Origin of the sequence: Amycolatopsis alba DSM 44262 (assembly GCF_000384215.1) — a bacterium.
GTDB classification, from domain to species: domain Bacteria; phylum Actinomycetota; class Actinomycetes; order Mycobacteriales; family Pseudonocardiaceae; genus Amycolatopsis; species Amycolatopsis alba.
The window spans coordinates 2,044,932-2,156,945 of sequence record NZ_KB913032.1 but is presented as its reverse complement, the minus strand read 5'-3'; the positions used below and the strand labels follow the sequence as shown (position 1 = coordinate 2,156,945).

Annotated in this window: 120 protein-coding genes and 1 tRNA gene (2 of these 121 running past the window's edge); 86 read left to right on the top strand and 35 right to left on the bottom strand. The window is 68.3% G+C overall.

All coding sequences use genetic code 11. The annotated features are described in order from the left end of the window. The 15 genes from AMYAL_RS0110060 to AMYAL_RS50310 form a co-directional block, all read left to right on the top strand. On the top strand, positions 1-824 hold the final stretch of the coding sequence (locus AMYAL_RS0110060; RefSeq protein ID WP_026466922.1) for a M6 family metalloprotease domain-containing protein. 1,162 nt of this gene lie to the left of the window's left edge; the window shows 824 of its 1,986 coding nt (coding positions 1,163-1,986); its start codon lies beyond the left edge, outside the window; its stop codon occupies positions 822-824. Positions 825-1,298: 474 nt separating this feature from the next. After that, positions 1,299-1,949, top strand: a complete 651-nt coding sequence (locus tag AMYAL_RS0110055) for an L-threonylcarbamoyladenylate synthase (protein ID WP_020631179.1) — start codon at positions 1,299-1,301, stop codon at positions 1,947-1,949. Positions 1,950-2,034: 85 nt separating this feature from the next. After that, complete coding sequence (locus tag AMYAL_RS0110050) at positions 2,035-3,186, top strand: glycosyltransferase family 4 protein (protein WP_020631178.1); 1,152 nt, start codon at positions 2,035-2,037, stop codon at positions 3,184-3,186. 79 nt (positions 3,187-3,265) lie between these two features. Next, positions 3,266-3,721: a Cg1360 family ATP-synthase-associated protein gene (locus AMYAL_RS0110045; RefSeq protein WP_020631177.1), complete on the top strand. Its 456-nt coding sequence runs from the start codon at positions 3,266-3,268 to the stop codon at positions 3,719-3,721. Positions 3,722-4,100: 379 nt separating this feature from the next. Beyond that, positions 4,101-4,898: a F0F1 ATP synthase subunit A gene (gene atpB / locus AMYAL_RS0110040; protein ID WP_020631176.1), complete on the top strand. Its 798-nt coding sequence runs from the start codon at positions 4,101-4,103 to the stop codon at positions 4,896-4,898. 61 nt (positions 4,899-4,959) lie between these two features. Continuing rightward, entirely contained in the window at positions 4,960-5,214 is a 255-nt protein-coding gene (locus AMYAL_RS0110035; RefSeq protein WP_005150354.1) for an ATP synthase subunit c family protein, read from the top strand. 33 nt (positions 5,215-5,247) lie between these two features. After that, positions 5,248-5,805 (top strand): F0F1 ATP synthase subunit B, encoded by a 558-nt coding sequence (locus AMYAL_RS0110030; RefSeq protein ID WP_020631175.1) that lies wholly within the window; start codon positions 5,248-5,250, stop codon positions 5,803-5,805. A gap of 6 nt (positions 5,806-5,811) precedes the next feature. Next, entirely contained in the window at positions 5,812-6,633 is an 822-nt protein-coding gene (locus AMYAL_RS0110025) for a F0F1 ATP synthase subunit delta (RefSeq protein ID WP_020631174.1), read from the top strand. Between the two features lie 55 nt (positions 6,634-6,688). Then, a complete protein-coding gene (gene atpA, locus AMYAL_RS0110020) occupies positions 6,689-8,326 on the top strand; it encodes a F0F1 ATP synthase subunit alpha (protein ID WP_020631173.1) in 1,638 nt (545 codons plus the stop codon). 11 nt (positions 8,327-8,337) lie between these two features. Continuing rightward, complete coding sequence (locus tag AMYAL_RS0110015) at positions 8,338-9,276, top strand: F0F1 ATP synthase subunit gamma (protein WP_020631172.1); 939 nt, start codon at positions 8,338-8,340, stop codon at positions 9,274-9,276. Then, the gene (atpD, locus tag AMYAL_RS0110010) at positions 9,276-10,700 is read left to right on the top strand and encodes a F0F1 ATP synthase subunit beta (protein WP_020631171.1); all 1,425 of its coding nucleotides are present in this window, start codon (positions 9,276-9,278) and stop codon (positions 10,698-10,700) included. Before AMYAL_RS0110015 ends, atpD begins: the two co-directional genes overlap by 1 nt. A gap of 114 nt (positions 10,701-10,814) precedes the next feature. Continuing rightward, positions 10,815-11,180 (top strand): F0F1 ATP synthase subunit epsilon, encoded by a 366-nt coding sequence (locus AMYAL_RS0110005; protein ID WP_020631170.1) that lies wholly within the window; start codon positions 10,815-10,817, stop codon positions 11,178-11,180. Positions 11,181-11,205: 25 nt separating this feature from the next. After that, positions 11,206-11,640: a DUF2550 domain-containing protein gene (locus AMYAL_RS0110000; protein ID WP_026466921.1), complete on the top strand. Its 435-nt coding sequence runs from the start codon at positions 11,206-11,208 to the stop codon at positions 11,638-11,640. A 75-nt stretch (positions 11,641-11,715) separates the two neighbouring features. Continuing rightward, positions 11,716-12,951: a 3-phosphoshikimate 1-carboxyvinyltransferase gene (gene aroA / locus AMYAL_RS0109995; protein WP_020631168.1), complete on the top strand. Its 1,236-nt coding sequence runs from the start codon at positions 11,716-11,718 to the stop codon at positions 12,949-12,951. An 80-nt stretch (positions 12,952-13,031) separates the two neighbouring features. Next, positions 13,032-13,184 carry a hypothetical protein gene (locus AMYAL_RS50310; RefSeq protein WP_005150324.1) on the top strand — a complete coding sequence of 51 codons (153 nt, stop codon included), beginning with the start codon at positions 13,032-13,034 and terminating at the stop codon, positions 13,182-13,184. A gap of 57 nt (positions 13,185-13,241) precedes the next feature. Here AMYAL_RS50310 and AMYAL_RS0109985 read toward each other — a convergent pair whose 3' ends face one another. Then, the gene (locus AMYAL_RS0109985) at positions 13,242-13,814 is read right to left on the bottom strand and encodes a cob(I)yrinic acid a,c-diamide adenosyltransferase (protein WP_020631166.1); all 573 of its coding nucleotides are present in this window, start codon (positions 13,812-13,814) and stop codon (positions 13,242-13,244) included. Positions 13,815-13,875: 61 nt separating this feature from the next. Here AMYAL_RS0109985 and murA point away from each other — a divergent pair, with 61 nt between their 5' ends. Then, a complete protein-coding gene (murA, locus tag AMYAL_RS0109980; protein WP_020631165.1) occupies positions 13,876-15,150 on the top strand; it encodes a UDP-N-acetylglucosamine 1-carboxyvinyltransferase in 1,275 nt (424 codons plus the stop codon). 31 nt (positions 15,151-15,181) lie between these two features. Here murA and AMYAL_RS0109975 read toward each other — a convergent pair whose 3' ends face one another. Then, complete coding sequence (locus tag AMYAL_RS0109975) at positions 15,182-15,814, bottom strand: LysE family translocator (RefSeq protein ID WP_020631164.1); 633 nt, start codon at positions 15,812-15,814, stop codon at positions 15,182-15,184. A 111-nt stretch (positions 15,815-15,925) separates the two neighbouring features. Between AMYAL_RS0109975 and AMYAL_RS0109970 the strand changes: the two genes are divergently transcribed. The 8 genes from AMYAL_RS0109970 (at position 15,926) to ehuA (ending at position 22,857) form a co-directional block, all read left to right on the top strand. Beyond that, positions 15,926-16,438, top strand: coding sequence for a hypothetical protein (locus AMYAL_RS0109970; RefSeq protein WP_020631163.1), 513 nt, complete (start codon positions 15,926-15,928; stop codon positions 16,436-16,438). A gap of 4 nt (positions 16,439-16,442) precedes the next feature. After that, positions 16,443-16,967, top strand: coding sequence for a hypothetical protein (locus AMYAL_RS45805; protein ID WP_020631162.1), 525 nt, complete (start codon positions 16,443-16,445; stop codon positions 16,965-16,967). Between the two features lie 73 nt (positions 16,968-17,040). Beyond that, complete coding sequence (locus AMYAL_RS0109960; RefSeq protein WP_020631161.1) at positions 17,041-17,607, top strand: hypothetical protein; 567 nt, start codon at positions 17,041-17,043, stop codon at positions 17,605-17,607. A gap of 81 nt (positions 17,608-17,688) precedes the next feature. Next, on the top strand, positions 17,689-19,710 hold the full coding sequence (locus AMYAL_RS0109955) for a protein meaA (RefSeq protein ID WP_020631160.1): 2,022 nt from the start codon (positions 17,689-17,691) through the stop codon (positions 19,708-19,710). 116 nt (positions 19,711-19,826) lie between these two features. Beyond that, positions 19,827-20,720 (top strand): ectoine/hydroxyectoine ABC transporter substrate-binding protein EhuB, encoded by an 894-nt coding sequence (ehuB, locus tag AMYAL_RS0109950; protein WP_020631159.1) that lies wholly within the window; start codon positions 19,827-19,829, stop codon positions 20,718-20,720. A 13-nt stretch (positions 20,721-20,733) separates the two neighbouring features. Beyond that, a complete protein-coding gene (gene ehuC / locus AMYAL_RS0109945) occupies positions 20,734-21,429 on the top strand; it encodes an ectoine/hydroxyectoine ABC transporter permease subunit EhuC (RefSeq protein WP_020631158.1) in 696 nt (231 codons plus the stop codon). Then, entirely contained in the window at positions 21,429-22,085 is a 657-nt protein-coding gene (gene ehuD / locus AMYAL_RS0109940; protein ID WP_020631157.1) for an ectoine/hydroxyectoine ABC transporter permease subunit EhuD, read from the top strand. Before ehuC ends, ehuD begins: the two co-directional genes overlap by 1 nt. Positions 22,086-22,092: 7 nt before the next feature. Then, positions 22,093-22,857, top strand: a complete 765-nt coding sequence (gene ehuA / locus AMYAL_RS0109935) for an ectoine/hydroxyectoine ABC transporter ATP-binding protein EhuA (protein ID WP_020631156.1) — start codon at positions 22,093-22,095, stop codon at positions 22,855-22,857. 252 nt (positions 22,858-23,109) lie between these two features. Here ehuA and AMYAL_RS0109930 read toward each other — a convergent pair whose 3' ends face one another. Then, the gene (locus AMYAL_RS0109930; RefSeq protein ID WP_020631155.1) at positions 23,110-23,670 is read right to left on the bottom strand and encodes a cysteine hydrolase family protein; all 561 of its coding nucleotides are present in this window, start codon (positions 23,668-23,670) and stop codon (positions 23,110-23,112) included. Between the two features lie 71 nt (positions 23,671-23,741). Here AMYAL_RS0109930 and AMYAL_RS0109925 point away from each other — a divergent pair, with 71 nt between their 5' ends. Then, entirely contained in the window at positions 23,742-24,728 is a 987-nt protein-coding gene (locus AMYAL_RS0109925; protein ID WP_020631154.1) for a GlxA family transcriptional regulator, read from the top strand. Beyond that, positions 24,701-25,474 carry an enoyl-CoA hydratase-related protein gene (locus tag AMYAL_RS0109920; RefSeq protein ID WP_020631153.1) on the top strand — a complete coding sequence of 258 codons (774 nt, stop codon included), beginning with the start codon at positions 24,701-24,703 and terminating at the stop codon, positions 25,472-25,474. The genes AMYAL_RS0109925 and AMYAL_RS0109920 overlap by 28 nt, the downstream gene beginning before the upstream one ends. 16 nt (positions 25,475-25,490) lie before the next feature. Here AMYAL_RS0109920 and AMYAL_RS0109915 read toward each other — a convergent pair whose 3' ends face one another. Further along, positions 25,491-26,033: an NUDIX domain-containing protein gene (locus AMYAL_RS0109915; protein WP_020631152.1), complete on the bottom strand. Its 543-nt coding sequence runs from the start codon at positions 26,031-26,033 to the stop codon at positions 25,491-25,493. Between the two features lie 37 nt (positions 26,034-26,070). Between AMYAL_RS0109915 and nucS the strand changes: the two genes are divergently transcribed. From nucS to AMYAL_RS0109900, 3 genes are all read left to right on the top strand, one after another. Next, positions 26,071-26,730, top strand: a complete 660-nt coding sequence (gene nucS / locus AMYAL_RS0109910; RefSeq protein ID WP_026466918.1) for an endonuclease NucS — start codon at positions 26,071-26,073, stop codon at positions 26,728-26,730. Positions 26,731-27,234: 504 nt separating this feature from the next. Next, positions 27,235-28,197, top strand: coding sequence for a patatin-like phospholipase family protein (locus AMYAL_RS0109905; RefSeq protein ID WP_020631150.1), 963 nt, complete (start codon positions 27,235-27,237; stop codon positions 28,195-28,197). Between the two features lie 44 nt (positions 28,198-28,241). Further along, positions 28,242-29,018, top strand: coding sequence for a hypothetical protein (locus AMYAL_RS0109900; RefSeq protein ID WP_020631149.1), 777 nt, complete (start codon positions 28,242-28,244; stop codon positions 29,016-29,018). A gap of 60 nt (positions 29,019-29,078) precedes the next feature. Here the strand turns inward: AMYAL_RS0109900 and AMYAL_RS0109895 are convergent, their stop codons facing one another. Next, positions 29,079-29,771 (bottom strand): hypothetical protein, encoded by a 693-nt coding sequence (locus AMYAL_RS0109895; RefSeq protein ID WP_020631148.1) that lies wholly within the window; start codon positions 29,769-29,771, stop codon positions 29,079-29,081. A 206-nt stretch (positions 29,772-29,977) separates the two neighbouring features. Between AMYAL_RS0109895 and AMYAL_RS0109890 the strand changes: the two genes are divergently transcribed. The 9 genes from AMYAL_RS0109890 to AMYAL_RS0109850 all read left to right on the top strand — a co-directional run bounded on the left by AMYAL_RS0109890 (position 29,978) and on the right by AMYAL_RS0109850 (position 38,639). Continuing rightward, positions 29,978-31,675: a sodium:solute symporter family protein gene (locus AMYAL_RS0109890; RefSeq protein WP_026466917.1), complete on the top strand. Its 1,698-nt coding sequence runs from the start codon at positions 29,978-29,980 to the stop codon at positions 31,673-31,675. 10 nt (positions 31,676-31,685) lie between these two features. After that, positions 31,686-31,952, top strand: coding sequence for a hypothetical protein (locus AMYAL_RS0109885; protein ID WP_020631146.1), 267 nt, complete (start codon positions 31,686-31,688; stop codon positions 31,950-31,952). A gap of 47 nt (positions 31,953-31,999) precedes the next feature. Then, positions 32,000-33,004, top strand: a complete 1,005-nt coding sequence (locus AMYAL_RS0109880) for a DUF3558 domain-containing protein (protein WP_245192857.1) — start codon at positions 32,000-32,002, stop codon at positions 33,002-33,004. 67 nt (positions 33,005-33,071) lie between these two features. After that, entirely contained in the window at positions 33,072-34,073 is a 1,002-nt protein-coding gene (gene dhaK, locus AMYAL_RS0109875) for a dihydroxyacetone kinase subunit DhaK (RefSeq protein ID WP_020631144.1), read from the top strand. Continuing rightward, complete coding sequence (gene dhaL / locus AMYAL_RS0109870; protein ID WP_020631143.1) at positions 34,073-34,696, top strand: dihydroxyacetone kinase subunit DhaL; 624 nt, start codon at positions 34,073-34,075, stop codon at positions 34,694-34,696. The genes dhaK and dhaL overlap by 1 nt, the downstream gene beginning before the upstream one ends. Beyond that, the gene (dhaM, locus tag AMYAL_RS0109865; protein ID WP_020631142.1) at positions 34,693-35,367 is read left to right on the top strand and encodes a dihydroxyacetone kinase phosphoryl donor subunit DhaM; all 675 of its coding nucleotides are present in this window, start codon (positions 34,693-34,695) and stop codon (positions 35,365-35,367) included. The genes dhaL and dhaM overlap by 4 nt, the downstream gene beginning before the upstream one ends. A 269-nt stretch (positions 35,368-35,636) precedes the next feature. After that, on the top strand, positions 35,637-37,412 hold the full coding sequence (locus AMYAL_RS0109860; protein WP_026466916.1) for a 3-hydroxyacyl-CoA dehydrogenase family protein: 1,776 nt from the start codon (positions 35,637-35,639) through the stop codon (positions 37,410-37,412). A gap of 17 nt (positions 37,413-37,429) precedes the next feature. After that, the gene (locus AMYAL_RS0109855) at positions 37,430-37,795 is read left to right on the top strand and encodes a hypothetical protein (protein ID WP_020631140.1); all 366 of its coding nucleotides are present in this window, start codon (positions 37,430-37,432) and stop codon (positions 37,793-37,795) included. Positions 37,796-37,805: 10 nt separating this feature from the next. Next, positions 37,806-38,639 carry a YwqG family protein gene (locus AMYAL_RS0109850; RefSeq protein WP_020631139.1) on the top strand — a complete coding sequence of 278 codons (834 nt, stop codon included), beginning with the start codon at positions 37,806-37,808 and terminating at the stop codon, positions 38,637-38,639. Positions 38,640-38,642: 3 nt separating this feature from the next. On the opposite strand, the gene AMYAL_RS0109845 is transcribed toward AMYAL_RS0109850, so the two are convergent. After that, complete coding sequence (locus AMYAL_RS0109845; RefSeq protein WP_020631138.1) at positions 38,643-39,116, bottom strand: Lrp/AsnC family transcriptional regulator; 474 nt, start codon at positions 39,114-39,116, stop codon at positions 38,643-38,645. Between the two features lie 59 nt (positions 39,117-39,175). Here AMYAL_RS0109845 and AMYAL_RS0109840 point away from each other — a divergent pair, with 59 nt between their 5' ends. Together AMYAL_RS0109840 and AMYAL_RS0109835 are read left to right on the top strand one after the other, a co-directional pair. Further along, complete coding sequence (locus AMYAL_RS0109840; RefSeq protein WP_020631137.1) at positions 39,176-40,294, top strand: trans-sulfuration enzyme family protein; 1,119 nt, start codon at positions 39,176-39,178, stop codon at positions 40,292-40,294. A 62-nt stretch (positions 40,295-40,356) separates the two neighbouring features. Further along, positions 40,357-40,737 carry a DUF6401 family natural product biosynthesis protein gene (locus tag AMYAL_RS0109835; RefSeq protein WP_020631136.1) on the top strand — a complete coding sequence of 127 codons (381 nt, stop codon included), beginning with the start codon at positions 40,357-40,359 and terminating at the stop codon, positions 40,735-40,737. 34 nt (positions 40,738-40,771) lie between these two features. On the opposite strand, the gene AMYAL_RS0109830 is transcribed toward AMYAL_RS0109835, so the two are convergent. Together AMYAL_RS0109830 and AMYAL_RS0109825 are read right to left on the bottom strand one after the other, a co-directional pair. Next, a complete protein-coding gene (locus tag AMYAL_RS0109830) occupies positions 40,772-41,680 on the bottom strand; it encodes a mechanosensitive ion channel family protein (RefSeq protein ID WP_020631135.1) in 909 nt (302 codons plus the stop codon). 97 nt (positions 41,681-41,777) lie between these two features. Continuing rightward, on the bottom strand, positions 41,778-41,990 hold the full coding sequence (locus AMYAL_RS0109825; protein WP_026466915.1) for an FmdB family zinc ribbon protein: 213 nt from the start codon (positions 41,988-41,990) through the stop codon (positions 41,778-41,780). Between the two features lie 52 nt (positions 41,991-42,042). On the opposite strand from AMYAL_RS0109825, the gene AMYAL_RS0109820 reads away from it, so the two are divergent. Then, positions 42,043-43,167, top strand: coding sequence for an alkaline phosphatase family protein (locus AMYAL_RS0109820; RefSeq protein ID WP_020631133.1), 1,125 nt, complete (start codon positions 42,043-42,045; stop codon positions 43,165-43,167). 532 nt (positions 43,168-43,699) lie between these two features. Here the strand turns inward: AMYAL_RS0109820 and AMYAL_RS0109815 are convergent. Continuing rightward, entirely contained in the window at positions 43,700-44,263 is a 564-nt protein-coding gene (locus AMYAL_RS0109815) for a class I SAM-dependent methyltransferase (RefSeq protein WP_084702315.1), read from the bottom strand. A 51-nt stretch (positions 44,264-44,314) separates the two neighbouring features. Here AMYAL_RS0109815 and AMYAL_RS0109810 point away from each other — a divergent pair, with 51 nt between their 5' ends. Beyond that, complete coding sequence (locus AMYAL_RS0109810) at positions 44,315-45,067, top strand: AraC family transcriptional regulator (RefSeq protein WP_245192855.1); 753 nt, start codon at positions 44,315-44,317, stop codon at positions 45,065-45,067. Between the two features lie 26 nt (positions 45,068-45,093). After that, positions 45,094-45,381: a hypothetical protein gene (locus AMYAL_RS0109805; protein WP_020631130.1), complete on the top strand. Its 288-nt coding sequence runs from the start codon at positions 45,094-45,096 to the stop codon at positions 45,379-45,381. 32 nt (positions 45,382-45,413) lie between these two features. On the opposite strand, the gene AMYAL_RS0109800 is transcribed toward AMYAL_RS0109805, so the two are convergent. Continuing rightward, positions 45,414-45,914: a GNAT family N-acetyltransferase gene (locus AMYAL_RS0109800; protein ID WP_020631129.1), complete on the bottom strand. Its 501-nt coding sequence runs from the start codon at positions 45,912-45,914 to the stop codon at positions 45,414-45,416. Between the two features lie 40 nt (positions 45,915-45,954). Here AMYAL_RS0109800 and AMYAL_RS0109795 point away from each other — a divergent pair, with 40 nt between their 5' ends. Together AMYAL_RS0109795 and AMYAL_RS0109790 are read left to right on the top strand one after the other, a co-directional pair. Then, positions 45,955-46,692 (top strand): alpha/beta fold hydrolase, encoded by a 738-nt coding sequence (locus AMYAL_RS0109795; RefSeq protein WP_020631128.1) that lies wholly within the window; start codon positions 45,955-45,957, stop codon positions 46,690-46,692. A 110-nt stretch (positions 46,693-46,802) separates the two neighbouring features. Further along, a complete protein-coding gene (locus tag AMYAL_RS0109790) occupies positions 46,803-48,011 on the top strand; it encodes a glycosyltransferase (protein ID WP_039793909.1) in 1,209 nt (402 codons plus the stop codon). 47 nt (positions 48,012-48,058) lie between these two features. Here the strand turns inward: AMYAL_RS0109790 and AMYAL_RS0109785 are convergent, their stop codons facing one another. Further along, on the bottom strand, positions 48,059-48,916 hold the full coding sequence (locus AMYAL_RS0109785) for a phosphotransferase (protein ID WP_026466911.1): 858 nt from the start codon (positions 48,914-48,916) through the stop codon (positions 48,059-48,061). A 135-nt stretch (positions 48,917-49,051) separates the two neighbouring features. Here AMYAL_RS0109785 and ctaD point away from each other — a divergent pair, with 135 nt between their 5' ends. The 5 genes from ctaD to AMYAL_RS0109760 all read left to right on the top strand — a co-directional run bounded on the left by ctaD (position 49,052) and on the right by AMYAL_RS0109760 (position 55,087). Continuing rightward, positions 49,052-50,830, top strand: coding sequence for an aa3-type cytochrome oxidase subunit I (gene ctaD, locus AMYAL_RS0109780; RefSeq protein ID WP_020631125.1), 1,779 nt, complete (start codon positions 49,052-49,054; stop codon positions 50,828-50,830). A gap of 87 nt (positions 50,831-50,917) precedes the next feature. Continuing rightward, positions 50,918-52,147, top strand: coding sequence for a phosphoserine phosphatase SerB (gene serB / locus AMYAL_RS0109775; RefSeq protein WP_020631124.1), 1,230 nt, complete (start codon positions 50,918-50,920; stop codon positions 52,145-52,147). Beyond that, positions 52,144-52,902 carry a peptidyl-tRNA hydrolase gene (locus AMYAL_RS0109770; protein ID WP_020631123.1) on the top strand — a complete coding sequence of 253 codons (759 nt, stop codon included), beginning with the start codon at positions 52,144-52,146 and terminating at the stop codon, positions 52,900-52,902. The genes serB and AMYAL_RS0109770 overlap by 4 nt, the downstream gene beginning before the upstream one ends. A gap of 17 nt (positions 52,903-52,919) precedes the next feature. Beyond that, positions 52,920-54,671 carry a serine/threonine-protein kinase gene (locus AMYAL_RS0109765; protein WP_026466910.1) on the top strand — a complete coding sequence of 584 codons (1,752 nt, stop codon included), beginning with the start codon at positions 52,920-52,922 and terminating at the stop codon, positions 54,669-54,671. Positions 54,672-54,682: 11 nt separating this feature from the next. Next, the gene (locus tag AMYAL_RS0109760; protein WP_026466909.1) at positions 54,683-55,087 is read left to right on the top strand and encodes an OsmC family protein; all 405 of its coding nucleotides are present in this window, start codon (positions 54,683-54,685) and stop codon (positions 55,085-55,087) included. A gap of 60 nt (positions 55,088-55,147) precedes the next feature. On the opposite strand, the gene AMYAL_RS0109755 is transcribed toward AMYAL_RS0109760, so the two are convergent. From AMYAL_RS0109755 to AMYAL_RS0109745, 3 genes are all read right to left on the bottom strand, one after another. Next, a complete protein-coding gene (locus tag AMYAL_RS0109755) occupies positions 55,148-55,501 on the bottom strand; it encodes a hypothetical protein (protein ID WP_026466908.1) in 354 nt (117 codons plus the stop codon). Positions 55,502-55,558: 57 nt separating this feature from the next. Next, positions 55,559-57,625, bottom strand: a complete 2,067-nt coding sequence (locus AMYAL_RS0109750) for an ATP-dependent DNA helicase (protein WP_020631120.1) — start codon at positions 57,623-57,625, stop codon at positions 55,559-55,561. A gap of 125 nt (positions 57,626-57,750) precedes the next feature. Further along, a complete protein-coding gene (locus AMYAL_RS0109745) occupies positions 57,751-58,341 on the bottom strand; it encodes a biotin transporter BioY (RefSeq protein ID WP_020631119.1) in 591 nt (196 codons plus the stop codon). 153 nt (positions 58,342-58,494) lie between these two features. Here AMYAL_RS0109745 and AMYAL_RS0109740 point away from each other — a divergent pair, with 153 nt between their 5' ends. After that, entirely contained in the window at positions 58,495-59,160 is a 666-nt protein-coding gene (locus tag AMYAL_RS0109740) for a choice-of-anchor P family protein (protein ID WP_020631118.1), read from the top strand. A 172-nt stretch (positions 59,161-59,332) separates the two neighbouring features. On the opposite strand, the gene AMYAL_RS0109735 is transcribed toward AMYAL_RS0109740, so the two are convergent. The 3 genes from AMYAL_RS0109735 to AMYAL_RS0109725 are packed head-to-tail and all read right to left on the bottom strand — an operon-like array spanning position 59,333 to position 61,879. Then, complete coding sequence (locus AMYAL_RS0109735) at positions 59,333-59,983, bottom strand: bifunctional 4-hydroxy-2-oxoglutarate aldolase/2-dehydro-3-deoxy-phosphogluconate aldolase (protein ID WP_020631117.1); 651 nt, start codon at positions 59,981-59,983, stop codon at positions 59,333-59,335. After that, positions 59,980-60,555, bottom strand: coding sequence for an isochorismatase family protein (locus tag AMYAL_RS0109730; RefSeq protein ID WP_020631116.1), 576 nt, complete (start codon positions 60,553-60,555; stop codon positions 59,980-59,982). The genes AMYAL_RS0109735 and AMYAL_RS0109730 overlap by 4 nt, the downstream gene beginning before the upstream one ends. Before the next feature lie 19 nt (positions 60,556-60,574). Continuing rightward, entirely contained in the window at positions 60,575-61,879 is a 1,305-nt protein-coding gene (locus tag AMYAL_RS0109725) for a nicotinate phosphoribosyltransferase (RefSeq protein WP_020631115.1), read from the bottom strand. A gap of 74 nt (positions 61,880-61,953) precedes the next feature. Between AMYAL_RS0109725 and clpS the strand changes: the two genes are divergently transcribed. The 9 genes from clpS (at position 61,954) to AMYAL_RS0109680 (ending at position 67,323) form a co-directional block, all read left to right on the top strand. Further along, positions 61,954-62,253, top strand: a complete 300-nt coding sequence (gene clpS, locus AMYAL_RS0109720) for an ATP-dependent Clp protease adapter ClpS (RefSeq protein WP_026466907.1) — start codon at positions 61,954-61,956, stop codon at positions 62,251-62,253. Continuing rightward, a complete protein-coding gene (locus AMYAL_RS0109715; protein ID WP_020631113.1) occupies positions 62,250-62,807 on the top strand; it encodes a DUF2017 domain-containing protein in 558 nt (185 codons plus the stop codon). Before clpS ends, AMYAL_RS0109715 begins: the two co-directional genes overlap by 4 nt. Beyond that, positions 62,804-63,796 (top strand): P1 family peptidase, encoded by a 993-nt coding sequence (locus AMYAL_RS0109710; protein ID WP_020631112.1) that lies wholly within the window; start codon positions 62,804-62,806, stop codon positions 63,794-63,796. Before AMYAL_RS0109715 ends, AMYAL_RS0109710 begins: the two co-directional genes overlap by 4 nt. 30 nt (positions 63,797-63,826) lie before the next feature. Then, a complete protein-coding gene (locus AMYAL_RS0109705) occupies positions 63,827-64,075 on the top strand; it encodes an ATP-dependent Clp protease adaptor ClpS (RefSeq protein WP_020631111.1) in 249 nt (82 codons plus the stop codon). Then, positions 64,068-64,568, top strand: a complete 501-nt coding sequence (locus AMYAL_RS47775) for a DUF2017 family protein (RefSeq protein ID WP_020631110.1) — start codon at positions 64,068-64,070, stop codon at positions 64,566-64,568. Before AMYAL_RS0109705 ends, AMYAL_RS47775 begins: the two co-directional genes overlap by 8 nt. A gap of 55 nt (positions 64,569-64,623) precedes the next feature. Continuing rightward, positions 64,624-65,031 (top strand): M67 family metallopeptidase, encoded by a 408-nt coding sequence (locus AMYAL_RS0109695; protein WP_005165658.1) that lies wholly within the window; start codon positions 64,624-64,626, stop codon positions 65,029-65,031. A gap of 70 nt (positions 65,032-65,101) precedes the next feature. Continuing rightward, positions 65,102-65,374, top strand: a complete 273-nt coding sequence (locus AMYAL_RS0109690; RefSeq protein ID WP_020631108.1) for a MoaD/ThiS family protein — start codon at positions 65,102-65,104, stop codon at positions 65,372-65,374. Positions 65,375-65,377: 3 nt separating this feature from the next. Continuing rightward, positions 65,378-66,328, top strand: a complete 951-nt coding sequence (locus AMYAL_RS0109685; RefSeq protein WP_020631107.1) for a PLP-dependent cysteine synthase family protein — start codon at positions 65,378-65,380, stop codon at positions 66,326-66,328. 281 nt (positions 66,329-66,609) lie between these two features. After that, positions 66,610-67,323 carry an aspartate/glutamate racemase family protein gene (locus AMYAL_RS0109680; protein WP_026466906.1) on the top strand — a complete coding sequence of 238 codons (714 nt, stop codon included), beginning with the start codon at positions 66,610-66,612 and terminating at the stop codon, positions 67,321-67,323. Here the strand turns inward: AMYAL_RS0109680 and AMYAL_RS0109675 are convergent. Next, complete coding sequence (locus AMYAL_RS0109675; RefSeq protein WP_020631105.1) at positions 67,284-68,156, bottom strand: arylamine N-acetyltransferase family protein; 873 nt, start codon at positions 68,154-68,156, stop codon at positions 67,284-67,286. The genes AMYAL_RS0109680 and AMYAL_RS0109675 overlap by 40 nt on opposite strands. A gap of 90 nt (positions 68,157-68,246) precedes the next feature. On the opposite strand from AMYAL_RS0109675, the gene AMYAL_RS0109670 reads away from it, so the two are divergent. The 5 genes from AMYAL_RS0109670 to rdgB are packed head-to-tail and all read left to right on the top strand — an operon-like array spanning position 68,247 to position 71,912. Beyond that, positions 68,247-68,909: a rhomboid family intramembrane serine protease gene (locus tag AMYAL_RS0109670; protein ID WP_039795398.1), complete on the top strand. Its 663-nt coding sequence runs from the start codon at positions 68,247-68,249 to the stop codon at positions 68,907-68,909. Then, positions 68,906-69,712, top strand: coding sequence for a glutamate racemase (murI, locus tag AMYAL_RS0109665; protein ID WP_020631103.1), 807 nt, complete (start codon positions 68,906-68,908; stop codon positions 69,710-69,712). Before AMYAL_RS0109670 ends, murI begins: the two co-directional genes overlap by 4 nt. Before the next feature lie 30 nt (positions 69,713-69,742). Further along, entirely contained in the window at positions 69,743-70,510 is a 768-nt protein-coding gene (locus tag AMYAL_RS0109660) for an MBL fold metallo-hydrolase (protein ID WP_020631102.1), read from the top strand. Between the two features lie 23 nt (positions 70,511-70,533). Next, positions 70,534-71,310 carry a ribonuclease PH gene (gene rph, locus AMYAL_RS0109655; RefSeq protein WP_026466905.1) on the top strand — a complete coding sequence of 259 codons (777 nt, stop codon included), beginning with the start codon at positions 70,534-70,536 and terminating at the stop codon, positions 71,308-71,310. Beyond that, positions 71,307-71,912, top strand: coding sequence for an RdgB/HAM1 family non-canonical purine NTP pyrophosphatase (gene rdgB, locus AMYAL_RS0109650; RefSeq protein WP_020631100.1), 606 nt, complete (start codon positions 71,307-71,309; stop codon positions 71,910-71,912). Before rph ends, rdgB begins: the two co-directional genes overlap by 4 nt. 73 nt (positions 71,913-71,985) lie before the next feature. On the opposite strand, the gene bcp is transcribed toward rdgB, so the two are convergent. The 3 genes from bcp to AMYAL_RS0109635 form a co-directional block, all read right to left on the bottom strand. Then, positions 71,986-72,459 (bottom strand): thioredoxin-dependent thiol peroxidase, encoded by a 474-nt coding sequence (gene bcp, locus AMYAL_RS0109645; protein ID WP_020631099.1) that lies wholly within the window; start codon positions 72,457-72,459, stop codon positions 71,986-71,988. Positions 72,460-72,486: 27 nt separating this feature from the next. Continuing rightward, entirely contained in the window at positions 72,487-73,032 is a 546-nt protein-coding gene (locus AMYAL_RS0109640) for a hypothetical protein (protein ID WP_020631098.1), read from the bottom strand. A gap of 200 nt (positions 73,033-73,232) precedes the next feature. Next, positions 73,233-73,415: a hypothetical protein gene (locus tag AMYAL_RS0109635; RefSeq protein ID WP_026466904.1), complete on the bottom strand. Its 183-nt coding sequence runs from the start codon at positions 73,413-73,415 to the stop codon at positions 73,233-73,235. 130 nt (positions 73,416-73,545) lie between these two features. On the opposite strand from AMYAL_RS0109635, the gene AMYAL_RS0109630 reads away from it, so the two are divergent. Both AMYAL_RS0109630 and AMYAL_RS0109625 read left to right on the top strand, forming a co-directional pair. Next, entirely contained in the window at positions 73,546-74,502 is a 957-nt protein-coding gene (locus AMYAL_RS0109630; RefSeq protein WP_084702107.1) for a glycoside hydrolase family 25 protein, read from the top strand. Positions 74,503-74,612: 110 nt separating this feature from the next. Continuing rightward, entirely contained in the window at positions 74,613-74,966 is a 354-nt protein-coding gene (locus AMYAL_RS0109625) for a hypothetical protein (protein ID WP_020631096.1), read from the top strand. Between the two features lie 23 nt (positions 74,967-74,989). On the opposite strand, the gene AMYAL_RS45795 is transcribed toward AMYAL_RS0109625, so the two are convergent. Then, positions 74,990-75,919, bottom strand: coding sequence for a LysR family transcriptional regulator (locus AMYAL_RS45795; protein ID WP_020631095.1), 930 nt, complete (start codon positions 75,917-75,919; stop codon positions 74,990-74,992). 122 nt (positions 75,920-76,041) lie between these two features. Between AMYAL_RS45795 and dnaE the strand changes: the two genes are divergently transcribed. The 6 genes from dnaE to AMYAL_RS0109590 all read left to right on the top strand — a co-directional run bounded on the left by dnaE (position 76,042) and on the right by AMYAL_RS0109590 (position 83,824). Then, on the top strand, positions 76,042-79,554 hold the full coding sequence (gene dnaE, locus AMYAL_RS0109615) for a DNA polymerase III subunit alpha (RefSeq protein WP_020631094.1): 3,513 nt from the start codon (positions 76,042-76,044) through the stop codon (positions 79,552-79,554). A gap of 14 nt (positions 79,555-79,568) precedes the next feature. Further along, a complete protein-coding gene (locus AMYAL_RS0109610) occupies positions 79,569-80,156 on the top strand; it encodes an SDR family oxidoreductase (RefSeq protein WP_020631093.1) in 588 nt (195 codons plus the stop codon). Positions 80,157-80,226: 70 nt separating this feature from the next. Next, on the top strand, positions 80,227-81,354 hold the full coding sequence (locus tag AMYAL_RS0109605) for an aminotransferase class V-fold PLP-dependent enzyme (protein WP_020631092.1): 1,128 nt from the start codon (positions 80,227-80,229) through the stop codon (positions 81,352-81,354). Between the two features lie 23 nt (positions 81,355-81,377). Further along, on the top strand, positions 81,378-82,385 hold the full coding sequence (locus AMYAL_RS0109600) for a methyltransferase (RefSeq protein WP_020631091.1): 1,008 nt from the start codon (positions 81,378-81,380) through the stop codon (positions 82,383-82,385). Positions 82,386-82,418: 33 nt separating this feature from the next. After that, a complete protein-coding gene (locus AMYAL_RS0109595; RefSeq protein WP_020631090.1) occupies positions 82,419-83,219 on the top strand; it encodes a metalloregulator ArsR/SmtB family transcription factor in 801 nt (266 codons plus the stop codon). A 5-nt stretch (positions 83,220-83,224) separates the two neighbouring features. Continuing rightward, entirely contained in the window at positions 83,225-83,824 is a 600-nt protein-coding gene (locus AMYAL_RS0109590) for a dihydrofolate reductase family protein (RefSeq protein ID WP_020631089.1), read from the top strand. A gap of 415 nt (positions 83,825-84,239) precedes the next feature. Here the strand turns inward: AMYAL_RS0109590 and AMYAL_RS0109585 are convergent, their stop codons facing one another. Beyond that, the gene (locus tag AMYAL_RS0109585; RefSeq protein ID WP_143267882.1) at positions 84,240-84,455 is read right to left on the bottom strand and encodes an effector-associated constant component EACC1; all 216 of its coding nucleotides are present in this window, start codon (positions 84,453-84,455) and stop codon (positions 84,240-84,242) included. Positions 84,456-84,538: 83 nt separating this feature from the next. On the opposite strand from AMYAL_RS0109585, the gene AMYAL_RS0109580 reads away from it, so the two are divergent. From AMYAL_RS0109580 to AMYAL_RS0109565, 3 genes are all read left to right on the top strand, one after another. Continuing rightward, on the top strand, positions 84,539-85,162 hold the full coding sequence (locus AMYAL_RS0109580) for a nucleotidyltransferase domain-containing protein (RefSeq protein ID WP_026466903.1): 624 nt from the start codon (positions 84,539-84,541) through the stop codon (positions 85,160-85,162). 110 nt (positions 85,163-85,272) lie between these two features. Further along, on the top strand, positions 85,273-86,712 hold the full coding sequence (locus AMYAL_RS0109575; protein ID WP_020631086.1) for an ATP-binding protein: 1,440 nt from the start codon (positions 85,273-85,275) through the stop codon (positions 86,710-86,712). A gap of 564 nt (positions 86,713-87,276) precedes the next feature. Further along, positions 87,277-89,352, top strand: coding sequence for an N-6 DNA methylase (locus tag AMYAL_RS0109565; RefSeq protein WP_143267883.1), 2,076 nt, complete (start codon positions 87,277-87,279; stop codon positions 89,350-89,352). Between the two features lie 92 nt (positions 89,353-89,444). Here AMYAL_RS0109565 and AMYAL_RS0109560 read toward each other — a convergent pair. Next, positions 89,445-89,518, bottom strand: a tRNA-Leu gene (locus AMYAL_RS0109560). Between the two features lie 125 nt (positions 89,519-89,643). Here AMYAL_RS0109560 and AMYAL_RS0109555 point away from each other — a divergent pair. Next, positions 89,644-89,865 carry a DUF3618 domain-containing protein gene (locus AMYAL_RS0109555; RefSeq protein WP_020631083.1) on the top strand — a complete coding sequence of 74 codons (222 nt, stop codon included), beginning with the start codon at positions 89,644-89,646 and terminating at the stop codon, positions 89,863-89,865. Between the two features lie 3 nt (positions 89,866-89,868). Here AMYAL_RS0109555 and AMYAL_RS0109550 read toward each other — a convergent pair whose 3' ends face one another. From AMYAL_RS0109550 to AMYAL_RS0109520, 7 genes are all read right to left on the bottom strand, one after another. Then, a complete protein-coding gene (locus AMYAL_RS0109550; protein WP_020631082.1) occupies positions 89,869-90,279 on the bottom strand; it encodes a hypothetical protein in 411 nt (136 codons plus the stop codon). Between the two features lie 233 nt (positions 90,280-90,512). Beyond that, positions 90,513-91,070, bottom strand: a complete 558-nt coding sequence (locus AMYAL_RS0109545; RefSeq protein ID WP_020631081.1) for a TetR/AcrR family transcriptional regulator — start codon at positions 91,068-91,070, stop codon at positions 90,513-90,515. Positions 91,071-91,215: 145 nt separating this feature from the next. Then, positions 91,216-91,686, bottom strand: a complete 471-nt coding sequence (locus AMYAL_RS0109540) for a helix-turn-helix transcriptional regulator (RefSeq protein ID WP_020631080.1) — start codon at positions 91,684-91,686, stop codon at positions 91,216-91,218. Between the two features lie 314 nt (positions 91,687-92,000). Beyond that, positions 92,001-93,614 (bottom strand): LCP family protein, encoded by a 1,614-nt coding sequence (locus AMYAL_RS0109535; protein WP_039793902.1) that lies wholly within the window; start codon positions 93,612-93,614, stop codon positions 92,001-92,003. A 160-nt stretch (positions 93,615-93,774) separates the two neighbouring features. Beyond that, positions 93,775-95,952, bottom strand: a complete 2,178-nt coding sequence (locus AMYAL_RS0109530) for a phospholipase A2 (RefSeq protein WP_020631078.1) — start codon at positions 95,950-95,952, stop codon at positions 93,775-93,777. Between the two features lie 80 nt (positions 95,953-96,032). Continuing rightward, on the bottom strand, positions 96,033-97,463 hold the full coding sequence (locus AMYAL_RS0109525; protein ID WP_020631077.1) for a GGDEF domain-containing protein: 1,431 nt from the start codon (positions 97,461-97,463) through the stop codon (positions 96,033-96,035). Positions 97,464-97,906: 443 nt separating this feature from the next. Continuing rightward, positions 97,907-99,121 carry an MFS transporter gene (locus tag AMYAL_RS0109520; RefSeq protein ID WP_020631076.1) on the bottom strand — a complete coding sequence of 405 codons (1,215 nt, stop codon included), beginning with the start codon at positions 99,119-99,121 and terminating at the stop codon, positions 97,907-97,909. A 371-nt stretch (positions 99,122-99,492) separates the two neighbouring features. Here AMYAL_RS0109520 and AMYAL_RS0109515 point away from each other — a divergent pair, with 371 nt between their 5' ends. Continuing rightward, positions 99,493-100,386 (top strand): SDR family NAD(P)-dependent oxidoreductase, encoded by an 894-nt coding sequence (locus tag AMYAL_RS0109515; RefSeq protein ID WP_026466900.1) that lies wholly within the window; start codon positions 99,493-99,495, stop codon positions 100,384-100,386. Between the two features lie 98 nt (positions 100,387-100,484). Here the strand turns inward: AMYAL_RS0109515 and AMYAL_RS0109510 are convergent, their stop codons facing one another. Next, positions 100,485-101,141, bottom strand: a complete 657-nt coding sequence (locus AMYAL_RS0109510; RefSeq protein ID WP_020631074.1) for a maleylpyruvate isomerase N-terminal domain-containing protein — start codon at positions 101,139-101,141, stop codon at positions 100,485-100,487. A 114-nt stretch (positions 101,142-101,255) separates the two neighbouring features. Here AMYAL_RS0109510 and AMYAL_RS0109505 point away from each other — a divergent pair, with 114 nt between their 5' ends. Next, on the top strand, positions 101,256-102,155 hold the full coding sequence (locus AMYAL_RS0109505) for a methyltransferase domain-containing protein (RefSeq protein WP_020631073.1): 900 nt from the start codon (positions 101,256-101,258) through the stop codon (positions 102,153-102,155). Between the two features lie 357 nt (positions 102,156-102,512). Here AMYAL_RS0109505 and AMYAL_RS0109500 read toward each other — a convergent pair whose 3' ends face one another. After that, complete coding sequence (locus AMYAL_RS0109500) at positions 102,513-104,351, bottom strand: AMP-dependent synthetase/ligase (RefSeq protein WP_020631072.1); 1,839 nt, start codon at positions 104,349-104,351, stop codon at positions 102,513-102,515. A gap of 149 nt (positions 104,352-104,500) precedes the next feature. On the opposite strand from AMYAL_RS0109500, the gene AMYAL_RS0109495 reads away from it, so the two are divergent. The 7 genes from AMYAL_RS0109495 to AMYAL_RS0109465 all read left to right on the top strand — a co-directional run bounded on the left by AMYAL_RS0109495 (position 104,501) and on the right by AMYAL_RS0109465 (position 111,150). Beyond that, positions 104,501-105,148, top strand: a complete 648-nt coding sequence (locus tag AMYAL_RS0109495) for a TenA family protein (RefSeq protein WP_020631071.1) — start codon at positions 104,501-104,503, stop codon at positions 105,146-105,148. Then, positions 105,132-106,313 (top strand): kynureninase, encoded by a 1,182-nt coding sequence (locus tag AMYAL_RS0109490; protein ID WP_020631070.1) that lies wholly within the window; start codon positions 105,132-105,134, stop codon positions 106,311-106,313. The genes AMYAL_RS0109495 and AMYAL_RS0109490 overlap by 17 nt, the downstream gene beginning before the upstream one ends. A gap of 229 nt (positions 106,314-106,542) precedes the next feature. Next, a complete protein-coding gene (locus AMYAL_RS0109485) occupies positions 106,543-106,872 on the top strand; it encodes a hypothetical protein (protein ID WP_020631069.1) in 330 nt (109 codons plus the stop codon). A gap of 396 nt (positions 106,873-107,268) precedes the next feature. After that, positions 107,269-109,785 (top strand): sensor histidine kinase, encoded by a 2,517-nt coding sequence (locus AMYAL_RS0109480; protein ID WP_020631068.1) that lies wholly within the window; start codon positions 107,269-107,271, stop codon positions 109,783-109,785. After that, on the top strand, positions 109,786-110,196 hold the full coding sequence (locus tag AMYAL_RS0109475; RefSeq protein ID WP_020631067.1) for a roadblock/LC7 domain-containing protein: 411 nt from the start codon (positions 109,786-109,788) through the stop codon (positions 110,194-110,196). Beyond that, positions 110,193-110,564: a DUF742 domain-containing protein gene (locus AMYAL_RS0109470; protein WP_020631066.1), complete on the top strand. Its 372-nt coding sequence runs from the start codon at positions 110,193-110,195 to the stop codon at positions 110,562-110,564. Before AMYAL_RS0109475 ends, AMYAL_RS0109470 begins: the two co-directional genes overlap by 4 nt. Then, entirely contained in the window at positions 110,545-111,150 is a 606-nt protein-coding gene (locus AMYAL_RS0109465) for a GTP-binding protein (RefSeq protein WP_026466899.1), read from the top strand. Before AMYAL_RS0109470 ends, AMYAL_RS0109465 begins: the two co-directional genes overlap by 20 nt. Positions 111,151-111,216: 66 nt before the next feature. Here AMYAL_RS0109465 and AMYAL_RS0109460 read toward each other — a convergent pair whose 3' ends face one another. After that, positions 111,217-111,642 carry a DoxX family protein gene (locus tag AMYAL_RS0109460; RefSeq protein WP_020631065.1) on the bottom strand — a complete coding sequence of 142 codons (426 nt, stop codon included), beginning with the start codon at positions 111,640-111,642 and terminating at the stop codon, positions 111,217-111,219. 194 nt (positions 111,643-111,836) lie between these two features. Next, positions 111,837-112,014, bottom strand: the 3' end of a protein-coding gene (locus AMYAL_RS0109455; RefSeq protein WP_020631064.1) for a DoxX family protein. Its footprint extends 266 nt past the window's final position; only the last 178 of its 444 coding nucleotides appear in the window; the start codon falls outside the window, past its right edge — the gene reads right to left on this strand; its stop codon occupies positions 111,837-111,839.

Sequence of the window (112,014 nt, the reverse complement as noted above, 5' to 3'; positions counted from 1 at the left end):
GTTCGGTCCTTCCCGGACAGGGTGCCTACAGCGGTATCAACATCGCGCTGCCCGGCGGGGACCTTTCGCCGAAATGCGACCGGTCCAAGGATCCGTTCTGCGACGGCGGCGGGTACGACAATTACACCGTCGAGGTCGTCGACCGGATGGGCAGCGATTCCTTCGCCCCCGATTCCGGCGTCATCATCGCGAAGACGAAGAACCAGGACAACGCGCCGTTCGAATGGATCGTCGACGCGAACCCGGCCGACATCGGCATGACCGACTACAAGAAGCCGGACGGGACCGCGGTCCCGATCCCGATCGGCGACTACCGCCAGCTCAACGACGCCGCGTTCAAGGCGGGCACCGGTTCGGCGAGCAAGTACGAGTACACCGACCAGGCCAACCGGCTGAAGTTCCTGGTCTCGGACGTCGAACGCGACCGGAAGGGCGTGCTGTCCTACGTCGTCACGGTGGCCTCGCTCGACGGCGCGGGTTCGCAGGCCAGGGGCGTTTCGCTCTGGCCGTCGGCGCCCGCGTTCGGCAAGAACGGCCTCGCGACCTGTTCGTTCCCGGTGTTCAACACCGGCGACGCGAAGGGGTCGGTGGCGCCGTACAACACGGACACCTACCGCCTGAGCGCGTCCACCACCGCGAAGGGCTGGGAGGTCCGGCTGCCGAACGAGCTGTCCACCGTTCCGTTCGGCGGACGGTCTTCGGCGACGGCGCACGCCAAACGGGCCGCGGGCGGTGACCACGCCGCGCAGATCAAGCTGACCGCGACGTCGATCGCCGACCCGGCGAAGACGGCGACGTCGTTCTGCACCGCTTTCGCCTTCTGACGGTGGCTGAAGGGACGAGGAGGTCTCGTTGCCCCACCTGACGTAACCAGCCACGGACCGTGTCGCGAAAGCCACTTTCAGGACAACAGACGTCCCGAAAGTGGCTTTCGCGACACCCGTAGCCGGCGGCCGGGTTCCCGCCGCGAGTCGTCCAACCAGTCACATGAGATCGCCCGACCGCAGGTGCTCGGGTGACCGCTTTCGCCTGCTGGGGCGTGGCCTCACCGGAGACGTTGCGAAAGCCACTTTCGCAACCTTCAACGTTGTGAAAGTGGCTTTCGCAACGTCCGTTCCCACCGGTCCGCGCCCGACCCTGGCCGCTCTGGCGTCGCGAAAGCCACTTTCGGGACATCAGACGTCCCGAAAGTGGCTTTCGCGACACCCGAAACCGGCGGACGGCCCGAGCACCGCCCGGCGGCGCGACGACGGGCACCTTGGCGAGCCCCGAACGCGGCAGGGCTACGCTCACTGCCCATGAGCGCGGTGTACGACTGCAGCAAGCGTGAATCACGGGCCGACGGGCTCGCCGCGGCGGCGAGCGCGGTGCGTTCCAGCCGCCTCGTCGTCCTCCCGACCGACACGGTCTACGGAATCGGCGCGGACGCGTTCGACGGCGGCGCCGTCCAGTCGCTCCTGCGTGCCAAGAACCGCGGCCCGGACATGCCGGTCGGCGTCCTGGTCGGTTCCTGGTCCACTGTGGACGGACTCGTGCTCGGCACGCCGCCGCAGGCCCGCGCGCTCATCGAAGCCTTCTGGCCGGGCGACCTCTCCATCATTCTCCCGCACGCGCCGAGCCTGCAGTGGGATCTGGGCCAGTCACGCGGAACGGTGATGCTGCGCATGCCGCTGCACCCGGTCGCGCTGGAACTGCTGCGCGACGTCGGCCCGATGGCGGTTTCCAGCGCGAACGTGTCCGGGCGCCCGCCGGCCACCACCGCGCAGGAAGCGGTCGACCAGCTCGGCGACAGTGTCGCGGTCTATCTCGACGGTGGCTCGTCCGGCGAGCCCGTTCCGTCGACGATGGTCGACCTCACCGGCGACGACCCGGTCGTCCTGCGGGAGGGCGCGGTGAGCCGCGCCGCCGTCGCGGAAGTACTGGGAGTGCCCGCGGAGTCGCTGGCCTAGTCACTCGCCTAGGACCGTCGGCTGCCGTATCCCCCTGGCGCGGTAGCGTGTTCGAGTGACTTGGACCTCGGCGGCGTAACGCACCATGCCTCCTACGCAAGGCCTCCCGATCCGGGAGTACATCCTCGTCGCCCTCACCGCGGCGGCCGTTACCTTCCTGCTCACCGGCGTGGTGCGCCGGGTGGCCATCCGGATCGGCGCGATCGCCAACCCGCGGGCCCGCGACGTCCATGTCACCCCGATCCCGCGGATGGGTGGCATCGGCATCTTCCTCGGCGTCGCCGCCGCGATGGGGCTCGCGCACCAGCTGCCCGCGCTGAGCCGGGGCTTCGACTTCTCCTTCGACTCGCTGGGTGTCCTGCTCGCCGCCGGGGTCATCTCCCTGATCGGCGCGCTTGACGACCGGTTCGAGCTGGACGCCTGGACGAAACTGGCAGGCCAGGTCATGTGCGCGGGGATCCTGGTGATCTTCGGTGTGCAGTGGGTGTCGTTCTGGGTGCCGTGGGGCGGCGGCGACGGATCCTTCGGCCAGGTGCTCGTGCTGGACAAGAACCAGGGCGCGCTGCTGACCGTCGTGCTGGTGGTCGTCATGGTCAACGCGATGAACTTCGTCGACGGCCTCGACGGGCTCGCCGGCGGTCTCGGTTTCATCGCCGCCGCGGCGACCTGCTCGTTCTCGCTCGGCCTGCTCGACTCTTCGGGCGGTGACGTCGGCGCGTACCCGCCCGCCCTCATCGCCGCCACCCTGGCCGGGGCCTGTCTGGGCTTCCTGCCGTACAATTTCCAGCCCGCGAAGATCTTCATGGGCGACTCGGGCTCGATGATGATCGGCCTCATGCTGGCAGGCGCGACGACGTCCGCGTCGGGCCGTGTGCCGTACCCGCAGTTCAGCGGCAAGGACGCGCTCGCGTTGCTTTCGCCGCTCGTCGTGGTCGCCGCGGTGCTGTTCGTGCCCTTGCTCGACCTGATCATGGCGGTCATCCGCCGCACCCGTCGCGGTGAGAGCCCGTTCGCCGCGGACAAGATGCACCTGCACCACCGTCTGCTGGAGATCGGGCACTCGCAGCGCCGCGCGGTCCTGCTCATCTACTTGTGGGCGGGCCTGCTCGCGTTCGGCGCCGTGTCGGTGACGTTGTTCGACGACGCCGCGGTTTTCTGGATTGTCGGATTCGGCTTCCTGCTGGCGACCCTGGTGTCGGTGATCCCGCGGCTGCGGTCGCGGAACCGGACCGCCTGAACGGCAGAACTCAGACTGCGTGAAAGGCGCGATCCGCACGCGCCTACACTGGCGTGTTGAGACGACCAGGGAGCTTTCTGTGAGCGAGACCGAAAAGACCGTCGAGGCGGAGGAAAACCCCCACGCCAAGGTGGTTCTGCAAGCGGCCAACGCGATGATGAAGGCTTCCCTGAAGCTGGTCCCGCCCGCGGTGCTGATCTGCATCGTGGTCTTCACCATCCTCAAAGGACAGCCGGGTCTGTTCGGCTCGGGCATCGGTGGCGTGCTCGCCTTCGTGTCCGCCCTCGCGACGCTGGGCCTCATGCGCTTCAGCGCGGGGATGGACCCGATGTTCGTGATGGTGATCGCTCTCGGTGGTTACGTGCTCAAGATCGTCCTCCTTTTCGGGGCGCTGAGCCTGCTCCGCGGAGTGTCCTCGATCGACCCGATGGCGCTGGGCGTCACCATGATCGTCGCGATTCTCGTGGCCGCCGCGGTGGAGTTCGCGGCCTTCCGCAAGACCAAGATCCCGACGATCATCCCCGCTTCCCGCTGATTCCGGGACCGAGGTCCTGACCTGGGACGGGACCTAGGTCCTCGGCCGATCGGTGGCAATGTAGTACGCCTGTACGGGCCGTCGGAACCTGCTGATATGGTCCGCGTATGGGCGGCGGCCTCGGCTGCCGGCTCCTGATGACGAACCCCGAACAGCAGTGTGGCGACGGTGTTGAATCGTCCCTCATCACCCGCTGGCAGGCGTCTGTCTTCCGGGGGCACTGCATCGAGAATCCTCGTGTGCGGAACGTGAAACCGTGTTCAGCACATCGTGGGGTGGCCGCCTCCGACGACCCGATACGTGTCGGGTACGTTAAGTCCAGATCGTGACGATTCCCCCGGCGGAGTGAACGCCGGCCGGGAGAACCGGAAGGAGCCCAGTGGGCGCGCTGGTACTAGCCGAGGGTGCGGAGTTCAAGCCGCCTGGCGTCAAAGACTTCAACCTACCGCCGTTGTTCGGCTCCGGCTATTGGTTGAGCTTCACCAAGCCGATGTTGCTGGTGGTCATCTCCCTGATCATCCTCATCACCTACTTCATGTTGTCGTCGCGCCGGCTGAAGGTCGTCCCTGGTAAGGGACAGTTCATCGCCGAGTCGATTTACAACTTCGGCCGCAACAACATCGCGCGGGAACAGATCGGCTCTGCCGACTTCAAGCCGTACATCCCGCTCGTGCTCGGTCTCTTCAGCTTCGTGCTGGTGAACAACATCTTCGGGATCATCCCGTTCTTCCAGTTCCCGACCATGGCGCGAATCGGCTTCCCGGTCGCCCTCGCGTTCCTTGTCGTTTACCCGGTGTATCACTACGTCGGGTTCAAGCGCCACGGTTTCAAGGGTTACCTGAAGAAGGAACTGGCTCCGGCGGGTATTCCGGGGTTCGTGCTGCCGCTGTACTCCACCATCGAGTTCGCGCAGAAGTTCTTCATCGCACCCGCCACGCTGGCCATCCGAGTCTTTGCGGCGATGTTCGCCGGGCACCTGATCATCATGGTCTTCACGCTCGGTGGGAGCTTCCTGCTGACCGATGGCGAAGGCCTCGTGAAAGTCGCGTCTCCGGTGGCGTTCCTGTTCGCCATCGCGATGACCTTCCTGGAGGCATTCATCCAGGTCCTGCAGGCATACATTTTCGCACTGCTGTCCGCAGGCTACATCGGCGCCGCGCTGGCGTCGGAGCACTGAGAAACACCAAAAGCCCCCGATCCGCGTGAGTCGCGCGGACCGAGTTTGAAGGGAAACGCACGTGAGCAACATCGTTCTTGCGCAGCAGGCCGCCGAGGCCGTCAGCATCAACAAGGGTCTCGCCGCCATCGGTTACGGCCTCGGCGCGATCGGCCCCGGTATCGGTGTGGGTCTCATCTTCGCCGCCGTCATCAACGGCACCGCCCGTCAGCCGGAGGCCCAGGGCAAGCTGCAGAGCATCGCCTTCTCGACCTTCGTGCTGACCGAGGTTCTGGCGCTGATCGGTATCGTCATTTACTTCCTCGCCTCCGCCTAGGGCTGAGTTTCGCTCATCGCTTAAGGAGACGTTGTGCTGAAGACCGAATTGGTGTTGGCGTCCGAAGAGGTGCCCAACCCGATCGTGCCGCACGTTCCCGAGCTCATCCTCGGTTTCGTCGCCTTCCTTCTGCTGCTGTTCGTTCTGAAGAAGTACGTCGTCCCGCGTTTCGAGACGGCCTACGAAGAGCGGGCCTCGTTGATCGAAGGTGGCATCGAGCGAGCCGAGAAGGCGCAGGCCGAAGCCGAAGAAAACCTTGCGCAGTACAAGGCGCAGCTGGCGGAAGCCCGTTCCGAGGCCGCGAAGATCCGCGACGACGCCCGGCTCGAAGCCGAGCAGATCAAGGCGGAGCTGCGGGCCGAGGCGGAGTCCGAGTCCCAGCGCATCGTCGCCCAGGGCCAGGCTCAGCTGCAGGCCCAGAAGGCGCAGATCATCGCCGAACTGCGCGCCGAACTCGGCCGTAACTCCATCGAGCTGGCCAGCCGCATCGTCGGCGAGTCGCTCGCGGACGACGCGCGCCGCCACGGCACCGTGGACCGGTTCCTTGCCGAGCTGGAGACCGCTGGTGCCTCCAACGGAGCGGGGAAGTAGACCAGAATGACGCTGCATGCTGCGAGCCGTGAAGCGCTCGACCTCGCCGAGAATCGTCTCGGCGAGGTTCTGGCCGCCGCGGGTACTGACCCGGCGACGGTCGGCGACGAGTTGCTTTCGGTCGTCGCCCTGCTGGACCGGGAGATCGGCCTGCGCCGGGCCGTCGCCGACGGTTCGTCCACGTCCGAAGCCCGGATCGGCCTCGTCCGCGGGATCCTCGCGGGCAAGGTTTCCGAACCGGCCCTGCAGGTGCTCGACTCCGTGGCGGGCAGCCGCTGGTCGAGCCCGCGCGAATTGACCGACGGGCTCGAGGCCCTCGGCCGCTCGGCGCTGCTCACCAGTGCGGAGAAGTCCGGGAACATCGACACTGTCGAAGACCAGCTGTTCCGGGTCACCCGTATCGTTGCGGGCGCTCCGGAGCTCGAACGGGCGCTGTCCGACCTGGCCGCTCCCGCCGAGGCGAAGCGGACCCTGGTCCGCGGCTTGTTCGCCGACAAGGTGGACGTGGTCACCGAGACCCTCGTCGAGCAGGTCGTCCTGCGCGCCAAGGGCCGCGGGGTCGCCAACGCCCTCGAGCGGCTGGTCCAGCTGGCCGCGGAACGCCGTGAACGCTCGGTCGCCCAGGTGACCAGCGCGAGCGCGCTGTCCGACGAGCAGCAGGCTCGGCTGAGCGAGAAGCTCAACGCCCTTTACGGGCGGCAGCTCGCGCTGCACGTCGAGGTCGACCCGTCACTGGGCGGCGGACTTGTCGTCCGCGTCGGCGACGAGGTCATCGACGGCAGCACCGCGGGGCGCATCGACGCCCTGCGTCGCCGGCTGGCCAGCTGAACCCCATAACAACGACTTTGCACACTGGCACGAACGAAGCGAGAGCGGGATTGAAATGGCGGAGCTGACGATCTCCTCGGATGAGATCCGTAGCGCGATCGAGAACTACGTCTCGAGTTACGCCCCGGACGTGAGCCGGGAAGAGGTTGGCGTCGTCATCGACGCCGGTGACGGTATCGCTCACGTCGAGGGCCTTCCCTCGGCGATGGCCAACGAGCTGCTCGAGTTCCCCGGCGGGGTCCTCGGTGTCGCGCTGAACCTGGACGCGCGCTCCATCGGTGCCGCGATCCTCGGTGACTTCGAGACCGTCGTCGAAGGCCAGCAGGTCAAGCGGACCGGTCAGGTCCTCTCGGTTCCGGTCGGCGAGGGCTACCTCGGCCGCGTCGTGAACCCGCTGGGCGCCCCGATCGACGGCCTCGGCGAGATCGAGACCACCGAGCGTCGCCCGCTGGAGGTCAAGGCCGCTTCGGTGGTCGAGCGCCAGCCGGTGGCCGAGCCGCTGCAGACCGGTATCACCGCGATCGACGCGATGACCCCGATCGGCCGTGGCCAGCGTCAGCTGATCATCGGTGACCGCAAGACCGGCAAGACGGCCGTCGCGGTGGACACGATCATCAACCAGAAGGCCAACTGGGAGACCGGCGACCCGAAGAAGCAGGTTCGCTGCATCTACGTCGCGGTCGGCCAGAAGGGCTCCACGATCGCCGCCGTGAAGAAGTCCCTCGAGGACGCCGGCGCGATGGAGTACACCACCATCGTCGCGGCCCCCGCGTCGGACTCGGCGGGCTTCAAGTGGATCGCGCCGTACACCGGCTCGGCCATCGGCCAGCACTGGATGTACGAGGGCAAGCACGTCCTCATCGTGTTCGACGACCTGACCAAGCAGGCCGACGCGTACCGCGCGATCTCGCTGCTGCTGCGTCGCCCGCCGGGCCGTGAAGCCTTCCCCGGCGACGTCTTCTACTTGCACTCCCGTCTCCTCGAGCGGTGCGCCAAGCTCTCGGACGAGCTGGGCGCGGGCTCGCTGACCGGTCTCCCGATCATCGAGACCAAGGCGAACGACGTGTCGGCGTACATCCCGACCAACGTCATCTCGATCACCGACGGTCAGTGCTTCTTCCAGTCGGACCTGTTCAACGCCGGTCAGCGCCCGGCCATCGACGTGGGTATCTCGGTTTCCCGCGTGGGTGGTGCCGCGCAGGTCAAGGCGATGAAGGACGTTTCGGGTTCGCTCCGTATCGACCTGTCGCAGTACCGCGAGCTGGAGGCCTTCGCGGCCTTCGCCTCGGATCTCGACGACGCGTCGAAGGCGCAGCTCGAGCGTGGTGCCCGCCTGTACGAGGTGCTCAAGCAGCCGCAGTACTCCCCGATCCCGGTCGAGGAGCAGGTCGTCACGGTGTACCTCGGCACGAACGGTCACTTCGACACGGTCCCGACCGAGGACGTGCGCCGCTTCCGTGACGAGTTCGTCGACTCCGCCCGTCGCAAGCACGGCGAGCTCCTCAAGGACATCCGCGAGTCGGGCAAGTTCTCCAAGGAGACCGCTTCCGGGCTGGTCGACGCGGTGAACGAGTTCAAGAAGGAGTTCACCACCTCCGAGGGCAAGAGCCTGGTCGAGGTCTCCGACGCGATGGACGCCGAGAAGGTCGGGCAGGAGACCGTCAAGGTCAACAAGCCCGCGCCGAAGAAGTGAGCTGGTAGTCCATGGCCGCACAACTCCGTGAACTCCGGTCGCGTATCAAGGCGACCAAGTCCATCGGCAAGATCACCAAGGCGATGGAGCTCATCGCCACCGCGCGCATCACCAAGGCGCGGGCGAAGGTCGCGGCTTCACGGCCCTACTCGGACGAGATCACGAACGTGCTCTCGGCCCTGGCGGGTGCCTCGGCCAACCTCGACCACCCGTTGCTGGTCGAGCGTCCCAACCCGAAGCGCGCGGCGGTCCTCGTGATCACCAGCGACAAGGGTCAGTGCGGTGGGTACAACTCCAACGTGCTGAAGGCGACCGAGGAGCTCCTGATGCTGCTGCGTGAGCAGGGCAAGGAGCCGGTGCTGTACGTGACCGGCAACAAGGGCCTGAGCTACTACCGGTTCCGCGGCCGCGAGGTGACCGAAGGCTGGACGGGATTCTCCGACCAGCCCGGTTACGTCAACGCCTCGACAGCCGGTGAGCTCATCGTCGAGTCGTTCCTGAACGGCGCCGACGACGAGGCGGGCAACGCCGACGGCATCCTGGGTGTCGACGAGATCCACGTCGTCTACACCGAGTTCGTCTCGATGCTCACCCAGCGGCCGACCGCCAAGCGCGTCGCGCCGCTCGAGGTCGAGTACACCGAGGACGGCGAGGAGAAGCCCGAAAGCCTGCTCCCGAGCTACGAGTTCGAGCCCAGTGCCGAAAAGCTGCTCTCCGCGTTGCTGCCGAAGTACATCAACACGCGGATCTTCGCGGCGATGCTCGAGTCGGCCGCGTCCGAACTCGCCGCTCGCCGTACCGCGATGAAGGCGGCGTCGGACAACGCGAACGATCTGGTGAACACGCTGACGCGGGAGGCGAACCAGGCCCGCCAGGCGCAGATCACCCAGGAGATCTCCGAAATCGTCGGTGGGGCGAACGCTCTCACCGCAGCAGGAAGTGATGACTGATGACCAGTACTGAAGCCCGTGCCAAGGGGCGCATCGTCTCGGTGACCGGCCCGGTCGTCGACGTCGAATTCCCGCGCGGTTCCGTTCCCGACCAGTTCAACGCGCTCAAGGTCGAAATCGAGTTCGAGCAGCTGCGCAAGACGGTGACCCTCGAGGTCGCCAGCCACCTCGGTGACAACCTCGTCCGCACCATCTCGCTCCAGCCGCAGGACGGCCTGGTGCGTGGTGCCGAGGTCACCGACACCGGCGGCCCCATCACGGTGCCGGTCGGCGACAAGGTCAAGGGCCACGTCTACAACGCTCTCGGCGAGTGCCTCGACGAGCCCGGCTACGGCGAGGACCTCGAGCGCTGGGGCATCCACCGCAACCCGCCTTCCTTCGACCAGCTCGAAGGCAAGACGAAGATGCTGGAGACCGGCCTCAAGGTCGTCGACCTGCTGACCCCGTACGTCGAGGGTGGCAAGATCGGCCTGTTCGGCGGTGCCGGCGTCGGCAAGACGGTGCTCATCAAGGAGATGATCACCCGTGTCGCCCGGAACTTCGGTGGTACCTCGGTGTTCGCCGGTGTCGGCGAGCGCACCCGTGAGGGCAACGACCTCTTCCTGGAGATGTCCGAGGACGGCGTCATCAACGACACCGCCCTCGTCTTCGGTCAGATGGACGAGCCGCCGGGCACCCGTATGCGGGTCGCGCTGTCCGCGCTGACCATGGCGGAGTACTTCCGCGATGTGCAGAACCAGGACGTGCTGCTCTTCATCGACAACATCTTCCGGTTCACCCAGGCCGGTTCCGAGGTGTCGACCCTGCTGGGCCGGATGCCTTCGGCCGTGGGTTACCAGCCGACGCTGGCGGACGAGATGGGTCAGCTCCAGGAGCGGATCACCTCGACCCGTGGTCGTTCGATCACCTCGATGCAGGCGATCTACGTCCCCGCGGACGACTACACCGACCCGGCCCCGGCGACGACGTTCGCCCACCTGGACGCCACCACGGAGCTTTCGCGTGGCGTGTTCCAGAAGGGCATCTTCCCGGCGGTGGACCCGCTGGCGTCGACGTCGACCATTCTGGACCCGGCCATCGTCGGTGAGGACCACTACCGCGTGGCCTCCGAGGTCATCCGGATCCTGCAGAAGTACAAGGAACTGCAGGACATCATCGCGATCCTCGGTATGGACGAGCTGTCGGAAGAGGACAAGCTGACCGTTCAGCGCGCGCGCCGCATCGAGCGGTTCCTGTCGCAGAACATGCTGGTCGCCGAGGCGTTCACGCAGATCCCCGGCTCGACCGTGCCGCTGTCGGAGACCATCGAGTCCTTCGACCGCATCACCAAGGGCGACTTCGACCACTACCCGGAGCAGGCGTTCCTGGGTATCGGTGGCCTCGAAGACCTCGAGAAGAAGTACAAGGAAATCACCAAGAAGTGATGTTCCGATGAGCGGCGGGATCAGTGTCTACTGTGGACGCTGATCCCGCCGTTCGCATAGAGGGAACCTTGACTATTACACTCGGTGGCAGCACCTGAGGTGAAGGGAAGCTACGTGGCTGAGATTTCTGTCGAGCTGGTAGCCGTCGAGCGCCGTCTCTGGTCCGGTACCGCCACGTTCGTGGTGGCCCAGACCACCGAGGGCGAGATCGGCATCATGGCCGGTCACGAGCCGGTTCTGGGTCAGCTCGTCGAGGGCGGCATCGTGAAGGTGACGACCACCGACGGCGAGACCGTCTGCGCCGCGGTGCACGGCGGCTTCCTGTCGGTCACCGCGACCGGCGTGAGCATCCTCGCCGAGAGCGCCGAGCTTTCGGACGAGATCGACGTCGAGGCGGCCAAGAAGGCGCTGGGCGGCGAAGACGAGCAAGAGCGGGCTAGGGCGACCGCCCAGCTTCGCGCGGCCGGTCAGTCGGTCTGACCGGGCGACGGGCAGGGGCCGGGCCGTGGAAATCGCCGTGGGAGTTCTCGGGGCCCTGACCATCCTGGCCGTCGTCGTGGCCTGGTACGCGTTGCGATGGGTCCGGATGCGCCGCGGCGGTGGCGTGAGTGTCGCGCTGCGGTGGCGTCCGGACGAAGCGCGGTCCAGCTGGCATTTGGGGCTGGGCCGCTACGAGGGCGACGAGTTCGTCTGGTTCCGCGTGTGGAGCCTGCGGACCGGCCCGGACCGGGTCTTCCAGCGGGCGAGCATGGAGATCGCGGACCGGCGCGACCCCTCCGGCACGGAGGCGTACGCCGTCCCCGAAGGTTCGATCGTCCTGCGGTGTGAGTCCGCCACGCAGGAGGCGATCGAGATCGCGATGGGCCCCGGCGCCCTCACCGGCTTCCTTTCCTGGCTCGAATCGGCCCCACCCGGCCGCCGCCTCCCGCGCGCTTCCTGAGTTCCGCCTTCAAGCACGCGAGTCCCGCCTTCAAGCACGTGAGTTCGGAGTTCGAGCACGCCGTATGCTCGCTCCGTGACCATCGTCGACATCCCCGGCTCGAAGTCGATCACCGCCCGAGGCCTGTTCCTCGCGGCCGCCGCCCACGGCACGACTGTGCTGAGCAGGCCACTGCGTTCGGATGACTCCGAGGGCTTCGCCGAAGGCCTCCTGAAGCTCGGCTATGAGGTGTCCCGTTCCGATTCGGAGTGGACCATTTCCGGCAGGCCCGAGGGCCCCGCTGTCGACGATGCCGACGTCTTCTGCCGCGACGGCGCCACCACCGCGCGTTTCCTGCCCGCCCTGGCCGCCGCCGGCCACGGGACCTTCCGCTTCGACGCCTCCGAGCAGATGCGCGCCCGGCCGTTGGGGCCGCTGACCGACGCTTTGCTCGAACTGGGCGTCGACCTGACTTTCGAAGGTGCGCCCGGCCACCATCCGCTGGTGGTGCGGGCCGACGGGATCAAGGGCGGCGAACTGACGCTGGACGCGGGGCTGTCGTCGCAGTTCCTGACCGCGCTGCTGCTGGTCGGGCCGCTGACCGCGGAGGGACTGCGGATCACCGTCACCGATCTCGTGTCGGTGCCCTACGTCGAGATCACCATCGCGATGATGCGGCGCTTCGGCGTCGAGGTCGTCCGGGACGGCGACACGTTCGTCGTGCCGCCCACGCCGTACCGGGCCTGCCGCTACGAGATCGAGCCCGACGCTTCGACGTCGAGCTACTTCTTCGCGGCGGCGGCGTTGACCGGGCAGTCGGTGACCGTGCCGGGCCTCGGCGACGGCGCCCTGCAGGGAGACTTGGCCTTCGTCGAGGTCCTGCGCCAGATGGGTGCGGACGTCGAGGTGGGCCCGGACGCCGTGACCGTGACCGGGACGGGCGGGCTGCGCGGCGTCACCGTGAACATGCGGGACATCTCCGACACCGTGCCGACGCTCGCGGCCATCGCCCCGTTCGCGGACGGGCCGGTGCGGATCGAGGACGTCTACAACACGCGGATCAAGGAATGCGACCGGCTGGCGGCGTGCGAGGAGAACCTGCGCGCGATGGGTATCCCGGTCGAGACCGGGCGGGACTGGATCGAGATCCAGCCCGGTGTGCCGACGGGAGCTTTGGTGAAGTGCCGTCGGGATCACCGGATCGCGATGGCGTTCAGTGTCACGGGGCTGCGTACGCCGGGGATCACGCTGGACGACCCTGGTTGCGTGAAGAAGACCTTCCCAGGGTTCCATGACGCTCTCGCCGCGCTCCGGGCTTCGTGGGGTCTCTGACGGTCACACGGAAACATGGGATCATCACGAACCGGCATTTCTACCGGGCTCCGGACGTGATCCGCGTCTATTCTCGCTCCATGACTCAGAGCGAGGACACGAACCGCTGGAGCCACCTTCCCGAGTCCGTGTCCCTGGAGGACACGATCACGATGAAGGCGATCGATCCGGGCAAGGACGGCACGCCCGACGTCGACCTCGAGCGCTATTGGGCGGCACAGGAACAGGGCTGAACCAGACCCCGTCACGCGATTCGGCACCTGCCACGAGCAGGTGCCGAATCGCTTCGGTCAGCTCGCGCCGCCGGGCTGCCACAGGATGTCGCCGTCCGGGTTCGCCAGTCGCGACAGGATGAACAGCAGATCCGAAAGCCGGTTCAGGTACTTGATCGCCAGCTGGTTCGTGGTGGCCTGTTCGGCCTCGAACAGCGCCCAGCCGGAGCGCTCCGCCCGCCGCGCGACCGTGCGGGCCTGATGCAGGAACGCCGCCCCCGGAGTGCCACCCGGCAGGATGAACGACGTCAGCTTCGGCACGCGCTCGTTGAACTCGTCGCACCAGCCTTCCAGCCGCTCGATGTACCGCTCGGTGATCCGCAGCGGTTCGTACGGCGGGTTCTCCACGATCGGCGCGCACAGATCCGCGCCGACGTCGAAGAGATCGTTCTGTACTCCACACAGCACCTGCGTGATTTCCTCGGACAATCCGCCCATCGCGAGCGCGAGCCCGATGACGGAGTTGGCTTCGTCGACGTCGGCGTACGCGGCCAGCCGCGGCGAAGTCTTCGGCACGCGGGAGCCGTCGCCGAGCGCCGTGGTGCCGTTGTCGCCGACCTTCGTGTACACGCGGTTGATGCGAACGACCATGAAGCCGACTCTACCGGCCCGGCGTAAGGCAAATCCGGGCGAGAGGGCATGATTGGCGCCCATGAGCGAGCACTTCGACGTGCACGGCGGAGCACGGCTGGTCGGCGAGGTCGACGTGGTCGGGGCCAAGAACAGCGTCCTGAAACTGATGGCCGCGGCACTGCTGGCCGAGGGTACGACGACCATCACGAACTGCCCCCAGATCCTCGACGTCCCCCTGATGGCGGACGTCCTGCGCAGCGTCGGCTGCGACGTCGTCATCGACGGCGACACCGCCAAGATCACCACTCCGGCCGAGCTGTCGCACCGCGCCGATTCGGCGGCGATGGGCAAGCTGCGCGCGTCGGTCTGCGTGCTGGGTCCCCTGGTCGGGCGGCTCAAGCAGGCCGTCGTGGCGCTGCCGGGCGGCGACGCCATCGGCTCGCGGCCGCTGGACATGCACCAGAACGGCCTGCGCAAGCTGGGCGCCACCAGCACCATCGAGCACGGCTGCGTCGTGGCGAAGGCCGACGGCCTGCACGGCGCGCAGATCTGGCTGGACTTCCCGAGCGTCGGCGCCACCGAGAACATCCTGATGGCCGCCGTGCTCGCCGAGGGCACCACGGTCATCGACAACGCCGCGCGTGAGCCCGAGATCGTCGACATCTGCAAGATGCTGACCGAGATGGGCGCGAAGGTGGAGGGCGCGGGCACCTCGACCCTCACCGTCGAGGGCGTCGAGAAGCTGAACCCCACCGAGCATCGCGTGATCGGCGACCGGATCGTCGGCGCGACCTGGGCGTTCGCCGCCGCGATGACCAGGGGTGACCTGACCGTCCGCGGCGTCAACCCGCACTACCTCGACCTCGTCCTCGACAAGCTCCGCCTGGCCGGTGCCGAGGTCGAGACGTTCGACGACAAGGGCTTCCGCATCGTCCAGAACGAGCGCCCGAAGGCGGTCGACTGGGTGACGCTGCCGTACCCCGGCTTCGCGACCGACCTGCAGCCGTTCGCGGTGGCGCTCTCGGCGGTCTCCGAAGGCACCTCGATGATCACGGAGAACATCTACGAGGCCCGGTTCCGTTTCATCGAAGAGATGATGCGGCTTTCCGGCGACGCGCGGACCGACGGGCACCACGCCGTCGTCCGCGGTGTGGAGAAGCTTTCGAGCGCTCCGGTGTGGGCCGCCGACATCCGCGCCGGTGCCGGGCTGGTGCTGGCCGGGCTGTGCGCGGACGGCGTCACCGAGGTCTGGGACGTCTTCCACATCGACCGCGGCTACCCGCATTTCGTGGAGAACCTGAACCGCCTCGGTGCCCGGATCGAGCGCGTCGCGGGCGAACCCGACCGGGCCTGACGACCTCTGGTCGCAAGTCCGTGAAGGCGGCTTAGTTTTCGAGGACGAGGGCGGCGCCGAAACCGACCAGGGCGGTGCCGGTGACGCCGTCGAGCGCGCGGCGGACCTTGCGGCGTTCCAGCCAGGTCCGCACGCGGTGCACGAAGAACAGCAGCGTCAGCAGCCAGATCGCGCCCAGGACGGCGACCGTGTACGCGAGCAGCAGCGCGTCCCACGCCGAAGTCGTCACCGGGTCGAGGAACTGCGGCAGCACCGACAGGTACAGCACGAGGACCTTCGGGTTGGTGATGTTGGAGAGGAAGCCTTCGCGGAAGCGCCGGAACCCGCTCGTCCGTTGCTGCTTCGCCGCCGCGACGCCGGAGTAGTCGCCCCGCCACGCGCCGCGCAGCGCCTGGATGCCGAGGAAGACCAGGTAGGCGGCGCCGACCCACTTGAGCGTCACGAACACCGGCTGCGACTGCGCGATGACGACGCCGAGGCCGAGCGCGGCGGCGGTGCCCTGGACGGAGTTGGCGACGAAGATCCCCGCCGTGGCGAGAAATCCGCCGCGGGTGCCGCCGGACAGCGAGTTCTTGAGCATCACCATCGTGTCCGGTCCCGGCGCGAGGACGATCAGGACGACGATGATCAGATAGCTGCTGTACGAACTCCACGTCACGGTCACACACGCTAGCCGCCGGATGCGGGCGAGTCTCGCGGATTTCGGTCACAGCCGCCGGTCACGATTCCGGCAAAGCCCTGGTCGGCGGGAGGAAGCGGGCTTATCGTCCGGCTCATGCATCTGGGGGATGCCGGGCTGCTGCCCGGTGAGCGCCTGCTCTGGGAGGGCGCGTCGCGCACCGTTCCGATCGTCGAGAAGAGCGACCTGGTCCTCGTGCCGGGGCTGCTGTTCATCGGCTTCTTCTTCTACCCGGCGAATCGGGCGTCTGTGTCGATGATCGCCTACACGATCCCGACGGTGATCGTGCTGCTCTGGATCGGCCAGGGGGTCAACCGGTACCTCAAGGCGCGGGCGAGTTCGTTCGTCGTGACCGATCGGCGCGTCGTGGTCCGGCGCAAGGGAGCCGATGTCCTGTCGCGGTACCTGAGTGACCTGGGGCCGCCGCAACTGGCGGAGCGTCCGGACGGAACCGGCACCATCAGCTTCGGCGGAGACGGCTTCGCCGCCGGTTTCCTGGGGAGTACGAGAAACCGCGACGCCGGGTCGGCGCTTCCGCGGCTGGCAGGCATCGAGGACGCGCGCCGGGTGCGCGACCTGATCGCCACGGCGCAGCATTCGGGGAGGTAGCACCATGGACCGGCTCAACGCCGATCTGCTGCCCGGCGAGCGCCTGTTGTGGTCCGGGAGTCCGAAACGGATTCCGTTGCTGGCCAAGGCCGACGTGATCTTGGTGCCCGCGGTCCTGTTCTTCGGGCTCGCCGTCTTCTTCGGCGTGCGCAACGGGTTCTCGCTCTTCCTCTGGCTGGTCCTGGTGCTGGTCGCCGTCGCCTTCTTCGCGCGGCCGGCCTTGAGGTACGCCGCGTTGCGGACGGTTTCGTACGGGATCACCGACCGGCGGGTAGTGGTCTGGACCAGAGGGAAGCAGTCGGCGTCGCGCTACCTGAAGGATCTCGGCCCGCCGTACGTCCGCGAGAACCCGGACGGCACCGGGACGGTGGGCTTCAACCTCGGCCGCAAGGACATCGGCCCGGTGACCGGGCTGGAGGACTCCCTGGCCGCCGTCGGCCTGGAGCCGAAGCATCCGGAACTGCTCAACATCGAGCATCCGACGGTGGTCCGCGACCTGATCGCTTCCGCCCAGCGGGAGGCCCGCTAGGTCCGTTCGGCCCGAAAGTTCACCGACGAACGGACACTGCCGCCCGCCTCACGGACGGGTAGTGTGCGATTCCATGCACGAGGGGCAGATCGACCTCCTTCCGGGCGAACGGGTCATCTGGGCCGGGCAGCCGGTGCGCAGGCCTCTCTTCAATCCCGGCGACTATTTCAACGTCCCCATCGGCTTGCTCCTGCTCGGTGGCGTCACGCTGTTCTTCGCCGCCAACCACGAGACGGCGTTCCACAAGGCCGCGTGGGTCGTGCTCACCGTCGCGGGCGTGTTCCATCTCGTCGGCAGGCCGCTGATCCGCCATCTCCGGCTCGCCTCGACGACCTACGCCGTGACAGACGGCCGGGTGATCGCGACCAGTTCGCTGGTCCGCCGCAAGGAGGAGTCCGCGGCGCTGGCCGGGCTGGCGGATCCCGTCGTCACCCCCGGCCCCGGCAAGACCGGGACGATCACGTTCGGCAGGCTCGGCGTGCTGGCGTGGGCGTCGGCGAACTTCGGTGCCGGCTCCGGGAAGGACCGCAAGCCGCCGGTCGTCCTGGTGGGGGTCAGCGAGGTGGCGAAGGTGCGGGAAAAGCTCGCGAAAGCCGTTGACGAGGCACGACAGCGTCAGGGTTCGATGGCCGGAGAATGACCCGACTGTGTCTGATTCAACTCGGCGGCCGATGTTACCGGCCGGTACACTCAGGCGGTCGTCCAGTGCCGGAGGTGCACCGTGCCCTATCCCACGGACCGTGAACGGGACCGCCCCTGGGTGATGCGGACCTACGCGGGCCACTCGTCCGCGGCCGCGTCGAACGAGTTGTACCGGCGCAACCTCGCCAAGGGGCAGACCGGGCTCTCCGTCGCCTTCGATCTGCCGACGCAGACCGGCTACGACCCCGACCATCAGCTGTCCAAGGGCGAGGTCGGCAAGGTCGGCGTCCCGGTCTCCCATATCGGCGACATGCGACGGCTCTTCGACGGCATCCCGCTCGCCGAGGCCAACACGTCGATGACGATCAACGCGCCCGCCATGTGGCTGCTGGCGCTCTACGTCTCCGTGGCGCGCGAGCAGGCCGAAGCCGAGGGCCGCGACGTGGACGAGGTGCTCGCCAAGCTCACCGGCACCACGCAGAACGACATCATCAAGGAATACCTCTCCCGCGGCACCTACATCTTCCCGCCGGGCCCGAGTCTCCGCCTGATCACCGACATGATCGCGTGGACCGTGCACCACGTGCCGAAGTGGAACCCGATCAACATCTGCAGCTACCACCTGCAGGAGGCGGGCGCGACGCCGACGCAAGAGGTCGCGTACGCGTTGTGCACCGCCATCGCCGTCCTCGACGCGGTCCGGGATTCCGGGCAGGTCGAGCAGGCAGACATGGCCAAGGTGGTCGCGCGGATCTCGTTCTTCGTCAACGCCGGGGTGCGGTTCGTCGAGGAGATGTCGAAGATGCGCGCGTTCACCGCGCTCTGGGACGAGATCACCCGTGAGCGTTACGGCGTCACGGACCCCAAGGCGCGGCGGCTGCGTTACGGCGTCCAGGTCAACTCGCTCGGCCTGACCGAGGCCCAGCCGGAGAACAACGTCCAGCGCATCGTGCTGGAGATGCTCGCGGTCTCGCTTTCCCGCGGCGCCAGGGCCCGCGCGATCCAGCTGCCCGCCTGGAACGAGGCGCTCGGCTTGCCCCGGCCGTGGGATCAGCAGTGGGCGCTGCGGATGCAGCAGGTGCTGGCGTTCGAGACCGACCTGCTGGAGTACGAGGACATCTTCGACGGCTCGCACGTGATCCAGGCCAAGGTCGACGAGATCATGGCGGGTGCGCGCGAGGAGATCGCGCGGGTGCAGGATCTCGGTGGCGCTGTCACCGCCGTCGAGAGTGGCTACATGAAGTCGCAGCTGGTCGCCTCGCTCGCGGAGCTCCGGCGCGGGATGGAGAACGGCGAGCGGATCCTCGTCGGGGTCAACAAGTTCGAGACCACGGAGCCTTCCCCGCTGCAGGCCGAAGGCGCCAAGGCGATCGAAACGATCGACCCCGCCGTCGAGAAGCAGGCCGTCACCGCGATCGAGGAATGGCGGACGCGGCGCGACAACGCGGCCGCCGAGTCTTCGCTGGAGAAGCTGAAGGCCATCGCGAAGACGTCGGAAAACCTGTTCGAGGCCACGATCGACTGCGCCCGCGCCGGGGTCACCACCGGTGAATGGTCGGGTGCGCTGCGCGAGGTGTTCGGCGAATACCGGGCTCCCACCGGGGTTTCCGCTTCGGCGGCCGCGGGCGAGGGCAACGCGGAGATCCGCCGCGTCCGCGACAGGGTCAAGACGACGAACACCGAGATCGGCGAACGGCTGCGGATCCTGGTCGGCAAACCCGGCCTCGACGGGCATTCCAACGGCGCCGAGCAGGTCGCCGTGCGGGCCCGCGACGTCGGTTTCGAGGTGGTCTACCAAGGAATCCGGCTCACTCCGGAACAGATCGTCGCGGCCGCCGTCCAGGAGGGCGTGCACGTGGTCGGGCTTTCGGTGCTCTCGGGTTCGCATCTCGAGGTCGTGCCGCAGGTCGTGGACGGCTTGCGGGCCGCGGGCGCGGGCGACATCCCGGTCATCGTCGGGGGCATCATCCCGCCCGACGACGAGAAGCTCCTTCTGGAGCGGGGAATCGCGAGGGTGTTCACGCCGAAGGACTACGAGCTCACCGACATCATGGACGGAATTGTCGGATTGGTGCGGGAGCGCCACGGTCTGAGCACGTAAAGTCACTGTAAATCTCGGTACCGTAACGGCGGTTGGTTCGTGACCCGCTCACACTGCCCGCGCAAAGGTGCCCACCTACGTTTCGATTAACCGATTAATCGAAAAGAGGTGCGGCTATGGCGCACGGCGAGTGGTCGAGGCGGGAATTCTTCCGGCGGTCCGCGGTTCTGGGGACGGTGACGATCGGCGGCCCGGTTCTGTTGTCCGCGTGCACATCGACGTCCTCCGGCGACGCGCTGCAGGCGGCCAAGGACGCGAAGAAGATCAAACTCGGTATCGCGAACGAGGCGCCGTACGGATTCACGGACCAGAGCGGCAAAGTCACCGGCGAGGCGCCCGAAGTCGCCCGCGCCGTTTTCAAGGCCATGGGCATCGACAACGTGGAAGCCGAAGCGGTCTCCTTCGACCAGCTGATCCCCGCGCTCAACGCCAGGAAATACGACCTCGTCGCGGCCGGGATGAACATCAAGAAGGAGCGGTGCGACGCGGCGGCCTTCTCGATCCCCGACTACTCGGCGCTGACCGCTTTGCTGGTACCCAAGGGAAATCCGCAGCAGATAAGGAAGTTCGAGGACATCGCGGCGAAGAAGGTCAAGGTCGCCGTGCTCTCGGCGGCGGTGGAGAAGGGGTACGCCACCGACTCCGGGGTCGCCGAGGACCAGATCGTCACCCTTGATTCGCAGGACAACATGCTCCGCGCGGTCACCGACGGCCGGGTCTACTGCGCCGCGCTCACCGACATCTCCCTCAAGGACGTCCTCGCGAAGAGCCCCGGTGCCGCGGCGGAGGTGACTCCGGGCTTCGATCCGATCAAGAACGGGCAGCCGGTCGTCTCCGCCGGCGCGTTCGTCTTCCGCAAGGACGACAACCCGCTGCGCGAAGCGTTCAACGCCGAGCTCAAGAAGCTGCACGACAGCGGCGAATGGACCAAGATCGTGACGCCGTTCGGGTTCTCGGCGGACAACCTGCCGAAGGCCGGCGTCACCACCGAGAAACTTTGCGCGGTGTGACGGGGCCGGCGTCATGTCGTCTTCGGTATCGCACATCATCACGTCCGTCCTCAGTGGACTGACCGCGACCGTCACCGCCGCGCTCGGCGGGATCGCGCTCACTGTCGTGCTCGCACTGGCCGCCGGTCTCGCGCTGAGATCGCCGTCCCGCGTGGTGCGCGGGATTTCCCGTGTCTATGTGGAGATCTTCCGCGGCACCTCGGAAGTCGTCCAGTTGTTCTGGCTGTACTTCGTCCTTCCGGTGCTGGTCGGTTTCCAGCTGGTGCCGATGTTCGCCGGCATCCTGGTACTCGGGCTCAACCACGGGGCCTACGGCGCCGAGATCGTCCGTGGCGCGGTGAATTCCGTTCCACGGGCGCAGTTCGAGGGCGCCGTCGCGCTCAATCTGACGCCGGTCCAGCGGATGCGGCGGGTGATCCTGCCGCAGGCGTTCGCGGAAATGCTGCCACCGTTCAACAACCTGTTCATCCAGTTGCTGAAGAGCACCGCCCTGCTGTCGTTCATCGCCGTTCCGGAGATGGCGCGACAGGGTGAACTGCTGCGACCGGTGTTCGGTGCCGAACTCGGCTGGATCTACGGCACCGAACTCGTGCTCTATCTCGTGCTCGCGCTGCTGATCACCGGCGGGATGCGGCTGCTGGAACGGTTCGCGGCCCGGCGCCTCGGCCGCGCTCCGGCCAAGATGACCGCCATCGCGGGAGGTGTGTGATGGACTGGAGCTGGGAAGCGGCCGCGAAGTCGATTCCTCTTCTGCTGGAAGGGCTTCTCGTCACCGTCGATATCACCTTGCTCGCTTCGGTGGTCGGGTACGCGCTCGGCCTGGTGTTCGCGCTGCTCCGCCGGACGGGGATTCCTGTTCTGCCCCAGGCGGTCCTGCTGTTCATCGAGTTCGTCCGCAGTACGCCGTTGCTGATCCAGGTGTTCGCGATCTTCTACGTCGTGCCGCCGCTGACAGGGTTCACGATGTCGCCGTTCGTCACCGGTGTGGTGGCGCTCGGCGTGCATTACGCGACCTACGCGGCCGAGGTCTACCGGGCGGGGATCGAAGCTGTCCCTAAAGGACAGTGGGAGGCCGCGACCGCGCTGAACCTGCCGAGGTCTCGCGTGTGGACCGCGGTCGTCCTGCCGCAGGCTGTCCCGAGGGTGCTGCCCGCACTCGGCAACTACACGATCTCGATGTTCAAGGAAACCCCGCTGCTGCTGGCGATCGGCGTCGTCGACGTGCTGGCGAGGGCCAAGGAGGTCGGTGCCGAGACGTTCCGCGTCATCGAGCCGTACACCCTGGCCGGGGTGCTGTTCCTGCTGGTGAGCCTGCCGGCTTCGATTCTGGTGAGAAGGTTGGAGCGACGTGCCGCCCACGGTTGATTCCCCGATGATCCGGTTCTCGCAGGTGGTCAAGTCCTACGGCGACCACGTCGTGTTGCGGGACCTCGATTTCACCGTCGCGCCAGGAGAATTCGTTTCGCTGATCGGGCCGAGCGGGTCCGGGAAGACGACGATCCTGCGGCTGCTGATGACCTTGGAGAAAGTCGACGGCGGCACCATCGAGGTCTGCGGTGACTACCTGAGTCATCAGAAGCGCGGCGGGAAACTGGTGCCCGCCGACGAAAAGTACCTCCGGGAGGTGCGCAAGCGGATCGGCATGGTGTTCCAGCAGTTCAACCTGTTCCCCAACATGAACGTGCTGCGCAACATCACCGAGGCGCCGGTCCACTCGCTCGGCGTCCCGCGTGACGAGGCCGAGGCGCGGGCCGTCGAACTGCTGGAAATGGTGGGGCTCGCGGACAAGAAGGACGCGCATCCCACCCGGCTCTCCGGCGGCCAGCAGCAGCGCGTCGCGATCGCCCGCGCGCTCGCGATGCGGCCGGACGTGCTGCTGCTGGACGAGGTGACCTCGGCACTCGACCCGGAACTGGTCGCCGACGTGCTGCGCGTGCTGCACGAGATCGCGGCGTCGACCGACATCACGATCCTTTGTGTCACGCACGAAATGCAGTTCGCGCGGGACGTGTCGGATCGGGTGATGATGTTCGACGAAGGACAGGTGCTGGAGGACGCCGCGCCGGACAAACTGTTCAACGATCCGGACCACGACCGGACGCGGCGGTTCCTCAAGGCGGTGATCGACCGGGCGTGAGGTGTCGGGCCTCGTGAGTGTTGTGGGTCGCTAGAGCCAAGGGTGTCGTGTTCGGGTGAGGTGGGCGGTCATGCGTGATCGGAGACGGATCACGCGAGTCACGCCTTAGGCGCCCGCCCTGGGCGCTACCCGGTGATCGTGTCGCGAAAGCCACTTTCGGGACATCAGACGTCGCGAAAGTGGCTTTCGCGACACGCGGCCTGTGTCCGGGCCGCGCAGTCTCTCGGCGGTCGTGAGCGGTAAGGACGGGTCTCAAAGCGCGCTCAGGATCTCCTTCGTCGAGGTGACCGTGGCGAATCCGCCGCCGTGCAGGTTCGTCGCGGTCGCCTTGGCCAGCTCGTCGGCGGTGAGGACGCTCCCGTCCGGCCCGGCGAGGTCGAAGGTGAAAGTGGCGTCGAGCGCGAAAGTCACGTCGTAGCCGAGGTTTCCGCCGACACGCGCCGTCGTCTCGCAGCAGAAGTTCGTCTGGATCCCGGCGAGCACGAACGAGGTGATGCCGCGGGTCTTCAGCCAGCCGTCGAGGTCGATGTCGCCGTGGAAGGCCGAGTTGACCTTCTTGCCGAACACCAGATCCGCGCGCACGCCGTCGAGTTCGGGCTTGAAGTGGTTGCCCTCCTGGCCGGGGCACAGCGACGAGCCGGGCTTCACGGAGTCGTGGTGCACCAGCACGATCGGCAGCCCGCGCTCCTGGTAGGCGTCGACGAGCGCCTTGATGTTGGCCTCCGCGCCGGGGTTGTTGCGCGGGCCCCAGACGGGCTTGTCGAAGCCGCGCTGGACGTCGATCACGAGCAGGGCCTTGGTTTCAGTGGTCATGGCTTCGAGTTTCGGCTCTTTCCCCGGCGCAGGGGAGTGGCAGAAGGCGCGCGATGCGGTACTTTTCTGCCATGCGAACCGTGGGTGTGCTCCTCCTGCCGGGCAGCCGGTCGTTCGACCTGGGCGTGATCGGCGAGGTCTGGGGTGTGGACCGTACCGACAGCGGCATCGGTCCCTTCGAGGTCCGGCTGTGCGCGCCCGGCCGCGGACGGGTCTCCAGTCATCCGTTCGGCCAGGTCGAGGCGACGCACGGGCTGAGCGGGCTCGCGGGCTGTGATCTCGTCCTCGTGCCGGGCAGGGTCGATCCGCATGCCGAGGTGCCCGCGGCCGCCGTCGCCGCGTTGCGCAAGGCGCACCGGGCCGGGATCACCGTGGCGTCGCTGTGTTCCGGGGCCTTCACCCTCGCCGCCGCGGGGCTGCTCGACGGTCTGTCCGTCACCACGCACTGGCGGCTGCTGGACGCGCTGGAAACCGCCGCTCGCGACGCCGTCGTCCAGCGGGACGTCCTGTTCACCGACGAGGGTGCCGTCCTGACGTCCGCCGGGGTGGTCGGCGGGCTGGACCTCTGCCTGCACCTGGTGCGACGCGAGCACGGCGCCGAGGTCGCGGCCGCCCTCGCCCGGCGGCTCGTGATGCCGCCCGCGCGGGAGGGCGGCCAGCGACAGTATGTCGACAACCCGTTGCCGCCCAAGCCGTCGCGGCCGAGCGTCTCGTCCACAATGGACTGGGCGCTGGAGCGGATCGCCGAAGACATCGGGGTCGACGACCTGGTCGGTCACGCCGGGCTGAGCGAACGGACCTTCCACCGCGAGTTCGCGGCGGCCACCGGCGTGACGCCGGGACGCTGGCTGCGCGCGCAGCGGGTGCGGCTCGCACGGCGGCTGCTGGAGACGACCGAACTCCCCGTGGAGCGGGTCGCGCAGCGCTCCGGGCTCGGCACCGCCGCCAACCTGCGGCGACGGCTCCGGGCTGAAGTCGGCGTCGGACCCGATTCGTATCGCCGGACGTTCCGGTCGGTTACCGTCGAAGCATGGCCGAGTACGAGCACATCCTCGTGAAACGGGACGGCGACACCGTCACGATCACCATGAACCGCGCCGCGCGGCGGAACTCGCTGTCGGCGGACCACCTCGCCGAACTGCTCGCGGCCTTCCGCGAGGCAGGCGAGACCGACGCCACCGGAATCGTCCTGGCGGGCGCCGGGCCGGTGTTCTCCGCGGGACACGACTTCGGCGACGTCGCCGCGCGTGATCTGGTGTCCGTGCGTGAACTGCTGCGGCTGTGCACGGACCTGATGGGCACGATGCAGTCGGTGCCGCAGGTCGTCGTCGCGCGGGTGCACGGGCTCGCGACCGCGGCGGGCTGCCAGCTGGTGGCCTCCTGCGACCTCGCCGTCGCCGCGGAGTCCGCCGGGTTCGCCCTGCCCGGCGGCAAGGGCGGCTGGTTCTGTCACACCCCCGCGGTGCCGGTGGCCCGGTCGATCGGGCGGAAGCGGCTGATGGAACTGGCGCTCACCGGCGACGTCGTCGACGCCGCGACCGCGCTGGACTGGGGGCTGGTGAACCGCGTGGTCCCGGACGTGTCGCTCGACGAGGCCGTCGCCTCCTTGCTGGCGCGAGCGACCAGGGGAAGCCGGGCGAGCAAGGCGCTGGGGAAGCAGACCCTCTACGCGCAGCTGGACCGGCCCGAGGCCGACGCCTATGCCCTGGCGCTGGAGGTGATGGCCGCGGCGTCGCAGCTTCCGGGTGCTCGTGAGGGGATGGCGGCCTTCCTGGAGAAACGCTCCCCGGTGTGGCCCGACTGAGCGCGCACCCCCGCGCTCAGGACGCGCGTTCGCGCACGAGCAGCAGCGCGTAGGCGGCCAGCGTCTGCGCGTCGGTGATGTCACCCGAAGCGATCATCTTTTCGAACTCGTCACGTTCGAGCCACGCCGTCCGCATGTCCTGCTCCTCGACCTCGCGCTGGGTGTCACCCTGGGTGAGGTCGGTGGCCAGGAACACGCGCCCGCGCTGGCTCGAGAAGCCGGCGGCGACGTCGGTCACGCCGAGGTCGGTCATCGAACCCGCGAGCAGCCCGGTCTCCTCGCGCAGTTCGCGGGCGGCGAGTTCGGGCGCCGGGACGTCGGCCAGATCGGGGGCGGAGCCCATGGGGAACTCCCAGCGCCGCAGTCCGATCGGGTAGCGGAACTGCTCGACCAGGTGAAACCGGGTGCCGTCGTAGGGAATGATGATGGCGCACGTGGGTTTGTCGACGACCGCGTAGATCCCTTCGGAACCATCGAGCCGCCGGACGGCGTCTTCGCGGACGGTCATCCAGTTGTTCCGGTACACCTCACGCGAGCTGACACGCTGAACGGGGTCCATGCGCACAGTATCGCCATGCTTGTCCTACCCTCGCGTGGTGCGCCTAGTGATCGCTCGCTGCCAGGTCGACTACGCCGGCCGTCTGACCGCCCATCTGCCGATGGCCACCCGGCTGTTGCTCGTGAAGGCCGACGGCTCGGTGTCCGTGCACTCGGACGACCGCGCCTACAAGCCGCTGAACTGGATGAGCCCGCCGTGCTGGCTGATCGAGGACGGCAAGCTGTGGATCGTCGAGAACAAGCAGGGAGAGAAGCTCGTCATCACGATCGACGAGATCTTCCACGACCATTCCCAGGAACTCGGTGCGGAGCCGGGACTGCAGAAGGACGGCGTCGAGGCGCACCTGCAGGAACTGCTCGCCGAGCACATCAAGACCCTCGGCGACGGCTACACCCTGGTGCGGCGGGAGTTCCCGACCGCGATCGGGCCGGTCGACATCATGGCCCGTGACGCCGAAGGGGCCAGCGTCGCCGTCGAGATCAAGCGGCGCGGCGAGATCGACGGCGTCGAACAGCTGACGCGATACCTCGAACTGCTCAACCGCGACCCGCTGCTGGCGCCGGTGCAGGGCGTCTTCGCGGCACAGATCATCAAGCCGCAGGCGCGAGTGCTGGCCGAGGACCGGGGGATCCGGTGCCTCACGCTGGACTACGACGCGCTGCGCGGCATCGAGTCGGACGAGTTCCGGCTGTTCTGAGCCAGCGCGGCTAGGACCGTCCTGACCACTCACGACCAGCCCTGCCGACGGTCCAAGCACGCGCCCCGCTGGTCGCGTTGCGAAAGCCACTTTCGCAACCTTCAACGTTGCGAAAGTGGCTTTCACAACACGCCCTCCCCGCCAGACCGCACCGGACCCCAGGGGGTCGCGGGTCTCGTGAGTGGTTAGAACCGTCCTGACCACTCGCGAGCCCTTTCTCCAGGTAAGCGTTGCAGTCGTCGAGTGTTCCCAGAACCCGTCCGAGCGGTGAACAGCCGATATCCAATCGAGTCCTCGGTTTTGTATCTGCATTCTTTCTTGCACCACGGAATGCCCCAAAGGGCGGCGAGAAATTAACGAACTCGCTTCATCCTGCAAAAGAACCAGCTATTTCTGTGCCATTCGGGTGAACGCCGGATTGGCCGGTCTCACGTTGTGCCACACTCGATTTCCGCGAGGGGTATCGCCGACCTGCGGCGGTCGCGGGTCCAGGGGTGATGTGCCATGGCGGATTCTCCGAAGCGTGTCGATCTGGTGCTGGAAGGCGGCGGCGTCAAAGGTATCGGGCTGCTGGGAGCGGTGCTGGAGTTGCACGACGCCGGCTATTCGTTCCCCCGCATCGCCGGGACGAGCGCGGGGGCGATCGTCGCGACACTGGTCGCCGCTTATCAGAAGGCCGAAAGGGACCTCGACGGCCTGGAAGCGGTGATGAACGACATGGACTGCCACCGCTTCCAGGATCGGTCCTTCCTTGACCGGATCACCGGTCCGGTCGGCGATGGTGTCGACCTGCTCCTGCACGACGGAATGAATACCGGTGACTATCTCGCCGAATGGCTCACGCCGTTGCTGGACGAGCTCGGCGTGCGCACTTTCGCCGATCTCGCCATCGACGATCCCGAAGGCACTTTGCTTCCGTATCAACGGTATTCCCTCGTCGTTCACGTCAGCGACCTGACCCGCCGCGTGCTGGTCCGGCTGCCTTGGGATTATTCCCAGTACGGCCACGATCCCGGCGCTGAGAAGATCGTCGACGCCGTCCGCGCGTCGATGTCGATCCCGTTCTATTTCCGGCCCGTGCAGTTCGACGTCCGCCCGAGGGGCACGGCGACCTGGGTCGACGGAGGTCTGCTGTCGAACTTCCCGATCACCGTCTTCGACCGGACCGACAAGAAGAAGCCGCGATGGCCGACCTGGGGTGTGAAGCTTTCCGGCGAACCCGCGGGCGGCAGGGACAAACCGGTGAAGGGTGCGTTGCGGATCGCCATCGGTTCGCTCGAAACCCTGCTGTCGGACTGGAATCGTTACCGGCTGCACGAGGAGGGTGTGAACCGGCGGACGGTGTACGTCGACACGACCGGGATTTCCGCCGTCGACTTCGGGCTCGGTGAAGAGGAGAAGAAGCGCCTCTTCGAAAACGGGCGGGAGGCCGCGCGGCGGTTTCTGGCCGAGATTGTGCCGCAGTGAACTCGCCGGCGGTATTCCGGCGGGTTGAGGGATAGGAGGATCCCATGCGTTATCGCCCGATCGACAGTGACCCGGCGGACGGCCGCCTCGGCCGGTTCGTCCCGGACGACTGGCGCCACGTCGAGCGCTATCCGCTGACCGCGCTGGCCACCCAGGACCGGCCCACCCGGTCGCCGGTCGTCATCGGCGTCAACTGGTACAAGGAATTCGACGTACCCGAGAAGGACGAGAAGTCTGGCGAGTTCTTCGTCGCGAAAGGCGGCGCGAAAACGCTCACCCGGATCCGCGGCGGGCACTGCGTCTGTCTCGAACCCGGCGGATCGACCGACGGCGACAAGCAGTACGCCTTCTACGACCAGGGCAGGGAAGGCGCTTGCGTCGGCTTCGGCTGGTCTCGCTGCATGACGTTGTTCAACGCCGACCTCTACGCCGCGCGGTGGCTGTGGGACCAGGCGAAGCTGCGCGACGAATGGGACGAGACCAACCCCGGTGACAACAACGGCACGTCCGTCCGCGCAGCGGCCGAGGTGCTGCTCGAACTGGGACATGTCGCGTGGTCGGAGAGTTACGCCGACGACGATTACGTCAAGCGGGCCGCCTACACGCCCGACGTCAAGAACGGCATCCAGGCCTATCGCTGGGCGAAGACCGTCGACGAGGTGCACGAGGTGCTCGGCAACCCGCGTGCCGACGAACTCGGCGCCGTGCCGTTCCTCAACTCGTGGGGTCCGGGCTACCCGCACCGCACGTACCTGCCGGACGACGTCCTCGCCCGGTTGATCAAGGAGGACGGCGAAGTAGGCCTGCCCACGGACCGGTAAGCCTCCGCCGGTCACGGGAAAGGGCCGCTCCTGAACCGGAGCGGCCCTTTTCCGGCTGACCTAACGGTCGAAGGTGATCCCGGTCCGCACCCGGACGGTGGTCTTGGGGCAGCCGTCGTCGGCCGGACGCTCCGCGACGAAGGTGTACGCCTGGTCGCTCGCGATCGGGAACTCCACCTTCACCAGGTCGTCGCGGGAGACGGCTTCGGCGACCACCGCGCCGCCCACCGAGACGTGCCACCGAACCTCCGCCTTGCAGTCGGGCAGTTCGACGGAAAGCCTGCCCGTGCCTTGTTTCGACGGACGGTGCACCCCGCCGAAGAGGGTCTCCGCCTGCTGGCTCCGGAACAACTCGTAGTCGTGCACCGGCGTGCACACCGTCGCCTCGTCCACGGCGGCGCACTCCTGCCAGGTCCGCGGCGCGCTGCCGCCGACGGCTTCGGTGTCGGCATAGTCCGGGATCACCGCGAACAGGACGCCGAGCCCGCCGGCGAGAAAGACGAACACGGCCGAGTTCCCCGCGGCCGCCACGACGGTGCGCAGCCGCCGCCGCACGGTCTCGGCCCGCTGCCGCGCCGCCGCCTCCAGCTTTTCCAGCAGTTCGGGGTTGTCGGTGGCCGCCGCGATGAGCAGCGCGAGATCGCGTGTCGTCCCCTTGGCCGCCCGATACGCCGCCCAGGCCGTGCCGACCGCGACCAGTGCGCTGACGATCCCCGCGATCCACGACAACCGTTCGAGCCACTCCCAGGACACCCGCGCAGTCAACCGCGAGAAGCCGGGACAGGCCACGGCAGTTCTGCCGATAACAGGACAGGAATTGTCAAGAACCGCCCGGAAACAGACACTTCCGGTCAGTCACCACCCGCCCGCACTGCCGTTCCTGAATGCATGCAGTATGGTCCGCGATTGACGCGATACCGGCGTTTCTCGTGGACATTTTCACTATGGAGGTGGGTCGGTTGCACGTACTGGCCGATGCGAACCTGCGACTCGACGCAAGTCCGATCGACTACGTCCTGCTCGCCTTCTATTTCGCGCTGGTGCTCGGTATCGGGTACATGGCGCGGAAGTCGGTCTCGAGCAGCCTCGACTTCTTCCTCTCCGGCCGCTCGCTGCCCGCCTGGGTCACCGGCCTCGCGTTCATCTCGGCGAACCTCGGCGCGGTCGAGATCATGGGCATGTCGGCCAACGGCGTGCTCTACGGCCTGCCGACCGTCCACTACTTCTGGATCGGCGCGATCCCGGCGATGCTGTTCCTCGGCATCGTGATGATGCCGTTCTATTACGGCTCGAAGGTCCGCAGTGTCCCGGAGTTCATGCTCCGCCGGTTCGGCAAACCCGCCCACCTGGTCAACGGGATCAGCTTCGCGAGCGCGCAGATCCTCATCGCGGGCGCGAACCTGTTCCTGCTCGCCAGCGTGGTGAACCTCCTGCTCGGCTGGCCGCTGTGGGTGTCGATCATCGTCGCGGCCGTGGTCGTGCTCTCCTACACCGCGCTCGGCGGCCTGTCCGCCGCGATCTACAACGAGGTCCTGCAGTTCTTCGTGATCGTCGCGGCGCTGCTGCCGCTGACCATCGTCGGCCTGGTCAAGGTCGGCGGCTGGCAGGGCCTGGTCGACAAGCTCAGCGCGGACCCCGGCGGCGAGGCGCAGCTGTCCTCCTGGCCGGGTGACAACCTCACCGGATTCGGCAACAGCTTCCTCTCCATCCTCGGCCTCGTCTTCGGTCTCGGTTTCGTGCTCTCGTTCGGTTATTGGACGACGAACTTCGTCGAGGTCCAGCGCGCGATGGCGTCGAAGAGCATGTCGGCCGCGCGGCGGACGCCGATCATCGGCGCCTTCCCGAAGATGCTGATCCCGTTCATCGTGATCATCCCCGGCATGATCGCCGCGGTCACCGTGTCCGAGTACGTCCAGGACAAGCAGGTCCTGCTCGACGGCGGCGACGCGCCCAGCGGCGTGACCGCCAACAACGCGATCCTGCTGCTGATGCGCGACCTGCTGCCCAACGGCATGCTCGGCGTCGCGATCGCCGGTCTCCTCGCGTCGTTCATGGCCGGGATGGCGGCGAACCTGAGTTCGTTCAACACCGTCTTCACCTACGACATCTGGCAGTCGTACGTGAAGAAGAACGAGTCGGACGGCTACTACCTCCGCCTCGGCCGCGTGGTCACCGCGGCAGGCACCGTGCTGGCGGTCGGGACCGCGTTCATCGCGTCGAACTCCGGGAACATCCTGACCTACCTGCAGGACCTGTTCTCCTTCTTCAACGCGCCGCTGTTCGCCACCTTCATCCTCGGCATGTTCTGGAAGCGGATGACGCCGACGGCGGGCTGGGTCGGCCTTGTCGCCGGTACCGCGTCCGCGATCACCGTGTGGCTGCTGTCGCAGGCCGGGGTGCTCGGGCTCACCGGGCAGGGCATCAGCTTCGTGGCCGCCGGTACCGCGTTCGTCGTCGACATCGCGGTCAGCGTCGGGGTCTCGCTCGCCACCACGCCCAAACCGGAATCGCAGCTCGTCGGCCTCGTCTACTCCCTCACCCCGAAGGAGTCGCTGAAGCACGACGAGACCGGCGACGACGCGGGCTGGTACCGCAAGCCGGGCCTGCTCGCGGGCATCGTGCTGATCCTGACCATCGCGCTCAACATCATCTTCTAGGAGGCCGGAGATGGCTGCGTCCCAAGCTCCCAAGAAGGCCGGCGTCTTCGACATCCGGCTGATCATCGCCCTGCTCATCGGCGGCTACGGCCTGGTGCTCACGATCATGGGAATCTGGTTCACCACCGAAGCGGAGCTGGCCAAGGCCGCCGGGGTCAGGATCAACCTGTGGGCGGGTATCGGCATGCTGGTGTTCGCGGCGCTCTTCATGCTGTGGGCGAAGCTGCGGCCCATCGTCGTGCCGCCCACGTCCGAGACCGGCGGAGACGGCGAATAGCCGGGTTGTCCGGACAGCGCCGGGGCGGTCCGGCTACCGTGCACTTCGTGCTGCTCAACGCTCGACGTCGCCGGATCGCGTCCGTGCTGGCCCTGGTCGCCGCGCTCGGCGTGGTGTCGGCCTGCGGTCAGAACCTCGGCAAGTCCAACTTCGCCCGCACCACCGTCGCCGCCGAAGCCGGTTCCGGCGGTGAGGTGCCGACAGGGGACATCAACGACCCGGCGGTCGCCCCCGCGGTGATGCGCACGATCGACCCGTGCCCGCTCGTCGGCAAGGAGGCCTTGAGCAGCCTCGGCACCCCGGAGGACCCGAGGCCATCGCTCACCTCGTTCGGCACCTGCATGACGAAGGTCGTCGACGCCGGCGGCAAGAAGGTCACGATCAGCGTCGACATCGGCGCCTCGACCTATCTGAACGACAGCGGCGGCGCGACCGTTTCGGTGGTCGAGGGCCTCCCGCAGGTCGAGCGCAAGAGCAAGGACGGCAAGTCCTGCGACGTCGGGGTCATGACGCTGCGCAAGCCCGAGCGCGGGATGAGCTTCGCGATCACCTACGACGGCGGCGATCCCTGCGCGACCGGTCGCGCCGTGGCGGCCAAGGCCGTGAAATCCCTGCACTCGTCACCGGCGAAGTTCCAGGCGGGCACGGGCACGCTGACCGCGGTCGACCCGTGCACCGTCGCGGACCCCGCGGTCCTCGCCGAGGTCGTGCCGCACGGCGCGACCTCGCCGAGCAGCTTCCACGCCTGTGACTGGACCCCCGGCTCCAACCCGCGGATCACGATCGGCTTCCGGCACGGCATAGCGCCGGAGGCGCGCGAAGGCAGCAAGAAGGTCGACATCGACGGCGTCTCGACCTATCAGAAGGGCGGCTCGGGCAGCAACGCCGAGTGCAAGATCGAGTGGCAGCACAAGCCCTGGATCGACGACGACGGCGTCGAGATCGTCGGCGTGAGCTACCAGAACTACGACGAGAAGAAGGACGAAGCCGCGTCCTGTGAGAAGGCGGCCAAGATCGCCAAATCGGTGATCTCCAAGCTGCCGAAGCCCTGAACCTGGCGGCATCCGGCCGGGAGAGGTAGGAAGGGGACACCCCACCCGCCGACGGCCGGAGGCCACCTTGAAGAAGATCATCAACGACCCGAAAACGGTGGTCGCGGAATCCTTGCGCGGACTCGCCGCGGCGCACGCGGACGTCCTGCGCGTGGAGGACGACCCGGCGATCGTGGTGCGTGTGGACGCGCCATCGGCAGGCAAGGTCGCGGTGATCTCCGGCGGCGGCTCCGGGCACGAACCGCTGCACGGGGGCTTCGTCGGGCAGGGCATGCTGTCGGCCGCCGTCCCCGGCGCGGTGTTCACCTCGCCGACGCCGGACGCCGTCGAAGCCGCGGTCAAGGCCACCACCGGCGACGCGGGCGCGCTGCTGATCGTCAAGAACTACACCGGTGACGTGCTCAACTTCGAGACCGCCGGGGAACTCGCCGCCGCCGAGGGGCTCGACGTCCGCAGCGTGGTCATCGACGACGACGTCGCGGTCAAGGACTCCACGTACACCGCCGGTCGTCGCGGTGTCGGCGGCACGGTGCTGCTGGAGAAGATCACCGGTGCCGCCGCCGAACGGGGCGACGCGCTCGACGCGGTGGAGGCCTTGGCGCGCAAGGTGATCGGCCAGGTCCGCTCGATCGGCGTCGCGCTCACCGCGCCGACCGTGCCGCACGCGGGCGAACCGAGTTTCGACCTCGCCGACGACGAGATCGAGTTCGGCATCGGCATCCACGGCGAACCGGGTATCGAACGGACGGCCGTGGTGAGCGCCGACGAGCTCGTCGCCCGCATGGTCGAAGCGGTGGTCACGGACCTGCCCTTCGCCGAGGGGGACAAGGTCCTGCTGTTCACGAACTCGATGGGCGGCACCCCGCTGGTCGAGCTGTACCTGGCCCACGGCATCGCCGAGCGGCTGCTGGCCGAGCGTGGGATCGTGGTCGAACGCCGCCTGGTGGGGCCGTACATCACCAGCCTCGAGATGCAGGGGATGAGCCTGACGTTGCTGAAACTGGACGACGAGCTGACCGAGTTGTGGGACGCGCCGGTGAACACCCCGGCCCTGAGGTGGGGAGTCTGATGGCCTGCACCGCCGAGACACTCGCCGCCGCCTTGCGGGCGGCGGCCGCGGTGATCGCCGAGCATCGCGCCGAGCTGGTCGACCTCGACCGCGCGATCGGCGACGCCGACCACGGCGAGAACATGGACCGTGGGTTCACCGCCATCGTGTCCGCTTTGGACACCGCGACGCCCGAAACCCCGGCCGCCGTCGTGAAACTCGCCGCCACGACGTTGATCTCGAAGGTCGGTGGCGCGGCTGGCCCGTTGTACGGCACGGCTTTCCTGCGCGCGTCGGTCAAACTGGGCGACGCGGCCGAAGTGGACGGGCCGCTGCTCGTCGAGGCCCTGCGCGCGGCACTCGAGGGAGTGCAAGCGCGTGGCAAGGCCGTCGGAGGAGACGCGACCATGGTCGACGCGCTCATTCCCGCCGTCTCCGCCGCCGAAGAGGCTTCGGGTGCCGATGTCGCGGCGATCCTGGCCGCGGCCGCGGACGCCGCCGACAAGGGCGCCGAGTCCACTGTGGATCTCGTGGCGCGCAAGGGCCGGGCGTCGTACCTCGGTGAGCGCGCGAAGGGGCATATGGATCCCGGTGCCCGTTCGACGGCGCTGCTGCTGCGCGCTTTCGCGGAGGCCGCCCGGTGAGCGTCGGAATCGTGCTCGTCTCCCACAGCGCCAAACTCGCCGAAGGGCTCGCGGAACTCGCCGCGCAGATGGCGCCGGACGTCACCATCATGGCGGCGGGCGGCCTGCCCGAAGGCGGGATCGGAACGGATTACGACGAGGTCGTCGCCGCGACCCAGCGCGCCGATTCGGGCGCGGGGGTCGTCCTGCTGTACGACCTCGGCAGCGCGCAGATGACCGCGGAACTGGCCGTCGAATCGCTCGCGGATCCGTCGGCGGCCCTCGTCGTGGACGCGCCGCTCGTCGAGGGCGCGATCGCCGCCGCCGTCGCGGCGCAGGGCGGGGCGGACCGCCAGGCCGTCTCCGAAGCCGCCGCGTCCGCGGGCGCTCCGCCGGACCTCACGCTCGACGACGGCGTGCAGGAGGGCGAAAGCAGTGTCGAACTCACACTGCGGAACGACGTCGGGCTGCACGCGCGGCCCGCCGCCGTCCTGGTCCGGAGCATCGCCGGGCTGGACGCGGAGGTCACCGTGCGGCTTGGTGACGAGACCGCGGACGCCAACAGCGTGCTCGCGCTGATGGCGCTCGGCGCACGTCAGGGCGACCGGATCGAGGTCAGGGCCAAGGGAGCACAGGCCGAAGAAGCGCTCACCAAGGTCAAGGACCTCGTCGACCAGAACTTCGGGGAGTGACACTTACGGCCGGGGTGGCACCGTTCTCGCCCAGTGTCGCGAAAGCCACTTTCGGGACACCTGACGTCCCGAAAGTGGCTTTCGCGACATCCCGTGAGCCGTCGTCGTCCTCGCCGAGGCGAAGGCCCTCACCGACTTCAGGACGTCGGCCGGTTCTGACGGGACGCGAGTGACACTTACTCGATTCGGAGGGTGACAGCGGCTGCTTTCCGCGCCCCGGCATGGCACGATCGGAGAAATTACCAGCGAGTAACCTCCGGAGGCCGGTTGTGGCACGGGAAATCTCGAGTGCAGGAGTCATCGGTCTCGGCACCATGGGCGCCGGGATCGCCGAGGTGCTCGCGAGGAGCGGCGTGTCCGTGGTCGCGGTGGAGATCGACGACGACGGCGTGAGCCGGGGCCGCGGTCATCTGGAGCATTCGACCGAACGGGCGGTGTCCGGCGGCAAACTCGACGCCGACGGCCGGAGCGAGCTGCTGGGGCGGATCCGGTACACCACGTCGCTGGCCGAACTGTCCGATGTGGACCTGGTGATCGAGGCGATCCCGGAGAACCTCGAAGCGAAGTCCGACGTGTTCGCGGAGCTGGACAAGATCACGGGCCCGGACACGATCTTCGTGTCCAACACGTCGTCGCTGTCGATCACCGAGATCGGGGTGCACACCGCGCGGCCGGGCAAGGTCGTCGGGATGCACTTCTTCAACCCGGCGCCGATCCTCAAACTGGTCGAGATCGTGCGCACCGTCGTCACCGAACCCGACGTGATCACCGACGTCGTCGCGTTCGCCGAACGCCTCGGCAAGACACCGGTGGTGATCGGCGACCGCGCCGGGTTCATCGCGAACGCCCTGCTCTTCGGGTATCTGAACCACGCGGTGCGGATGTACGAGCAGCGCTACGCCACCCGCGAGGATCTCGACGCGGCGATGCGGTTCGGCTGCGGATATCCCATGGGGCCCTTGGCTTTGCTCGACCTCATCGGGCTGGACACCGCGTACGAGATCCTCGACACGATGTACCACCAGTCGCGCAACCGGCTGCACGCGCCCGCGCCGCTGCTGAAGCAGATGATCACCGCCGGGCTGCTCGGGCGGAAGACGGGGCGGGGCTTCTACACCTACGACGCACCCGATTCGCCGACGGTCACCGACGCGGTCACCGCGTCCACAGTGGACACCGTGGCGCCGCGTGAGGTGCGCAAGGTCGGCGTCGTCGGGACCGGGACCATGGCGACCGGCATCGTCGAGGTGTTCGCGAAACGCGGTTACGATGTCATCCTGCGGGCGCGGAGCGCGGAGAAGGCCGCGGCGTCGGTCGCGCGGGTGAAGAAGTCGTTGGACAAGGCCGTCGTCAAGGGCAAGCTGTCCGAAGGGGATGCCGCCGCCGCGCTCGGCCGGATCTCGCCCGCGGTGGAGTTCGACGAACTGGGCGACGTCGACCTCGTCGTCGAAGCCGTGGCCGAGGACCTCGCCGTCAAGCAGGCCGTGTTCGCCGCGCTCGACGACGTCGTCAAGCCGGGCGCGGTGCTGGCGACGACCACGTCCTCACTGCCGGTCATCGAATGCGCGGCCGCCACCTCGCGCCCCTCCGACGTCGTCGGCGTGCATTTCTTCAACCCGGCGCCGGTGATGAAGCTCGTCGAGGTCGTCTCGACCATCGCCACCGCGCCCGACGTGATCGCGACCGTCGACGCCGTCTGCGCGGCGGTGGGCAAGCACCCCGTGCACTGCGGCGACCGGGCCGGGTTCATCGTCAACGCGCTGCTGTTCCCGTACCTGAACGACGCGGTGAAGATGCTGGAGGCGCACTACGCGGAGGCCGACGACATCGACACCGCGATGAAGGTGGGCTGCGGGCTGCCGATGGGCCCGTTCGAACTGCTCGACGTCGTCGGGCTGGACGTTTCGCTGGCGATCCAGCGGACCCTGTTCAACGAGTTCCGCGAAGAGGGCTTCGCGCCCGCGCCGCTGCTGGAGCACCTGGTGACCGCCGGGCGGCTCGGCCGGAAGACGGGGAAGGGTTTCAAGGACTACTCGGCCCGGTAATCGGTACTTTGGAGGGCATGCCAGTTTCCTCGGGGGTCAGGAAGCGGATCGCGGAGTTCCTCGACCCGGACGACGAGATCCAGTATGTGTTCCCTGCCGACATCTTCGGCAGTACCAATCCCAGCGTGTTCTTCGCGGTGACCCGCAAGACGATCACGATCCTGACGACCGGATATCTGAGCCGGAAGACGCCGAAGCGCGTCATCTCGACGTCCCTGCGAAACCACCGGATCGGGCCGGTCGACACGTCGACCGTCCCCTGGTTCAAGTTCAACGGCGTCGACTACGAGATCGACGACGAGTACATCGCGGTCGTCCACGCCGCCGACGCGGAAATCATGCGGGACGCCTCAAAACCTGAAGATCCGCTGCCGGACCTCTAAGCTCCCCTGGGTGCGTCAGCTGACATACGACGGGGTGCCCATCCCCGGCTTGAACGACCTGGTCCGGACGGCCATCCGGCTGCACCCCGCGCCGGGGGTGCCCCGTCCGGACGAAAGCCATATCGGCGGCCCGCTGCTCTGGCCGTCGGACGAACCGTGGCCGGAGTGCCCGGTGACCTGGCCGCCCGACCCCGACGCGTCCGACGACGCGTGGATGGGCGGGCATCCGCTCGACGGTCCGGTCCCGGTGATGGTCAGCGCGGCGCAGTTCTTCCGCGACGACTTTCCGGAGCTGCCCTTCCCGGAGGGCACCGACGTCCTGCAGATCCTGTTCTGCCCGCTGGAGCACAACAGCCCGTACCACCAGGGGCCCGCGGTCCGGCTGGTCTGGCGTGATTCCGGCGAGGTCGGGGACATCGCGGACCCGCCGCCCGCCCCCGAAGGCGCCGAAGCAGCGTTCCTGCCGAAGCCGTGTGTTTTCGAACCGTGCTCGATCGACGAGCTGCCCCGGCTCTGCGACTTCCCGGCGGAGACCCGCGCCGCGCTCGGCATCCCCGAGGGCGCGAGTGAAGACCCGGAGGGCTGGCCCGAGCTGGACCAGTACTCGAAGATCGGCGGCTGGACGGCCTGGTCCGCGACCGACCGCGTCGATCTGGGCTGCCGGGAGTGCGGCGAGGAACTGCGGCAGACGATCGCGCTGGCCACGGAGGAGCACGAGGTCGGCTGCGGGTGCGAGGTCACCGAGGACGACCCGGTGGGCTGGTCGTTCTCCCGCCAGGGAGTGCTGAACATCTTCACCTGCCCGGCCGACGTCACGCATCCGGTCAAGGTCCGTATCGATTAGCGCCTAGGCCGGCGGTAGCAAAGGTCCCCCGCTCCAGTGCTGGAAGACCAGGTTCGTGTGCACCCGCGCGACCTCGTCGCGCGCGGTCAGTTCGTCGAGGACCAGCCGTTGCAGCTCGGTCGCCGAAGCGGTGGCGACGTGCGCGAGGAAGTCGTCCGGGCCGGTCAGGTGGTAGACGGCACGGACCTCGGGCAGCGCGAGCAGATGCTCGACGAACGAGTCGACCAGCGCCCGCCGGTGCGGGCGGACCTGGACGAACAGGAGCGCTTCGAGCGGGCGGCCGAGTTTGGCGGCGGCCACCTCCGCGCGCTGGCCGACGATCACCCCGAGCTCCCGCAGCCGGTTGACGCGGTCGAGACAGGTCGAGGGTGCGACACCGACCTCGGCAGCCAGATCCTTGTTCGAGATCCGTGCGTCGTTCTGGAGGAGCCGCAGAATCCGCAGGTCGACCGTGCTCAGTTCGACAGAATCCGACATCAGCGAATGATATCCGAGGATATTGCGCCTGATCCGGAGAAAAACGCACCATCTGGAGTATGACCGCAACGCTGCGCACCCGAGCCGTCCACGCCGGCCGTGACGATCTCACGGACCTCGGCGTCCACGCCGCTCCGCTCGACCTGTCCACGACCTACCCGTCGCGGGACAGCGTCGAGGAGGCGGGCCGCATCGACGAGTTCGCCTCGACGGGCTCGCTGTCCGGGCTCCCGGTCTACGGGCGGCTGAGCAATCCGACCGTCGAGCGGTTCGAGAAAGCGCTGGCCGAGCTCGAAGGGTTCGACGACGCCGTCGCGTTCGCCACCGGCATGGCCGCGGTGTCGGCCTCGCTGCTCGCCGCCGTCGCGCAGGGCAAGCGGCATGTCGTCGCCGTCCGGCCGGTCTACGGCTGCACCGACCACATGCTCACGTCCGGGCTGCTCGGCACCGAGGTGACCTGGGCCGATCCGGAAGGTGTCGCCGCGGCGCTGCGCCCCGACACCGGGCTGGTCCTGCTCGAAACCCCCGCGAATCCGACCCTGCGCGAGGTCGACATCGCCGAGATCGTGCGCGCCGCGGGCGAGGTCCCGGTGCTGGTCGACAACACCTTCGCGACTCCGGTGCTTCAGCGGCCCGGACGTCATGGAGCCCGCTTCGTCCTGCACAGCGCGACCAAGTTCCTCGGTGGCCACGGCGACGTCATGGGCGGCGTCGTGGCCTGTAGCGCCGAGGACGCCGGGATGTTGCGGCAGATCCGCTTCGCCACCGGCGGCGTGCTGCACCCGCTGGCCGGGTACATGCTGCTTCGCGGCCTTTCGACACTGCCGCTGCGCGTCAACGCCGCTTCCGCGACGGCCGCCGAACTCGTCGAGCGGTTGCGCGGTCACGCGAACGTGAGCGCCGTGCACTACCCGCGCGTCGGTGGCCCGCTGATCGCGTTCGAGGTCGACGGCGATCCGCACGCGCTCATCGGCGCGGTCCGGCTGATCACCCCGGCGGTCAGCCTCGGCAGCGTTGACTCGCTCATCCAGCATCCCGCGTCGATCAGCCACCGGATCGTCGCCGAGGACGACCGGCGCGGCGCGGGCGTCACCGACCGGCTCATCCGCATGTCGGTGGGCCTGGAAGACGTCGAGGATCTGTGGCACGACCTGGATCAGGCGCTCAAGACCTGCTGAGATCACTGCGATCGTGGTCACCGGGATGTCGACAAATCGCCTGATCTGGCTAACCTGGTCGGGTGAAAGATCTGGTCTCGTCCTGGGTGGAATCTTCGGCTCGTAGCACGCTTTCCCGGCTGCACCAGCAGATCGGGGTGGCCGGGCTGGCCGCGGCGGCGGCGCTTCCCGGACTTTCGGCCGTCTTCGATCAGCACTCGGCGGCGGTGCGGGACATCCTCGCGGCCGGGGTCGAAGGTTCGGCGGCGGTCGCCGGGGTCGTGCTTCTCGCCGGCTACACGCGCGGGCTGCTCGACGAGGCGAAGGCCAAGGGCTGGACGTTCCGTGCCCCGGCCGAGCTGTCCGAGTGGAACAGCAGCGACTGGCTGACCGCTCGCCTGGTCGGCGTGTGTTCGCTGGCCGCCACGATGGACGACAGGGAACGGCCGACCGGGAACGGGTAGGGCGGCCGGACGCCCCACCCGCTCCCGTGGAAGGTCAGCGGTACTCCGGCGGAGGGGGCATTGACCCACCGGGGGGCCGCTGGCCGGGATCCTGGTGCTGCGGCACCTGACCCTGGTTCGGCGGGAACTGCTGGTGCTGCGTCATCGCGTTCGGATCGGCCGCGTGGTGCCCGGCGGACACGGCCGTCCGCTCGGTCGGCACGTCACCGGAGCGGCCCGCGTCCTCGCGGCCGCGCTGGTAGGCCTCGGCCTGCGCCTTCGCGGCGGGAATCTCCGCCTCGGCCCGGCCGAGCCAGGTCTCCCAGCGCTGCTGCATCGGCTTGATCAGGCCGCCGCCCACCCCGACGACGGCGATCCCGCCGACCGTGGCGAGCACGGTGATCAGCACCGGCAGCGTGACCGCGGTGGCCACCCCGATCTGGTTCAGCGCGGCGATCACGCCGAGGCCCCAGATGAACACCGAGGCGATGGTGGCGAGCACCTTGCCGTAGGAGACGCCGCCGAGGGCGTTGCCCACCAGGTCCTTGACCGCCTTGGCGATCGCGCCTGCGATCACCACGATGACGATCGCGACGATGGCGCGCGGCAGCCAGGCGACGATCTCGTTGAGCAGCGAACTCACCGGGTTCGGGCCGAACACGCCGAACGCGATCTGCAGGGCGATCAGCAGGATCGCGTAGTAGATGATCTTGCTGATGATGCCCGACGCGTCGACCTGATTCCGCGCGAGCATCTGCTTGAAGCCCCCGCGTTCCAGGAGTCGGTTGAACCCGACCTTCTCGAGCACCATGCTCACGGCCTTGGAGATCGCCTTGGCGATCAGCCAGCCGATGAACAGGATGACCAGGAACGCGAGCAGTTTCGGGACGAAGGTGGCGACCGAACTCCAGGCGCTGGACACGCCTTGGCCGAAATCGACGGCCGCCAGTGCTGATGTGGCCACTGGACGTTCTCCCTTCCCACCACTGGAGCTTCCAGACTGGTGGCAAGGGGGTACCCGCCAAATGGGCTATTACACGTTACGCCACCCGAACGAGTGGTCAGCTGCAGCAGCCGCCCCCGCAGCAGCCTCCGCCACCGGCGGGAACGGGCGCCGGGCCGGACGCCGACCCGGTCAGCGCGACGGTCGTCAGCAGCTTGACGGTGTCCTGGTGGCCCTCCGGGCACGGCGCGGGCGCGCTGGATTCGCTCATCGGCCGCAGCAGTTCGAAGGTCCCGGCGCATTCGCGGCAGCGGTAGGCGTAAGTCGGCATGTCCGCCATTATCCCATCTCCTTTTCGGGTCTGGGGATGGCAAGCTGGCCGGGTGGAACTGCCTGTCGCGGCGCATGTGCCGCACCTCGGCCAAGTCGTCCCGTCCGTCCTTTCCGCCCTCGGTGCCGCCGGGTTCGCCAACACGCTGAGCTTGGCCGAGGCCTCCAGTGCCTGTGTCCTGCTCATCGACGGTCTCGGCTGGGAACTGCTGGCCGAGCACGCCGCCGACGCGCCCGTGCTCACGCAACTGGCGAAGTCGCCGCTGCGGGTCGGTTTCCCGGCGACGACGGCGGCCGGTCTCGGCGCGATCGGCACGGGGCTCGCGTCGGGGGAGCACGGCCTGGTCGGGTACAGCTTCGAAGTGCCCGGCGCGGGCGTCTTGAACGCGCTGCGCTGGCGAAGTCATGTGGACGGCGGCGACCTCCGCGGCGCGCTGCCGCCACGCGAGGTGCAGCCCCTGCCGACGACGTTCGAGCGCGCGGCGGCCGCCGGGATCACCACCAGCGTGGTGTCTTCGGCGAAATTCGCCGACACCGCGCTCACCCGCGCGACGCAGTCCGGTGCCCGCTATGTCGGCGTCCACGCGCTCGGCGACCTGGCGGCCTGCATCCTGCACTGCCTCGAGCCGAGGCAGGCGTTCTGCTGGGGCTATCACAGCGAACTCGACATGCTGGGCCACATCTACGGGCCGGGCTCGTCACCGTGGCGGATGCAGTTGCGGCACGTCGACAGGCTGGTCGAGTCCATCGTGGACGGTCTGCCGTCCGGCGCGCTGCTCGCGGTCGTGGCCGACCACGGCATGGTGACCGTCGAGGGCGCGCTCGACATCGACGACACCCCCGCGCTGCTCGGCGGCGTCCGGGCCATCGGGGGCGAGGTCCGGGCGCGGCACGTCTACACCGAACCGGGCGCGGAGGCCGACGTGCTGGCGGCCTGGCGCGACGTCGTCGGCGACCGGGCGTGGACCCTCTCGCGCGACGAGGCCGTCGAGGCGGGCTGGTTCGGGCCGGTCGCCGACCGGGTCCGGCCGCGCATCGGCGACGTCGTCGTGGCGGCGAAGGGGCGTTTCGGGCTCGTGCGGGAACTGGCGGAGGCCGTCGAGTCCTCCTTGGTCGGTCAGCACGGCTCGCTGACCCCGGCCGAGCAGCTCGTCCCACTGGTCCTCGCGCGCGGCTGACCTCGCATTTCCTGAGCGAAGGTGGCGGTTCCGCGGCTGTAGGGCTCGACCGGTCTTGAATCTTGATCAACGGAAGGTCCGGGACACTCACCGTCCCCAATCCTCCGTTGATCAAGGTCACACCGGTCACGGGGGAAGCTTCCGGACGTAACGTCCCGAATCCCTCATCACCGAGACCGAGCGTGGAGGATTTAGGACGTTCAACGTCCCAAATCCTCCACACTCGACCGCCAGTCGCACCAGTGGGTAGGCAAATACGGGTCCGTCAGAACCCGAATCGCCACTCACGACCACCCTGACCCGGCGCGGTCTGGTGGGGCGGCGGTGTCGCGAAAGCCACTTTCAGGACGTCTGATGTCGCGAAAGTGGCTTTCGCGACACCGCCGGGACTCCGTCACCCACAAGGACCGCAAGACCCTGGGAGAAGGGACTGTCCCTGCGGGCAATGCGGCGAAAGTCCCCTTCACCTCGCTGTTCGCCGCCGAGCGCCGGTCCGTGAAGGACTCCTTTGCCTTACCGCTCAATAAATGCGTCAGGCGGGCTTCCGGGCCGAGAACCTGATGCTGCGCTTCGGGACGTGGTCGACCTTGATGTCGCCGAACCCGGCGCCGGTGAGCCGGGGCCAGATCGACACCGGGTCGAGCGCGTTCATCGTGTCGCCGATGTGGAGCAGCCGGAACGGCAGGCTTTCCAGGCTGTCGATGGCGCGCAGGACCCCGCCGGGCCGGAGCACCCGGAACGCCTCGGCGAAGATCGCGTCCTGCAGTCCCGTCGTCGGCACGTGGTGCAGCATCGTGAAGCAGACGACCGCCGAGAACTCGCCGTCCTCGAAGGGCAGTGCGGCGCCGTCGCCCTGGACGATCCGCACGCGGCCGTCGAACTCCCGTTTCAGGAGTTCCGCCGACGCCTCGTCGATCTCGATGGCGGTGAGCTTCGGGACGAGTCCCACGAGAGCGCGAGTGGTCGCGCCGAACCCCGGCCCGATCTCCAGGACGGAGTCACCGAGGTCGAAGCCGGCGACGTTGCCCGGCATCTCGGCGGCCACGGCCTTCGCCCACAGCGCGGAACTGCACAGTTTGCGGTGCACCAGGTTCATCGGCATGAATCCGACGGTAAAGGTGACCGGCAGGCGATAGGCTGCCAAGTGATGTCGAATATCGGACTCCTTCCGTCGATGTCGACGGCGATGGTGCTCGGTGAGATGGACCTGCCCGCCGGCACGTGGCTCCCCTGGCACGAGCACGACGGTCACCAGCTCGCCTGGGCGGCGCGCGGGATCCTGAGCGTGAACGTCGGCGAGCGGCATTGGGTGCTGCCGCCGACGAGGGCGCTGTGGATCCCGGCCGGTGTCGTCCACCGGACCGGTGCCACCGCGCAGACCGTGTTGCGAGGGATCTACGCCGCTCAGGACCGTTGCCCGGTGCGCTGGCCCGCGCCGACACTCGTCGCCGTCCGCCCGCTGCTTCGGGAACTGCTGGAGCACCTCGGCGCGGCCGACCTCGCCGACGACGCGCGCCGCCGGGCCGAAGCCGTCGCCTTCGACCTGCTCGAACCGGTGGACGTCGTGCCGATCGCCGTGCCGATGCCGTCCGACGAACGGGCGCTGACCGTCGCGCGGGCGGTGATCGCCGATCCGGCGAACCGCCGCGGGCTCGCGGACTTCACGCACGACGCCGGCGCGAGTGAACGCACGCTCGCGCGGCTGTTCCTCACCGAGTGCCGGACGACGTTCGGCGCGTGGCGGGTGCAGGCCCGGCTGCGCGCGTCACTGCCGCTGCTGGCCGAGGGCCTGCCGCTGAGCGCGGTCTCCCGGCGGATCGGCTACTCCTCGCCGAGCGCGTTCGTCGTCGCCTTCCGACGGGCGGTCGGTGTGACACCGGGCGCCTACTTCGGCGACTGAACCGGGCCGCCGGTTACGGTTTCGGGGTGCCACGACGTAACCGGCCCGAACGCGGTGGACGCCCCGACCTCGGCGCGTCGACCGGCTGGGCGCGCTCCGAATCGGCAACCGACGGGGAATGGCTGGTCCGGACGGTGCCCGGCGCGCAGGCCACCAAGGACTATCGCTGTCCCGGCTGCGACCACGAGATCCGGCCGGGGACCCCGCATCTGGTCGTCTGGCCCGCCGACGACACCGGCGGTGTCGCCGACCGCCGTCATTGGCACAAGCCCTGCTGGGACGCGCGGTCCCGGCGAAGGCCAGGTCGCTGGTGACTCAGCCCGCTGGTGACTCAGCCGCCGGTGATTCAGCGCCGCAGGTGCAGTGAAGGTTCGCCCTCGTATTCCTCCTCCGTGTGGATCTTGAAACCGAGCCGCTCGGCGACCCGGACGGACGGTTCGTTGGACACCATGATGTTGGCGATCACCGGGACATCGGGGATCTCCCGCTCGGCCCACTCGACGACGGCGGCCGCCATCTCCGTCGCATAGCCCTTGCCCCAGCTGAACGGCCAGAAGCGGTACGCGAGGTTCAGCACGCGCTCGCCGTTCCATTCGGTGTACCGGACGCCGCCGAAGCCGGCGATCACCTCGGGATCGTCCGAGGCGGACACCGCGAGATAGCCGAAACCGTGGTCGGCCCATTGCTTCATCCAGGTGTCGAAGAGCTTCTCCGCGCCCTCGACGGTATGCGGCACCGGGTTGAACTTGTTCGTTTCCGGAGCGGCCTGCAGCGCGACGATGTTCTCGCGATCCGCCTCGCGCAGCCGACGCAGCAGCAGCCTCTCCGTCTTGATCTCTGTCAGCACGGATCTGACGTTAGCGCGGGGGTGCGACAGAATTATCGCCATGAAGGATCTCCCGCTGGTACTGCTGCACGCCTTCCCCGTCGACGCCCGCCTGTGGGACGGGGTGCGAGCGCCCCTCGGTGAACGCCTGCGGCTGATCACCCCCGACCAGCGCGGCCTCGGCCGCAGCCCGCTGCCGGACACCGACCGGGAGCCGGACCTGGACGACGCCGCGCGCGACGTCGTGGCGCTGCTCGACCGGCTCGAACTCGACCAGGTCGTCCTCGGCGGCTGCTCGATGGGCGGCTACCTGACGATGGCGGTGCTGCGTCTCGCGCCGGAACGGGTGGGCGGGCTCGTGTTCATCGACACGAAGGCGACGGCCGACACGCCCGAGGCCGCGCGGGCCCGGCACGACGTCGCGGCCCGTGTCGAAGCGGAAGGCGCCGGATGGATGCCCGAAGCCGTCACGCCCGGATTGCTCTCCGTGAAGGCCCCTCCGGAGGTCTCCGAACGGCTTCGAGAACTGATCACGTCGCAGCCGCCGTCGGGGATCGCGTGGGCGGCACGGGCGATGGCCACCCGGCCCGATTCGCTCGAAACACTGCGGTCGGCGGACGTGCCTGCGCTGGTCGTGGTCGGCGAAGAGGACGGCCTGACCCCGTTGGAAGCGGCGAACACGCTGGTGGAGACGCTGCCGGACGCGACTCTGGTCGTGCTGCCGGAGGTGGGACATCTGACGCCGCTGGAGGATCCGGCCGGAGTCGTCGAGGCGATCTTGGGCTGGTATCCCGCCTGAAAAACAGTTCCCCCGCCCCTTCAAAGGTATAGCGGACAGGGGGACTTGCGGCAAGCCCCCATTTCCGGTTCACAATTCGTGCCTTCACGTTTTGCCGAAGGGGGATTCCCATGCGTGTACTCCTGTCCACTATCGGGACGAGGGGTGAGGTGCAGCCGCTGGTCGCGCTGGCGGTGCGATTACGGGAACTCGGCCACCGGGTCCGGCTCTGCGCGCCGCCGGATTTCCGTGTCTGGGCCGAAGGTCTCGGGATCTCCTTCACCTCGCTGGGGCCGGAACTCCGGTCGACGGCGAAGCCGGATTCAGTGATGACCAAGGCGATGGCCACACCTGAAGGGCGCCGCGAGATGGCCGAGGCCATGGTCGTCGACCAGTTCGAGACCATGCCGGAAGCGGCCGAGGGGTGCGACGCCGTCGTCGCGGGAATGGCCTTGAACATCGCCGCCCATTCGGTGGCGGAGCGAAAAGGAATTCCCTATTTCTTCACCGCCTATTGCCCGATAACGCTGCCTTCACTGCACCATCGTCCGCCCGTTTTCGCGGGATGGGCGCCAAAAGATCCCGGCGCCGCCATCCCGGCGTTGTGGGCCGACGACGCGGAACGCTGGAACGAGCAATGGCGCGGAGTGCTCGACTCGCAGCGGGCGCTGCTCGGCCTGCCGCCGGTCGACGACGTCCGCGGGCACATCTTCACCGAACGGCCGTGGCTGGCCGCCGATCCGGTGCTGGCGCCGTGGCGGGAACCGTCGGCGCTGGACGTGCACCAGACCGGCGCCTGGATCCTGCCGGACCACAGTCCGTTGTCCCCGGAACTGGAAGCGTTCCTCGACGCCGGGGAACCGCCGGTCTACTTCGGCTTCGGGAGCATCCGCGCGCCGGAGGAGATCGCGAAGGCGATGATCGAGGCGGCGCGGGCGCACGGACGGCGGGCGATCGTGTTCCGCGGCTGGACCGAGCTGGCGCTGATCGACGACGAACCCGACTGCCTCGCCATCGGGGATGTCAACCAGCAGGCGCTCTTCCTGCGGGTCGCGGCGGTCGTGCACCACGGCGGCGCCGGGACGACCACGGCGGCGGCCCGTGCCGGGGTGCCGCAGGTGCTCGTCCCGCAGATGTTCGATCAGCCCTACTTCGCGCAGCGCGTCCGCGACCTCGGGGCAGGGACCTCGATCACGGGGGAGCCGACGGCGGAGTCCCTGACGCTCGCCTTGAGCGAGGTGCTGCGGCCCGAAGTCGCTTCGCGTGCCGCTCAAGTCGGCGGTGAGGTGCGGACGGACGGCGTCGATGTGGCGGCGAAGCTCCTGATGACGGTCGTCTAGATCCGCGGCCGGGGCAGGGGGTGTCCCGAGCGCCACGCCGGAGACGTTCAGTGTCCCTGGCGTGGCGCTCGGGACGTCGAGAAGTAGCGCTCCAGGGCGGCCTCCGCCTCCCCGCGCCGCTCCGGGAACCGCAGCGCGATAACGAACCGCCACGGAACCTCGAACAACCGCCGCAACGCGATGAACGGCTCCAGCGACGAAGGCTCGACTTCCGCCGGGTACGCGTCCAAAGCGGCGGGTCCGGCGTCCGCGTAGAGCACGCCGAGGTCCCAGCCGAGCGGTCCGCGCCAGGTGTCCTCGAAGTCGAGCCAGCACGGCCCGGCCGCCGTCACGATGACATTCCCCCGATGGGCGTCACCGTGCAGCGGCCGGGCCCCGTCCGACGGCAGGGCCGCCGTCACCCGCTCGAGTTCCTCGTACAGCCGGGGCGCCGCTCCGCCCATCGTGTGACCGTGCCGGTCGAGCAGCGTCCGGAGTTCACGGACCGGTCCGAGTCCGGGCAGTTCGCCGGGGTAGTCCGCGAGCGCCGCGTGCACACGGGCGAGCGAAATCGCCACCTCGCGCGGTGGCAGCGTGTGTCCCGGCTCATGAGGCGTGTAATGCCAGAGAGTGACCGGCAGTCCGTCGGCGAAATGCGGTCCGGCCGGGGGATCCGTGGTGGGTGAGACGACGAGCACATCACGTTCCGTGAGGTATCTCGACAGGTCGACGTCACGTGCGAGCCAGTCCACAGGGGACGGTCGGGCCAGGCGCGTCGTCCCCGGCACCCGCGCCACCACCGGACCCAGTCTCACCAGCACGTTCGACTTGAAATGCAGGACCTCGGGAGCATCGGTCGGCAGCCCGTACCGGTCACCGACAGCGAGCGCCGCGGCCACTCCCGCACGGGTGTGTTCGTCGGTCACAGCGCGATCTTGCCAGCCGGTGCGCGCGACGGTCGGTAGTGAGGGCTACGATCCCCACTAGCCGCCGAAATGGGTCCCGAACCCGGCCGACGGCAGATAATTGACCACCACAAGGTTTGAGTGTTGGAGGCAGGAGTGACGGCCGTAGCCCCCAAGCCGATCGCCACGCGCCCGTATCCCGCGCGCGAGTCGGTTAAGGGTTCGTACCTGCTGCGGTTGTTCCGCACGACGGACCACAAGCAAATCGGCATCATGTACCTGGTCACGTCGTTCGCCTTCTTCATGGTGGGCGGCGCGATGGCGATGCTGATCCGCTCCGAGCTGGCGCGTCCTGGGCAGCAGTTCCTTTCGCAGGAGCAGTACAACCAGCTGTTCACGATGCACGGCACGATCATGCTGCTGCTGTACGCGACGCCGATCCTCTTCGGATTCGCGAACTTCGTGCTGCCGCTGCAGATCGGTTCGCCGGACGTGGCCTTCCCGCGGCTGAACGCGTTCTCGTACTGGCTGTACCTCTTCGGCGGCCTGATCGTGATGTCCGGCTTCCTGACTCCGGGTGGCGCCGCCGACTTCGGCTGGTTCGCCTACACCCCGCTGTCGGACGCCATCCACTCGCCCGGCGTCGGCGCCGACCTGTGGATCGCCGGTCTGGTCGTGTCGGGTCTCGGCACCATCCTCGGTGGCGTCAACATGATCACCACGGTGGTCTGCCTGCGCGCCCCCGGTATGACGATGTACCGGATGCCGATCTTCACCTGGAACATCCTGGTCACCAGCATCCTGATCCTGCTGGCGTTCCCGATCCTGACCGCGGCCCTGATGGGCCTGCTGGCGGACCGGCATCTCGGGGCGCATGTGTTCGACCCCGCGAACGGCGGCGTGATCCTCTGGCAGCATCTGTTCTGGTTCTTCGGCCATCCAGAGGTCTATATCGTGGCCCTGCCGTTCTTCGGGATCGTGTCGGAGATCTTCCCGGTCTTCAGCCGCAAACCGATCTTCGGTTACAAGGGCCTGGTCTGGGCGACGCTGGCGATCGCCGCGCTTTCGGTGGCCGTGTGGGCGCACCACATGTACGCGACCGGCGCCGTGCTGCTGCCGTTCTTCTCCTTCATGACGTTCCTGATCGCGGTCCCGACCGGCGTGAAGTTCTTCAACTGGATCGGCACGATGTGGAAGGGCCAGCTGTCCTTCGAGACGCCGATGATCTTCTCGATGGGCTTCATCGTCACGTTCCTCTTCGGCGGTCTGACCGGCATCATGCTGGCCGCGCCGGCGATCGACTTCCACGTGTCGGACAGCTACTTCGTCGTCGCGCACTTCCACTACGTGCTCTACGGCACGATCGTGTTCGCCACGTTCGCCGGGATCTACTTCTGGTTCCCGAAGATCACCGGCCGCATGATGGACGAGAAGCTCGGCAAGTGGCACTTCTGGACCACGTTCATCGGCTTCCACGCCACGTTCCTCGTGCAGCACTGGCTGGGCGCCGAAGGCATGCCGCGCCGGTACGCGGACTACCTGCAGTCCGACGGGTTCACCACGCTGAACACGATCTCCACGATCGGCGCGTACATCCTCGGTGCCTCGACGCTGCCGTTCATCTGGAACGTCTTCAAGAGCTACCGGTACGGCGAGATCGTCACGGTGGACGACCCGTGGGGCTACGGCAACTCGCTCGAATGGGCGACTTCCTGCCCGCCGCCGCGGCACAACTTCACCGAGCTGCCCCGGATTCGGTCCGAGCGCCCGGCGTTCGAGCTGCACTACCCGCATATGGTCGAGCGCATCCACAAGGAGGGTGAGATCGGCTTCTTCGGGAAGCAGAAGGTCAACACCCACCGCGCGCCGTCCCAGGTGCTCACCGACGCGGCCATGCCGGGTGATCACTCCAAGGACAACGCCAGCGAGCAGTGACCCGATAAGCGGAAATGGCGCGTGCCCTGCCTCACACCGAGGCAAGGCACGCGCCTTTTTCTTGCGCGGCTGAGGGAGACTGACCCCGTGACGCAGACACCAGTTCTCATCACCACCACCGGTCCCGACAAGCCGGGCGTGTCCTCGGTGCTGTTCGCCGTGCTGTCACGCCACGACGTCGACGTCCTCGACGTCGAGCAGGTGGTCATCCGCGGCCAGCTGGTGCTCGGCGTGCTCGCCGGCGTGTACCGCGACCCCGAGGGGCTGCAGGAGTACGTCGAGCAGGCGATGGCGTCGGTCGGCATGGAGGTCGAGGTGAAGATCGGTTCGGCCATCGGCGCCGACCCGTTCGCCATCGGCCAGAAGGACTCGACGCATGTCCTGCTGATGCTCGGCCGCCCGGTGACCGCGCGGGCGTTCTCCGACGTCGCGCGCCGTCTCGCCGCGCTGAACGTCAACATCGACTCGATCCGCAGTGTCGCCGACTACCCGGTCACCGGGCTGGAGCTGTACGCCTCGCTCGCCCAGGACGAACCGGAAGCCGACGCCGCGCTGCGCACCGCGCTGGCCGACGCCGCCGTCGAGGCCGGGATCGACATCTCGGTCGAGCGGGCCGGGCTCGCCCGCCGCGCCAAGCGCCTGGTCGTCTTCGACGTCGATTCCACGCTCATCCAGGGCGAGGTCATCGAGATGCTCGGCGCGCACGCCGGCGTCGAACCGCAGGTCCGCGAGATCACCGAAGCCGCGATGCGCGGCGAGCTGAACTTCGGCGAGTCGCTGGAGCGCCGGGTCGCGTTGCTGGAAGGGCTGCCGGAGACGGTGCTCGACGAGGTCGCCGCGTCGATCGAACTCACCCCCGGCGCGCGCACGACCATCCGCACCCTGAAGCGGATGGGCTTCCGCTGCGGGGTCGTTTCGGGCGGGTTCACCAAGATCATCCAGTCCCTCGTGGACGACCTCGGCCTCGACTTCGCCGCCGCGAACGAGCTCGAAGTGGTCGACGGCAAGCTCACCGGCCGGGTGGTCGGGGAGGTCGTCGACCGCGCGGGCAAGGCGAAGGCGCTGCGCCGCTTCGCCGAGGAATACGAGATCTCGTTGCAGCAGTGCGTCGCGGTCGGTGACGGGGCGAACGACATCGACATGCTTTCGGTCGCCGGGATGGGTGTCGCTTTCAACGCGAAGCCCGCGCTGCGCGAGGTCGCCGACACCGCGCTTTCGCACCCGTATCTCGACGCCGTGCTGTTCCTGCTCGGGGTCACGAGGTCCGAGATCGAGGCCGCGGACGCCGCCGACGGTCTCGAGTACTCCCGGCCATGAGCGTCCTGGAGCCGCTGGCCGCGCGCTACGCGTACTGGCTGGGATTGCCGGCCGAGGACACGGTGGACACTTCCGACGAGGATCCCGCCGAGGTCCGCGCCATGCCAGTGATCCTGCGGATGGAACGCGCCGAACCGCCGTCCCGGACCGCTTTGCTGGAGGCCGCCGCGGCGGCCGCGGTCGCGGTCTGCCTCGACGAACGCGCCGAGCCCGAAGGCGAATGGCACGAGCCGCTCCAGGCGTGGGTCGACGGCCGGATCCGCAAGGTCGCCCGGCGGGCGCGCGGCGCGCACTGGCAGGCGGTCCAGGAACTGCCGGGTATCACGATCGAGGTCGACGGCGCCGAGGCGCGGGCGTTGCTCCCCGGCCTTGTCGTCGAGACGCCGAAAGAGGTCTCGCGGCTCCAGATCTCCGGCAGCGAACTCCCGGCCGACGAGCCGGGACCCGCGCCGGACGGGCTGCCGCGGTTGCTGCTGAACCCCGAGGTCTCGATGACCGTCGGCAAGGGCTCCGCCCAGGTCGGGCACGCGACGATGATCCTGGCCTCGCTGCTGGACGAGGCCGGGCGGGCGGCTTGGGCCGAGACCGGGTTCCGGTGTTCGGTGCGGACTCCGCCGGTCGCGACCTGGAAGGCGCTGTGCCCGGTCGAGGATCCCGAAGGCTCGTGGCGCCGTGACGGTGTCGTCGCGGTCCGGGACGCCGGGTTCACCGAAGTCGATCCCGGAACCGTCACGGTCCTAGCCCAAAGGGCTTAACCTCATATACTCCCCGTATGGGTGACCGGCTGATCGCCGGGCGCTACCGCTTGGAGGAGCGGATCGGCGCCGGGGGCATGGGAGTGGTGTGGCGGGCCACCGATCAGGACCTCGGCCGGACAGTCGCCCTCAAACGCTCGCAGGCCGGGGACAGCGGCCAGATCCGGCGCGAGGCGCGGATCGGCGCGGGGCTGCATCATCCGAACGTGGTCACGGTGTTCGACGCCGTGATCGACGGTGACGATCGCTGGCTCGTCATGGAGTACCTGCCTTCGCGCAGCCTCGCCGACATCATCGACGCCGAGGGGCCGCTGTCACCCGGCAAGGTGGCGAAGATCGGCGTCCAGCTCGCCGCGGCGCTCGCGGCGATGCACGACAAGGGCATGGTCCACCGCGATCTCAAACCGGGCAACGTCCTGGTCGCCGAGGACGGCACCGCCAAACTCACCGACCTCGGCATCGCGCAGTGGGCCGAGGTGACCCGGACCGGCGGCGGTCTCGACGTCGGGACTCCCGGCTACGTCGCGCCCGAGATGGCCGAAGGGCATCAGGCGGGTGCCGCCGCGGACGTGTTCTCGCTCGGCGCGACGCTGTTCGCCGCCGTCGAGGGCACTTCGGTGTGGGGCGACGCGAGCGCGGGGCCTTTCGTGCAGCTCCGGCGCGCGAGCTCGTACACCCTGGAGCCGATCCGCCGGGCGGGACCGCTGGCGTCGGTGCTGACCGAGCTGCTGCGGCGCAAACCCGCAGGCAGGCCGGACGCCGTCCGCGCGGCCGAAGTGCTGTCCGAAGTCGCGGACGTCGAGGTGCCAGCACGGTCCAGGCGGTTCCGGGTGACCAGGCGGGCCGTCGCGATCGGAGCCGTCGCGATGGTGCTCGTACTGGCGGGCGGACTGGTCTACGCCCTGAATCGACCCGCCTCGACAGCGACCGCGACGGCTCCGGCCGATTCGGTCGGAGACCCGCGAACGGCCGATCCCTGCGCGCTGGTGGACCCGTCCGTGCTGAAGCAGTTCGGGACTCCCCAGCTGAACAGTGCCACCGGCGACTACAACGGCTGTGGCGTCTTCCTGCGGCTGAGCCCCGACGAGGGTGACGTCGTCGACGTCCGGCTCGAACTGACGATTCCAGGGACGCCGATGCTGGAGAAGCCGGCGCCCGGCCGGCTGCGGGTGCGTGAGTGGCCGAGCGACACCGAAGAGAAGTGCCAGCGGGGTGTCGAACTGCCGGACGGCAACCAGCTCTGGGTGCACTCGCGGCACCTCCGGAACTGGCACGCCCATCTGTGCGACTACGTCGACCCGGTGGCCGCGCACGCGGCCGAGGTGCTGAACCGGGAGCCGCTCAAACGCCGTCCCGCGCCCTTCGCCGCCGGGACGCTCGGGAGTCTCGACGCCTGTGTGCTCGGCGGGGACCTGCCGCAGGCGATCGTCGGCGGCCCGGCCACGCCGGATCCGGTCTTCGGCAACTGGGAGTGCTACTGGAACCATCGCGAGACCGAGGTGACGATCCGGTTCGAACGGGAATGGGCGCCGTTCCGGGACGACGGCAGGCGGGTCGCTCTCGGATCGCGGGAAGCCTTCGTCGAAGTCTCGTCCGAGTGGAAGGCTTGCCAGGCGGAGATCCCGCACCGGACCTTCACCGGCGACGGTCGTGCCATGATCGAGACGGTGGAGATCTACGTCGCGAGCAAGGTCAAGCAGCCGGAGGAGATGTGCCCGGCCGCGGAACGGCTCGCCGGCGGGATCGCGCCCAGGCTGCCGCCACTCTGAAAGGGAAAACCGTGTCTTTGGAAGTCCAGCGCGACGGTGAGCACCGCTTCATCGGCCGCAACGAACGCGGTGCCGAGGTCCTGATCGGCCGCAAGGGTGCCGAGGGCGCCTTCTCGCCGGCCGAACTCCTGCAGATCGCCGCGGCGGGCTGCTCGGCCGTCACCGCCGAGAACCTCATCACGCGCCGGATCGGGAAGGACTCGAAGTTCCGGGTCGGAGTGACCGCAGACAGGCGCGAAGGCGCTTCGGAGCTTGACGCCGTCCACGTGGCTTTCGACGTCGACGTGTCTTCGCTCGCCGCTGAGGATCGGGAGGCGCTGGCGACGGCTGTCGACCGGGCGATCGAGCGGCTGTGCACGGTGAGCCGGACGCTGAAGAAGGGTGTCCCGGTCACGGAAAGCTTCCCCACCGAATAACCCCCCCGGATGCCATGAACGGTCCTTTCCTGACGAGGAAAGGACCGTTCATGGCATTGGCTAGTGCTTCGCGGCGTGGCCTTCGGAGCTCCAGACCACGTACGCCTCGTCGGCGTCGGTGGTCATGGCCTCGATGAACTTCTCGTTGTCGAAGCCGGGCAGCGTCTGCAGCCGCTCGATCAGCGCGTCGGCTGCCGGGTCGCCGCTGGGGATCGCGGTGCCCTTCCCGTCGGCGCCGGCGAGCATGAAGAAGACGTCTTCCTTCCACGGGCCTTCAGGGATCACTCTGACCACCACCGCGGACAGCTCGGACCACGTGACGGCTTCCTCGCTTCCGTCCGCGAGCTGGCGCCGCACCCCGGTGTCATCGACGCTGACTGTCCGGGATTGTGCGTTGGGCGACTCGTGGGACAACCGGTTCTCCCTGTCTTCGGCGTTCCGTTAACGGTACTCGGCCGTGTTCCAGGCCACTCAGGCCGGGGCGGCGGCGTCGAGGCGGCGCAATGCGTCGCGGGCGACCTTCGGGTCCATGGTCGGCCAGAACGGCGGCAGCGACGCGCGCAGGAAGCCGCCGTAGCGGGCGGTGGCCAGCCGCGAGTCCAGGATCGCCACGACGCCGCGGTCGCTGGTCGAGCGGTGCAGCCGTCCGGTGCCCTGCGCGAGCAGAAGCGCGGCGTGCGTGGCCGCGACGGTGAGGAATCCGTTGCCGCCCCTGGCTTCCACGGCCCGTTGCCGGGCCGAAGAGACCGGGTCGTCCGGGCGCGGGAACGGGATCCTGTCGACCACCACGAGCTGGAGCGAAGGACCGGGCACGTCGACGCCCTGCCACAGCGACAGCGTGCCGAACAGGCAGGTGCGCGCGTCCTCGGAGAACTTCTGCACCAGCAGGCCGGTGGAATCGTCGCCCTGGCAGAGGATCGGCACGTCGAGCCGCTCCCGCATCTCTTCGGTGGCCTGCTTCGCCGCGCGCATCGAGGAGAACAGGCCGAGGGTGCGCCCGCCCGCTGCCTCGATCAGCTCGGCCAGCTCGTCCATCGTCGAGGGCTGCAGCCCGTCCCGGCCCGGCGGCGGCAGGTGTTTGGCCAGGTAGAGGATGCCGTTGCGTTTGTGGTCGAACGGGGAGCCGACGTCGAGACCGGTCCACTTCGGGCCTTCGCTGTCGTTACTGCCGTCGCTGTCGGCCGGGACGGCCTTGTCGGTCGCCGCGCCCGGCGCCTTCTCGACCCTGGCCCCGCCGGGCGGCAGACCCCACTGCCGGGCCATGGTGTCGAAGGTGCCGCCCAAGGTCAGCGTCGCCGACGTGAGGACGGTCGTGTGCTGGTTGAAGACGCGTTCCCGCAGCAGGCCCGCGACCCCCAGCGGAGCGACCTTCAGCGCGGGCGGACGCGGGTTCGAGGAGAAGCGGTCCCCGGTCAGCCAGACGACATCGCGCTGATGCGCCTTGTCGTCGTCGAAGGCTTCGAGGAGCCGGACCGCGGTGTCATGGACCTCTTCGAGCAGCGACCGCGCCAGTTTGCGGGCCGTGGCCTCGTCGACGTCTTCCTTCCGGTCCTTGCCGAGCGAGGTGAGGCAGCGGTGCGCGGCGTCGCGGACCGCGGGGATCGCGCCGGTGAGGGCCTGCGGCAGCGAGTCCATCCGGCCCGACGGCAGGTCGTCGAGGATCAGTGCCAGCCCGTCGCTCGCCTCCAGCAGCTGGTCGGCCACTTCTTCGTCGACCAGTTTCCCGCAGCGCCGGGCGGCCGCGGAGACCATGCCGCTGGTCAGCTCGCCCGTCGCCACCGAGGTCACGCGATCGACGAGGTCGTGCGCCTCGTCGATGATCACCAGGTCGTGTTCGGGGAGCACCTGGTAGCCCTGCAGCGCGTCGATCGCCAGCAGCGCGTGGTTGGTGACCACGACGTCGGCCTTGCCCGCCTCGGCGCGGGACCGTTCCGCGAAGCAGTCGGTGCCGATGGGGCACCGCGAGGCGCCGAGGCATTCCTTGGCCGTGACGGAAACCTGGCGCCACGCCTGATCCGAGACGCCGGGGACCAGTTCGTCGCGATCGCCCGTCTCGGTGTCCGAAGACCATTCCCGCAGCCGCGTGACCTCCTTGCCCAGCCTGGAGACGGCGAACGGGTCGAACAGCTGCTGGTCCTCCGGCTCGTCCGGGGCGCCGGAATCGAGCCGGTGGAGGCAAAGGTAGTTACGGCGGCCCTTGAGGATCGCGAAGGTGGGTTCGCGGCCGAGGGGCTTCTTCAGCGCCTTCGCCAGCCGGGGGAGATCCCTGTCGACCAGCTGGCGCTGCAGCGCGATGGTGGCCGTGGAGACCACGACCGTCGCCTCCTTCTCGACCGCGTGCCGGATCGCGGGAACGAGATAGGCCAAGGACTTCCCGGTGCCGGTGCCCGCCTGGACGGCCAGATGCTCGCCGGTGCGGATGGCGCGGCCGACGGCGTCCGCCATCTGGACCTGGCCCTCGCGCTCGGCACCGCCGACGGACTCGACCGCGTGGGTCAGGAGTTCGAGGACACCGGGGAAATCAGCACGGGAGGGCACGGGACAAGACGATAGCCGGGGGCACCGTCAAGATCGTCCGCCCCGTGCGATGAACGGTCCGTTCCCCGCCGGATACGCGGGGAACGGACCGTTCACGGCAGTGCGTGGAGCGGTGAAAGGGCCGGTCACGACTCCTTGCGGAAGCGAGAGACGAGCGCCCAGGTGGCCGGAAGCAGCGCGGCCGCGACGGCGATCTTCAGCGCGTCCCCGATCAGGAACGGCACGACACCCTTTTCGAGCGCGGTCGACAGGCCGAAACCGGTCGACGCCATCAGCCACGGCACGCCGACCGAGTAGATGGCGAGGTTGCCCAGCACCATCGTCCCCGCCGTGCGCAGCGGCGTGCGGTCCCCGCCGCGGCCGGCGAGCGCGCCGACCAGGGCGCCCGCGAAGACGAAGCCGACGATGTAGCCGGCGCTGGCGCCGAACAGGCCCGACGAACCGTTCTGGAACCAGCCGAAGCCCGCCGCGCCGACGGCGAGGTACAGCGCCATCGACAGCGCGCCGCGCTTCCAGCCCAGCGCCGCGCCGACGAACAGGGCGGCGAACGTCTGGCCGGTCATCGGCACCGGCGAGCCGGGCACGGGGATCAGGATCTGGGCGGCGGCGCCGGTCAGGGCGGCACCACCGGCGACCAGGACGGCGTCACGGACCAGTGCGCCGGGAACGAGGTCGGCGAGAACCGGACGGGTGCCGGCCACGGACAGCGAAGACACTCAGACCTCCTATGAGTACACGAATGTGAACCGAGGTTAACGCCAGACGACGGGCCGCGGACCGAATGTCGGGCACCTCACGGTCATCGCCCGTCCACTCGTCCGGGTGGCGTGGACCTGCGCGGTCCGGACTCTTGGTGGAGGCTGCCGGACATGAGGAAACCCGTTTCGAGGCTGTTGTCGGTGACGATGCTGACCGGGGCGCTGGTGACGGGAGGTCCGGCGATCGCGTCGGCCGACGCGGCTCCCGCGACGGCGTCCGCGTCGGTGGGTTCGCTCGACGTGGAGATCGATGACGAGCACGTGGTCACCGGCGAGCTCGCGCCGTGCGACGTCGACGGTCCCTTGACCGCGACGACCCAGGGCGGGTCCACCGGCGACTTCGCCCGCTTCGGCGGCGGTGAGTCGCGCTGCGGCCGGAACGGCGCGGTGGCCATCGGCGAGGCGGCCGGGCGGCGGTTCGAGACCACCCTGCTCAAACGCTTCGGCGGACCGGTGATCAAGGTCCGCACGTTCATGGCGAAATGCAGTACCACCAAGGACGGCAGCCTCGGCTACATCGAGTTCGGCGACATCACCGGGTTCACGCTGCCGGAGAACATCCCGCAGAACTACCGGCTGACCATCGCCGGCGGCAAGGGCGGGACGGCGCTGGCGTCGCTCACGGTCAACGAGACCGTCACGCCGACGCCGCCCGACGGGAGCCTCGTGACGCACATGCTGCACATCAAGCTGTTCCCGCAGGGCGGCGGCCCGGCGAAGGGCGACATCTACCTCGGGACCGCGCGCTGCGACCCCTACGGCAAGAAGAAGCCCTGAGCGAAGCTCATGCCGACTCGACCACAGCGTCTCCCAAGGGCGCCTTGCGCCCGACGGAGACTTCACCCGCGCGCCGCTTTCGGGCCGGAGGCCCACGAAAACACGATGAAGGGGCGACCTTCACGTTCAACGTGACGCTGAGTGCGAACTTCGCCCCTTCGGCGGGTTTTCGTCAGCGCGCGGCAAATTGCACAGCGGCGGCGACGAACTCGCTTGCCCGCGTCGCGAGGTCGGCCAGAGACCCGCTGGAGGTGAGCGCGTCACCGAGCAGCGGCGTGGCTGCCGCGACGGCGATCGAACCCGCCTCGAGGTACTTCGCGACTTCGGCCAGGTGGACGCCGCCGGTCGGCACGAGCGGGATGTCCGGCATCGGCGCCCGGATCGCCCGCAGGTAGGCGATCCCGCCGACGGCGGCGATCGGGAACACCTTCACCGCCGCCGCGCCGAGACGCCACGCCTGGTCGATCTCGGTGGGCGTCAGCGCTCCGCAGATCACCGGCAGCCCGCGTTCGTGCGCGCGCTCCAGCACCAGCGGGTTCACCGTCGGCGTGACCAGGAACGTCGCGCCCGCGTCCGCCGAGACGTCCACATCGGACACCTCGCGCACGCTCCCGGCGCCGACGTGCGCGTCGTCGCCGAGCTTCTTGCGGATGGCCGTGATGGCGTCCGGGGCTCCCGGCGTGGTCAACGCCGCTTCGAGCACCCGCACCCCCGCCGCGTGCAGCACGGTGGCGGCGTCGGCGAACCGGCCGGCATCCGCGGCTCGCAGGATCGCGACGAGGCGGTTTTCGATCAGGGTGTCCTGGAGGTCGTGCTGGATCATGCGGCCGGGACCGGCGCCTTTCCGGTGTAGGTGACGCCCGCCTCGTCGAAGTCCTTCAGCGCGGCGTCCACCGTCGGCTGCGAACCGCCGACGGTGAGGTCGAGCAGCACCCGCACCTTGAAGCCCGCCTTCGCCGCGTCGAGCGCGGTCGCGCGGACGCAGAAGTCGGCCGCGATGCCGACGACCTCGACCTCGGTGACGTCGCGTTCCTTCAGCCAGGCGTCGAGCGTCTTGCCGTCGCGCGCGTTGCCCTCGAAGCCGGAGTACGCGGCGGTGTACTCGCCCTTGGAGAAGACCTCGCTGATCGGGACCACGTCGAGCGCGGGGTGGAACGACGCGCCGGAGGTGCCCGCGACGCAGTGACGCGGCCAGCTGTCCTTGAAGTCCGGCGTCTCGCTGAAGTGGTCGCCAGGATCGATGTGGTAGTCGCGGGTGGCGACGACGTGCGCGTAGCCACCTTCGGCGGCCTGCTTGGAGATCGCTTCCGCGGCGGCGGCGCCACCGGGCAGGCCGAGCGACCCGCCTTCGCAGAAGTCGTTCTGCACATCGACCACGATCAAGGCGGTCCCCATGTGTTGCTCCTGAGTCTCTTTAGACGAATACGGTCGGGATGGCGGGCTCCCCGTGCGAGAGCTTGAGGCCTTCCCACGGCAGGCTCACCAGCGCCCGCCGGAGCCGCTGGCGCGCGTCGTCCAGCGTGGGCAAATCATCCACTGTCCGGCCGTCCCGGACCAGCGGAATCTGCAATTCGTGGTCGTTCGGTCCCCGTTCCGGTACCGCCGGACCGTCGGTCCAGATCACCTCTTCGACGGCGGTGCCGGTCTCGCGGTGCCGCCGCAGCGCGGATTTCCGTCCGCCGCGGGATTCCTTGTGCGCGCTGCGCTTGGCGACCGGCCTGCCGTCGACCTCGACGAGTTTGTAGACCATCCCGGCGGTCGGCGCGCCGGAACCGGTGACGACCGAGGTCCCGACGCCGTACGCGTCGACAGGTTCCGCCCGGAGCGCCGCGATGGCGTGTTCGTCGAGGTCGCCGGACACCACGATGCGGGTGTCCTTGGCGCCGAGGGAGTCCAGCTGCTCACGGGCCTTGCGCGCGAGCGGGCCTACGTCGCCGGAGTCGATGCGGATCGCGCCGAGTTCGGTCCCGGCCACCCGCACGGCCGTTTCGATGCCCTTGGTGATGTCGTAGGTGTCCACCAGGAGGGTGGTGTCGGCGCCCATCTTGTCCACCTGCGCGCGGAACGCTTCCTCTTCGCTGTCGTGCAGCAACATGAACGCGTGCGCGACGGTGCCCCGCGTCGGGATGCCGTAGCGGCGGCCCGCTTCGAGGTTGGACGTCGTGGCGAAACCGGCGAGGTACGAGGCCCGCGCGGCGGCGACGGCGGCCCACTCGTGGGTGCGGCGCCCGCCCATCTCGATGATCGGCCTGCCGTGCGCGGCGCCCGACATCCGCGCCGCCGCGGACGCGATCGCGCTGTCGTGGTTGAGGATCGACAGGATCAGCGTCTCCAGCACGACGGCGTCGCCGAAGCCGCCGGTGACGGTCAGGATCGGGGAGCCGGGGAAGTAGAGCTCGCCCTCGGCGTAGCCGTCGATGTTCCCCGAGAAAGAGTAGTCCGCGAGCCACGAAAGGGTGGCGTCGTCGACGACGGCCGTCGCTTCCAGCTGGCTCAGCTCGGCGTCGGTGAACCGGAAGTCCGCGATCGCGTCGAGGACCCGCCCGGTGCCCGCGACGACGCCGTAGCGGCGGCCGTCGGGCAGGCGACGTGCGAAGACCTCGAACACGCACGGCCGGTCCGCGGTCCCGTCGGACAGGGCGCTGGCCAGCATGGTCAGCTCGTAATGGTCGGTGAGCAGCGCGGTGCTGGCGCCAGTGGCCGCCTCGGGGAAACCCATACCGCCAGCCTATTCACCCACATGGCCGGACCTGCCAGCCCGTACCGGGTTGGGCCCGTGACACCATGGAGTGCATGTCCACGCCTGTCGCATCCGAGCAGACGCAGGTTGATCCACAGGGAGTAGAAGTCGTCTCTGAGGACAAGCCCTGGCGGACGGTCGTCTGGAACGATCCGGTGAACCTCATGTCGTACGTGACGTACGTGTTCCAGAAGCTGTTCGGTTACAGCCGGGATCACGCGACGAAGCTGATGCTCGACGTGCACCAGAAGGGCAAGGCGATCGTGTCCTCCGGTTCGAAGGAGAAGGTCGAGGTCGACGTCGCGAAACTGCACGCGGCCGGCCTATGGGCCACGATGGAGCAGCCTTCATGAACGGATGGCGCCGCAAGGGCGAGACCATCGTCGCCGGGTTCGAGCAGCAGGAGGCCGCGGTCCTGCGCGGTCTGGTCAGCCAGCTGGAGGACATGCTCACCGCGCGCGCCGAGGAGGCGCCGCAGGACGAGCTGGCGGAGCTGACCGGGATCCGCACGGGCCCGACGGAGTCACCGGACGATCCGGTGCTCTCGCGGCTGCTCCCGGACTTCCACAAGCTGGACCCGGACAACCCGACCCGCGAAGACCTCGACTCGGCCGCCGCGATGCGCTCGATCCACGAGCCGGAGCTGCTGGACAAGAAGGTCGGCGTCGCCAAGATCGTGCTGGACACCCTGCCGAGGGACGGCGGGAACGTGCGGCTGACCTTCGAGCAGGCCGACGCGTGGCTCGGCGCGCTCAACGACGTCCGGCTGGCCCTGGGCACCGCGCTCGACGTCACCGAGGACATGCCCGACGAGCTGCCCGAAGATGATCCCCGCGCGCCGCATCTCGGCGTCTACCACTGGTTGACCTGGGTGCAGGAGACCCTCATCCAGTCGCTGACATCGTGATCACCGACGTTCCCGGCGTGCTGGTCGGGCACCACGAGCGGGTCGGCGGCGGCTGGGCGACCGGGACGACGGTCGTGCTCGTCCCCGGCGGCGCCGTCGGGGCCGTCGACCAGCGCGGCGGCGCGCCCGGCACGCGCGAGACCAACCTGCTGGAGCCGGAGAACCTGGTCCAGCACGTCAACGCGATCTGCCTGTCCGGCGGGAGCGCGTACGGCCTGGCCGCGGCGGACGGCGTCATGCGCTGGCTCGCCGAGCGGAACCTGGGGATCCCGGTCGGGACGGAGCCGCACGAGGTGGTGCCGATCGTGCCCGCGGCGGTGCTGTTCGACCTGCCGCGCGGTGACTGGGGCAATCGCCCGGACGCTTCCTTCGGCTACGCGGCTTGCGAAGCGGCTGTCGGCGGTCCTGTGCCGCTGGGGACCGTCGGCGCGGGCGCCGGTGCGAAGGCGGGATCACTCAAAGGCGGGATCGGGACCGCTTCGGAGCGGGTCGGTGAGTTCACCGTCGGTGTCGTCGCCGCCGTGAACGCCGCCGGCGAGGCCGTCGACCTCTCGACCGGCCGCGCTTTCGCGGCGGATCACGAGGTCGACGGCGAGTTCGGCGTCCGCTGGCCCGATCGGCCCGGCGACGTCGAGGCGAAGGCGTCCGGGCTCAATACGACCATCGGCGTGGTCGCGGTCGACGCGGCACTGTCCAAAGCGGAGGCGCGACGGCTCGCGGTGGCCGCGCAGGACGGTCTCGCCAGGGCGGTCCGCCCGGCGCACACGATGTTCGACGGCGACACGGTGTTCGCGCTGGCGACCGGCGACCGGGAACTGCCCGGCGGCGTGGGACCCGTCGCGGCGGCGCGGCGCGCGATGGTGCTGGACACGCTGTGCTCGGCCGCCGCGCGCGTGTTCGGGCGGGCGATGGTGCACGGTGTGCTGAACGCCACGTCGGCCGGGGGCATGCGCGCGTACCGCGACGTCTGGCCGGAGGCCTTTGAGTAACGAGGAACGGGCGCGGACGATCAAGTCGGCATGCGTCAAGGGGGATCGTGGATCATCGAGATCCACAACGACCACATCAATTCCTTCGCCGGAGTGATGCTGGTCCTCGAAGAGGTTCTCGGCATGTCCGCCGCCGACGGGGGCCGAATGGCCGAAGACATCCACCGTGACGGCAAGGCCGACCTCACGCCCCTGCCCCGGCCAGAGGCGGAGCGATTCGCCGCCGCGTTCCAGCTTCGCGGCCTCACCGCGAAGCTGCGGAAGGACCGCCATGCGTGACGCGGCGCGGATAAGTCACGACGGCGACGGTACCCGGATCGAGATGACGGAGAACGTGGCCGAGGTGCTGCGCTTCATCCTGACCGACTTCGCGGCCGCGCTGGCCGCCGACCCCGCGGGGCCCGATGGGGTGCCCGACGAGGTGTTGTTCCCGGACGCCTATTCCCGGAAGGCCGACAGCGCCGGTTTCCGGGCGAGGCACGGCCAGGCCATGCGGAGCGAGGTCGCCGCCACCGTCGCCCGCGTTCTCGTTGCCTGGCCGGGTGGGCAGGTGCTGGTCCTCGACCGGGGTGGTGTGCGTGACCTGCGTCTCGCGCTCGTTCAGGCCCAGTCCCGGTATCTGCGCAAACCGCGGTGGAAGTCCGCTCCGCCGGACGAGCGCTACGCGAAGAAGGATCGCGAGGTGAAGTCTTTATGGCTCAACCAGTTCGAGAGCATGATCACCGCCGCGGTCTACGTCGATCCTGCCGAACCGATCGTCTACACGCTCTGAGTGGCGGCAATCTCAGAGTGTGGACCAGGCGCGTCCAGCACCTAAGATGTGCGGTGTGCTCCGGATCCGCCGTGAACTCGTCGACGAGATCGTCGCCCATGCCCGTCGTGACCACCCCGATGAGGCGTGCGGGGTGATCGCCGGTCCCGAGGGATCGGACAGCCCCGAGCGATACATCCCGATGCTGAACGCGGCGCGCTCGCCCACGTTCTACGAATTCGATTCGGGCGACCTGCTCAGGCTCTACCGTGAGATGGACGCCAACGACGAGGTCCCGGTGGTCATCTACCACTCGCACACCGCGACCGACGCCTATCCGTCCCGCACCGATGTCTCGTACGCCTCGGAACCCGACGCGCACTACGTGCTCGTCTCCACCAAGGACCCCGATTCGCACCAGTTCCGGTCTTACCGGATCGTGGACGGGGAGATCACCGAGGAGCCCGTCGAGATCATCGGCTGAACCCCCGTCCGGAATAACCCGGACCGGCCCGAACGTCTGCGTAGAGAGAACCCACCGGAGGTAGAAAACCATGGCCGTGACCGTGTCCATCCCGACCATCCTGCGTACGCACACCGGCGGCGAGAAGTCCGTCGAGGCGAACGGCAAGACCGTGCTCGAGGTGATCGACGACATCGAGTCCCGCCACGGCGGCCTCAAGGCCCGCCTGGTCAAGGAAGAGAAGCTGCACCGCTTCGTCAACGTCTACGTCAACGACGAGGACGTGCGCTTCTCCGGTGGCCTCGAGTCCGAGGTCAAGGACGGCGACACCCTGACCATCCTGCCCGCCGTGGCCGGAGGCTGATCGATGGCTCGCTTCGAGTCGCTGCTCGACGCGCTCGGCGGCACCCCGCTGGTCGGCCTTCCCCGGCTTTCGCCCACGCACGACGTGCGGTTGTGGGCGAAACTGGAGGATCGCAACCCGACCGGTTCGATCAAGGATCGCCCCGCGATGGCGATGATCGAGGCCGCCGAGCGTGAAGGCACCCTCCGGCGCGGCTCCACCATCCTGGAGCCGACGTCGGGGAACACCGGGATCGCGCTCGCCATGGCCGCGAAGCTCAAGGGCTACGGCCTGGTCTGCGTGATGCCGGAGAACACCTCCACCGAACGCAAGCAGCTGCTGCAGGCGTACGGCGCGCGGATCGTCTTCTCCCCGGCGGCAGGCGGGTCCAACGAGGCCGTGCGCCGGGCGAAGGAACTGGCCGAGGCCAACCCGGACTGGGTCATGCTCTACCAGTACGGCAACCCGGCCAACGCCGACGCGCACTACCGCGGCACCGGGCCCGAACTGCTCAAGGACCTGCCGACGCTGACGCATTTCGTCGGCGGCCTCGGCACCACCGGCACCCTGGTCGGCGTCGGGCGGTACCTGCACGAGGCGAAGCCGGACGTACAGATCGTCGCGGCCGAACCGCGCTACGGCGAGCTGGTGTACGGCCTGCGGAACCTCGACGAAGGCTTCGTCCCGGAGCTCTACGACGCCAGCGTGCTCAACGGCCGGTACTCCGTCGGCGCGTACGACGCGCTTCGCCGGACTCGCGAGCTGCTGGAGCACGAAGGCATCTTCGCGGGCATCTCGACCGGTGCCGTTCTGCACGCGGCGCTGGCCGTCGCCGAGAAGGCCGCCGCGTCGGGGAAGCCCGCCGACGTGGCTTTCGTGGTCGCGGACGCCGGCTGGAAGTACCTCTCGACGGGCGCTTACTCCGGCTCGCTCGACGAAGCGGCGGAAAGGCTCGACGGGCAGCTCTGGGCCTGATCTTCGCTGTCCGCGTGACGGGATGGACGACACGCGTGAGCCGATGGACGACTCGCGTGACTGAACGGACGACACGCGCGTGGCCACTCACGCCCCCCGGACCTGAGCGTTGTGACTGCTGGTGCGGTTGGGGCGGTCCGCAAGGCCACCTTTGAGACCTTCAACGTCTCAAAGGTGGCCTTCAGGACAGGGCTGCCCAGCGGTCGGGCCCGTGAGTGGCAAGGCTGCTGCCAACGCGGCTCACCGCTCACGAGGTGCATCGCGCTGGCACGATGGTGGGCGTGAAGGTCATCGGGTTGCTGGGCGGGATGAGCTGGGAATCGTCGGCCGAGTACTACCGGCTGGTCAACGAGCGCGTCCGCGAGCTGCGCGGCGGGTACCACTCCGCGCGCACCGTGCTCTACTCCGTGGACTTCGCCGAAATCGAAGCGATGCAGGCCGACGGCCGCTGGGACGACGCCGGACGGGAACTGAACCGTGCCGCGCGCGGTCTCGAAGCCGCCGGAGCGGACTTCGTCGTCCTGTGCACCAACACGATGCACAAGGTCGCCGACCAGCTCACCGAAGGCCTCGGCATCCCGCTGCTGCACCTCGCCGACACCACGGCCGTCGCGATCAAGGCGGAAGGCGTCGGCCGCGTCGGGCTCCTGGGCACCGGCTTCACCATGGCCCAGCCGTTCTACCGCGAACGGCTCGCCGCGCACGGGCTCGACGTGCTCGTGCCGGACGAGGACGGCCGAGAGGCGGTGCACCGGATCATCTACGACGAACTCGTCCACGGCGTCGTCACCGAGGACTCTCGCGAGCGATACCGCGAGGTAATCGCGAGGCTCGCCGAGGCGGGGGCGGAGGGCGTGATCTACGGCTGCACCGAGATCGAACTGCTCGTCGGCCCGGAAGACAGTCCGGTGCCCACGTTCCCCACCACCAGGCTGCACGCCGAAGCGGCCGTGGACTACGCGTTGGGCAAGTCCTCGCTCCCTCCTGCCGTGTGACGTTCGTGCTGGGAGACGGCCTGCCGCCACAGCCTGTCCTGTTCCTCACCGGTGAAGCCGCCGCGAGGCACGCCGAAGACGTCCTCGATCGCCGTCCACCACTCTTCCGGTGAGTCCAGCACCGTCTTGCCGCCGGGCAGGCCGGTCAAGGTCAGCGCGCGCAGCGAGTCCACCCCGTCGGCGTCCCGCCGTTGCAGCACCAGCGTGCGGACAAATCCGGAGTCTTCGGACGTGGACAGCTCGACGTGCTTTTCGGCGAAGTCCGCCATCACGGCCGTCTCAGGCGCGAAGTCCATCCCGACGAAACTGCCCTGCGCATCGTGGTCGAACCGCCAGCCGCCGGGCGTGACCTCTGAAGCCCGCATGCGGAACACCAGCGGCCCCTGTTTGTACTCGCCTTCACGAAGGGGGAGCGGCTCGTGGATGCCGTCCCCGAGCCCCACGTCGACCAGCCAGCCGACCTCGGGCGTCTCCGGCAGTCCGGTCACCGTCAGCGCCAGATGGTTGAGGTGGATGCCCGCCCGGTCGCCGGAGAGCTGCGCCCCGCTCGGATGCCGGGTGACCTGGTAGCCCAGCGCCCGCAGCAGCGCCGAGAACGCGCCGTTGAGGTGATAGCAGTAGCCGCCCCGGCCTGCGGCGATCCGGCCGAAGGACACCGCCGGATCCAGCGAGGTCACCCGGCCCAGCTGGACTTCGAAATCCTCGTACGGCACCCGTTCCACATGCGCCGCGTGCAGCCGGAAGAGCGCGTCGAGGCCCGGCGGCTCCTGCTCGAGGCCGAGTCGCGCGAGATAGACGGGCACGTCGACGTGCTCGGAAGTAGAGATCCCCATGCGAGTGACCGTAGCGGCACCCACCGACAATTCAGGGTTCTCACGGAGGCGGGCCCGCGATTCCGCTCGTAGCCTGGGCAAGTGACCACTTTGCCTCCCCAGCCGGTCCCGGCGAGCGAGTCGCCCGGTACGGATCCGGCCAAACGTGTCCTGCCGCCGAACCCGAAGGCCGCCGCGATCGTGGCGCTGGCCTTCACCGCGCTGCTCTACCTGATCGAGCTGGTCGACGTGGTGCTGCCCGCGGACCTCGACCAGGGTGGCATCCTCGCCCGCGACTTCTCCGGGCTCGACGGCGTGCTGTGGGCGCCGTTGCTGCACGCGGGCTGGGGGCATCTGTTCTCCAACACCGTCCCGGTGCTGGTGTTCGCCTTCCTCGCGATGGCCGCGGGCATCGGCCGCTGGGTGGTGGTCACCGCGATCATCTGGGTGCTCTCCGGCCTCGGCGTCTGGCTGATCGCGCCGAGCGGCACGGTGACCGTCGGCGCGTCCGGCGTCGCCTTCGGATGGCTCGCGTTCCTGCTGGTCAGGGGCATCTTCAACCGGGCGGTCGGGCAGATCCTGGTCGCACTGGTGCTGCTGGGCATCTGGAGCGGAATGCTCTGGGGACTGCTTCCGGGTGATCCGAACGTCTCGTGGCAGGGCCACCTGTTCGGCGCGCTGTCCGGGATCTTCGCGGCCTGGGTGGCGGCGCGGATGGACAGGTCCCAAGCCAAGCGAACGACCGGGGGCTCTCCCGGTAACCTCGCCGTGTGACCAAGTCGAGCGCCGACGCCCCGATCGGCGTCTTCGATTCCGGAGTGGGCGGGCTCACCGTCGCCAGGGCGATCCTGGAGCAGCTGCCCGGTGAGCAGTTGCGCTACGTCGGTGACACCGCCCGCAACCCGTACGGTCCGCTTCCCATCGCGACGGCACGCCAGTACGCGCTGGAGGCGCTGGACGACATCGTCGAAAGCGGGGTGAAGGCACTGGTCATCGCCTGCAACACCGCCTCGGCCGCCTGCCTTCGCGACGCGCGGGAGCGCTACGACGTCCCCGTGGTCGAGGTCGTCCTCCCGGCCGCGCGCCGGGCCGTCTCCGCCACGCGTTCCGGCCGGATCGGCGTGATCGGCACCGAGGGCACCGTCCGGTCCCGCGCCTACGACGACGCCTTCAACGCCGCGCAGAACGTCGAGATCACCAGCGTCGCGTGCCCGCGGTTCGTGGACTTCGTGGAACGAGGGATCACCACCGGGCGTCAGGTGCTCGGACTCGCGCAGGGTTATCTGGAGCCACTGCTGGACGCGCAGGTCGACACCCTGGTCATGGGCTGCACGCACTACCCGTTGCTGTCCGGGGTACTGCAGATCGTCATGGGTCAGGACGTCACCTTGGTGTCCAGTGCCGAGGAGACCGCGCGTGATCTCGTGCGCGTCCTCACCGAGGACGACCTTCTCGCCGAACGCGACACCCCGCCGCGGCACGAGTTCGTCGCCACCGGGTCCGCCGAGCCGTTCACCAGGCTCGCTCAGCGGTTCATGGGGTTCGCTCCGGGTGTGCTGGCTCCCACCAGTGCGTAAAATCGCCGATTTCGTGCTTAAGGTGTCACAGTGCGTCTCACGATCCTCGGCTGCTCAGGCAGCATCCCCGGACCCAACGCCGCCGCGTCCGGCTATCTGATCGAGGCGGACGGGTTCGTCCTGGGGCTCGAACTCGGCAACGGGACGCTCGCCGGGTTGCAGGCCCTGCGTGACCCGTTCGATCTGGACGCGCTGATCCTTTCGCACCTCCACCCCGATCACTGTGCCGACGTCAGCGCGCTCACCGTGCTGCGGCGCTATCACCCGGCGCTCCCGTATCCGGCGAGGCCGCGGCGGCTGCCGGTGTACGGGCCGTCGGACGTGCACGAGCGGCTCGCCTGCGCCTACGCGGCGAACGAGGAGGAGCGGGCGAGCACCGACCTCTCCGACGTCTTCGCTTTCGACACCCTGCGGACAGAGCCCATGGAGATCGGGCCGTTCGAGATCACCGCGGTCCCGGTCGACCATCCGACCCCGGCGTTCGGCCTGCGGATCGCGCACGGCGGCAAGACGCTCGCCTACACCGGCGACACCGGCGTCTGCGACACGCTGACAGACCTCGCCGACGGTGCCGACGTCTTGTTGTCCGAAGCGTCCTGGACCGACTCGCCCGACCGGCCCGTCGGCGTCCACCTGTCCGGCAAGGAAGCGGGAGAGCTGGGGCGCAAGGCCGGGGTGGGGCGGTTGCTGCTGACCCACGTCGCGCCCTGGACCGACCGCGCGGCCGTCCTCGCCGAGGCGGCCGTCGCTTTCCCCGAAGCCGAGCTGGTCGAGCAGGGCGCTGTCTACGACCTCTGACACGGGGTTCTAGAGTGGCGGCCGTGGCGAGAAAAGACGGCAGGAACGACGACCAGCTTCGCGACATCAAGATCACCCGCGGCTTCCAGCGGTGGCCCGCGGGTTCGGTGATGATCGAATTCGGCGACACGCGGGTGCTGTGCGCGGCGAGCGTCACCGAAGGCGTCCCCCGCTGGCGGGCCGGTTCCGGCCTCGGCTGGGTCACCGCCGAGTACGCGATGCTGCCGTCGGCGACCAACACCCGTAGCGACCGCGAATCCATCAAGGGCCGCGTCGGCGGCCGCACGCACGAGATCTCCCGGCTGATCGGCCGGTCCCTGCGCGCCTGCATCGACCTGGCGGCGCTGGGGGAGAACACGATCGTCATCGACTGCGACGTCATCCAGGCCGACGGCGGCACCCGTACGGCAGCGGTGACCGGCGGCTATGTCGCGCTCGCCGACGCCGTCACCTGGCTCGGCGCGGCAGGCCGCCTCGCCGACCCGCAACCGCTTTCGTCCTCGGTGGCCGCGGTGAGCGTCGGCGTCGTCGACGGCCGGGTGCGCCTCGACCTGCCTTACGAAGAGGACTCGCGTGCGGAGGTCGACATGAACGTCGTCGCCACCGACGCGGGCACCCTGATCGAGGTGCAGGGCACCGGTGAGGGCGCCACCTTCGCGCGGTCCACTTTGGACACCATGCTGGACATGGCGCAGGCCGGTTGCGAGGAGCTGACCCGGCTGCAGACCGAGGCCCTCGCGCTGCCGTACCCCGGCGAGCTCCCCGAGCCGCGTCCGGACAAGAAGAAGGGCGCGAAGTGACCAAGCTGCTTCTGGCCACCCGCAACGCGAAGAAGCTCGGCGAACTCCGGCGCATCCTGGTGGCCGAAGGGATCGAAGGCGTCGAGGTCATCGGCCTCGCCGACGTCCCCGAATTCCCCGAAGCGCCTGAAACCGCTCCGGACTTCGAAGGCAACGCGCTCGCGAAGGCACAGGACGCGGCCGCCGCGACCGGTCTCCCGGCCATCGCCGACGACTCCGGCATCGCCGTGGACGCGCTCAACGGTATGCCGGGTGTGCTGTCGGCCCGCTGGTCCGGCAAGCACGGTGACGACGAAGCGAACCTGGACCTCGTGCTGGCACAGCTGTCCGACACGCCCGACGAGCGCATGGGCGCGGCCTTCGTCTGCGCGGCCGCGCTGGTCGTCCCCGGCGGCGACGAAACCGTGGTGCGGGGCGAATGGCGAGGCACGCTGATCCGGGAACGCCGTGGTGCCAACGGATTCGGGTACGATCCGATCTTCGTGCCCGAAGGCGGAACGCGTACCTCGGCCGAGCTGGAACCGTCCGAAAAGGACGGCGCTTCGCATCGCGGCAAGGCGCTGCGGGCTCTCGTAACCGAGCTGCGAAACCTGGCCGGCTGACAACTCTCGGAAGTCCGTGAAGGCCTCCTTGAGGGACTCTGAGTCCCTCAAGGAGGCCTTCACGGACTTGGCTTCACGCCAGAGAGAGGTCCCGCAGCAGCTTCGCGACGTGCCCCGTGGCGCGCACGTTGTACTGCGCCACCGCGATCTTGCCCTCGGCGTCGACGACGAACGTCGAGCGGATGACGCCTTCGTAGACCTTGCCGTAGTTCTTCTTCTCGCCGAAGGCGCTGTACGCCTTGAGCGCGGTCTTCTCCGTGTCGGAGAGCAGCGGGAAGGTCAGCCCCTCCGCCTCGACGAACTTGGCGAGCTTCGCGGGCTTGTCCGGCGAGATGCCGAGGACCTGGTAGCCGGCGTCGTTGAGCTGCGCGAGGCTGTCCCGGAAGTCGCAGGCCTGCTTCGTGCAGCCCGGCGTGCCGGCGCTCGGGTAGAAGTACACGACGACCGACTTGCCGCGGAAGTCGCTGAGCTTGACGTCGTTGCCCTCGCTGTCGGGGAGGGTGAAGTCGGGCGCTTTGTCGCCGGGGGAGAGTCGCTGCTCGGTCATGACGCACACGGTAGCGAATCGGCGGCGTCAGACCTTCCCGCAGTACTTCGCCGCGACGGGCTCCGCCGGGCTCGGCCGGACCTGCAGGCGCAGCTTCACCGGCTTGTCCGGAACGGCGAAGGCCAGGTTCAGACGGACCGACCGGCCGGGTGCCACGTCCTTGCCGGCGTCCGCGACGCCGTTGTAGCCCTGCGTCGGGTCGACGACCTGTTTGACCGACGGGGTTTCGCCGTCGACTTCGCCGGTCACGGACAGACCGGAGAGCCGGTACGTGCCCTCGCCCGCGTTGGTCACTTCGATGCCGAACGCCACCGCACGCGGGCTCTGCGGGTACGCCGACGCGCTGGGGCGGAACGACTTCGGCGCGGACACGGCGATCGTCACCCCGGTCGCGAACCGGTGCGGGGCGCCGAAGGCGAGGTCACCCTCCGCATGCGTCGCGGCCAGTCCCTGTGCCGGGGCGTCCGCGCCGAGCACGGCGGCACCTTTTTCCGGTGCCGGAACCCCGCACGCGGCCGCCAGCATCAGTGAGCAGGCGGCGATCAAAAGCTTCGGGGTGCGCGGGGGCGCCATGTGCGGTTACTCCAGTCGGCGGTGCGGGTGGGCCGTTCGAGGTAGTCATTAGTGCCGAAGAGTCCAGAGTGACGGTCTTCCGCAGCCGAGAGGAGCGGCACGGCCGGGTTGACGCGCACCTGGTGTACAGCCGTGGCCGATCCGTGATCGGCAGGGTACGGCTAGTGACAGTGGTCACCTGAGTGACACACCGGCGAAGGTCAAACCGCGAAGGCGAAAAACAGGATGAAGATCGCCAGACCGGACACCCAGGCCACGATCAACCAGCCGAAATCGCGCATCGGGTCGACCGCTCGGCTCTCCTCGCCGGGGACGTAGACGCCGCGCTCTTCGAACCAGTCCGCCCACCGGGTCATCCAGCGAAAGGGGCTTCGAGACGCCATGACACTCACAGTACGGGCACGGGTGAACCGGGTCAGCCAGGGAGGGGCCGCCCGAAAGGGCGAACCAGTCGTACCGGTAATCGCCCACTAGGCCCTTTTGTCCAACAGGTTCACCCGTCAGGCTGTAGCGATGGCGCTGGGAATAGATATCTACAGTCGCTTTCAGACCGTTACCAATTGGCAAGCCGTCAAGGATCATGGGGTGACGTTCGTCTACGTCAAGCTCACCGACGGCGGGGGTCTGCCGAACGGTGGCCGCAACACCGGCGAAGCGCTGGTGGCGGGCGCGAGATCGGTGGGAATTCCGGTGGGTGGCTACCACTTCGCTCAGCTGACTCCTTCACCCGAGGCGCAGGCGGACGTGTTGATCAATGAGGTCGGGCGGCTCGGGGCGACCGGATGCGTTCCGATGCTCGACCTCGAGGACAACCCGCCCGGTTCGGGCCCGAACATTCCCGACGGGCGCAAGCGCGACTTCGCGATCAGGTTCTGCAACCGCGTGGCGGCACGCGGGTTCCGGCCCGGTGTCTACATGAACAACGCGCACGCCAAGATGCTGCGTCCGGACCGGTTCGGCGTGCCGGACCTCGTCATCTGGATCGCGCGCTACGGTGCCAAACCCGATCCCGCCGCGGGCCGCTATGACCTTCACCAGTTTTCGGACGCGGGCCACATCCCCGGTATCCGCGCGAGCAGTGTCGACCTCGACGAGTCCTACACGAACGCCCACTTGACCGGCGGCGGCGCCGCCCCGAAGCGGAAGGCGACGACAGAACTCATGGAACGCAGGACCATTCCGGCCAGCCCCTCGACCACGTCCGTGCGGCTGCTGCTCTCCGGCAGCGAGTCGGCCGCGATCGTCGTCCGCCCGCGTGTCGACGGGGACGGGATCACCGACGCGCCCGTATGGCAGGGCAACATCTACGCCTGGGGCAGCGACAAGGTCGGTGTCGGCGGGAATCCCATGCAGACGCCCGGATTCAACCCGAAGACGGTTTCGCACCGGCGGTACGCCCTGCCCGGCGCGGTGTGGGCCGACTACGAGTACAGCTCGAACGTGGAGTTCGAGATCGACATCGTCGGCTGAGCTTGGAGGTCCGTGAAGGCCTCCTTCCCTACTCTCAAGGTAGGGAAGGAGGCCTTCACGGACTTCGGGCTCGTGGCACGATGGCGGGATGACCGACTTCCGAAAGGACGATGCCGCGTAAGGCGCCCGCGCGGGTTCGGCAGGGGCTGCGACTTCGGCCCCCGCCCGATCACCGCGACCGGCAAGAGTTCACGCCCGCGCTCGCCGCGGAACTCTCCCGCCTGGAACGCGCTCGCGGCTACCTCGGTGCCGGTGCGATCCGGACCGCGCTTCGCCTCTGCCGGGAGTTCATCGCCGACCCGTACCGACGACTCCGGGTGGACAGTGAAGGATGCGGGGTCTGGGAGTGCTGCGGCGATCCCCAGGAGGCGAGGGACATGCTCGAAGGCGTCCTGCTCGCCCTCCCGGCACGGCTCACCCCTGAGTTCCGGGGATACCTCCAGCACATCGACGAGCGATGGTGACCGCCCTGGGCCTCGGCCGGCCTTCACGGGGTCATGGCCTCCCGGTCCGCCACCGGGAGCCACTGCCGTTCCGCGTCGAACGGCCGGTACGCGGACCGCACGTGCCCGATCAGCAGCGGCAGCGTGGGATGGCGGTTCTCGTGCCGCCACAGCAGCGAGAACGGGTACACCGGTGTCGGGTCGACGAGCGGGATCTGGACGACGTCCGGATGCCAGGGCACGTGCATCTTCGCGCCGACGAAACCCAGGCGGTCCTTCGACTGTCCGAGCACTTCGATGTGGTGTTCCAGCCCGAAGTTCGGGCCGTCGGTGTCGACGAGGATCCCGAACGCCGGGCACAGTTCCTGCCAGAACTCCGCCCATTCGCTGGCCCGCGCGTTGTAGGGCATCCAGGCCGTCAGTCCGGCGAGTTCCGCCATCTCGACCCGGCGTCGCCGGGCGAGCGGGTGCCGGCGCCCGACCAGCAGGTTCGCCGGTTCCAAGTAGGCGGGGGTCCGGCCGATCCCTGGGTCCGTCACGGTGTTGACGCGCGCGAAGGCGGCATCGACCGACTCGGGCAGCATCGACCGGCGCACCGCGCCCAAACCGGGCGTGACGAGTTCCAGTTCGTCGTCGTGGTCGGCGTGGAAGGCCCTGATCACCTCCATGGTCGCCAGCCGCGTGCCGAGGACGTCGACACGCAGGGGGCGGCGCCTGCCTTGAAGGCGTTCGACGGCCTGGTCCGCGAGGCTGACCAGCGCACGGGCGTGGACCAGGAACTCCTGGCCGTCTTCGGTCGGCTCGGCCCCACCGCGCGTCCGCGACAGCAGCCGCACGCCGAGATCCGCTTCGAGCTTCGCCACCCGTTTGGAGATCGCCTGCTGGCTCACCTCCAGCCGGATCGCCGCCTCGCCGAAGTAGCGGTCCTCGGCCACCGCGACGAACGCGCGCACCGCGCCCAGGTCCAGCTCCACTGTGTCCTCTCCCTACAACTTCCGGTTGTCGCCGTTCGCGTGTCGCTTGTTGGACAACACCTGCACGCCTTGGGTCCAATCGCCGCGTCGGACCGGAATCGTACAACCGTGGGGAGTGGCCGGTGGACTCCTTCGTGCACCTGCACGTTCATACCGAATACTCGATGCTCGACGGCGCGGCCAAGATCGCGCCGCTGTTCGCCGAGGCCCAGCGGCTCGGCATGCCCGCGGTGGGCATGACCGACCACGGGAACATGTACGGCGCGGACGAGTTCTACCGGCAGTCCGTCCGAGCCGGGATCAAACCGGTGATCGGCATCGAGGCCTACCTCGCGCCCGAGTCCCGTTTCCACAAGAAACCGGTCTTCTGGGGGCGGCGAGGCGACGGCGGCGACGTCTCCGGAGGAGGGGCCTATACGCATATGACCATGCTGGCGGAGAACGCGACCGGGTTGCGGAACCTGTTCAGGCTGTCCTCCCTGGCCAGCCTGGAGGGCTACTACCGCAAGCCCCGGATGGACCGGGAACTCCTCGCCCGGCACCACGAAGGCGTCATCGCCACCACCGGTTGCCCGTCCGGCGAGGTGCAGACGAGGCTCCGGCTCGGCCAGCCGGAAGAGGCGATCCAGGCGGCCTCGGACTACCGCGACATCTTCGGCACGGACAGCTTCTTCCTGGAGGTGATGGACCACGGCCTCGCGATCGAACGGTCCGTACGGGACGGGCTGCTGGACATCGGCCGCCGTCTCGGCCTGAAACCCCTGGCCACCAACGATTCGCATTACGTCACCCAGGATCAGGCGGCCGCGCATTCGGCACTGCTGTGCGTCCAGTCCGGCAAGACCCTCGACGATCCGGGCCGGTTCAAGTTCGACGGCGACGGCTACTACCTCAAGTCCGCGGAGGAGATGCGCCGGTACTGGGACGCCGAAGTCGCGGGCGCGGCGGATTCCACTTTGCTCGTCGCGGAAAGGATCGAGCCCTACGACGACGTCTACCGGCACGTCGACCGCATGCCGGTCTTCGCTGTCCCCGCGGGACACGACGAGGAGTCCTGGCTGCGTGAGGAGGTCGCGGCCGGGCTCAGGCGGAGGCTGCCGGACGGCGTTCCCGACGCCTACGTCGCCCGCGCCGGCTTCGAGATCGGGGTGATCGCCGAGAAGGGTTTCCCGGCGTACTTCCTGATCACCGCCGACCTGATGAACCACGCTCGTGAGGTCGGTATCCGGGTCGGGCCCGGCCGAGGTTCGGCGGCGGGCTCGCTCGTCGCGTACGCGCTCGGCATCACCAACCTGGACCCGATCGGCCTCGGCCTGCTCTTCGAACGGTTCCTCAACCCCGAACGGGTCTCCATGCCGGACATCGACATGGACTTCGACGACCGGCGCCGCGGCGAGATGATCCGCTACGCCACCGACAAGTACGGTGCCGAGCACGTCGCGCAGGTGATCACCTTCGGCACGATCAAGACCAAGGCGGCCATCAAGGATTCCGCACGTGTCCACTATGGACAGAGCGGGTACGCGATCGCCGACCGGATCTCGAAGGCGCTCCCGCCGCCGGTCGCGGCGAAGGACATCCCGCTCGCCGGGATCGTCGAGCCGGGCCACGAGCGGTACGCCGAAGCCGCGGAGGTCCGCGCACTGCTGGAAGGCGACGGCGAGGCGGCCAGGATCTTCGAGACCGCCCGAGGGCTCGAAGGACTGATCCGCAACGCGGGGGTGCACGCCTGCGCCGTCATCATGTCGAGCGAGCCGCTGCTCGACGCGATCCCGTTGTGGCGGCGGGACGACGGCGCGGTCATCACCGGCTGGGACTATCCGTCGTGCGAGGCCATCGGCCTGCTGAAGATGGACTTCCTCGGCCTGCGCAACCTCACCGTCATCGGCGACGCGCTGGACAACATCAAGGACAACCGCGGCGAGGACATCGACCTCGACACGCTCGGTGTCGACGATCCGGCGACCTACGAACTGCTCGCGCGCGGCGACAGCCTGGGCGTCTTCCAGCTCGACGGCGGCGCGATGCGGGATCTGCTGCGCCGCATGGGGCCCACCGGGTTCGGCGACATCATCGCGGTGAACGCGTTGTACCGGCCCGGCCCCATCGCGATGAACACGCACAACAACTACGCGGACCGCAAGAACCGCAGGCAGCCGATCGAGTCGATCCATCCCGAACTGGCCGGGCCGCTGCGCGAGATCCTGGCCGAGACCCACGGCCTGATCGTGTACCAGGAACAGATCATGCAGATCGCGCGAGACGTCGCCGGGTACTCGATGGGGCGTGCCGACGTGCTGCGCAAGGCGATGGGCAAGAAGAAGAAAGAGGTGCTGGAGGAGGAGTTCGAGGGCTTCCGGGACGGCATGGCCGCCAACGGATTCTCCCACGCGGCCGTGCAGGCGCTCTGGGACGCGATCCTCCCGTTCGCCGGGTACGCGTTCAACAAGTCCCACGCCGCGGGGTACGGCCTGGTCGGCTATTGGACCGCGTACCTGAAGGCGAACTACCCGGCGGAGTACATGGCTGGCCTGCTGACTTCGGTGGGGGACAACAAGGACAAGTCGGCGGTCTACCTCTCGGAGTGCCGCAGGCTGGGGATCAAGGTGCTGCCGCCGGACGTCAACGAGTCGGGGCTCCGGTTCTCGGCGGTGGGGGACGCGATCCGCTTCGGGCTCGGCGCGGTGCGCAACGTCGGCGCGAACGTCGTCGATTCGATCATCGCGACACGGCGGGAGAAGGGGAAGTACGCGTCGTTCACCGATTTCCTCGGCAAGTCCGAACTGGTGGCGTGCAACAAACGTGTCATCGAATCACTGGCGAAAGCGGGCGCGTTCGACTCTCTCGGGCATACGCGGCTCTCGATCCAGCAGGTGCACGAAGAAGCGGTGGACGCCGTGGTGCCGCTCAAACGCAAGCAGGCGATGGGGCAGTTCGACCTGTTCGGTCCGGGCGAGGAGAGCGGGGACGACACCTCGCCGCTCGCCCATCTCGGATTCGGCGTCGAGGAGTGGCCGCGCAAGGAACTGCTCACCCACGAAAGGGAAATGCTCGGGCTGTACGTCTCCGCGCATCCGCTCGACGGGGCGGAACGCGTCCTGCGCAAGCACGCGCCCCGCCCGATCGCGGCGATCCTCGACAATCCGCCGAGGGAAGGGGAACTGGTCGTCGCCGGGCTCATCACGGCCTTGGAGCGGCGGGTGAACAAGAAAGGCGAGCCGTGGGCGATCTGCACGATCGAGGATCTGGACGCCGCACTCGAAGTGCTGTTCTTTCCCAAGGCGTACGCGTTGTTCGTGACGGAACTGGTCGAAGACAACGCCGTCCGCGTCAGCGGCCGGGTGAACTGGCGGGAGGACAGGATGTCCGTGTTCGGCGGCGGCCTGGTACCGCTGGATCTTTCCACGTCCGGGGACGAGGAACCGCCACTGACGCTGCACGCTGTCGCCGCGAGACTGACCGAGGACGTGGTCCTCGACTTGAAGCGGACTTTGCTGGCGCACAAAGGAGAGACACCGGTCCGGGTGAAGCTCGCCGGGTCGCTGTACGCGCTCGACGACTATCCTGTGGCGGTCAGCTCGATGCTTCTGGGGGAGCTGAAGTCCATTCCCGGCATCGCGCCCGAACGACCTTGAAGGGAAAGACGCCGATGAAGATCCTCGTGGTAGGTGCCACCGGGACGATCGGGGCCGCGGTCTCGTCAGCGCTCACCGCACGCGGGCACACCGTGCTCCCCGCGTCTCGCTCCGGGGAGGTCAAGGTGGACGTCGAGCGGCCCGACACGCTCGACGCCGTCTTCGCCGCCGAACCGGGGATCGCCCACATCGTGTGCTGCGCGGGGAGCGGCTCGCTGGTTCCGGTCGACGGCGGTACCGATGAAGAGTTCGTCCAAGGGCTGCAAGGGAAACTGCTCGGCCAGGTGTTCCTGCTGCGGCACGCGGTCCCGTATCTGCCGGATGGCGGCTCGGTCACGCTGACCGCGGGCCGGATCCCGGAGACGTTGCGCGGCAGCGCGTTCGGTTTCCTGACCAACGCCGGCCTCGAAGCGTTCGTCGCCGCCGCGGCCCGTGAACTGCCGCGTGGCCTCCGGGTCAACGCTGTCAGCCCAGGCTGGGTGCGCGAAACGCTCGCCGCGCTCGGTGAACCGGAAGGCGGCACCCCGGCGGCGGACGTCGCGCGGAGCTACGTCGAGGCGGTGGAGACCGTGAGCCTGACCGGGAGCACCCTGACGCCGTAAGTGGACAGTGTGACCGGTTATCGGCTAACTTCGGTGAAGTGGACACGGTGTTCACTTAAGGAGGATCCCGATGACTCCGTTGCCGCGCGAGCAGTTCCCCGCCGTGAACCGCTGGGCCTACCTCAATCACGCCGGGATCTGCCCGCTGCCGACGTCGTCGGTGGAGGCCATGCACCGGCAGGCCGTCGAAGTGTCGCTGGACGGCGAGTTCACCTATGCCGCGCACAGTGCGGCGATCGAAGGGGCGCGCGCCTCGGCTGCGGCGCTGATGGGGGTCCCGGCCCGTGACATCGCCTTCGTGAAGAACACCAGCACCGGCCTCGGTTTCGTGGCGAACGGGCTGGAGTGGTCACCCGGCGACCGCGTCGTCATCCCCGACGGCGAGTTCCCGTCCACCTTGTATCCGTGGCTCGCGCTCGCCGATCGGGGCGTGGTGGTGGACCGCGTGCGCGGACCTCTCACCACCGAGGCCTTCGCCGAGACGATCGCCGCCGGTCCGCCGCCCAGGATCGTGGTGACCAGCTGGGTCCGCTTCGGTCACGGCGGGCGGGTGGATCTCGCGGCGCTGAGCCGGGTGTGCCGGGAAGCCGGGGCGCTGTTCTGCGTCGACGTCATCCAGGGGCTCGGCGTGATCCCGGCGCGGCTGGAGGAATGGGGCGTCGATTTCGCGATGGCCGACGGCCACAAATGGCTGCTGGGGCCGCAAGGCTGTGGCGTGTTCTACGTGCGGGAGTCCTGTTTGGACCTTCTGCGGCCGCTGGAGCCGGGCTGGAACTCGGTCGCTCATCGAGAAGACTGGGACAACCTGGCCTACGTTCCCGATGTCACGGCCCGGCGGCTGGAAGGCGGTATGCCGAATATCGCCGGGATCGCCGCCCTCGGCGCCTCGATCGATCTGTTGCTGTCCGCGGGAATCGAGGAGATCTGGTCGCATGTGGACGGTCTCTGCGAACGGGCGGCCGAAGGGCTCGCCGGGATCGGTGCGACGGTGCTTTCGGAGCGCGATGCCGGGTATCGCTCGGGAATCCTGTCCGTGCGCGTCGACGGGATGCCGGTCCCGCTGCTGGCGGAACGGCTCAAGGCGAGAGGGATCGCCTGCTCGGCGAGATCGGGCGGGCTCCGGATCTCGCCGCACGGTTACAACACCGAGGGCGAAATCGATCGCCTGATCGTCGCGGTGCGGGAGATTTTCGCTTGACCGCGCTGCCACAGTAGATCTTCGTGGCGAACCATGACAACGACAGAAACGATCTCCTCCGACTTGCCGGGCTGGCGACGCCGATGGCGCTGCGGGTCGCGGTCACCCTCGGGCTGCCGGACCGGCTGACCGGCGACGGCGCTTCCGCCGCGGACCTGGCAGCGGAACTCGGCCAGTCCCCGCTCGCACTCGATCTGCTGCTGGGGCACCTCACCACTCTCGGCGTCCTGGAACGGACATCGACCGGCTATCGCACCACCGGCTACGGCGCGAACCTTCGCGCCGACGCCGGAAACGGCCTCGCGGGCCTTCTCGACATGAACGCGGCCGGCGGGCGGGGCGAATTGGCGTTCGTCGAACTCGCGTACAGCGTCGCCACCGGCCAGGCGGGCTACATCCGCCGCTACGGCCAGGACTTCTGGGCCGATCTCGCCGAGCACCCCCACCTGCGGGAGACGTTCGACCGGCAGATGACCCAGCGGTTCCTGAACCAGGTGCCGGGGCTCGTCGCCGGTTTCGACTGGTCCCGCTTCGACACGATCGTCGACGTCGGAGGGGGTCACGGCAGCCTGCTCGCCGCGATCCTGAAGGCGAATCCCTCGGTGCGCGGCCATCTCGTCGACCTCGCGCCCACCGCGGCCGCCGCCGAGAAGGAGCTGCGCGAGCAGGGCCTCGAAGACCGGACCGAGGTGACCGCGGGCAGCTTCTTCGACCCGCTCCCGGCGGGAGCGGACGCCTACCTGCTGTCCGACATCCTCCACGACTGGGACGACGAGCACGCCCATCGCGTCCTGGCCCGGTGCGCCGAAGCGGTCCGTCCGGGAGGACGTGTCCTGGTCATCGAGGCGGTCGGCGGACTCGGGGCGCAAACCGAATGGGACCTGGTCATGCTCGTGCTCTACGGCGGCCGCGAGCGACGTCTCGACGAGCTCCGCGATCTCGCCGCCGCGCACGGCCTGGTCTTCGACTCCGTCACCACGCTGACCGAGCAGCGCAGCCTGCTGGAGTTCCGGGTCCAAGATATTCCTTGACAAGAATATTCTGGCGAGTGAATACTTCTGGGCATGGAGCAGATCGCGGCAGCGCTGGGAGACGGAGCGAGGTGGCGCATCGTCGAGCTGCTCGCCGAACGGCCCCGGTCCGTCGGTGAGCTCGCCGAGCTGACCGGCCTGCGGCAGCCGCAGACCACCAAGCACCTGCAGACCCTCGCCCGTGCCGGTCTCGTGACGGTCTTCCCGCTCGGGCAGCGTCGCGTCTACGCGGTCGAGGCGGGCCGGCTGAAGGACTTCGAAGGACAGTTGCGGGCGCTGATCGCGACCATCGAGGCGAACGAGGGCGAGCGAGATGTCCTCACGCGCTATCAGGCCGCGATCAGCGAGAGCGTGGCGGTCGCGGACCACGACCGGTGGGCGGACGGGCGGACGTTCTCGTTCGACCGTCCGCTGGCCGCGTCGCGGCACGACGTCTGGCGGCATTGGACCGAGCCCGCGCTGCTCGCGTCGTGGTGGGCGCCGCCCTCGATGACCGTCACCGACTGCGTCCTCGAACCGTGGGCTGGTGGACGAGCGGTGCTCGACTACCGCGACGCGGAAGGGCGGTATCGCTCCGCGGGCGAGGTCCGCGCCGCGACCGAATTCGAACACCTTGAGTTCGACCTCTCGGTGCTGGACGCCAAGGGGGCAGTCTTCTTCACCGGTCACTACGACCTGAAGTTCACCGAGGTGCCGGGCGGGACCCGGCTCCGGCTCGATCTGCGCGTCACCGAAACCACGGTCGAGGCCGTCCCCTTCATCGCCGGGATCGAAACCGGCTGGGGCCAGGTGCTCGACAACCTCGCTGCCCGGCTCACTCAAGAAAAGGACTGAACGACATGTCGAACCCGACCGGCCGCCGCGTCACCGCGAACATCAGCCTCACCCTCGACGGCCACTACAGCGGTCCCGGCGGTCCCGGCGACATGGGCGCGATCGTCTCGTACGCCACCACCGACGTCGCCCGCGCGCACCTCGCCCGCATCCACGAAACCGCGACCACCGCGGTGCTCGGCAGACTGAACGCCGAGGGATTCCTGGGCTTCTGGCCTGCCGTCGCCGTCGACGAGAACGCCGACCCACGCGACCGCGCCTACGCGAAGTGGCTGGTGGACGCCGAAAAGGTGGTCTTCTCCACGACACTGACCGACGCACCCTGGGACCGCGCCCGCGTCGTGAACGCCCCGGCCGCCGACGTCATCGCCGACCTGAAGGCGAACGGGGAAGGCGACATCCTGGTCAACAGCAGCGCCGGCGTCATCAAAGCCTTGCTGGCGGACGACCTGATCGACCGGCTGTACCTGATGATCTGCCCCGAGATCACCGGCGGCGGGCAGCGGCTGTTCGTCGACGGTCTGCCCGCGTCGAAATGGACGCTGGCCTATCAGGAGGTCGGGGAGCCGGGAGAGATGGCGCTGGTCTACGACCGGGTGCGCTGATCATCCGGACTCGTGATTGGTACGGATGGTTCTAACGGACCCGTATTTGCCTACCCACTGGTGTGGCTGGCGGTCGGGTGTGGAGGATCTGGGACGTTGAACGTCCTGATTCCTCCACGCTCGGTCTCGGTGATGAGGGATTTGGGACGTTGAACGTCCGGAAACTTCCCTCGTCGCGTATCTGCCACTGGTCGTGACCGGTGCGACCTTGATCAACGGAGGATTGGGGACGGTGAGTGTCCCGGATCTTCCGTTGATCAAGATTCAAGACCGGGCGACCCGCTCGACGGTGAAGGAATCAGGACGTTGAACGTCCCAATTCCTTCACCGTCGAACCGACAGCGCGGAACCGCCACCCATGCGCAGGTCAGGCGTGGGTAGGTAAATGCTGGTCCGCTCTAACCGTCCTTACCACTCACGAGGCGCCCTGATCCTCCGGTGGTTCGCCTTCCAGGGCAGGGCGCCGATGCTCACTCTTCTCGATCAGTTCACCGATCTCGCGGATCACGCCCTGAGCGTCCTTCGCCCGGTTCACATTGATCTTGATCTGCGTTCCTTCACGGCTCTTGATCGTGAGAGTGATGTCGGCCCGCGTCTGCGTGAGCCAAGTGGTCACCGAGCGGGCGAGCACCGTGCCCACTATAAGACCGCTATATGTACTATAGTTGGGCATCCTGTACTATAGTTGTCACGGCTTCCCTGAGGAGTTGGACCGTGGACTTGAGCCGGCCGTTGATGACGGTCACCCCAACGCTCGACGGCGACGTCCTCGCCGTGCTCGCCAACCATGACGGCATCTTCACGACCGGCCAGTTGCATCGCCTTCTGACGAGGCATTCGGAGGAGGGGATTCGCAAGGTGCTGCGGCGCCTGACGAAGCAGGGTGTCGTGCTGTCCGACCGGGTCGGCAACGCGTTCGCGTACCGCCTCAACCGTGACCACCTCGCGGCGGAGCACATCATCGGGCTCGCGCAGCTTCAGAAGACGCTCTTGGAACGCATCGAGGACCGCCTCGAGTCCTGGGAGATCCTGCCGGTCTATGCCGCGGTGTTCGGCTCGGCGGCACGTGGCGGGATGGCGGAGGACAGCGATGTGGACCTCCTGCTGATCCGGCCGGATGACGCCGACGACGACCGATGGGAAACGCAAGTCCATGAACTGGCGGTCGAGGTGACCCGCTGGACCGGCAACGACGCTCGCCCTCTGGAGTTCGCCGAAGCTGAACTCGCCGACCGAGCGTACGACGAGGCTGTTCTGCGCGATGTGGCACGAGATGGGCTGACCGTGGCCGGGAGCCGGGCATGGCTGACCGGTCGCTTGCGAAAGAGAAAAGGCTGACGTCGGGTCGTCCGGCAGTTGTGTGCTCGGGTTCGCTCGTCTCATCAGGCTGGGTAAAGTATGATTCAATCTAAGTAAGATTAGATCATACTTAGATAAGGTCAGAGGTTGTGAGATTTCGAGGACGTTCGAACGACCTGAAGCTGCTGGACAGGCAGCTGTGCGTGGTCCGCGACGGGGTCGCGACGACCCCTGGGCAGGCCGTGATCGTCACCGGTCGCCGCCGGGTGGGAAAGTCCCGGCTGGTCCAGGAGTTCTGCGACCGCTCGGATGCGCCGTATGTGGTGTTCCAAGCCTCGCGTGGTCGGAATCCGGCCGCTGAGCGTGGTGACTTCACCGCTGCGCTCGCCCAGTCCTCACTCCCCGGTGCCGATCTCGTCGCCGGGGCGGTCGGCGCCGATTGGAACCAGGCCTTGCGAGCCCTGGCGATCGCTGTTCCTGAGCGCGAACCGAGCATCGTCGTCCTGGATGAGGTGCCCTGGCTTGTTGAGCAGGACAGCGAGTTCGAGGGTGCCCTTCAGACCGTTTGGGATCGGTACCTGTCCGCCAAGCCTGTGCTCTTGCTGCTTGTCGGCAGTGATCTTTCGACGATGGAGTCCCTTCAGGAATACGGCCGGCCCTTTCATGGCCGTGCCGCCCGTATGCTGGTTCGTCCTCTCAACCCTGGCGACGTGCAGGAGATGACCTCGCTCGAATCCGCCGAGGCGATCGACGCGTTCCTGATCACGGGCGGCTTTCCCGAGATCGTCCAACGCTGGAAGCCGGGCACCGACCGGCAGGCGTTCCTGTGCGACCAGCTCTCGGACCCGCTCTCCCCGTTGCTGATGGCCGGGGAGCTCTCGCTGCTCGGCGAGGTCCCCGAGCCATCGCACAGCCGCTCGGCTCTGGAGGCGATCGGTACCGGTGAACGGACGTTCAGCACGATCGCCAACCGGATCGGAGCCGGTGACCCGATTCCGTCGGGCACTCTCGCACCCATCCTGAACACCTTGACGGCCAAGCGCATCGTCGCCGTCGACACCCCACTGGCCACTCGCCCCGACACCAAGAACAAGCGCTACCGGATCGAAGACTCGTACCTGCGGTTCTGGCTGGCCTTCCTGCAACGGGGAATTGGCGAGGTCGAACGCGGGCGCGGTGATCTGGTCGCCGCGCGGATCGAACGATCCTGGACATCATGGCGCGGCCGCGCTGTCGAACCGGTCATCCGTGCCGCTCTCACTCGGCTGTTGCCCGACGACCGCCTGCCCGACGCGGAGTTCGTCGGTGGCTGGTGGAATCGGCAGAACAACCCTGAGATCGACCTGGTCGGCGCCGACCGTGAACAGCCCGCGGCGACCCGCATCGCGTTCACCGGCTCGATCAAGTGGCTGGAGAACGACCTCTTCGGAAGGCGCGAGCTGGAAAGTCTCATCGCCGGATCCATGACGATCCCTGGACGTGACCACATCACTCCGCTGGTCGCCGTCTCCCGCAGTGGTGTTGAGGAAGGACTGCCGCTGGCGGCCACTTTCGGCCCGGACGAGCTCATCGAGGCATGGCGGCGCTGAGGACGCTCGATCCGATGATGTCCCTGGGCGACACGAGTGATCTCATCTGCGGCCGCTAGCTCTGAGAGCTCAGTTTCACGTGCTTGCTACTGGAGCCTGCGGTCGTGATCTGTGACTCCGGTCACGCTTCGGTCTCGTGCATTGCCGGACTCCGGAAGCTGCGCGTCGCTTGCCGTGTGCCTGTGAGCAGCCAGATCGCTAGCTCGACTGTGCGCAGCATGGCTGCGCATGTAACCAACGGGTCGGCGAGGTGAGTCGTACTCGTTAGGCCTGGTCGAATCTGGCTGCTAATTTGACCTTCGTTCGGCCGCTGCCTCCGGTGGACGTGCGGCGAAGGCGGTCAGGGATTGAAGACGGGGTTATGCGCAGCCCTGCTGCGCACAGCTCCAAAATTGAAGGCGAGGGGAGCCTGAGAGTGAAGTCGTTCTTTGAGCTGCTTGGGAAGGCGATGCAAAGCACGGGTATGACGCTAAGGCTGTGTCTGTTGGTGCTTGTCGTCGCGGTGGCGTACCTCATCAGTCAGAAGTAGGTCAGGTCGGAAAGAGGAGATTTCACGTGGAGAACATGGCGGCGAAGAGTCACGCAGCTGACGTCGTTGACCGGCTTTGGCGAACGTACGCGCCCTATCAGCGGGGCAGGAACACGTTCGGTGACCTCGCATCCATGCTCGCGATCCTGGTACTTGCACGCTTCGTCGAGTCGGAGGGAGATCCGGAGGACGAGTTCGTAAAGCGGTGGGGGCGCGCTGTCGCGGAGGCCGGAATCGGCCTCTCGCCGCTGATCGATCTGCGGGCTGCGATGACGAACGCCAGCCGGCATGCGCGCTTTCCCGTGCCCGACCTTCGCGATCTCAACGTCGGGTGGCTCGCCGGTGATGAAGAGTCGGACGACATCCCATGGGCGGCCGCGTTCCTCGTCGCACTGGGCCAGCGTCCGACGCTGGCCGAGGCCGGATTGCCGGAGGTCGGCGAACTGCTCCTCGAACGCCACGTCCAGGAGGGCACCGTTTCCGTGGGAGAATTCTACACTCCGCGTGCTGTCGTACGCCTGCTCGTCGAGCTGGCGTCCCCGCAGCCTGGAGACCGGATCCTCGATCCGGCCTGCGGGTCCGGTGGTCTGCTCGCGGCTGCGGCACAGCGAATCGCCGGGTCCGGTCGGGTCGATGGCGCTTCCTTCGAGGCATACGCCACGGATCGCAGTAACCCGCGGTTGGCGATGATGAATTTGGCCATCCATGGCGTGGATCGGCCCGTCGTACGTGCCTCTGATCCGGTGTCGTTGTTCCAGGGCCGGAACAGCGGCCTTTTCGACCGGGTGATCAGTAATCCACCGTTCAATCAGCGCGTGGAGGACATCGACGCCGTAGGCTGGCCCTTCGGTCAGCCGTCTGCGTCCAATGCGAATTTCGCCTGGCTTCAGCTTGCGTGGACCCGGCTGAGCGAGGACGGGCTCGCAACGATGATCATGCCGCCGCGGGCCGCCTGGTCCGACGGCCGTGAGGCGGAGATCCGCAAAAGAATGATCACCAGCGGCGCGCTCCTCGGCATCATCGCGTTGCCGCCGAATCTTTTTCCGCACACTTCGATCCCGGTGCACATCTGGATGCTCGCCCGCGACAAGTCCCGCCATTTGCCGAGCGATGAGGCAGATGCCGTTCTCTTCATCGACGCCAGCCGGCTTGGGACGCAGGTGCCTAGGCAGCCACGTGTGCTGACCACGGAGGACAAGAACCGCATCGACGGCCGGCTTCATGCGTGGCTGCGGTCTCCTCGTGCAACGCCCGATGAAACAGGGTTTTCCTGCTCGGTCACGCATGAGGAGATCCTTGAGAACGATGGCAGCCTCGACCCCCGGTTGTACGTCGACGTCGAGCAGGAGTGGTCGACATCGACGCAGGACATGGATCTATTGCTGGGTGAGCTGGTTCGGCATGACGGAGCCATGTCTGATTCCAACGCCGACCTCCTGAGGAACTTCAGCCGGTGCGAGCGATTGACTCGCAGCGGGATCGAACCTCCGAGGGTGTCGCTCGTAAGCATCGTGAGCGGCACCGGAGAAGGCGCGGTCGAAGACTCGGGCCCCGGTCTGCTCGTCGCCGGGCCTTCGGGAAGCCTCATCCGTGCCGAAGACTACGTGGATGCCGGCGGTGTCCCTGTCGTCATGCCCAAGGACCTGACAGGTAACGGTTTCAGCGTTGCGAACATCAGATACATCACTGAGCGGCAGGCCGAGAGTCTGGAACGCTTCCGTCTCCGCCGTGGTGACGTCGTGCTGGCACGCCGTGGAGAGCTGGGGCGATGTGCTGTTGTTCGTCAGGAACAGCAGGGCTGGCTTTGTGGAACCGGCTGCTTCGTGCTTCGGCCTCCCGCCAGGCTCAACGCCGACTATCTCGCGGCGTACCTCCGTAGCCCAGAGGCGCGTAAGTGGCTGGAAGCCCACTCCACGGGAAGCATGACCATGAAGACCATCTCGCTCAACGTGTTAGGAGAGTTACCGATCGTGCTACCTGATCTCGGGGTGCAGCAGGTGATAGCCGACGCGATGACGCGGCTGGATGAACATGAGCGACTATTGCGAGAGCAGCTCGCACTGGTGCAGAAGATCCGCCGTGACGCGCTGACCGGGTTCTTTCCGAGCTAGGCGTGGTCGTGAGTCGGCCAGACTCGGATCAAACCAGCCTGGATATCAATGATCCGTAGTCAACCCGAGACCTCGGGTGCTGACGTGCTGGGTGGGCCCGGAGAGACTCGAACTCTCACTGGCACGGACCTAAACCGTGTGCCTCTGCCAATTGGGCTACGGGCCCCCAGTACTGCCCTGAAATCGTATCGTGCGACACGATCGGCGTTTCTCGGCGTGGCCGGTGCCGCCGCGGGGGGTGGCGTCCTCTAACGTGGGCTTCCAGCAAGTCCGTCGCGGCGAGGAGGACACGTGGCTCGCGATCCCGAGACCATCGAGCGTGAGATCGAGCAGGCCAGGAACGCGCTGGTCGCCACGCTCGACCAGCTGGGCACGAAGGCGAACCCCGCGAAGCTGGTGGATTCCGCGAAGTCCGGTCTGCGCGCGAAGCTGGACGAGCCCAAGGTGAAGTACCCGCTCATCGGCGGGGCGGTGCTGATCGGCGTGCTGCTGATCCGCAAGCTCCTGAAGTAGCTCTCAGGAGGTCTGGGCCGCCTTGGCGGGTGTCTTGGCAGGCTCGGCCTTCTCCGGGGCCTTCGCCTCGTCGACGGCCTTCGGGAGCTCCTTGCCTTGCGGCACCGGGGGCTTGGCGTCGATCTTCTCTTTGGCCTTGCCGTTCGCCGGGGGAGGAACCTCGAGCGGTTCGATCTCCGGGAGCGTCAGCCTCGCCGTCATGTAGGCGGCGGTGAAGTCGAACGCACTGCCGTTGAGCAAGTGCACCACGGTCGACCTCTCCGGCGGGGACAGTTTCTCGACCAGCTGGTCGGCCCGGTCCCTCGCCGCGATGATGCCCGGTGCGCGACCGGTCAGTTCCTTACCGGAGCCGCTGACCGTGACCTTCCAGTCGTCGTCCTCCTGGACGTACGACGCGGTGATCGGTTCGGTCATCCGCCTCACCCCTCTCCTCGCGAGCATGCGTCACTCTGTGGACTTCGCCACGCCCTCGTCATGACGCCACTTTCGGGTAGTGGCGCCCCCTCCTGACCGAGGCCGTGACTGTCCATCAGAGTTTCTACAGTGTCATCGATACAGTAGGACAACTCTGTGTCACAAGACACTGGCGGCAATGTGCTCTGAGTGACGACCGAATGGCCTAATGCACGCGCATCTTCACAGTCGTTTCAGCGGGCCCGCGCGGACAGGCCCGGCCAGAGGACGTCCATCGCGTAGTCGGTCGCCAGTTCGGGGCTGACGTCCTCGTGCCGCTCGCACCAGATCGCGAGCCGTTCGCACGCGCCGACGACGAATTCCGCGGACGCCTCGGCCCGCAGGTCGTCGCCCGCGTCGAAGTAGTCGCTCATCAGCGCGGCGATCAGGTCGGTCTGCTGGCGCCGGGTCTGCTCGATCTCGTCGGCGGCGCCGGCCCCGATCAGCGCCATCTCGTGGCGGAGCAGCGACCAGGCCTGCCGTCGTTCCCGGATGAAGACGAAGAAGGCGAGCAGGCCGCGCCGCAGCGCGTCCTCGGCGGACGTCGCGCCGGCGGTCGCCCGTTCGGTGACCTCGCGCAGCGCCGCCCGCGACTGCTGGATGCAGGCCAGCAGCAGCCCCTCTTTCGAGTTGAAGTACTCGTAGAGCATCGGCTTGGAGACCCCGACGCGTTCGGCGATGTCGTCCATCGACGCCGCGCCGTAGCCGCGTTCGGCGAAGACTTCCTCGGCAATTTCGATCATCTGCCGCATTCGCTCTGCTCGTGGCATGCGTTTGCGCTTCGCCGTCGTCACGGCGACATTCTACCGAAGGTAACCTACTTTGAGTAAGAAAGAGGGAGGGTCCGTGAAAGCCAAGATGGGGGGCATGGCCTTCACGGACCGGGGAATGCCGCGCTCATGAGGGGTTGAGCCGGCGAAGCCTTCCGATGAGATCGACGGTGGGGATGCCGCAGAGTTCGGCCATCCGCTCCAGCGCCGCGAAGTCGAGATGGACTTCGGCGGAACCGTTGTCGCCCGGCCGTTTGAGCCGGTCGTCCGCCCACCGTCGCAGGGGGAGCAGTTCTTCCTGGTCGTCGTCGATCACCAGGCGCAGGTCGATCCGGACCCGGCCCGGTTCGTCCACGAACACCCGGCGGTGCACCTTGGCCAGCAGGTCCTGTGGCAGCTCGTCCATCGCGACGCACAGTTCGACCAGCCGCACCACCGAACAGTGGCGGGTGCCCAGCTCGTAGGTGGCCAGCGTCTGGAGCGAGATCTCGCTCTGCAGATGCTGGTTCAGTTCCTTGCGTGTCCAGCCACGTTTACGGCGGAGCTTGCGGAGCTCGTCTCCGAGTATCCGCTGATAGCTCTCAGCGTCGATCAGCACTCTCCCCGACCCCTCTTCCACCGGCTCGCTCCCTGTGACAAAAAGCGGCACGAGCGCACTCACGTGTATGAAAGTCGGCAGGTCGCCCGCTCTTACGCGGTTTCGGGGGTGCTTTTCATACCGATTTTGACCTGTTGGGCCGAACGGGTGAAGAAAAGGCGTGCGGAGGGCCGTTTCGGTGGCCGCCAGGGTTCATCCGGGCCCCGCGCCACCTGGGGCGCCGTGTCGCGAAAGCCACTTTCAGGACATCTGACGTCCCGAAAGTGGCTTTCGCGACGCTCGCACGGACAGGATCACGCGCGCTGGAGGGCGCGTTAGTTGACGCAGGGGACACCTTCGGCGGTGATCGGCTGCTCGTCGGACTGCTGGGGCGGCGGAGCGGCGGCGTTCTGCGAGGAGCCGGAGCCCTCCGCGCCGCTCGGCGCCTTGAAGTCCGAGCCGAGGAAGACCATCACATGCCCGGCCTCGACGCTCTTGTCCTCTTGGACCGTGGGGTTGCCGCCGAGCGCGTCGGCGACGGCCTGTCCCGCCGCCTTCTCGCCCTTGGCGACCCAGACCACCGTCTTCTTGCGCGCGCTCGCGGTGGCCGTGTCGCCCGCGGTGAAGCCCTTGTCGACGAGCTGCTTCAGCACCGCCGAGGCCAGTCCGTCCCGTGTCGTGGAGTTCCGGACGTCGACCGTGGTCGCCTTGTTGGGCGACTCGGCGGACGGCGGCGGCTGCTCGCCGGGCTGCGGGCCCGCGAGCCCCTGGACGAAGTCCTTGACCTGTTTCGGGTCGACCTGGATCGCGACGCCGTCGTTCGGGGTCTTGTACTCGATGTTGACGACCGGGATCGTCCGGAACTCGAGCTGCCCGCCGGTCAGGCCCTTCATCTGCTGCGCAAAGCCGAAGATGTCCCAGTTCTGGTTGAGCACGACCGACTTCTTGATGGCCGCGATCAGGTCGTTGAGCCTGCCAGGATTCGTGAGCGTGCCCGCCGAGAGCACCTTCCGTGCCATCCCGGCCATGAACACCTGCTGCCGGACGACGCGGTCGAGGTCGCCTCGCAGCAGCCCGTGGCGCTGCCGGACGAAGCCGAGCGCCTCCACGCCGGAGATGGTGTGCGGGCCCTTGGTGAACTTCGCGCCGGAGAACTGGTCGTCGACGTCGTCGTTGAGACAGACGTCGACCCCGCCGATGGCCTGGGTGATCTCGCTGAAGCCCAGCAGGTTGATGGCGGCGTAGTTGTCGATGGTCGAGCCGGTCAGCTGCTCGACCGTCTTGATCAGGGTCTTCGCTCCGGCCTCGTTGGCCTTCTGGTCGAGTTCCTTCGGGTCGGAGACGCCGTTCTCCTGCTGCTTCTTGCGCTCGTCGAGCATCGCGCGGGCATACGCCGAGTTGATCTTGTGCTTGCCGAAACCGCCGGGAATGTCGACGTAAGAGTCGCGCGGCAGCGAGATCGCGACGGCTTTCGAACCGTCGTTCGGGATGTGCACGAAGATCAGCGAGTCGGTGTTCAGCTCGCCGTCGGCCTGCCCGGCGCGCAGCTGGGCGAGGACCTCCTTGGACAGCGGGTTGCCCTGCGCGTCCGTGCGGCTGTCGAGGCCGACCAGCAGGATGTCGCGGGCACCGTCGGCGGGCTTTTCGCCCTCGTCGGCGCCGATGCCGACGTTCGCGAAGGTCAGTCCGTCCATCGCGGCCCACGCGTATCCGGTCAGGCCCATCACCAGCAGCGAGACGATGCCCAGTGCGATCTTGGGCCCGCGGAACGGGCGTCGCGGGGAACGCCGCGGTTCGGGGCGGCGGGGCGGTGGACCGGCGGCCTGGCGGGCGGGCGCCGGGCGGGCTCCACGAGGCGGGGCCGGGCGGGAAGGAACGCGTCCGGGCGCGTCCTGCCTAGGCCGGGCGGGACGTCGATCCCCATGCCCATTCCGAGGCGGGTACTCCACGCGGTCTGCTCCTTCTGCTCGTACCGGTCGACGGTCTTCTCAAGGGACGCATGGTGCCTGTTGCGGGTTGTCGCAGGATTACACATCCCCCCGAAGATGTGGCACGCACCACCGGTTTCTCCTCAATGGTACGGAGAATGCCTGGTCAGCGCTGTACGACTCAGGGCAGGACCCGCCGGGCCGCGCGGGCCGGGACCAGGGTGGCGGCCGCCGCGAGCATCGCGACGACGATCGTCGCGACCGGCAGGGCGACCGAGGCGGCGCTGACGTGCTTCCCGTCGAGGGCGCCCATCAGGGGCGGCGCGCACGCGACCGCACACACCAGCCAGGTCCCGGTCATCCGGCTGGTGCCGTTCCGCACGGTGTGCAGCAGGTACACCCCCAGCAGCAGGTTGACCAGGCTCTGGACCGGCCCGAACCGGAGGCCGAGGAGGTCGGCGTCGGCCGACGCGCCACCGAACCGGGTCAGCGCGAACCCGAACACGCCGAGCATCGCGTACGCCATCCCGACCGTCGCCGCCGCACGGCAGAACACCGCGGCGCGCAGGCCCGGCTCGTCGACCGCCCGCTGCTGCGGTCCACGCGGTTGAGTGTTCCAGTGCCGCTCGAACCACCAGAAGACGAGGACGGCGGGCACGGCCAGCAGGGCGAGCGCGAGCAGGATCCTCGGCCGGACCAGCCAGCTGAGCCCGTCCACGAACGGGCCCGGCAGGTAGACGACCGCCACGAGCAGCAGCATCGCGGACAGGAAGCCCAGGTAGAGGCTCATCGGGGCGCGCAGGACGAGGCGGGCGGCGGCGGCGATCGCGGGACGTCCACCGAGCCGCGCCAGCGGCCGGGCGAGCAGGCCGAGCAGCGCGAGCTGGACCAGGCCGAGCAGGAGCACGCCCCACGGCGGGCCCGACAACGCGGCCGGGGCGCCGGGACCGCCGAGCAGCATCGGCCCTTCGCCGCGGACGGCGACCGCGAGGCCGAGCCCGGCGGCGCCGGTGAACGCCGTCATCAGGAGAACACCACGCGGCAGGCGGACGCCGTCGGCGTGGGCGAACGCCAGCTGCTGGACGAACAGCGCGAGGAACAACGTCTCCGCGTAGCGCGGGACAGGCGAACCGGACCACTGCGCCGCGGCTTCGCTCGCCAGGGTCAAGGCCAGCAGCCCGGCGATGGAGACGGTGCGCGTCCGGCGATAGAGCGCCAGCAGCGCCGGCGCGAGGACGACGGTCAGCAGGAAGACGCCGAGCAGCCAGAGCGGGTGCAGCGCGATCCGCATGACGGTGGCGTTCGTCCCCGTCGGGATCCCCAGTACTTCCAGCGCGAGCGGGACGACCAGCGCGACGACGGCGAAGATCAGCGCCGGGCGCAGCAGTGGGCTCGCGCGGTCGGCGAGGTACTGCGGATAGTGGCCGCTCCTCGCGCGGATCGAGCGCCAGCCCGCTTCGTTGATCCGGCCCACCGCGAAGAAGATCAGCGGGCAGAGCTGGGCGAGCCAGGTGAACGGCCACAGCGACCGCTCCGGGGCGCCCGCCCAGTGCGCGAGGGCGACGGCGGATTCGCCGAGCAGCATCAGCACGACCCCGGCGACCCCGAGCAACGCCCAGCGGCCGACCGGACGCACCGGGCGCGGCTCGCGGGGAAGCGTGACGGTGGTCCGGCGGAGGCGGGCCCAGCCGCGCAGGCGGAACACCAGCAGCGCGCCGATCACCAGCACCCCGACGATCATCGGGCCGAGCGGGTCGCCGACCGGCGGTCCCCAGCGCTGGTGCCAGGAGTTGAGCACGAGGCCTGCGGTGTAGAGCGAGGCGACGACGTCGCAGGTGCCGCGTGAGTCCATCGGGTTGATGACGCAGGTGTGGTGCATGTCGGCCGAGAGCCGGTCGTCGAGCGAGGCCCTGGCCTCCTGGCCGAGCGGGTGCCCCTTGCGTTCGGCGTAGCGGAGGATGTCGTAGCCGAGGTCGTGGGCCTTGCAGGGGATCGCGTAGTCCCATTTGGTGTTGTCGTCGCCCCAGGGCGCCGAGCAACCCCCGTCGGTGTGGACGGCGCGCACGGTGCCGTCGCGTGCCGTCATCACACCGGGGGTGATCCCGCTGACCGCGGTGAAGTCGGCGGGCAGTTCGGCGATGACGTTCTCGACCGGGCCCGGCCGGACCAGCGCGTCGACCGCGTTCTGGGCGGCGAGGAGATCACCCGTCGGCGGACCCTGGTCCGGCGGCGAGGCAGGCCGCGACGCGATCAGGCCGAACCCGAACACCAGCACCGTGACCAGCAGCAACCAGCCGGAAGTCGACCAGGGCCGCCGGATCCGGGCAGGCGGGCCGTCGGATTCGGCTGTCGCTGACATGGCGTCCAGGGTGCCATCCGCCGATCGGGGCCGACATCCGGATAACCCCCTGGTTCACCCACCGGGTGCCCGGATGGCCTTCAGTCCGACGGAGCGGGCCGTTCCACGTCCTGGGCGAACCGCACCTGGTTCCGGCCGTTCTCCTTGGCGACGTAAACGGCGGCGTCGGAGGCGTGCAAGAGCTCCTCCAGTGATTCACCGTGGCGAGGGAACAGTGCCGCTCCGATCGAGGTGGTACGGCCCGAGATCGTGACGCGGCTGCCCCGTTTGTCGGTGGTCACTATATGCAGTTCGGCGATAGCGCTGCGCACTCGCTCGGCGGCGAGTTTCGCCGCCGTTTCGTCGATATCCGGGAGTAGTACGAGGAATTCCTCGCCGCCGAACCGGCCGATCACGTCGGCGGGCCGGGTGACCTCGTCCAATTTCTGTGCCACATCGCGGAGGACGTCGTCGCCAGCGGGATGTCCATAAGTGTCGTTAATCCACTTGAAGTGGTCGAGATCAATCATCAGAAGTGCGAGGTTGTCGTCCGATCGGGCGGTCCTTCCGAGCGCCCGATCGGCCGACTCCGACCATCCGCGCATGTTCAGAACACCGGTTTTCGGGTCCGTCCGCGCATCGTTTTGCAGTTGGTCGATCTCGGCGAGGCGATTGAACACCACCGTCACCACGGCCATCACGATCACCATCGGCGGCATGATCAACAGCAGTACCGCGGTGACCGCGCCGAGGCCGATCGTGATGGCTTCCAGCAGGTTGTCCGCCGTATTGCCCAGTACGGTCGACATCGAGGGCCGCTTCGGCGAGCCGATCGCGAGGATGCCGCCGATGTAGGCGATCTGGACCGCTTCGAAGACCATCCCGGTGAGGATCAGGACGCCGAATTCGCCGAAGGTGTCCCAGCCGGAAATCCGGCCCCATTCATGCGGCCCGAACGCGGCGAAGGTGAGCGACGCCAAGGTCACCGAAACGCCGTGGGTGACCGACGAGAACACGAAGTTGTGCGCGGGCCGCCGGGCGATGAACCAATGCTGGATCCGGACGATCGCGATGATGGAAAGCGTCAGTGAAAGCGGCAGGATGACCGCCGCTGGAAATGTCCAGACCGCGGTGAGGTCGATGAGGACGGTGCGACTGCGATCGCGTCGCCTTTCCTCTTGGCGCTGGGTGAGCTGAATATGTGCCGTCGCGCCGACGGCGAGAATCGCGAAACGAACCCAGTCTGTTTTTCCCGGATTCGTGGAATGCATCGTCGCGAAGACCATGATCGCGATTCCGATGACCTCCATCGCGAAAAGGAACGCGATGAACCGTTTCGGCCGCTGCCACAGGGCCCACGCCCTGGGATCGTACGGATGGCGCTGCGGGGGTTCACCCTGGTCACCTTCCGGGCTTGTCTGCCCGCGTTCGGTCACCGGTACACCGCTCTCCGCGTCGGCCGTCGCCGCTCGCTCGTCAAGGTCGCCGGTGCCGTCGCCGTGCTGGCGGCCGTCGCCGGTCTCGGCTGGCAATTGCTACCTCTTTTCCGCGCGGAGGGCACGGTTGAGTAATCTCACCGGTACCGACTGATACACCGTTCGTATTCCACGGCCGGTATCATCCCATCGCATCAGTTGTTCGACACCGGCGAGGGTGCCCGTGAACACCGACCGGAGGTGGCAATCGTGTCCCGTGATTTCTGATCTTGACAGCTGAATGTTTTTCGAGAAGCGACGCGGAAGGGGTGACGGATAGTGTCCAGTCGTGACTTCTGAGCCCGGACAAGGTATTAGTTTGCAGCAACGAGGTGGCCGGGAGGTGTGTGACCGTGTCGAGCCGTGACTTCTGATCGAGTGTCGTTTCTTTTCGCCCGTGTACCGAAGACCCTGGTGTTGAAGCGGTGTTCCGTCGAGATCTCCGAGTACGAACCCACCGGGCGGCTGTGCCGCCTCAGGGGTCGTCCAGTGTGGATTCCTCATGACGGCAACGGTTCCGGGGTGGATCCGTTGAGATGCCCCCAGCTGAGCGCGACCAGTACGGCCAGCAGCAGGCCGACCATGCCTGCCAGCGCGATGGCCGAGGTCGCGGCCCCGAGTCGATCGGCGGCCAGCCCGCCGAGTCCCGCCCCTATTCCCTGAGCCACCCGCAACCCTGTGCGATAGACCCCGCCGGCACCGCCCCGAAGCCCGTTCGGGACCCAGGTGATGAACGTGGCGCTCACCGTGATCAGGTACGCCCCCGCGGCACCCGCCGCCGCCAGCAGGAGCAGCGCCGGGATCAGCCCCGGTTTGAGCGCGAAGGCGATCAGGGCGACCATCGGCAGTGCGGCCAGCACACCGAGCAGTTTCCGCCGTTGTTCCGCCGAGACGAACCGGGACAGCAGGAAAGCCCCGATGACGAAACCCAGCGGATCGGCGGCCAGCAGCCAGCCGACGGCCTGTTTCCCCACGCCCATCTCCGCGGCGAGCGGCGCGGCGAGCCCTTCGGGGACGACGGCCAGGCCGACCAGCCACGAGAACCAGACCAGCACCCGCAGGTGACGGTTGCCGAAGACCTGTTTCACCGCGCCGAACCAGCTGCCGTTGCCGTCGGACGCGGCGGCCCGCCGGGAGACGGAGAACCGGACCAGGGCCGCGCTCAGCAGGAACGTCGCGGCGTCCAGGGACAACGCCCAGCTCACGCCGACCTGTGAAACCAGCAGCCCGCCGCCCGCCAGGCCGAGGAGCATGGCGGAGTTGGTCGAGATGCCGCGGATGTCCTGGCTCTTGAGATAGAGGTCGTCGTCGGTGAACACCTCGCGGGTCAGCGCGTTCTGTGCCGCGTTGCCGGGCGCGTTCGCGAGCCGGGCCAGCACCACCAGCCCGCACAGCAGGGGGAGCGGGGTGCCGGGGATCGCCATGGTCGCGATCAGCACGCCTTGGAGCAGCGACGAGTAGACGAGGACGGTGCGTCTCGGGTAGCGGTCGGCCAGCTGGGAGAGGCCGAGACCGCCTGCCAGCGCGGGCAGGAAGGTCAGGGAGTAGACCACCGCGGAAAGCAGCGCGGAGCCGGTGCGGTCGTAGACGAGGATCGCCAGCGCGACGATGGTCAGCTGGTCCCCGATGAGGGACTGCACCTCGGCGAGCCAGAGCGCGCGGAACTCGCGGTTGGCCAGGGCGGCGGTCATCCGTGGCGCCGCGTTCGTCTTCACTCTGTGACCACCTCCCCCCGATCGGGTGAACTTCTTTCCCTCGCATTCTTGCCTGCCTTGTTACGCGGCCGACGAGGGAGTCACATTCGCCGTCCCGCCGAACAACGTTCAGTATGCCTCTGACTACAGGGAGACGAACAGAAGACCAGTGAATCCTTCCCCTGTTAGGCCGATCAAGCTACGCCGTCTGACCGTTGAGTGACGTCGGCCTGACTTGCCCGCCGGTATCCGTGCGCCGATCGGTCCGCCCTCGCTCGGCGCAGTCTGGACGCCGTTCGCCGCCGCCTGAGTTTCGACTGGGCCGAATGGGCCAACACTGAGTAGAGACCGGCCTGGAGGTGGAGGCCGGCTGGGCCAAAGGGGTGAAGGCGATGAACGGTTTGCTCGACGACAAGGCCGTCGTCGTGACCGGGGCTGGTCGCGGCCTCGGCGAGGCGTTCGCGGTGCACGTGGCGAGGGCGGGCGGGGCCGTCGTGGTCAACGACGTCGACGCCGGACTGGCGGAACAGACGGCGGAGAACATCCGCCGGTTCGGCGGGAGGGCGGTGGCCAGCGGGCACAGCGTCGCGGATCCGAAACAGGCGCAGGAGATCGTCGACCTCTGCGTCGCCGAGTTCGGCGCGATCGACGGGCTGGTCAACAACGCGGGCCTGAACTACGAGGCGTTGCCGTGGGAGGACGATGTCGAGCAGGCCCGCGAACTGGTCGAGGTGAACGTCCTCGGCGTCATGTACACCGGGCTCGCCGCGATCAAGGCGATGGTCGCACGCGGCGAACCGGGCTCGATCGTCAACATCTCGTCCGGGGCGTCACTCGGGCAGCGCAAGCTCGGCGTGTACGCCGCCAGCAAGGGCGCCGTCGCTTCGCTGACCTACTCCTGGGCGCTCGACCTGGAGGAGAGCGGGATCCGCGTGAACGCGGTCTGCCCGCTCGCGCACACCCGGATGGTGTGGAAGTCCGAACGGTCGCTGCGGTCGTGCCCGCCGGACCGGACGCCGTCGCGGATCGCGCCGGTCGTCCTCTTCCTGCTCGGCCCCGGATCCGACGGGATCACCGGGCAGATGATCCGCTGCAACGGGCCGCAACTGCACGTCATGGGGCAGCCGTACCTGAAGCAGCCCATCCTCGAGCGGCCGGTGTGGGACACCGAGACCGTGCAGCGCGCCTTCGACGAGGTCTTCAGCGCGCACTTGGAGAACTACGGACTCGAAAAGCGTGTCCCGCCCCGGCTGCGCAAGTGGACGGAGTCGACCCGGACCGCGTGACTCGCGTGATCAGGGACGTGACTCGGGTGTTTGGCGGCGGAACTCGAGTGTTCCGCCTCCAAGCACGTGAGTTCCGGATCTGATCACGCAGGTCTCCGCTAGCCGACGACGAAGGGGAGCTTCGCGGCGAGGTCGCCGAGGGCGTCCTTTTCGGTGTCTGTCGGCGTGCGGCGGCCGGTGCCGACGAGGAGCGCGTCCGTGTCGGAGAACGACGCGGGGAACGTTTCGCCGGTGCGCTGCTCCAGGATCTGACGTGTCTTGGCGAGGCTGTCCGCGGCGGGCCCGTCGAGGTGCGGCAAGTGCGCGACGAGGTCGAGGTGGTGCAGTGTCCATTCCAGGACGTACGCGGCCAGGAAGTCACCCGCGGACAGGACGATGTCGCGGGTGGCGACCATCGTGCCCTGGTCGGCGAGGCGGGCGGCGCGGCCCGCGGCGGAACCGACGTCGTCGAGGTGGAACTTGAGCAGCCGCGGTTCCCGGTACGCGGCTGCGAGCCGCACGATCAGCGCGTCGAGGTCGTCTTCACCGGTCGGCGGTTTGGTGCTGACCTCCCAGTAGGTCACCGCGTCGCGGGTGGGCGCCGTTTCAGCGGGGGTCGCGAGAGTGATCAGGACGTCCTGGGCATCGATCACCAGGTGACACACCAGGTCCTGCACCAGCCAGCCGGCGCAGCCGGACGGTTTGGCGAAGTCTTCGTCGGGGGTTTCGGCGACAGCGGCGAGGAGCGCGGCCCAAGAGCGGGAGAAGAGATCCACCGCCGCAAGTTAGCAGCGGCGCCACCCCGCGGCGACCGTTTTTCCCGGTGGCTCCGGCGATGCGACCCGACAATTCGGTGGCTCACCCGGAGACGCATCGTTAGCCTCCGGCGAGTGATCTATGAAGACCCGCGGGCGTATCTGCTCGGGCTTGAGGGCATCGCGTTGTTGCGCGCGTTCACCGGAGAGTTCGACCGCGACTTCGTGGAGGCCCGAATCGCGGAGATCCGCAGGGTGCTCGCCGACGAGACGTTGGCAAACGCGGCCGTGGAGGTCGACCGGGTCGACACGGTTACCGGCTACCGACTGTGGTCGGAGACGTATGACCAGCCCAACGCGGCGTTCGACATCGACGAGCCCGTGGTCAAGGAGATCGTGGACTCGCTGCCCGTGGGCGTTGCTCTGGACGCCGCGTGCGGGACCGGTCGCTATGCGGAGTTCCTGGCCGGGCGTGGCCATCGGGTCATCGGCGTGGACGGCTCGCCCGACATGCTCGCGCGGGCGCGTGTCCGGGTGCCGCAGGGCGAGTTCCTGGTCGGTGATCTGCACCGGCTCCCGGTGGCCGACGCTCAAGTCGATCTGGTCGTGTGTGCCTTGGCGCTGACCCACATTCCGACGCTCGAGCCGGTGATGGCGGAGTTCGCCAGGGTTCTGCGTCCAGGCGGGCACCTGGTGATCGCCGACATGCACCCCGAGCGAGTGGCGCAGGGCGCGATTCCACCCGTGCGCAGTGCTGATGGCCGACCTGGACGGCTGAGCGCTTACCGCCATTCGATCGGGGACTACCTGCGTGCCGCGTTGCCGGTGGGACTGCACGTGCGTCGCTGCGAGGAACCTCTCCTGCCGGCGAACGGACGGTCGGGGCCCGCGGATCGGACAGGCACGTTCGGGGCGGTGGGACCGTGGGAGCTGTGGCCGTGGTGTCTGGCCGACATGGTGCCCGAAGCGGCACGAGCCGTCAGCGCAGGCGCGCCCGCGCAGGTCATCTGGCATTTCCAGCTGGGTGGTCTGTGACGTCGACTCGTCGTCGAACGAGGCAGTCCGTGAAGGACTCCTTGGGGGAGTTTGGGTCCCTCAAGGAGGCCCGGTATTGCGCGGATATATCCGGTCACAGACCTTGATCAACGGAAGATTCGGGACACTCAACGTCCCCGATCCTCCGTTGATCAAGGTCGTGCCTGCCATGCCTGTGGCAGACAACCTGACGGGGGAAGATTCCGGACGTTCAACGGCCGGAATCTTCCCCCGTCGACAACGAGACCGAGCGTGGAAGATTCAGGACGTTGAACGTCCCAAATCCTCCACACCCGACCGCCAACCGCACCAACGGGTAAGCAAATACTGACTCCCTCAAGGAGGCCTTCACGGACTTCAGGAGCCGGCGGCGTACAGGTCCGCGATCGTCGGCGCGTACCGGTCGTTGATGATCCGCCGCTTCAGCTTCAGCGTCGGGGTCACCTCACCGGTTTCGGGCGTCCACGCCTTCGGGACCACGTGGTACCGCTTGATCTGCTCGATCCGGGCCAGCCGCGCGTTCGCCGCCTCGACGGCCTTCTCGATCTCCGCGCGCACCTGGGCGTTGTCGGCGAGCGATTCGCCTTCGGTGAGCTGGATGCCGTTCGCGGTCGCCCAGCCCGGCGCGATCTCGTCGTCGACGACGATCAGTGCCGTGACGTACGGCCGTTTCTCGCCGATCGCGACGGCCTGCCCGATCAGCGGGTGCTCCTTGAGCAGTCCTTCGATCTTCGTCGGTGCGATGTTCTTGCCGCTCGAAGTGATGATCAGTTCCTTCTTGCGGTCGGTGATCGTGACGAAGCCGCGTTCGTCGATCGTCCCGATGTCGCCGGTGGCGAGCCAGCCGTCGGCGTCGACGTCCGGTTTGATCGAGCCGTCCTCCTGCAGGTAGCCGAGGAACACGATCGCGCCGCGGACGAGGAGCTCGCCGTCCTCGGCCACCTTGACCTCGACGCCGTCCAGCGGACGGCCGACCGAACCCGCCTTGAACGCCGACGGCGTGTTCGAGGTGACCGCGCCGGTGGTCTCGGACAGCCCCCAGACCTCCTGGATCTCGACGCCGAGCCCGGCGATGAAGTACAGGATCTCCACCGGCAGCGCGGCGGCACCGCTGGAGGCGACCTCGACCTTGTCCAGGCCCAGCATCGCCCGCACCGGCGCGAGCGCGGCGGCGTCGGTCTGCGCGATCTTCTCCGCGAGTTCCGGCGGGACCTCCTTGCCGTCACTACGCAGTTTGTAGCCCTGTTGCAGCAGCTCGTTCGCGGCGATCAGGCCGTTCCGCTTGTCCTCGGGCAGCGAGCCGAGCAGGTTCTTCAGGCCCGCCACCATCTTTTCCCACACGCGCGGGACACCGAAGAAGCTCAGCGGGTGCACCTGTCCCAGCGCGCCGACGACGGCCGTCGGGTCGCCGACGGTGTGCACGTGCCCGGCCCACACGATCGGCATGTAGATCGACAGTTCGCGTTCGGCGATGTGCGCGAGCGGCAGGTACGCGATGTTGGTGGCGTGCATCGGCGAGTCGTGCAGCCGCATGACCGCGGTGGCCTCGTGGATCGCGTTGCGGTGCGACAGCACGACACCCTTGGGTTCGCCGGTGGTGCCGGAGGTGTAGATCATCGACAGCGGGTCGTCCGGGCCGATCGCGGACCATGCCGTCTCGAACGCCTCCGGGTCGTCCGCGTGCGCCTCGGCACCCGCCGCGCGCAGGTCGGCGAAGGACAGGAACCGTTTGTCGTCCGGGGGGATCACGGACGCGTCGAGCAGGACGACGTGCCGCAGCGCGGGCAGGTCGTCGAAGATCCGGGACCAGCGGCCGAGTTCGTCGGCACCGGCGAGCACGACGACGCCGGCGGCGCTGTGCCGGGCGACGAACCCGATCTGCTCCGGGCTGAGCGTCGCGTAAGCGGTGCAGGGGATCGCGCCGAGATGGGCGGCGGCGAGGTCGGCGATCAGGTGTTCGGGACTGCTCGGCGCCATGATCAGCACCCGGTCGCGGACACCGACGCCGAGCCCGGCGAGACCGCGGGAAACCTCGGCGATGGCGGCGCGGAACTCACCCCAGTTCAGGGTCGGCTTGCCCTCGGCGTCGAGGGACGTGACCGCCGGCAGGTCACCGAACTCTTCGGCGTTGCGGTGAAGCAGGGCGGGGATGGTCTGGCCTTCGATCTGCTCGGCGACGGTCGGCTGGTTGGTCAACTCTGGCCTCCTCGATGCTGCCTGATCAGGCACACTGTAAGTGCTCTCGTCAGTGGTGGATAGAGAATCGCGGCCACGGTTGAGCTACGCGAAATGTCCACCTTTTCCGTTTTCAGCGCGTCAGCACCGAACAAGGAGGAACCTCGGCGATGACCGGTTCGGCACGTGAGCTGATCGACGCGGTACAGGCGGAACTCGCGCCCCACGACGACGACAACCGGCTCGTCCCGCTGGTCGAAACGGGTGAAGCGCCACGGGAGGTCTTCGCCGCGATCGCCGCGGAGGAGTACCGGATCGTCCGCAGCGACTGGCGCAGTTTCCTCCACCTCGCCTCGCGAGCCCAGGAGCGGAACGCGCGGGAGTTCTTCGCGACCTTGGCCTCGGGCGAGGGGCTGGCGCTCGGCAAGCTGCCCGCCCTCGCCGGGGAATCGCCCGGCTTCGAGCCGCGAGCGGGCTGCCAGGCGTATCCGGCGTTCGTCGCCTGGCTGGCGCTCAACGGCGAACCGGCCGACGTCATCGTGGCGATCGTCGCCAACTTCGCCGCCTTCGGCCGGTACTGCGCCGCGATCGCCGCCGCGATGCGCGAGCGCTACGGCTTCGACGACGAGGCGTGCGCCTTCTTCGACTTCTTCGGCGCGCCGTCGCCGGAGCTGGAGGACCTGGCCGTCAAAGCCGTCCAGGCCGCGCTCGACGCCGGGCGGTTGTCCGGAAAGGACGCCCGGACCCACGCGCGGCTGTTCCAGGCGTACGAACTGGACTTCTGGAACACACTCGCCGACGATGGCGGACGTGACTGACCTCGTAGCCGAGGCCGCGGCACTGGACGCGGCCGATCCCTTGGCGCACAAGCGAAACGAATTCGACCTCGACGCGAGCGTCGCATACTTCGACGGCAACTCGCTGGGCGCGCCGCCGAAGCACGTGGCCGAACGGGTCGCCGCGGTCGTCCGCGAACAGTGGGGCGGGCGGCTCATCCGGTCCTGGTCGGAGGGCTGGTGGGAGGCGCCGGTCCGGGTCGGCGAGCGGATCGCGCCGCTGGTGGGCGCCGCGCCGGGGCAGCTCGTCGTGGCGGATTCGACCAGCGTGAACCTGTTCAAGGCGCTGGTCGCCGCGACCAGGATCGACCCCGGCCGCGACGAGATCCTCGTCGACGCGGACACGTTCCCGACCGACGGCTACATCGCCGACGAGGTCGCCCGCCTGACCGGGCACACGGTGCGCCGGGTCGTCGCCGAGGACATGCCGGACGAGGTGAGCGAACGGACGGCCGTCGCGCTGATCAACCACGTCGACTACATCTCCGGGCGCGCCCACGACATGGCCGCGCTGACCAGGGCGCTGCACCGTGCCGGGGCGCTGGTGCTCTGGGACCTCTGCCACAGTGTCGGCGCGCTCCCGGTCGAACTGGACGCGACGGGGGTGGACCTCGCCGTCGGCTGCACCTACAAATTCCTCAACGGCGGCCCCGGCGCGCCCGCTTTCCTTTATGTGGCAACGAAATGGCTGGACCGGTTCGAGCAGCCGCTGGCGGGCTGGGCAGGCGACCGCGACCCGTTCGCGATGCGGGGCACCTACGAGGCGCACGCGGGGATCGCGCGTGGCCGCGCGGGCACGTCCGACATCCTTTCGCTGCTCGCGCTGGACGCGGCCCTCGACGTCTGGGACGACGTGGACCGCGGGCAGCTGAGGAAGAAGGGGCTCGCGCTCGGCGACTTCTTCTTCCGATGCGCGGACGAGCTCCTCGACGGCGCGACGATCGCGACGCCGCGCGGCGCGGACCGCGGGCACCAGATCTCGGTCGTCGACGCCGACGCGGCCAAGACGATGGCGGCCCTGATCGAACGCGGGGTGATCGGGGACTTCCGGCCGCCTGACGTGCTGCGATTCGGGCTGGCGCCGCTCTACACGACCTACGGCGAGGTGCTCCGCGCCGTCACGACGCTTCGAGACGTCCGAGCATGACACTCGGAGTGGTGAAAATGGTGAAGCTCATTCGGAAATCGGTGGCAAATAGGTGATCACCTCGCCCCAGTGGGGGAGATCCGGTGATCGTTCCCGAATTCGCTGTTAATCTCGACGTTCGCTCTCGCCGCGAGTGTGACGTAGATCCTTCCCCTGTGGCGTAAGGGAAACCCGCGTCACCCGTCTCAGCGGCAAGGCGCGGGCCGCAGCGCCGGGAGGAGGAGGGATCGTGTCGTTCACTTATTTCGCCGTCGCCGTATGCGGGGGCGTCTCCGGTTTCCTGCTCAACGAATTCGGCTCGCGATATCCGGTCGAGACGGCACTCGTCGTGATCCTGGCGGCCGGGGTGGTGACGTTGTGCTGGGCGGGCGTCCGGCTGCTCCGGGACGCGTCCGGGAGGGTCGACGCGGTCCTGGAGGACGAGCTCGGCCGCCCCGACGAAGATCATTTCGCCGAATCGGCGGCAATAAGCTTCGGAAATTCTCGATTCCGTGGTTCGAACGGCGTTACGGCGGCGTTGCTCCGCGGTGATGTCGTTCGCAAACCGAACGGTATGTGAAGCTCTGGTCCGAAAGCGTGAGCGAGGTCACGGCGAGTAGTTTTCGCCGACTTTTCGGCCGGGACGCGAACGTTCGAAGGTGTTACTTGATCGAGTCCGACGATCGTCGATCAAGCCGCTGCCTGCGGTAAACCGCCAGGTGATCTACTGGCGGGTCACTTGTGGGACCGCCCAGGTCCACGTGGTGGACTTTCGAGGTTCTCCCGCGTCTCGTCGCCTGGTCACGGCCATACGCGACTACCCTTCGCGTCCGGACTTGACTCACCCGTTTGGGTCTCCTAGCGTCTTCGCGGGCGGAGCGGACCACGCTGTGTTGATCCGGCTATCGGATCCCGCGGGTACTGAGATATCCCGGCGACCCGACACCAATAACTGCCGGAAGGAAAACGGACCACGGTGAAGCAGATTTCCCTTGGACGAGGCCGCGGCTCATCGATTCGTTCGCGCGTTCTGACGATCGCGCTCATTCCGAGTATCGCGCTGATGCTCGTCGGTCTCGCGATCGGCGGCTACTTGATCTCCGACGCGGTCAACGGCCGCGACTACGCGCAACGGATCCGTGACTCGGAAGCCCCTTCTCTCCCCTTCTTCGTCCAAGTACAGGAAGAGCGGCGCCTGGCGCTGCGCGAGCTCGCGGGCGACCGCTCGCAGCACGCGTCGCTCGTGGAGCAGCGTGCCAAGACCGACGCCGCCGCCCAGGGCGTCGCCGCGCACCTGCAGAAGTTCATCGGGGACTCGCCCGACAGCGTGCAGCGCAACATCGCCACGCTGAACGGGCTGTTCCAGAAGATGCCGCAGATCCGCCAGTCGGCCGACTCCGGTCAGCTTCCGCTGCTGGACGCTTTCACCTTCTACAACCAGATCCTCGACCAGTTCGTCGACGGCCTCACCGGGCTGGCCCAGGACGCGCCGAACGCCGAGAACGCGTATCAGCGGATCACGGCGGTCCCGCTCTTCACCGCGATCGACCAGATGCAGCGCGCGAACGCCCTCGCCGCCGCGGCCGTCGCGGGCGGCGGCTTCACCGACGAGACTTACCGCGCCTACATCACCGAGGTCGGTTCCTACCGCTCTCAGCTGGAGTCGTCGGTCTCGCGGATGATCCCGGACGTCAAGGCGAAGTTCGACCAGCTCGTCGCCAGCGATCCGTGGAAGGCCGTCAACACGGTCGAGAACACGTTCCTGCAGAACAGCAAGGCCACGCTCCCCATCCCCGAGCAGACGTGGCTCCAGGCCGCGCGCGGCGTCAGTGACGCGATGATGCGCGGCTTCGTCGAGCAGAGCGGTACGGCCACGACGCAGGCGGTCGACGAGGCCGACCGGACGCTGATCACCTCGGCCATCGCGGCGGCCATCGCGCTGCTGGTGGCGATCGGCGTGTTCATCGTCGCCCTGCGACTGTCCAACCGGCTCATCGGCAGGCTCGCCCGGCTGCGCGAGGACACCCTCGACGTCGCCGAGATCCGGCTGCCCGAACTGGTCGACCGGGTGCGGGCGGGCGAACCCGTCGACCTCGACGACAAGGGTCACTTCCTCGACCACGGCGACGACGAGATCGGCCAGGTCGCCGAGGCCTTCAACAAGGCGCAGCAGACCGCCATCGCGGCCGCCGTCGAAGAGGCGAGGACCCGTGAGGGCACCAAGACGGTGTTCCTCAACATCGCGCACCGCAGCCAGGTCATCGTGCACCGCCAGCTCAAGGTGCTCGACCAGGCCGAGCGCAAACAGGAGGACCCGGAGCAGCTGGACACGCTCTTCCAGCTGGACCACCTCTCCACCCGCGCCCGCCGCAACGCCGAGAACCTGATCATTCTCGGTGGCGGCCAGCCCGGCCGTCAGTGGCGCAAGCCGGTCACGCTGGCCGAGCTGACCCGTGGTGCCTCGGCCGAGACCGAGGACTTCGCCAGGGTCAAGACGGCGAAGATGCCCGCGATCGCGGTGCAGGGCCCGGTCGTCGGCGACCTCGTGCACCTGCTCGCGGAGCTGATCGACAACGCGACCTCCTTCTCGCCGCCGCAGTCGCGCGTCGAGCTGCGGGGCAACGTGGTCGGCAAGGGTGTCGTGATCGAGGTCGAGGACCAGGGCCTTGGCATCGAGCCGGAGCAGGCCGCCGAGCTGAACGAGATGTTGGCCGATCCGCCGGATTTCGGCATCATGGCCTTGTCAGCCGAGCCACGGCTGGGCCTGTTCGTGGTCGCGCGCCTCGCCGCGCGGCACGGGATCTCCGTGCACCTGCGCGAATCCGCGTACGGCGGCACCAGGGCCATCGTGCTCGTCCGCACCGACCTGCTCGCGCCGGTCCCGTCTGATCAGCCGGAGGACGAGGTGGACCCCGAGAGCACCGAGGTGCCGGACGCCGCACCGCTGCTCCCTGGCCGTCGCGCCCGCCATCGCACCGAATTCCCCGCGGAGCGGCCCGAACTGCCCGTGCCGATGCCGGTCGCGCCGCAACCCCAGTTCCAGCAGGAGCAGGAGCAGCCCGGTGGCACGTTGCCGCCGCTGCCGTCGCGCCAGCCGCGAGTGCCCCGGCCCGAGACGCCGCGAGTCGACCCGGCCCGGCCCGAGCCGATCCGTCCGGAGCCCGCGCGTGCCGAGGCCCGGCCGCAGGCGGTGCAGCCGCCCGCGTGGCCGCCCGCCGACACCCGACCGCAGGACGGCCGTCCGCCGCAGACCCGGCGGCCCGGCCCCGAGGCGCCGGGCAGGCCACCGCTGCCGCAGCGCCGACGTCAGACGAACCTGGTTCCCCAGCTGATGGAGGACCGGCCTGCCGTCCAGCGCGAGGAGGTCCGCGAGGACACCCCCGAGCTGGCCAGGAACCGCCTCGCCGCGTTCCAGCAGGGGACGCGCCGCGGCCGGGACACCGAACCCACCGACGAGTACACCGACCACGACATGTACGGAGATCGTGACTAGATGGCCAACGCGGGAGTCAGTGAACTCGACTGGTTGCTGGACGACCTGGTCAAGCGTGTCAGCGGTGCCGACAGGGCGGTAGTCCTGTCCGCCGACGGCCTGCTCATCGGACGGTCCGGCAACCTGTCGGAGCAGGACGGCGAGCATCTGTCCGCGGTCGCGTCGGCGTTCCAGAGCCTCGCGCGGGGCACGGGACGGCATTTCGGTGGCGGCAACGTCCGGCAGACCATGGTCGAGATGGACCACGCCTTCCTGTTCGTCACCGCGGCGGGCCGCGGCGCGTGCCTCGCGCTGCTGGCCAAGGAAGACGCGGACATGGGCCTGGTGGCCTACGAGATGAACCTGATGGTCAAACGGGTCGGTGCCGTGCTCACTTCGGCGCCCCGCGCCGCGACTCCACTTTCGCCATGACCGGGCGGCACGAGTCGTGGTTCGAGGAGGAGGCCGGGCCGCTTGTCCGGTCGTACGCCGTCACGGGCGGGCGCACCCGTTCGGACACGCTCGGCCTCGACCTGATCACGCTGGTGGTCGCCATGCGCACCGCGCACGAGGTCGCCGGCTTCGAGCCGGAGTACGGGCGGATCCTCAACCTGTGCCAGAGACCGACCTCCGTCGCGGAGGTCGCCGCGCGCATCGATCTGCCGCTGCCGGTGGTGAAGGTGCTGCTGAGCGACCTCATCGAACAGAACCTCGTGCTGTTCCGCACCGCGACCCCGGTCACCGACACCCCCAACAAACACGTACTCCAGGCGGTTCTTGATGGCATCCGGAAACTCTGAGCCCCGGCGATCCTTGACCGCGAACGCGGTCAAGGTCCTCATCGCCGGCGGGTTCGGGGTCGGTAAGACCACGATGGTCGGTTCGGTCAGCGAGGTTCCCCCGCTGCGGACCGAAGAGGTCATCACCGCGGCGTCCGAGGGCGTCGACGACCTCACCGGTGTCGAGAAGAAGACGACCACCACGGTCGCCCTCGACTTCGGCCGCATCACCATCAACCCCGAACTGATCCTGTACCTGTTCGGCACGCCCGGACAGGACCGGTTCTGGTTCATGTGGGACGAACTGGCCGAAGGCGCGCTCGGCGCCGTCGTGCTGGCCGACACCCGACGGCTCGACAGTTGCTTCGCGGCCGTCGACTTCTTCGAGCGCCGCGGACTGCCGTTCGTCGTCGCCGTGAACTGCTTCGACAACGCGTACCGCTATGGCACCGAAGAGGTCCGGCAGGCGCTCGACGTCGGCATGGACGTCCCGCTGCTGCTGTGCGACGCGCGGGAACGCGAGTCGACGAAGCAGGTGCTGACCGTGCTGATGGAACACGTGCTCGCGCTGTCCGACCTCGCCGCGGGCCTGCCACAGGGCCGCTGATCTTTTTCAAGTACATGAAGGCCCCCTTCCTTGCGACAGGCGCAAGGAAGGGGGCCTTCGTGTACTTCAGGACCGACGGCGGCGGCGCAAGGTGTCGAGCGCGTAGGTGCCAGGGCCGACCACTGCGAACAGCAGGAAGACCCACGAGTACAGGGCGGCCGTCTCACCCTTGTTCTGCAGCGGCAAAAGCGCGTCGGGCTGGTGGACGACGAAGTACGCGTACGCCATCGTGCCCGAAAGCAGGATCGCGACCGGGCGGGTGAACAGGCCAGCCAGGAGCAGCACCGAGCCTGCCAGCTCGATCACTCCCGCGTACCAGCTCGGCCAGGTGCCCACGGGAACGGCGGGCTTGTCGAAGAAGCCCATCGCCTGCAAACCGTGACAGAGGAACAGGAACGAGACCACTACGCGAACGACAGAGAGGGCCAGTCCGTGCCACTTCGGGGCGGTCGGACCGACCTCGGTGGTCGTGGCGGTGGCTGTCTGGGTCATGACGCATCCTTCCGGCTCAAGGTGGTCTAAACCATTGATGTGCTAGAGGATGCCGGATACCCCCATCCGTAGGGAACTTTCTTTCGGGGGGTAATTCCGCGGTCTGGCCGAATTTATTGACAGGAAATCGACAGGTGCGCGATAAAGGCCCCTTTCCTGGAATCATTCCAGGAAAGGGGCCTTTCGATTCCGGGTCAGCGGCGGCGGCGAAGCGTGTCGAGAGCGAAGGTGCCCGGACCGATCGCGGCGATCAGCAGGAAGATCCAGCAGTAGAGAGTCGACAGCTCGCCCATGTTCTGCAGCGGCAGCAGGCCTTCCGGTGCGTGGACGGTGAAGTAGGCGTAGGCCATGACACCGGAGAGGAGCACCGCG

Bases quoted from the DNA above. Each gene is read 5' to 3' on its own strand.
- AMYAL_RS0110055 (WP_020631179.1), top strand. From the start codon at position 1,299: ATGAGCGCGGTGTACGACTGCAGCAAGCGTGAATCACGGGCCGACGGG.
- AMYAL_RS0110050 (WP_020631178.1), top strand. From the start codon at position 2,035: ATGCCTCCTACGCAAGGCCTCCCGATCCGGGAGTACATCCTCGTCGCC.
- AMYAL_RS0110025 (WP_020631174.1), top strand. From the start codon at position 5,812: ATGACGCTGCATGCTGCGAGCCGTGAAGCGCTCGACCTCGCCGAGAAT.
- atpA (WP_020631173.1), top strand. From the start codon at position 6,689: ATGGCGGAGCTGACGATCTCCTCGGATGAGATCCGTAGCGCGATCGAG.
- AMYAL_RS0110015 (WP_020631172.1), top strand. From the start codon at position 8,338: ATGGCCGCACAACTCCGTGAACTCCGGTCGCGTATCAAGGCGACCAAG.
- atpD (WP_020631171.1), top strand. From the start codon at position 9,276: ATGACCAGTACTGAAGCCCGTGCCAAGGGGCGCATCGTCTCGGTGACC.
- AMYAL_RS50310 (WP_005150324.1), top strand. From the start codon at position 13,032: ATGACTCAGAGCGAGGACACGAACCGCTGGAGCCACCTTCCCGAGTCC.
- AMYAL_RS0109985 (WP_020631166.1), bottom strand. From the start codon at position 13,814: ATGGTCGTTCGCATCAACCGCGTGTACACGAAGGTCGGCGACAACGGC.
- murA (WP_020631165.1), top strand. From the start codon at position 13,876: ATGAGCGAGCACTTCGACGTGCACGGCGGAGCACGGCTGGTCGGCGAG.
- AMYAL_RS0109970 (WP_020631163.1), top strand. From the start codon at position 15,926: ATGCATCTGGGGGATGCCGGGCTGCTGCCCGGTGAGCGCCTGCTCTGG.
- AMYAL_RS45805 (WP_020631162.1), top strand. From the start codon at position 16,443: ATGGACCGGCTCAACGCCGATCTGCTGCCCGGCGAGCGCCTGTTGTGG.
- AMYAL_RS0109960 (WP_020631161.1), top strand. From the start codon at position 17,041: ATGCACGAGGGGCAGATCGACCTCCTTCCGGGCGAACGGGTCATCTGG.
- ehuB (WP_020631159.1), top strand. From the start codon at position 19,827: ATGGCGCACGGCGAGTGGTCGAGGCGGGAATTCTTCCGGCGGTCCGCG.
- ehuC (WP_020631158.1), top strand. From the start codon at position 20,734: ATGTCGTCTTCGGTATCGCACATCATCACGTCCGTCCTCAGTGGACTG.
- ehuD (WP_020631157.1), top strand. From the start codon at position 21,429: ATGGACTGGAGCTGGGAAGCGGCCGCGAAGTCGATTCCTCTTCTGCTG.
- ehuA (WP_020631156.1), top strand. From the start codon at position 22,093: ATGATCCGGTTCTCGCAGGTGGTCAAGTCCTACGGCGACCACGTCGTG.
- AMYAL_RS0109930 (WP_020631155.1), bottom strand. From the start codon at position 23,670: ATGACCACTGAAACCAAGGCCCTGCTCGTGATCGACGTCCAGCGCGGC.
- AMYAL_RS0109925 (WP_020631154.1), top strand. From the start codon at position 23,742: ATGCGAACCGTGGGTGTGCTCCTCCTGCCGGGCAGCCGGTCGTTCGAC.
- AMYAL_RS0109920 (WP_020631153.1), top strand. From the start codon at position 24,701: ATGGCCGAGTACGAGCACATCCTCGTGAAACGGGACGGCGACACCGTC.
- AMYAL_RS0109915 (WP_020631152.1), bottom strand. From the start codon at position 26,033: ATGGACCCCGTTCAGCGTGTCAGCTCGCGTGAGGTGTACCGGAACAAC.
- AMYAL_RS0109905 (WP_020631150.1), top strand. From the start codon at position 27,235: ATGGCGGATTCTCCGAAGCGTGTCGATCTGGTGCTGGAAGGCGGCGGC.
- AMYAL_RS0109900 (WP_020631149.1), top strand. From the start codon at position 28,242: ATGCGTTATCGCCCGATCGACAGTGACCCGGCGGACGGCCGCCTCGGC.
- AMYAL_RS0109885 (WP_020631146.1), top strand. From the start codon at position 31,686: ATGGCTGCGTCCCAAGCTCCCAAGAAGGCCGGCGTCTTCGACATCCGG.
- dhaL (WP_020631143.1), top strand. From the start codon at position 34,073: ATGGCCTGCACCGCCGAGACACTCGCCGCCGCCTTGCGGGCGGCGGCC.
- AMYAL_RS0109855 (WP_020631140.1), top strand. From the start codon at position 37,430: ATGCCAGTTTCCTCGGGGGTCAGGAAGCGGATCGCGGAGTTCCTCGAC.
- AMYAL_RS0109845 (WP_020631138.1), bottom strand. From the start codon at position 39,116: ATGTCGGATTCTGTCGAACTGAGCACGGTCGACCTGCGGATTCTGCGG.
- AMYAL_RS0109840 (WP_020631137.1), top strand. From the start codon at position 39,176: ATGACCGCAACGCTGCGCACCCGAGCCGTCCACGCCGGCCGTGACGAT.
- AMYAL_RS0109825 (WP_026466915.1), bottom strand. From the start codon at position 41,990: ATGCCGACTTACGCCTACCGCTGCCGCGAATGCGCCGGGACCTTCGAA.
- AMYAL_RS0109815 (WP_084702315.1), bottom strand. From the start codon at position 44,263: ATGAACCTGGTGCACCGCAAACTGTGCAGTTCCGCGCTGTGGGCGAAG.
- AMYAL_RS0109810 (WP_245192855.1), top strand. From the start codon at position 44,315: ATGTCGAATATCGGACTCCTTCCGTCGATGTCGACGGCGATGGTGCTC.
- AMYAL_RS0109795 (WP_020631128.1), top strand. From the start codon at position 45,955: ATGAAGGATCTCCCGCTGGTACTGCTGCACGCCTTCCCCGTCGACGCC.
- AMYAL_RS0109790 (WP_039793909.1), top strand. From the start codon at position 46,803: ATGCGTGTACTCCTGTCCACTATCGGGACGAGGGGTGAGGTGCAGCCG.
- AMYAL_RS0109770 (WP_020631123.1), top strand. From the start codon at position 52,144: ATGAGCGTCCTGGAGCCGCTGGCCGCGCGCTACGCGTACTGGCTGGGA.
- AMYAL_RS0109765 (WP_026466910.1), top strand. From the start codon at position 52,920: ATGGGTGACCGGCTGATCGCCGGGCGCTACCGCTTGGAGGAGCGGATC.
- AMYAL_RS0109740 (WP_020631118.1), top strand. From the start codon at position 58,495: ATGAGGAAACCCGTTTCGAGGCTGTTGTCGGTGACGATGCTGACCGGG.
- AMYAL_RS0109735 (WP_020631117.1), bottom strand. From the start codon at position 59,983: ATGATCCAGCACGACCTCCAGGACACCCTGATCGAAAACCGCCTCGTC.
- AMYAL_RS0109730 (WP_020631116.1), bottom strand. From the start codon at position 60,555: ATGGGGACCGCCTTGATCGTGGTCGATGTGCAGAACGACTTCTGCGAA.
- AMYAL_RS0109725 (WP_020631115.1), bottom strand. From the start codon at position 61,879: ATGGGTTTCCCCGAGGCGGCCACTGGCGCCAGCACCGCGCTGCTCACC.
- clpS (WP_026466907.1), top strand. From the start codon at position 61,954: ATGTCCACGCCTGTCGCATCCGAGCAGACGCAGGTTGATCCACAGGGA.
- AMYAL_RS0109715 (WP_020631113.1), top strand. From the start codon at position 62,250: ATGAACGGATGGCGCCGCAAGGGCGAGACCATCGTCGCCGGGTTCGAG.
- AMYAL_RS0109705 (WP_020631111.1), top strand. From the start codon at position 63,827: ATGCGTCAAGGGGGATCGTGGATCATCGAGATCCACAACGACCACATC.
- AMYAL_RS47775 (WP_020631110.1), top strand. From the start codon at position 64,068: ATGCGTGACGCGGCGCGGATAAGTCACGACGGCGACGGTACCCGGATC.
- AMYAL_RS0109690 (WP_020631108.1), top strand. From the start codon at position 65,102: ATGGCCGTGACCGTGTCCATCCCGACCATCCTGCGTACGCACACCGGC.
- AMYAL_RS0109685 (WP_020631107.1), top strand. From the start codon at position 65,378: ATGGCTCGCTTCGAGTCGCTGCTCGACGCGCTCGGCGGCACCCCGCTG.
- AMYAL_RS0109675 (WP_020631105.1), bottom strand. From the start codon at position 68,156: ATGGGGATCTCTACTTCCGAGCACGTCGACGTGCCCGTCTATCTCGCG.
- bcp (WP_020631099.1), bottom strand. From the start codon at position 72,459: ATGACCGAGCAGCGACTCTCCCCCGGCGACAAAGCGCCCGACTTCACC.
- AMYAL_RS0109640 (WP_020631098.1), bottom strand. From the start codon at position 73,032: ATGGCGCCCCCGCGCACCCCGAAGCTTTTGATCGCCGCCTGCTCACTG.
- AMYAL_RS0109635 (WP_026466904.1), bottom strand. From the start codon at position 73,415: ATGGCGTCTCGAAGCCCCTTTCGCTGGATGACCCGGTGGGCGGACTGG.
- AMYAL_RS0109630 (WP_084702107.1), top strand. From the start codon at position 73,546: ATGGCGCTGGGAATAGATATCTACAGTCGCTTTCAGACCGTTACCAAT.
- AMYAL_RS0109625 (WP_020631096.1), top strand. From the start codon at position 74,613: ATGCCGCGTAAGGCGCCCGCGCGGGTTCGGCAGGGGCTGCGACTTCGG.
- AMYAL_RS0109610 (WP_020631093.1), top strand. From the start codon at position 79,569: ATGAAGATCCTCGTGGTAGGTGCCACCGGGACGATCGGGGCCGCGGTC.
- AMYAL_RS0109605 (WP_020631092.1), top strand. From the start codon at position 80,227: ATGACTCCGTTGCCGCGCGAGCAGTTCCCCGCCGTGAACCGCTGGGCC.
- AMYAL_RS0109595 (WP_020631090.1), top strand. From the start codon at position 82,419: ATGGAGCAGATCGCGGCAGCGCTGGGAGACGGAGCGAGGTGGCGCATC.
- AMYAL_RS0109590 (WP_020631089.1), top strand. From the start codon at position 83,225: ATGTCGAACCCGACCGGCCGCCGCGTCACCGCGAACATCAGCCTCACC.
- AMYAL_RS0109565 (WP_143267883.1), top strand. From the start codon at position 87,277: ATGGCGGCGAAGAGTCACGCAGCTGACGTCGTTGACCGGCTTTGGCGA.
- AMYAL_RS0109550 (WP_020631082.1), bottom strand. From the start codon at position 90,279: ATGACCGAACCGATCACCGCGTCGTACGTCCAGGAGGACGACGACTGG.
- AMYAL_RS0109545 (WP_020631081.1), bottom strand. From the start codon at position 91,070: ATGCGGCAGATGATCGAAATTGCCGAGGAAGTCTTCGCCGAACGCGGC.
- AMYAL_RS0109530 (WP_020631078.1), bottom strand. From the start codon at position 95,952: ATGTCAGCGACAGCCGAATCCGACGGCCCGCCTGCCCGGATCCGGCGG.
- AMYAL_RS0109515 (WP_026466900.1), top strand. From the start codon at position 99,493: ATGAACGGTTTGCTCGACGACAAGGCCGTCGTCGTGACCGGGGCTGGT.
- AMYAL_RS0109495 (WP_020631071.1), top strand. From the start codon at position 104,501: ATGACCGGTTCGGCACGTGAGCTGATCGACGCGGTACAGGCGGAACTC.
- AMYAL_RS0109490 (WP_020631070.1), top strand. From the start codon at position 105,132: ATGGCGGACGTGACTGACCTCGTAGCCGAGGCCGCGGCACTGGACGCG.
- AMYAL_RS0109475 (WP_020631067.1), top strand. From the start codon at position 109,786: ATGGCCAACGCGGGAGTCAGTGAACTCGACTGGTTGCTGGACGACCTG.
- AMYAL_RS0109470 (WP_020631066.1), top strand. From the start codon at position 110,193: ATGACCGGGCGGCACGAGTCGTGGTTCGAGGAGGAGGCCGGGCCGCTT.
- AMYAL_RS0109465 (WP_026466899.1), top strand. From the start codon at position 110,545: ATGGCATCCGGAAACTCTGAGCCCCGGCGATCCTTGACCGCGAACGCG.
- AMYAL_RS0109460 (WP_020631065.1), bottom strand. From the start codon at position 111,642: ATGACCCAGACAGCCACCGCCACGACCACCGAGGTCGGTCCGACCGCC.